This window comes from Bradyrhizobium sp. WYCCWR15520 (genome assembly GCF_056174665.1).
Genome location: NZ_JBWBWM010000004.1, coordinates 1 through 112,564, shown reverse-complemented (window position 1 = coordinate 112,564; position 112,564 = coordinate 1). Strand labels below are relative to the sequence as shown.

Below are 112,564 nucleotides of genomic sequence, written 5' to 3'. Positions count from 1 at the left end.
GTTGCGCGCCCGCACGCGTTCGATCACTTTGCGGATCAGGACGCCGACGCCGAACTCGTCGATCGCGCGCATGTCGGCAATCGCGACGCGGCGCTCGAACACCAGTTTTTTCTCCTCAGGATCGATCGAGCGAATGCCGAATAGATCGAGCTGATCCGGTCCGATCGAGGCGCGTGGCGCGCCGCCGAGCAGATCGTCGAGGCCGCCCTCGCCGCACAGGAACGCGGCCGACATGCCGTGCATGTTGCCGGTCTCCGTCGTCTGCGGCGTGTTGTAGTCGGCATGGGCATCGACCCAGAGCACGAACAGCGGCCGGCCCTGCTCCTGCCAGTGGCGCGCGACGCCGTTCACCGATCCCATCGAGAGCGAATGATCGCCGCCCATGAAGATGGGAATGGCACCGGAACGCGCCAGCGCATAGGAGCGCTCGCTGAGTGCACGGATCCAGCCCTTGATCGTGTCGTAATATTTGGCGTTCGCCGGCGGTGGGCCCTCGGCGGGGCCAGGGCCGGGCTTCGCCATGTTGCCATGGTCCTCGACGGCAAAGCCGAGCTGGTCGAGGATGCGTCCGATACCCGCGGTGCGCAGCGCGTCCGGCCCCATCAAGGTGCCGAGTTGCGAGGCGCCGATCTCGATGGGGACGCCGAGCAGGGCGATGCGCGGCTGGGCAGCTTCGGGTTCGGACATGAGCCGGGGCCTCCGAAGATCGTGTAGGGTGGGCAAAGCGCAGCGTGCCCACCTACGAGATCACGGTTGGATCAATGGTGGGCACGGCACTTCGCGCCTTTGCCCACCCTACGCCACTACGCCTTGAAATAAGCGATTTGCGTCGTGGTTGCGAGGAGGCGTCCCGACGGCGACCATAATTCGCCGTGCTGATCGCCGTAACTCCTGTGGAAAATTCTGGCATCGGCCGTTGCCAGCACGTGGGTGATGTCCTCCTCTGCCAGCTCTTCGGACGCCGTATGAAAATACGTCGTGATCGAAACCGTTCCGAATGGAACAAGTTCCCGCCGCGCCAGAAAGACCCGGCCGAAGAAGGCGTCCGACATCGACATCAGCGACAGCATGTCGATCTTCCGCGGCGTGCGGTCGCCGATCCACTGCTTGGAAAATGCATCTAGCGGTGTCGCGGCAGGCGAGCCGTAAAAACTCGGCTCGCCCTCGACAAAGCGGAAATCATACTGATGCGTCCAGGTCATCGGCGTGTTCGGAAACGAGCGCGCCTGCGCGAACGGCACGGCGTCCGGATAGTTCGCCTGCTGGTGCGACCAGGACGGACGGCGCTCGGCGAATACGGCGGTCGCCAGCGTCGCGACATCGCCGCCGCCCTGCGTCATCTCCACGCACCAATGCTGGCTCGAGCGGTTGGCCTTGACCAGCCGCACGTCGAGATCGAACGCGCCTTCCGCGACCGGCGCGCAGAAATTCACCGTCAGCGACAGCGGCTCGCCTGCCCGCTGCGGATGCTCCATCAGCGCGCGGAGGATAGTCGCCGCCGTGCAGCCGCCGAACGGGCCGACAAAGGCCCAGTAGTCCGGGCTGGTCCTGCCCTGCCAGCAGCTATCGCCGGCGGTGACCCGCGTGGCGTCGTCGAAGAGGTGAGGGGATTGTGTGAGCATGGATACCTTCAGTCTTTGGATGCGACGTGGTCGCGGCAAACACCGTCATTGCGAGCGAAGCGACTTGTCCGCCGTAGCTCGAAGAGCGAAGGCGGAAGCAATCCATCGCGCCGCAAGCGGAGGAATGGATTGCTTCGTCGCTTACGCTCCTCGCAATGACGCGGATGCAGTATCGCTGCAATCCCGCCAAATTCAATGACCTCACGGGTAATGGATTTCCGTTCCCGGGATTGCAGACCCTCTCTTGTCGATGTGCTCGCAAAATTGATTGATTGCCTTGACCGCAGCGTCGGGGTAGGTCGCCAGCAGCATGTGCGAGGAATCGAACCAATGCACGTGGCAGCGTGGCTGCGCAGTTAGGATCTCGTCGACCTGCCTCTTGCTCACCAGGCGGTCGAAACGCCCTTGCAGGCACATCACGGGGCACGTGACCTCGCGTAGTCGATTGCGCTTGTCGACGCGAAGTACTTCGCGGGCACGGTATTGAAGGACCTTGTGAGGCAAGGTCGCCAATACGCGGCGAAGGCGAGCGGTGAGTTCAGGTGTGGCTGTCGATCCCATCAGTACTGCCGCAATGATGCGCTTGGGGAGCCACCTGAGGTCAAGGAGCCGAGTGAGTACAGTGAACAGCGCTGGTAGCGGATGTCGCGCAAAGCTCGATGCCAGGACCAATCCAACGGCTCGTGGGTCCGTGGCCGCAATCTCTATCGCGATCGGTCCGGAAAAGGATTCGCCGAGAACCGCGAACGGACGGTTCGGCACGCGTTCCCTGACATAGGTTACCAATTGAGCATAGCCCAGTGGTCGGTCGGGTGGGTACGCGATGAGTTGAACCGGGCGATACAAGGAGAGTTGATCTGCCAGTGCCCTCAGGAGCTCTCCCGTTCCGTCCATGCCCGGCAAGAGGATAATCGGAATACCTTCGGGCGCGTCCATCCGGCTATCATAGCATGTCGTGGCTCAAGCAAGTCCAGGGAGCTTGCGCGCTTGATGAAACGCGCGATCTAACCCTTCGCCTCGCGCTGGGCGCCTGCCTCCGGCACCGGCGCAGCCGCTCGCACCGGTACGTGCCAGATGTCTTCGGCATACTCGCGGATGGTGCGGTCGGAGGAAAACCACGGCATCCGCGCCACATTGAGGATCGAGGCGCGGGTCCAGGCCGGTATCACCTGCCAGCGGGCGTCGATGCCGCGCTGCGCCGCGTAATAGGAATCGAAGTCGGCTGAGACCATGTAGTGGTCGAGGTAGCGCAGCGCGTGGCCGATGGAAGCGAAGCGGGCGGGATCGTCGGGCGAGAAAGCGCCGCTTTCGATCGCGGTGATGGCCCGCGCCAGCCGCGGCGAGCGGCGGATGACGTCGGTCGCATCCAGGCCCTGCTTGCGCCGGACCATGACGTCGCCGGCTTCCATGCCGAAGATCGCGATGTTCTCCGCGCCGACATGGTCGCGGATTTCGATATTGGCGCCGTCGAGCGTACCAATGGTCAGAGCGCCGTTGAGCGCCAGCTTCATATTGCCGGTGCCGGAGGCTTCCATACCGGCGGTCGAAATCTGCTCGGAGAGATCGGCGGCCGGAATGATTACCTCGGCGAGGCTGACATTGTAGTCGGCGAGAAAGACCACCTTCAGCCTTCCAGCGACGTCGGGGTCGTTGTTGACGACTTCGGCGACATCGTTGATCAGCTTGATGATCAGCTTGGCGTAGCGATAGCTCGCTGCCGCCTTGCCGGCGAAGATTTTCACCCGCGGCACCCAGTCGCGCTGCGGCTCGTCCTTGATCGCCTGATACAGCGCGACGGTCTCGACGAGGTTGAGCAATTGCCGCTTGTATTCGTGGATGCGCTTGATCTGGATGTCGAACAGCGCCGACGGATCGACCTTGATGCTGGTACGCTCGTTGATCAGCCGCGCCAGCGCCAGCTTGTTCTGGTGCTTGACGTCGCGAAAACGCTGCTGGAACGCGTTGTCGCCGGCGCGCGCCTCTAGCCGTTCGAACAGCGAGAAGTCGTCCAGCACGGCCTCGCCGCAGACCTCGCGCAGCAGCTCCGTCAATTTTGGATTGGCCAGCATCAGCCAGCGGCGGAAGGTGATGCCGTTGGTCTTGTTGGTAATGCGGCCGGGATAGAGATGGTTGAGATCGTGGAACACGGTCTCCTTCATCAGGTCGGAGTGCATCGCCGAGACGCCGTTGATGCGGTGCGAGCCGACGAAAGCGAGCTGCCCCATCCGCACCCGCCGTCCGGACTTCTCGTCGATCAGCGACACCGAGGCGCGGTAATCGATGTCACCAGGACAACGCTGATCTGCCAGCGCCAGATGCGCGGTATTGATGCGGTAGATGATCTCGAGATGCCGCGGCAGCAGCCGCTCGAACAGTTCGACCGGCCAGGTCTCCAGCGCTTCCGGCAGCAGCGTGTGGTTGGTGTAGGAAAACGTCGCCACCGTGATCTTCCACGCTTCGTCCCAGCGGAAATTGTGCAGGTCGACCAGGATTCGCATCAGCTCGGTGACGGCAAGACTCGGATGGGTGTCGTTGAGCTGCACCGCGACCTTCGACGCAAGGCTGCGCAACTGCCCGTCGGAGGCGAGGTGCCGCTTGACCAGATCCTGCAGCGAGGCGGAGACGAAGAAATATTCCTGGCGCAGCCGCAGCTCGCGCCCCGCGGGGCTCTCGTCGTTCGGATAGAGGAATTTGCAGATCGATTCCGCGCGCGCCTCCTCGGCGACGGCGCCGAGGTAATCGCCGGTGTTGAAGACATCCAGCCGCAGCGGATCGGGCGAGCGCGCCGACCACAGCCGCAGCGCGTTGACGTGCTGGCCGCGCCAGCCGACGATCGGCGTGTCGTAGGCGACGGCCTGCACGGTTTCCGCCGGACGCCAGGTCGCGCGGTCGCGCCCGCGGTCGTCGACATGCTCGACATGGCCGCCGAAATGAATGTGATAGACTACCTCCGCCCGCAGGAATTCCCAGGGGTTGCCGAAGCCCAGCCATTCGTCCGGATATTCCTGTTGCCAGCCCTGCGAAATGATCTGGCGGAACAGGCCGAAATCGTAGCGGATGCCGTAGCCGATGGCGGGAATGGCCAGCGTCGCCATGCTCTCCATGAAGCACGCCGCGAGCCGCCCGAGACCGCCATTGCCGAGCGCCGCGTCCGGCTCGCATTTGCGCAAGTCATCAAGCCCGACGCCGAGATCGCCGAGCGCCGTCTCGAACAGCGGCAGCAGGCCCATATTGTTCAGCCCGTCGGTGAAGAGACGGCCGATCAGGAATTCGAGCGAGAGATAATAAACGCGCTTGCTGCCGGCGTCGTAGCTCTCTTTTTCCGCTGTCAGCCAGCGGTGCACGATGCGGTCGCGCAGCGCCAGCGCCGCGGCCTTGTACCAGTCGCGCCGGGTCGCCATGGCGGCGTCCTTGCCGATCGCAAGGCGGAGCTTGGCGAGGATCGCGCCCTTGATCTCGGCCAGCGCCAACTCGTCGACCGGCTGCCCCAGCACGGGATAGTTCCCCGGGAATTGTTCCTGCAACACGTTGATTCCTGCAGTTGAGACTTAAGACAAGATAAGCGCGTTGTACCGCGATCGAAACCACTGGGGCGGTTTGTGCACTGCGCTGGCATGATTTTATGCAAGGACCGGGCCGATTTCGCGGCATTGGCGGTCGGGTTTTGGTGATATAATCGTGGCGCGAAGCGAGGGAGAGCTGGGTTTCTAGTGGCCGGGTGCCAGTGCGCGCGAAGCAGTTGCGTGCCGCCAGAACGGAGGCTTGCCATGAGACTGACGATCGAGATCGCCGCCGCTACGCTATTGGTAGTTTGCATCAGTGCCACCAGCGCGGCCTTTGCCGCTGGTAAGGCCGGCAAGAGCGCCGACGCCTTGGGTTGCTCGTACAGCGTCACGAAAGGCGCTTCGCCCGCCGCGCGCTGTGCAGCGATGAAGCGGCAGTGCGGTGGAAAGTTCTACGCCAATTATTGCGGCGACAAGCTGTTGTCGGCGATGTGAGGGATTGAAGGGCCTCGACGGTTATGCCGCGGCGCCGTCCCAGTCCTGGCCTTCCTCGGCGAGCGCGGGGTAGCGCAGATAAAGCTTTTGCAGCAGCTCGAAATGAAGTGCGGACGATATCTCGTCGAGCGCGGTGGACAGCAACGCCCGATCATTGCTGTCGAGCGTGGATACGATCGTATTCGCGCGATCGATCGCGTCGGCCGCTTGCAATAACAGCGACCGGATCTGGTTGGCCTGCGTCCCGTTCATTGTTCCGATCCTTTGCCCAAAACCGCAGGAACGACCCTTGATAGGAAATATTTTGTCCGGCCGCCAGAACAAATTAAGAACAATTTAGCAAGTATCTGATATATCATTGTGATTCGGCGCGTCGCCGACACAACATTTATGGTCTATCCGAGTTTGCGAGGACTACATGTCCACCATCGCCTTCGATCAGTTCGCCCTCACCCGCATCGCCGATTTCGCGCGCTCGCTGTCGCGCCTGCACCAGGCCTCGCGCCGCCAGGTCGTCGACGACGACGCGATCGACCGCGAGTTCAACGCGGTCTGCATGTCGGTGTGGGGCTACACCACGGACGATTTCAGCGACGAGCTGTTTTCGATCGCGGACCACGCCTTTCTCGACGGGCTGGACGAAGCGCAGGCGCGCATCTTCGCCGCCGAACAGGGCTACGACCTCGTCGACGATCAGGGCATGCTGACGGACTGGTGGGGGTATTGCTGGATGATTCTCGCCGAGAAACGCGGATTGCTGACGCCGGAAAACCGCGCCGCGGCGCGGGCGGCGATCGAGGAAAAATATCTGTCGGCGCCGAATGTGATCGGCGTCATCGTCGGGCGGTGAATGCACTCGGGCATCAATCGCGTGACCCGGCCCCATTCTACTTTGCATGGGGTTGTTTTCGATATTTTGTGTCCGGGCTCAGCGGTGGAAGATCGTCAGTCCCGCTTTAGTTCACTTCCGCCCGCTTCGCCTGCTTCGGCGCAGCGGTCTTCGGTATCGAGGCGGTCGGCAACTCGACGTCGCGTCTTGTTTCGGGAAGCGGCGCGTTCGCCGCGACCGTTTCCGCGCTGACCGGCGCGACCTTCATTTCGCCGAGCCGGGCGCGGACTTCTGCCGTCAGCCCGGGATAGGAGGCGACGGGCGTGAACTCGGCGGTCTGATCGGCGCCGAGGCGCACGCCGGTATAGGCGACCAGACCGTCGGTCGTGGCTATGACGTCGCCGGAGCGGAGCGAGGTGTCCAGCGTGAGATCGACCGGCGCAAGCCCGGACGGGCTCCTGCCGTTGCAGGTGCAATCGGCACTCAGCGCCTTGCGGTAGGCGTAGGCGTTTTCGCTGTCGGCATAGCGCTCGCCGCCGCTCGCGGTCGCATGATCGATGCTGCTGCCGTAAAACACCTTGGTCGCGCTCGCCGGGCAGAAGGCCTGGCAGGTCTGAACCGGAGAAACATTACCGCGCATGGTCAGCGGAAAATATTTGCCGTCGCAGCTACGCACGCAGAACGCAGGGCCGCTGGAGCCCGCAACGCGCGGCGCCGGTGCGGGCTGGGGCGGCTGATGGTTGCCGAACGGATCGGCGAAGAAGTTGGCCGGCGAGGGGGCCTGCCGCGCCTGCTGCTTCTGGATGCCGCCGAACAGGAAATCGAACAGTCCTTCGGCGGAGACGCTGCCGGGTGCCAGCGTGAGGGAACTCGCCAGGGTCGCGGCGGCCACAAACGTCGCGCGGCGCCGCACGCGCGAAAAAGCCAACTCTGTACGCAACGCCAACTCCACCCAACGCAACAAACGCGCTGAAGCGCGACAGGCTTCAGTTCGGGTAACCTTAACGGGGGATGGTAAATGAGCTTTTACTGGCGGCGAGAAGGCCGAAAAGAAATGCCGAGGCAAGTGAGGAGTTTCGCTCTCCGCGTCATGGCCGGGCTTGACCCGGCCATCCACGTCTTTCTAACCACGCTAGCCTCAAGACGTGGATGCCCGGGACAAGCCCGGGCATGACGGCGGGTGCGGAAAACTAGCCGTCTCACCCCTTCAAGAATTCACCGGCCTTGTACAGCGAGCGAAACTCGAGCCCTGCTTCCGCAAAGGCTTCGGTCGCGCCTTCCTCGCGGTCGACCATGGTGAGCACCAGCACGATCTCGCCGCCGGCATCGCGCACGGCCTCAACCGCCTTCAGCGCCGAGCCGCCGGTCGTGGTGACGTCCTCGACGATCACGATGCGCTTGCCCTGCAGGGTCTCGCCCTTGGCGAGCCCTTCTACTGCGAGGCGTGCGCCATGCTCCTTCGGCTTCTTGCGCACGAAGAAGGCCGCGATCGGATGACCCTTGATCCAGGAGAGCTGCGCGATCGCGCCCGCCAGCGGGACGGCGCCCATCTCCAACCCGCCGATGAAATCGAGGTTGTCGTCCTTCAGCGCCTCGTAGGTCAGCTCGGCCAGCAGCGCCGCGCCTTCGGGGTCGAGCATGGTCGGCTTGAGGTTGAAGTAGAAGTCGCTCTTGCGGCCCGACGCCAGTGTGATCTCGCCGCGTCCGAACGAGCGTCTGCGGATGATCTCGGCGAGGCGGGCGCGGGAGGCTGATTTGGACAAAGGCGGTTTCCCCTGGGGGTTTCAGGCGGGCCGCAATCTATCGGCGCTCTCGGGCACATTCCAGCGCCGATCCGGCGCCGTCAACAGGGCACGATGTCCGATACCTTCAAAGGCCGGCGAGCTCGTATGCCCCAGCCGCTGTTGTAACGCCCCGGAGTTCCGGGGTAGTGGATACCCGCTTTCCGCGGGGTAAAACAAAAATGACAATCGAACTGCACACCTGGAACACGCCGAACGGCCGCAAAATCTCGGTCGCGCTGGAGGAAATGGAGCTGCCCTACAAGGTGATCCCGATCAACATCACCAAGGGTGAGCAGATGGCGCCCGACTTCATCAAGATCAGCCCGAACAACAAGATTCCGGCCATCGTCGATCCCGACGGTCCGGGCGGCAAGCCGGTCAGCATCTTCGAGTCAGGCGCGATCCTGCTCTATCTCGGCGAAAAGACCGGCAAGTTCCTGCCGAAGCCGCTGGCCGAGCGGATCCCGGTCTATGAATGGCTGATGTGGCAGATGGGCGGCTTCGGGCCGTTTCCGGGCCAGGTACATCATTTCATCGCGCTGGAGAATGAAACCGACCGCGCCTACGGCCTGAAACGCTACATGACCGAGACGCGCCGGCTCTATGGCGTCCTCGATCGGCGGCTGGCCGACCGCGAATTCGTGGCAGACGCGCTGTCGGTCGCCGACTTCGCCATTCTCGGCTGGGCCTGGCGCCACCCGCGCCACAAGGTGGAGCTGAAGGATTTCCCGAACGTCGAGCGCTGGTACAACGCACTGATGGCCCGCCCGGCGACCAAGCGCGGCATGGAAGCGAAGCTGGATTAGCGGAAGCGCCTTGCTTTCTTCCTTCTCCCCTTGTGGAAGAAGGTGGCGTGGACGCAGTCCACGCCGGATGAGGGGTTCTCTCCGCGGAGACGGACCCCTCACCGCGCGATTGATCCACCCCTCCCACAAGGGGAGAGGGGAAGGGCGCTACGCCCGCTTCGCCTCGAACGCCATCTTCACCGCAAGCCCCGCCAGCACGGTGCCCATCAGCCAGCGCTGCACCAACAGCCATGTCGGCCGCGTACCGAGGAACATCGCGATCGATCCGGCGGCGAGCGCGATCATCGCGTTCACGCTGACGCTGATTACGGTCTGGATCGTGCCGAGCACGAGCGACTGCGTCAGCACGCTGCCGACCGCAGGATCGATGAACTGCGGCAGCAGCGCCAGATACAGCATCGCGATCTTCGGATTGAGCAGATTGGTGACGAACCCCATCGCGAATAATTTGCGCGGGCCGTCGGCGGCGAGCTTCTTCACCTGAAACGGCGAGCGCCCGTTCGGTTTCAGTGCCTGCCACGCCAGCCACAGCAAGTAGGCAGCGCCGGCGAACCGCAGCGCGTCATAGGCGTAGGGCACCGCGAACAACAACGCCGTGATGCCGAACGCCGCGCACAGCATGTAGAACACGAAGCCGAGCGCGACACCGCCGAGCGACACGATCCCCGCTGCGGGCCCTTGCGTGATCGAGCGCGAGATCAGGTAGATCATGTTCGGCCCCGGCGTCAGCACCCATGCCGAGCGAGACCAGGGCGAAGCCGAGCAGTGTTGCGATGTGTGGCATGGGAGACTCGCGGAAGTGATGGGCACGTTTCTAGCGTGCGCTACGCCGCGATGTCATTTCGTATATTGCTCCGAGGACATTTGTGCGCGCCACAATCGACGGTGCACTCCCTTGCCCCGCTCTTGCGGGGAGAGGGTCGGGGTGAGGGGCTCTATCCGCGAGTCCTGCTCGTGGTGGGTCCGGTACCCGCTCACCCGGATCGCAACGGCGATCCGACCTCTCCCCGCAAGCGGGGCGAGGTTAAGGAGCGCCGCGTCAGCGGCGCTCTAATGCGCCTCTTCCCAGTTATTCGCCGCGCGCGCGTCCACTTGCAGCGGCACCGAGAGCACGACCGCCGGGAACGGCGCGTCCTGCATCACGTGCTGCACCACCGGCAGCGTCGCCGCCACCTCTGCGTCGGGTACTTCGAAGATCAGCTCGTCATGCACCTGCAGCAGCATCTGCGCCGACAGCTTCTTCTCCGCCAGTGCGTCGTCCATCCGCGTCATGGCGCGGCGGATGATGTCGGCGGCGGTGCCTTGCAGCCGCGCGTTGATCGCGGCGCGCTCGTTGAAGGAGCGGACCGAGGCGTTGGAGGCTTTGATGTCGGGGTAATGACACTTTCGGCCGAACAGCGTCGTGACATAGCCGTTTGTCCGGCAGAACTCCCGCGTCTCGTCCATGTAGGCGCGGATGCCCGGGAAGCGCTCGAAGTATTTCTTGATGTAGGCGGAGGCTTCCTCGCGGGCGATGCCGAGCTGGTTGGCGAGGCCGAACGCCGAGATGCCGTAGATGATGCCGAAATTGATCGCCTTGGCCCGGCGCCGCACTTCGCCCGGCATGTCCTTGATCGGCACGCCGAACATTTCGGACGCCGTCATGGCGTGAATGTCGAGTCCGTCGCGGAACGCCTGCTTCAGCACGGGAATGTCGGCGATCTCAGCCAGTAGCCGCAATTCGATCTGTGAATAGTCCGCCGACACCAGCTTGTGGCCGGGCGTCGCGACAAAGGCGCGGCGGATCTTGCGGCCGTCCTCGGTGCGCACCGGAATGTTCTGCAGGTTCGGCTCGTTCGACGATAGCCGCCCCGTGGTGGTCGCGGCCAGCGCGTAGGTCGTGTGCACGCGATGGGTCTGCGGGTGAACGTATTCCGGCAGTGCGTCGGTGTAGGTCGATTTCAGTTTCGACACCTGCCGCCATTCCAGAATCTTCTTCGGGAATTCGTGGCCCTGTTCGGCAAGTTCGTCGAGGATCTGTGCCGAGGTCGACCACGCGCCGGTCTTGGTCTTGGTGCCGCCGGGTATTCCCATCTTGCCGAAGATGATGTCGCCGATCTGCTTGGGGCTGCCGACATTGATCGGCTCGCCGGCAATTTCCTGCAACTCGGCTTCGACCCGCGCCGCGGTCTGGGCGAAATCGCCCGACAGCCGCGACAGTACCTGGCGATCGATCGAAATGCCGCGCCGCTCCATCCGTGCCAGCACGGTGACCAGCGGCCGCTCCAGCGTCTCATAGACCGTCGTCAGGCGCTCGGCGGCGAGCCGCGGTTTCAGCGCGCGGTGCAGCCGCAAGATCATGTCGGCGCTTTCGGCCGAATAGGCGGTCGCCTTGTCGATCGCAACCTGGTCGAAGGTTAGTTTGTTCTTGCCGCTGCCGGTGAGCTCGCCATGGCTGAGGACGGCATGGCCGAACCAGCGTTCGGCGAGCGATTCCAGCGCGTGCGAGTTGCGCCCGGCATCGAGCGCGTACGACATCAACTGCGCGTCATCGACATTGCGCAGGGTGACGCCGTGCTGCGCCAGCATCACGGCATTGAACTTGATGTTAAAGCCGATCTTGAGAATGCCTGCGGATTCCAGCAGCGGCTTCAGCGCGGCCAGCGCATCGCCCGCCTTGATCTGGTCCGGCGCCAATCCGGCGTCGAACAGGCCCGCGCCGCCGCCGGGCTGCTTGTGGGCGAGCGGCACGTAGCAGGCGTCGTTCGGCGCCAGCGCCAGCGCGATGCCGCAGATGTCGGCCTGCATCGGATCGTCCGAGTTCGCCTTGGCGTCGATCGCGAAAGCGCCGGCATCGTAAGCGCGCGTAATCCAGGCCTTGAGTTCGGTGGCATTGCCAATGGTCTGGTACTTGCCGCGGTCGACCGGCAGTTTTCGCAACGCCTCGGCGCGCACGGCGGCGAGCGAGACCGGCGAGCCCCTGTGGCTGGCGGATTTATCCTGCTTGTCGCCGCCGGTCTTGCCCGGGGCGGGCCCCGCTTTGCCGGCGGGCGGGGCGTCGAACAGCGTTGCGCCCTCAGAGTAGCCCTCCGGCTTCTTGCCTGATGGTGGCACCGCGAAAACACTGGCGCCGCTTTTGTTGCCTGCATCCGGCTCGATGTCGGCTGGATCGATCTGCGAATATTCGGCGACACGGCGGGTGAGGGTGGAGAATTCCATCGCCTTCAGGAACGCGATCAGCTTGCGCGCGTCGGGCTCATGCACGGCGAGGTCGTCGAGCGGCACTTCGAGATCGACCTTGTCGTCGAGCAGCACCAGTTGCCGCGAAATCCGCGCCTTCTCGGCGTTCTCGATCAAGGCCTCGCGCCGCTTCGGCTGCTTGATCTCGCCGGCGCGGAACAGCAGCTGCTCCAGGTCGCCATATTCAATGATCAGTTGGGCGGCGGTCTTGACGCCGATGCCGGGTACGCCCGGCACGTTGTCGGTGGAATCGCCGGCCAGCGCCTGCACCTCCACCACCTTCTCCGGCGGAACGCCGAATTTCTCGATCACCTCAGGGATGCCGATGCGGCGATCCTTCATGGTGTCGTACATGGTGACGCAGTCGGTCACGAGTTGCATCAGGTCCTTGTCCGAGGACACGATGGTGGCGGAAGCGCCGCGCTCGCAGGCGATGCGGACATAGGTCGCGATCAGATCGTCGGCCTCGAAGCCGACCTGTTCCAGGCAGGGCAGGTCGAACGCGCGCACCGCCTCGCGGATCAATGCAAATTGCGGAATCAGATCATCGGGCGCCGGCGGTCGGTGCGCCTTGTAATCGGGATAGAGCTTGTTGCGGAACGTGATCTCGGATTTGTCGAACACGATCGCCAGATGCGTCGGCCGGTCATCCTCCGGCATGTCGCGGAGCAGCTTCCACAGCATGTTGCAGAAGCCGAGCACCGCATTGACCTGCAGCCCGTCGGATTTTCGGTTCAGCGGCGGCAGCGCGTGATAGGCGCGGAAAATGTACGAGGAACCGTCGACCAGGAACACATGGTCGCCCTTGCCCGGATTTTTGGCGGGCGCTTTGGTTGGGGAGGCGGCGGGAGCGGGTTTGGCGGCGGCTTTGGGGGCTGATTTCGGCATGGCCGAAATTTAAGGATTTTTGCGCGGATTGACAGCCTTGGGAGGTGGATCGACCACAGATTCTCTTGTCATGGCCGGGCTTGACCCGGCCATCCATCTTCCTGTGAAGAAAGCGATAGATGCCCGGATCAAGTCCGGGCATGACGAGCTTGCTGTGATCGCGGACCTATTCCGCCGGCTGCAGTGCGGGCCGGGCCTTTTTCGGCGCGATCCAGAACGCGGCGGGCCGCTCGAACAGGAAGTTCGCCCGCACCGCCAGCGCCAGCCGCCAGATCAGAACCGCACCCGCGACGCCGGCAACGGTCACGATCAGGGAAACCATCCCGATATCGGCGATCATCCCGGTCTTGAGCAGCAGCGTTCGGGTCACCGCCATCGGCAGGAAGAAGGCGAGATAGATGACGATGGAATGCTCGCCGCAATAGCGCAGGAAGTTCAGCCACTGCATCCGCGCCAGCAGCGTGCCCATGACGATAATGGCGCCTGCGCCCGCAAACCCAAGCGCGAGCGAAACCAGCGGCCATTCGTCAAAGCCGGACGCGACCAGCGCGCCGTTGACGATCGCCCACAGTGCGAGGCCGGCAAGCGCCAGCACGGGCTTCTCCCGTGAACGATCCGACAGAGCGAATACGTAAGAAGCAAACAGGTAGCCGGAATAGAAATAGACGAAGTGCCCGCAAAATTCGTCAATCACGGTCCAGCCGGTCGCGACATGCGCCATCTCCAGCGCCGCGGCCACGATCCAGATCGCAGCCGACGGCAACTTGCGTGACAGTTTTGTGACGATGAAGAACACCGGCAGCAGATAAATGAACCAGAGCGTACCGAACGGCTCGATGAAGGTTTGCAGATACAGCATGCCGACATGCTGCCAGCCGCCTTCCGCGGCAAAGCCCGGCGCCTTGAAGCCGAACTGGATCGCCACCCACAGCAGATAGAAATAGGCAAAGTGCACGACCTTGCGGTCGAGATAGGTGCGCCAGTTGCGATCGATCACGACTGCCAGGAACAGGCCCGAAATCAGGAAGAAATCCGGCATCCGGAACGGTTTTGCGAACATCACGAAGGCATGCATGAAACCGGTCTGATCGGCCGCTTTTTCCACGCCCAGCACCGAATGCATCATCACGACCATGACGATGCAGATGCCCTTGGCATAGTCCACCCAGTCGATGCGTGGGGAAGCGGATGTGCCGTTTGAAGTCATCAGTGTCCCTTTTCGGCGCGAGGCGGCCGCATCTTCGGCCCGATCCGTTGCTTTCTCCTTTATTCATTCAAATGACATGCCGGAATCGCGCGCTTTTCCGGTTTTCCCTTTTGCTGAAAAATGTTCTAAGACGCCGGCAAATTCGCCGTTGGCGTTAACCATCAAATACGGGTTGTTTTCATGCGGATTGCCATGATCGGCACGGGCTATGTGGGGCTGGTATCCGGCGCCTGCTTTGCGGATTTCGGCCACCGGGTCACCTGCGTGGACAAGGATGCCGGCAAGATCGAAGCCCTGCGCAGAGGTGAAATCCCGATTTTCGAGCCCGGGCTCGACGCGCTTGTCGCCTCCAACGTCAAGGCCAACCGGCTGGACTTCACCACCGACCTGACGGCGCCGGTCGCGGAAGCCGATGCCGTTTTCATCGCGGTCGGCACGCCGTCGCGGCGCGGCGATGGCCATGCCGACCTCACTTACGTCTACAGCGCCGCGCGCGAGATCGCCGCAGTGCTCTCGGGCTTTACGGTGGTGGTGACGAAATCGACCGTGCCGGTCGGCACCGGCGACGAGGTCGAGCGGCTGATCCGCGAAGCCAATCCGTCGGCCGATGTGGTGGTCGCCTCCAATCCGGAATTTTTGCGCGAGGGAGCGGCGATCCGCGACTTCAAATTCCCCGACCGCATCGTGGTCGGCACCGACGACGAACGCGGGCGCAAGGTGCTCGGCGACGTCTACCGGCCGCTGTCGCTGAACCAGGCGCCCGTGATGTTTACGGCGCGGCGCACGGCTGAGCTGATCAAATACGCGGCGAACGCGTTCCTCGCCACCAAGATCACCTTCATCAACGAGATTGCCGATCTCTCCGAAAAGGTCGGCGCCGACGTGCAGCAGGTCGCGCGCGGTATCGGGCTCGACAATCGCATCGGCTCGAAATTCCTGCACGCCGGCCCGGGTTTCGGCGGCTCCTGCTTTCCGAAGGATACCCGCGCGCTGGTCAAGATCGCGCAGGATCATGATGTGCAACTGCGCATCGTCGAGGCCGTGCTCGGCGTCAATGACATCAGAAAGCGGGCGATGGCGCGCAAGGTGTCGAGTGCCGCCGGCAACCTGCGCGGCAAGACGGTTGCGGTGCTCGGCCTCACCTTCAAGCCCGACACCGACGACATGCGCGAGGCGCCGTCGATCCCGCTGGTCACCGGCCTGCTCGACATGGGTGCGAAAGTGCGCGCGCACGATCCGGTCGGCATGGAGCAGGCGAAAAAGGAACTGCCCGAGATCGAGTATTGCGACGATCCCTATGAGTGCGTGAAGGGAGCGGACGCCATGGTGATCGTCACCGAATGGGTGCAATTCCGCGCGCTCGACCTGGAGCGTATCAAGGGTGCGATGGCACAGCCCGTCGTGGTCGACCTGCGCAACATCTACCGTCCCGAGGACATGGCGGCGCACGGCTTTACCTATGAGAGCGTGGGGCGGGCGTCTGAGCCCGGAATTTGATACGCTGTCACGCTGCCGGGAATTCGGTCATGGCCGGGCGTAGCCGTCCGAAGGACGGCGTCGCTTCCGCTCGCCTATGCCCAGCCATCCACGTCTTGATTTCTGGCGGCGAAGAAAGACGTGAATGCCCGGCACAAGGCCGGGCATGACGACGTGGTGATATCTTGTCCCGCACATTCGACACCCCTCTTCCGATCGACGCGGTGCTCGACGAACTCGATCGCACGCTTGCGGGCAACAACACCGCGGTGCTGGTGGCTCCTCCCGGCGCCGGCAAGACCACGCGGGTGCCGCTGGCGTTGCTCGAGGCACCGTGGCTGAAGAACAAGAAGATCATCATGCTCGAGCCGCGGCGGATCGCGGCGCGGGCCAGCGCGGAGCGGATGGCGCGGACGCTCGGCGAGCGGGCGGGGGAGACCGTCGGCTATCGCGTCCGCTTCGGCTCAAAGATCTCGCGCGCGACCCGGATCGAGGTCGTCACCGAGGGAATCTTCTCGCGGCAGATTCTCGATGACCCTGAATTGAACGGCGTCGCCGCCGTGCTGTTTGACGAATTCCATGAGCGCTCGCTCGATGCCGATCTGGGGCTCGCGCTTGCCCGCGACGCGCAGACCGGCTTGCGCGAAGATCTGCGTATCCTGGTGATGTCGGCAACGCTCGACGGCGCGCGGGTCGGTAAACTGCTCGGCGACGCGCCGGTGGTTGCGAGCGAAGGCCGCGCCTTTCCGGTCGAGACGCGCTATCTCGGCCGCAAGGCGGATGCGCCGATCGAGCGGCAGATGGCGGATGCGATCGCCACCGCGCTGCGTGCCGATCCCGGTTCGGTTTTGGCTTTCCTGCCGGGGGCCGCCGAAATCCGCCGCACGCAGAATTTTCTCGCCGAGCGGGTTCATGATGCGAGTGTGGAAATCGTGCCGCTGTTCGGCGCACTTGATGCAGCCGTGCAGGACCGTGCCATCGCACCGGCGCCGAAAGGAACGCGCAAGGTCGTGCTGGCAACATCGATTGCCGAGACTTCGCTGACCATCGAGGGCGTCCGCATCGTCGTCGATTCCGGCTTGGCGCGGGTGCCGCGCTATGAGCCCGATATTGGCCTGACGCGCCTGGAAACCGTGCGCGCCTCGCGCGCCGCGGTCGATCAGCGCCGCGGCCGCGCCGGCCGCACCGAGCCCGGTGTCTGCTACCGGCTATGGGACGAGCCGCAGACCGCGTCGCTTGCCGCTTACACCCAGCCGGAAATTCTCTCGGCCGATCTTTCCTCGCTGGTGCTCGATCTCGCGCAATGGGGCGTCCGCGATCCCGCAACGCTGGCGTTTCTCGACCCCCCGCCTGCGCCGGCATTGAAAGAGGCCAACAGCCTGCTCCTCGAACTCGGCGCGCTTGACGGCGATGGCCGGATCACCGCGGAAGGCCACAGCCTGCGGGCGTTGGCGCTGCCGCCGCGGCTGGCGCGCATGATCGTGGATTCGCATCGGCTGGGGGCGGGCGAAGAGGCGGCCGAAATCGCGGCGATCCTGACCGAGCGCGGGCTCGGCGGCGACAGCGTCGATCTCGACGTCAGGCTCGACCAATTCCGCCGCGACCGCTCGCCCCGCGCGACCAGCGCCCGCAGCCTGGCGCAGCGCTGGGCGCAACAAGTGGCGACAACGGAGGGGGCGCCCGAAGAGGACGCCTCGCCCTCCACCGGCATCATGCTCGCGCTTGCCTTTCCGGATCGTGTCGCGCGCAATCGCGGAAATGGCAGCTTTGTTCTCGCCAATGGCCGCGGCGCCGCTGTCGAGCAAGCCTCGTCGCTGGCGCGCACGCCCTATATCGCGGTGGGCGAACTGACCGGCACCGCCGCGCAAGGACGCATCCTCCTTGCCGCGCCGATCGCGCAGGCCGATATCGAAACGCGCTTTGCCGACCAGATCGAGAATGCGGATGAGATCTCGTTCGATCGCAGCGCGATGGCGCTACGCGCGCGCCGCAAGCGGACATTGCACGCGATCACGCTGTCGGAAGCGCCGATGGCACTGTCGCCCTCGGCGGAGACCGCGCGCATTTTCGCCGCGGGATTGATCGCCGCCGGGCTCGACAAATTGCCGTGGTCGAAAGCGCTGAAGCAGTGGCGCGACCGCGTGATGTTTCTGCGCAAGGCGGAGGGCGAAAGCTGGCCCGACCTGTCGGATGCGGCGCTCGCGGCCGACAGCGAGAACTGGCTGGTACCGGCGCTCTACGACAAGACCTCGCTGAAGGATTTTTCGCCTGGTGATCTCTCGGACGCGCTGATGACTCTATTGCCGTGGGAGTTGCGCGCGAGGCTGGAGCGCGAGGCGCCGACGCATTTCGAGGCGCCGACCGGCACCATGCTGGCCATCGACTACGAGGCCGAGCAGGGCCCGACCATTGCCGTGCGCCTGCAGGAATTGTTCGGGCTCAACACCCATCCCTCGATCGCCAAAGGCGCTGTGCCGCTGGTGCTGGAATTGCTGTCCCCGGCGCAGCGGCCGGTGCAGGTGACACGCGACCTTCCGGGCTTCTGGCGCGGCAGCTATGCCGCCGTGCGCTCCGACCTGCGCGGCCGCTATCCCCGCCACCCCTGGCCGGAAGACCCGGCGAATGCGCTGCCGACGCGAAGGGTTAAGCCGCGGGGGACGTAAGTCAGTTAACCACCTCTCCCCGCTCTTCGCGGGGAGAGGGTTTGTCTCTGCGAGTACCGGTGCCGAGATAGCCGTACCCGCTCACCCGGATTGCTCCGCAATCCCGACCTCTCCCCCGCAAGCGGGGCGAGGTTGAAGACGGCCCCGTTAACGCTTCACTCATCCTTTTCGTCAAAATGGCAGGCCCGGCCATCGCCGTTAGTCGCGGGTTCGCGACTGGCGTGGTGATATCGGTGGTCTGGCAAAGCGAGCGTGGCGTATGCGTAACCTGATGATCCTTGCCGCCGTTCTGGTTGGCCTCGGCACCTATATGGGGCAGATGGCGAGCAAGATGTCGGCGGCACCGGCGCCGGCACCCGCCAGCGCACCGCCGAAAAAGGCTCCGCCGCAAACGGTCGCGCAAGCCTCCGGCCGCACCCTCGACATTCCCCGCGATGCCCGCGGTCATTTCCAGACCGACGGCCACATCGACGGCCAGCGCATCAATTTCCTGGTCGATACCGGCGCCTCGCTGGTGGCGTTGAATGAGAAGTCCGCGGCCCGCTTCGGCCTGCGTCCTTCCCTCAGCGACTACAACGCGACTGTCTCCACCGCCAACGGCACCATCAAGGCCGCGCGCGCGCGGCTGGCGATGATCGACCTCGGCGGTCTGGTGGTGCGGGACGTCGACGCGCTGGTGCTGCCGGACGAAGCGCTGTCGGAAAACCTGCTCGGCATGTCGTTCCTGTCGAAGCTGAAACGCTTCAACTATGCCAACGGCAGGCTTGTGCTGGAACAGTAAGGTTACCCGGCTACCAAACCGCCGCAATTGATCGCCACAACGCGCCGGCCCGCTATCGCCCGGCCTGCGTATTCGCTATGGCTGCGGTTCCCTCAGCATTCACGACAAGGTCATTTCATGTTTCCGAAGCCCAAATCCGCGCTGGTTCCGAATACCTATGCCTTCGAATCCGGGCCGATGGTGAAGGCAACCGGCTTTCGCGAATATGATGCGCGATGGCTGTTCGAGAAGGAAATCAACCTGATGGGCGTGCAGGCGCTGGGCATGGGGCTCGGCGCGCTGATTGCGGAACTTGGCGTCAAACAGGAAATCGTCACCGGCCATGATTTCCGCGGCTATTCGGCCTCGATCAAGTACGCGCTGATTTCCGGTCTGATGGCGGCGGGCTGCAAGGTGCATGACGTCGGACTTGCGGTAACGCCGATGGCCTATTTCGCGCAGTTCGATCTCGACGTGCCCTGCGTCGCGATGGTGACGGCGTCGCATAACGACAATGGCTGGACCGGCGTCAAGATGGGCGCCAACCGCCCGCTCACTTTCGGTCCCGACGAGATGACGCGGCTGAAGGAAATCGTGCTCAACGCCGAGTTCAAGAACAAGGTCGGCGGCTCCTACCAATTCCACGAGAATTTCCCGGCGCGCTACATCGCCGATCTCACCAGTCGTCCCAAGCTGAAGCGCAAGCTCAAGGTCGTTGCCGCCTGCGGCAACGGCACCGCGGGCGCGTTTGCGCCGCAGGTGCTGGAGGCGATCGGTTGCGAGGTGATCCCGCTCGACACCGAGCTCGACCACACCTTTCCGAAATACAATCCGAACCCTGAAGACATGGAAATGCTGCACGCGATCCGCGACGCCGTGCTCAAGCACAAGGCCGATGTCGGCTTGGGCTTCGACGGCGACGGCGATCGCTGCGGTGTTGTCGACAATACCGGCGAGGAAATCTTCGCCGACAAGGTCGGCGTGATGCTGGCGCGCGACATGTCAGCGATCCACAAGGATGCGCAGTTCGTCGTCGACGTGAAATCGACCGGCCTGTTCGTGACGGACCCGGTGCTGCAAAAGCAGGGCGCAAGAACCGCCTACTGGAAGACCGGCCATTCCTACATGAAGCGCCGCACCAACGAGATGGGCGCGTTGGCGGGGTTCGAAAAGTCAGGCCACTTCTTCTTCAACAAGCCGTTCGGTCGCGGCTATGACGATGGCCTGGTCTCGGCGATCGCGATCTGCGAGATGCTCGATCGCGCGCCGGATAAGTCGATGGCCGACCTGAAGAACGCGATTCCCAAGACCTGGTCGTCGCCGACGATGTCGCCCCATTGCGGTGACGAGGTGAAGTACGGCGTGGCGGATGCCGTGGTGAAGCATTTTGAAGCGCTGCAGAAGAAGGGCGACAAGGTCGCCGGCCAGAAGATCCGCGATCTCGTCACCGTCAACGGCGTGCGCGTCACGGTCGAGGACGGAAGCTGGGGCCTGGTGCGGGCCTCATCCAACAAGCCGGAGCTTGTGGTAGTGGTCGAGAGCCCGGTCTCCGAACAGCGCATGCGCGACATGTTCGAGGCGATGGATTCCGTGCTGCGCACGCATCCCGAAGTCGGCGAGTATAATCAGAAGATCTAGAAGACCGCTCCATCTCGCCGGCCCGCAGCCATCGGCCTGCAACTGTTCGTGTTGCCCCGGAACGCTTTCGATTTGACTGCGTTACGGGGGGCAACCGGTAAAGCTGCAAGGCTTGCGCTCATGGTTCTCTTGAAGATATCCGCAGTTGTCGTCGTTGCGATCGCCATGGCGCTGGCGCTCGCTCATGCACTGGAATTACCCGGCAAAATGCGGTTGCAGAAGGAGCAATATCTGGCGGTCCAAGCGATCTATTATCCCGGCTTCACGATTGGCGGAGCAGCCGAGCCGGTAAGCGTGTTGTTGACGGCACTGCTCGCGTTTTTGACGCCGTCAGGGAGTCTGAGTTTCTGGCTGACGCTTGGCGCCTGCTGTGCGCTAGCCCTGATGCAGGTCGTCTATTGGGCATTCATCCACCCCGTGAATAATTTCTGGGTCAGGGATGTCAATCTGCAAGGCGCCGGCGCTGCCTTTTTCAGATTCGGTAGCAGCGGGTCGACGCGCTCAGGGCAAGCAGATTGGACCTATCTTCGCGACCGCTGGGAATACTCTCATGTCGCGCGCGCAGCTCTTGCCGTGATCGCGTTAGGCTTGCTCGTGACCGCCCTCATTGATTGAGGCTCTACATCTCCTACGCCGCCGGCACCGGCAGCGCGGTCACCGACTTGATCTTCTCCATCGCAAAGCGCGAGGTGACGTTCTTCAGTGGCACGGCGCTGATCAGCTTCTTGTAGAACACGTCGTAGCTCGCCATGTCGGCGACCACGACGCGCAGCATGTAATCGACGTCGCCGGCCATGCGGTAGAATTCCATTACCTCGGGCATGGCGCTGACCGCGCTGGCGAAGGCCTTCAGCCATGCTTCCGAATGATCGGAGCTCTCGACCGAGACGAACACCGAAATGCCGAGGCCGATCTTGTTCTGATCGACCAGCGCTACCCGCCGCAGAATCACGCCGTCGGCCTCCAGCCGCTGGATGCGCTTCCAGCACGGTGTTGACGACAGTCCGACCCGGTCGCCGATCTCGGCGACGGAAAGGGAGGCGTCCTCCTGCAATACGGTGAGGATCTTGCGGTCGATGGCATCCAGGCGGCGGTTGCCTTCGTGGAGCTGAATGGCGAGGTCGGTCATGAGAAAATTGTTCCATAGACAAGGTTTTGATACCTCATATATAGAAAAATCTTCTCGTGCAAGCCCAACTATTGACCGGCCCGGACCACGCCCGCGCTTTGGCCGTGACTCAAAAGCTCTTCAACTTCAACACGTTGGGGCGCTGCGAAGGCGCCACCAAAGCGGGTGCATTTCAGCGCTGCCGCGGCGGAGGCGAACCGGAGCGCCTGCCGCAGTTCCTGCTTCTCGGTGATGGCCAGCGCAAATGCACCGTGGAACACGTCCCCGGCGCCGAGGGTATCTACCGTGTGTACCGGGAAGGCCGGGGTTTCCTGGATACCGCCGTTCTCGTCGAGCCAGATCGTGCCCCGGGGGCCGCGCGTGCCGGCCAGGAAGGACGGGGTCAGCTTTGCGATTTTCTTAAGCGCCTGGGCGTCGTCGGAGACGTCGGCGGTCTCCTGCAGTGGCTCGCTGGAGAACACCAGATGCGTGGAGGCGTTCAGCAGGCCCTCGCGCAGCGACATCGCGCGATCGACGTCGACGATCACGGGAATGCCGCGCCGGACGGCCTCGGCGCAAAGCTCGGTGCAGAATTCGGCGCAGCGGCTCTCGGTGAGGATGGCGGCGCAATCGTCCAGCAGTGTGTCGAAGTCGGGCAACTTCACATGCCACAGTTTCGGATCGCGGAAGGTCACGATGGTGCGCTCGCCGGACGGATCGATCATCACCGCCGAGATCGGTGTCACCAGCCCCGGCATGTGGATGAGATGCTTCGTCTCGATGCCCTCTTGAGCCATCTGATCGAAGATGAAGCGGCTCGAGGTTTCCTTGGCGTCGCCCATCGGCCCGCAGATCGAGGCGCGGCCACCGAGCCGAACGATGCCGATCGCGCCATTGAGCGCGTTGCCGCCGCAGATTTCGTCGAATGCGGTGGCGTTCTCCTTGGAGCCGCGCCCGGGAACGCCCGGCGTATGAAAGGTCAGGTCGCGCACCGGCATGCCGATGCAGAGAATCCGCGGCGGGAGTTTGGGCGCCTTGTCTTGAAAGTTCATCGGAGAATCCGTCATGTGGGTTCCGCCTTCTGCCGGAACCAGGGTCCGGAGTTAATCGACTGGCCCATGGACGGTTCCCGCTATGCGCTGGTTTCGTTTCCCCCATGCACCCAGCGGCCGATCAGATGGTGCGCTATCGCAAACGGATGTGCGGCAAATAAGCCATCAGGATGTTCGCGTCGGTGCATCAATGCGACCTCGTCGCGGCTGAACCAGCGCGCGTCCTCGAGTTCTACGCGATCCACCACGATATCCTCGTTGAGCGCGCGCGCGGAGCATCCGATCATCAGCGAGGACGGATAGGGCCATGGCTGGGTCATGTAATAGCTGACGTCGGTGCAGTGGATGCCGGATTCCTCGAAAATCTCGCGGCGGACCGCGTCCTCGATGGTCTCGGCCGCTTCGACGAAGCCGGCCAGACATGACCACATCCCGGGCATGAACTGCTTCTGCCGGCCCAGCAGGCATTTGTCCCCTGACGTCACCAGCATGATCACGACCGGGTCGGTGCGCGGAAAATGCTCGGCCTTGCAGCTCGGACACTCGCGCTTCCAGCCGCCCTCCTTCATCGCGGTGCGCGTGCCGCAATTGGCGCAATAGCCATGGCGCTGATGCCACGTCACCATCGATTTCGCCATGGCGATCGCGGATAGCTGTTCCAGCGGGGCGGCGCCCTGCATCGCCATGCCGCGCAGCTCGGTCACGGCGACGTCGTCGCGTCCGATCAGTTTTTCAACGGCCGCGGCGGAAATGCCCATGCCGAAAATCGGCGCGCCGTCGCGCAGGCCCAGAAAGATCGTGCCGGGATTGGCGCCGAGCTTGACGGCCTCTTCGACGCCGAGCAGCACGCGCGGCCCTTCGGCCTCCTGTCTCACCAGAAGCGAGTCGCGGTAGATCACATAAGCGCCGGCGTTGCGCTGGTTCTCCAGCGCGAACAGTTTTTCGTCATTGGTGCGCAGATGTGCCGCGCGATCCAGAATATTGGTAACGAATGCGGGTCTTCCCAGCGGATACCTGTCGAATGCGGACATCTATTCAACCCAACCAGATCTTGCGGCGAAGCGCGTTGATGAAATTCTGGACTTCCTCGGCGTCATGCGCCAGCGGCGGCATCACGCCCCAGACCGGGCGCGGCCAGGCCGCGTCGCTGGTACGGCGAGCGATAATGTGGACATGCAACTGCGGCACCAGATTGCCGAGCGCCGCGACATTGAGCTTGTCGCATTTGGTGATCTCTTTCAGCGCCCGCGAGACCCGGGCGATTTCGGTCATCAACTGCGCCTGCGCCACCTCGTCGAGGTCGATGATTTCCACCGCACCCTCGCGGCGCGGCACCAGCAGCAGCCAGGGGTAATGCGCATCCTTGATGACTAGCACCTTGCACAGCGGCAGGTCGCCAATATCGATCGTGTCCTTTTGGAGCTGGGAGTGCAGCGACCAGGCGGAGGCGTCAGAGGGCATCAAGTGTTCTCTATTCTGGAGATAGCCTTGCAGAGAGTGGTTCTGCAAACAACTGCCGTCATGCCCGGGCGGAAGCGCGTTTTCGCGCCAGAGACCCCGGCATCCGGGCTTTTTTACGCGACGCTGAGGAAGCAAGACGTGGATGGCCGGGTCAAGCCCGGCCATGACGAAATGGGGGTGTTCCGGCGCATGGCCCCACCAACCCCGCTTGCTTTCCGGCCCTTTTGGCCCCAAATAGGGACCGGGAGATTGGCGGTGGACGAGCCACTCGCCAACCGGGTCAGGTCCGGAAGGAAGCAGCCCTAACGAGGTCCGGATCGGGTCGCTCGTCAGTCTCCTACCTGTTTTTCGAGCGAATCGAGCGGGAAAGCGGCCAGTCCGCGCCATGCGCTAGATTTCGTTCCTATCCGCAAGCCGGCCCCGAGAGACAATCAGTTGCGGATCGACCGATGAGTGATGCTGGCGCTCCCCCCGACAAGTCAGACGGCCAAGGTGGTCTCGGTGGCGAGACCGCCAAGCCCTACCGGGTGCTGGCGCGAAAATACCGTCCCTCCAGTTTCGACGACCTGATCGGCCAGGAGGCCATGGTCCGCACCGTTTCGAATGCGTTCGAAACCGGGCGGATTCCGCAGGCCTGGATCCTGACCGGCGTCCGCGGTGTCGGCAAAACCACGACGGCGCGGATTCTCGCCCGTGCGCTCAACTACGAAAAGCCCGATGGCTCGGTGAAGGGACCGACCATCCACATGCCGGACCTCGGCGTGCATTGCCAGGCGATCATGGAAAGCCGGCACATGGATGTGCTGGAAATGGACGCCGCCTCCCATACCGGTGTCGACGATGTCCGCCAGATCAATGACAGCGTGCGCTATGCGCCGGCCAGCGCTCGCTACAAGGTCTACATCATCGACGAAGTCCACATGCTGTCGACGGCGGCCTTCAACGCCTTCCTGAAGACGCTGGAAGAGCCACCCGAACACGCCAAATTCGTCTTTGCCACCACCGAAATCCGCAAAGTACCGGTCACGGTGCTGTCGCGCTGCCAGCGTTTTGATCTCCGCCGGGTCGAAGCCGACGTGCTGATGGGGCATCTCGCCAACATTGCGACCAAGGAAGGCGTCGAGGTCGAGCCCGAGGCGCTCGGCATCATCGCCCGCGCTGCGGAAGGCTCGGTGCGCGATTCGTTGTCGCTGTTCGATCAAGCGATTGCCCATGCGGCGGGCACCGTGCGCGCCGATGCCGTGCGGCAGATGCTGGGCTTGGCCGACCGCACCCGGGTGATCGATCTGTTCGAGCATCTGGCGCGCGGCGACATCGCCAGTGCCTTTGGCGAATTCCGCAGCCAATATGACGTCGGCGCCGATCCGGTGGTGGTGCTGTCCGATCTCGCCGAATTCGTCAATTTCGTCACCCGCGTGAAGATCGTGCCCGCCACCGCCGACAACGTCGCGTTCGGCGAGACCGAGCGCGTCCGCGCCCGGGAATTTGCCGCAAAGCTGTCGATGCGGGTGCTGTCGCGGATGTGGCAGATGCTGCTCAAGGGGATCGCCGAGGTCCAGACCGCGACCCGGCCGGCGGCGGCCGCGGAAATGGTGCTGGTGCGCATTGCCTATGTCGCCGACCTGCCGACGCCGGACGAGGCGATCCGGATGCTCGACCAGAACGGCGGAGGGACGCAGATTGCCTCTGGCGGCGCGGCGCCGGCACGGGCCGCACCCTCCGCACCGGTATCTTCAATGTCCGCTTCGCCGTTGCGTGCTCCGGCATCGCCCCGCTCAGGCGCGGAAGCCTCCGCCCGCCCGCAAATGGCACCGTCAGCACAAACGGACTCCGCGCCCGTGCTGCGAATCACGACCTTCCCGCAACTGGTGGCGCTCGCCGGCGAGAAGCGCGATATCCTGACCAAGACGGCGCTGGAAGCCGACATGCGCCTGGTCCGCTTCGAGGACGGGCGGCTGGAAGTTGCGCTGGAACGCGTCGCGGCGCGCGGGCTGGTCAACGACCTCTCCCGCAAGCTGGAACTGTGGACCGGGCGGCGCTGGACCGTGATCGTCTCCAACGAGGCCGGCCAGCCGACTCTGCGCTCGCAGAACGAGCAGGCGCGGAACGAGCACGCCCGCGCCGCGGAGGCCGATCCGCGGGTGCAGGAGGTGCTGGCGCGATTTCCCGGCGCCAAGGTGGTCGAGGTGCGCCGGCTTGCCGCCGAGCCGCCGGAATCCAATATTATCGCTGATGACTTGAACGAGAGCTCCGACGGCGACGACGACTGATCGGACGCTCGAGAGGACGGACGAATGGCTGATTTTCTCGGCATGATGAAGCAGGCCGCGCAACTGCAATCCAAGATGCAGGCGATGCAGGAGGAGCTCGGCAATCTCGAGGTCGAGGGCATCTCCGGCGGCGGGCTGGTCGCCGTGCGCATGACCGCGAAGATGGAAGTGAAGGGCGTTAAGATCGATCCGTCGCTGATGAAGGCCGAAGAGCGCGAGGTGCTCGAGGATCTCTTGGTGAGCGCGCATAATGACGCGCGGCGCAAGGCGGAAACCGCGGCGATGGAAAAGATGCAGGCACTGACCGGCGGCCTCGGCCTGCCGCCCGGGCTTGGTCTGACCTGAAATGGCCGCCAGCGTTGCCGGCCCTGAAATCGAACGCCTGATCCAGCTCCTAGCGCGGCTGCCGGGGCTGGGCCCGCGCTCGGCGCGGCGCGCGGCGCTGCATCTGATCAAGAAGCGTGAAGCCCTGATGACGCCGCTCGCGGGCGCCCTGCAGGTCGCCATCGACCGGATCCAGGTCTGCAAGACCTGCGGCAATATCGACACGCAAAATCCCTGCACGGTGTGCACCGATCCGCGGCGCGATCCCTCGACCATCGTCGTGGTCGCCGACGTCGCCGATCTCTGGGCGCTGGAACGCGCAAATGCGACCAACGGCCGCTATCACGTGCTCGGCGCCACATTGTCGCCACTGGATGGTGTCGGGCCGCAGGATCTGACCATCGATGCACTGGTGGCCCGCGCGCACGAATCACAAGTCGGCGAAATCGTTCTGGCGCTCAATGCAACGGTTGATGGCCAGACCACCGCGCACTACATCACCGATCTTCTGCAGGACGCCAACGTCAAGGTCACCCGGCTCGCGCATGGCGTGCCTGTCGGCGGCGAGCTTGATTATCTCGACGAAGGTACGCTATCGGCTGCCATGCGGCAGCGAACGCTGTTCTAACCCCACAGACGGAACTGATCGACATGACGAAACCTCGATTCGGCAGACGCTCCCGCTTTGCGCTCATCATGGCAGCGGCGCTGATCGCGCCTTCCGCATGGGCGCAGCAGGGCGAGCCGGCGCCGAAGCCCGGCAAGCCGATGAATGCCGGCGACGTGTTGTCAGGTGAACTTAACGCCATGAAGGGCGGCAAGAAGAGCAAGCGCGCCGCGACCTACCAGATCACCAGCGAACCGCGCCGGCTGCCGCCGCCGAACGGGCTGTGCAATCTCGAAACCGGCCCTGAGACATTCCAACTCGTCACCACCAGCGACGCCCAGGCCGCGCAGCTCAAAAATTTCATCGGCAAGGAAATTTCCGTGAAGGTCGACGAAGTCGCCTGCGCCCAGGACGCCGGTCAGATGAGCGAGGCTGTGATCACCAAATGGAGCGTGGTGACCAAGCATTGAGTTGCGAACTTCGTAGCCCGGATGGAGCGAAGCGCAATCCGGGATGATCTCTCCGCCTGTATGCCGACCCCGGATTTCGCTTCGCTCCATCCGGGCTACAAACGCTTAAACTTTCACCGGCCCCACTGCCTCGAAATGCCCGCGCCGCTGCAGCCACGCCAGCAGGATCAGGCTAGGCACAGCCACTACGACCGAGATCACGAAGAACAGCGGCCAGCCCGTTGTCTCCGCCACAAAGCCCGCACCTGAGGACAAATAGGTGCGTCCGACGGCGGCGAGCGCGGTGAGCAGTGCGTATTGGGTCGCGGTGTGCAGCGGATTCTGGCACAGCGCCGAGAGATAGGCGACGAAGATCACGGTTCCGATCGCACCGGTGAAGTTTTCCGCCGAGATGGCGACGGCCAGCGCCCACTGGTTGGTGCCGACAAAGGCGAGCCACGCGAACACGAGGTTGGAGATCGCCTGCAGCACGCCGCCGATCCACAGGCTTGCGACCAGCGAATAGCGCCGCGCCACATAGCCGCCGGCAAAACCGCCAATCAGGGTCGCGGCGAGGCCGACGCCCTTGACGATGGCGGCGTAGTCGTTGCGGGTGAAGCCAAGGTCGATCACGAACGGCGCGGTCATGGTGCCGGAAAATGCGTCGGTGAGCTTGAACAGCACCACGAAGGCGAGCGCCACCCAGGCATGCTTGCGGGACAGAAATTCGGAGAATGCCCCGATGGCCGCATGCATGACGCGGGCGAGAGCCGACTCGTCGCGGGTCGCTGCTTCCGCGCGCACCGATTGCTCGGGCTCGGTGGCGGCGAGCGCCGTGAGGGTGCCGATCAGCACCAGCGCGGCCATGACGACATAGCCCCACATCCACGCTGAACCGCGCCCGATGCCGGTGCTCTCGAACGCCGTCACGATGAACAGCACGCCGGCGGTCGACACCAGCATGCCGATCCGGTAGGCCGCGACATACGAGGCCATGCCGGCGGCCTGCTCGCTCTCGGGCAGGCTTTCGACGCGAAACGCATCGACGACGATGTCCTGGGTCGAGGACATCATGGCGACCAGAAGCGCGCCCAGCGCCACGAACAGCGGCGAGCGCGCCGGATCCGTCAGCGCCAGCAGCAGGATTGCGCCGATCAGGAGCAGTTGCGAGAACACCAGCCAGCCGCGGCGGCGGCCGAAGGCGCGGGTGAACACCGGCACATGCAGCGCATCGACCAGCGGCGCCCAGATGAATTTAAGCGTGTAGGGCGTGCCGACCAGCGCGAACAGCCCGATGGTGACGAGATCGACGCCGGATTCGCGCATCCATACCAGGAGCGTCGATCCTGACAGCGCCAGCGGCAGGCCGGACGAAAAGCCGAGCATCAGCACGATCAGCACGCGGGGTTGCAGATACACGGCCCAGGCCTCGCGCCAGGTTGGCGCGGGGGCGGCGGCTTTTTCTGGCGAAACGGAGGCGGATTCTGGTGCTGTCATGGAGGGGTGTTAGCAGATTCTGCAACAAAAAGACTGTCATCGCCCGGCTTGACCGGGCGACCCAGTATCGCAGAGGCCTATCCGCCGCCCCCGCCAATCTCAGCGTAAAGATCGATCCAGTCCGGATTTTGTTTCTCAATTAGCGATATCTTCCAGGCTCGCGGCCATTTCTTGAGCCGTTTTTCGCGCTGGATCGCATGTTCGATCTGATCGAAGATTTCGAAATAAACTAACCGGGTCACCTCGTGCTTCTTGGTGAAACTCTCGGCGATTTTGAGCTTGTGCTGGCCAACGCGGCGGACGAGATCGTTCGTCACGCCAATGTAAAGCGTACCGCCGATGCGGCTGGCGAGAATGTAAACGTAGTAACTACGTGCTCCCATCTACCGTCTCTGGGATACTGGGTCGCCCGGTCAAGCCGGGCGATGACGACCTAATTTGGGGCTGCAACGCTCCAAGTGCTTGCTACTCCCCCGCCTGCAGCTTGCGCGGCACGGGGAACAGTTCGGCCGTTCCGCCCTTCACCACGCGCGGTGCCTCGATCGGAGCATCCGCCTTGCTGAAATCGAGTTCCTCGATCCGGCCCGCCCGCTTCTCGATCTTGTCGGCGGAAATCAATATCTGCCGGACGTCCTCGTTCACATCGCCAAAATGCTTCTGCAGTTTCAGCACGCGATCACGCAGGCGCCCCAGATCGTCGCCGAGGTTGAGCACCTCGGTGCGGATCTGGTCGGCGGCATCGCGCATCCGCGCGTCTTTCAAAATCTGCTGCATCACCTGGATCGCCAGCATCAATAGCGAGGGCGACACCAGCACGACGCGGGCGCGGTAGGCTTTCTGGATCACGTCGTCGAAACCGTCGTGGATTTCGGCATAGACCGATTCCGACGGCACGAACATCAGCGCGGTGTCCTGGGTCTCGCCGGTGATCAGATATTTCTCGGCGATGTCGTTGACATGCTTCATCACGTCGTTGCGCAGGCGTTGGGTAGCGAATTTGCGCTCCTCGTCGCTGCGCGCATCGTGCAGCGCGGTCATCGCTTCCAGCGGGAATTTCGCGTCGATGCAGAGCGGGCGCTGATCGGGCAGGAACACGACGCAGTCCGGCCGCTTGCCGGATGAGAGCGTGTACTGGAATTCGTAAGCGCCCTGCGGCATGCCGTCCTGCACGATCGCTTCCATCCGCGCCTGGCCGAAGGCGCCGCGCGACTGCTTGTTGGCGAGGACGTCGCGCAGCGTGGTCACTTGAGACGTCAAGTCGGTGAGATTCTTGTGCGCGTTGTCGATGATGCCGAGCCGCTCATGCAGCACGCGCAAGCTATCCATGGTGTGGCGCGTGGTGGCTTCCATCGACTGGCCGACCCGATGCGTCACCGAATCCAGCCGCTCGTTGACGGCGCGCGCCATCTCGGCCTGGCGGCCGGCCAGCGACTGCGCCATGGCGTCGACCCGGCCGGTGGATTCGCTCTGCGCCCGCAGCATCTCGCTCAGACGCTCTTCCAGTTCATCGGCGCGGATCGCCTGCGCCATCGCCAGTTCCGCGCCCCGGCGGCCGGAGCGGGCAATCACGATGGCGATGGTCAGCAACAGTACCAGCGCGAGCGTGCCGAACCCGATCAGCGCCTCGCCAACATGAATCGGCAGGTCGCCGACCGTGAGAAGAATTTCGTTCATGTCAGCCTTGTAGCCCGATTCGCCGCCGAGTGCGAACGAAGAGGGAACATTTATGGTAAACGGCGGGTTAATTTTCGTGGTTAACGCCGCGTTAAAAATCATGGTTAAGGCCGCCTTAACGGGCTTCCCGGCGCATTGACCCCGGCAAATCAGCAGCTTAAATCGCGCGCTATGGCCCTTAGAGAAATCATCATCCTGCCGGACAAGCAGCTCCGGCTGGTCTCCAAACCCGTCGAGAAGGTGACGACGGAGATCCGCAAGCTCGCCGACGACATGTTCGAGACCATGTATGACGCGCCCGGCATCGGGCTCGCGGCAATCCAGGTCGCCCAGCCGCTGCGGCTGATCACCATGGATCTCGCCAAGAAGGACGAGAACGGCGAGACCAAGCCGAAGCCGCGCGTCTTCATCAATCCGGAAATCCTCTCCTCGTCGGAGGAAATGTCGGTCTACGAGGAGGGCTGCCTCTCGATCCCCGAATATTACGAGGAGGTCGAGCGCCCGGCGAAGGTTCGCGTCCGCTTTACCGATCTCGATGGCAAGGTGCACGAGGAAGACGCCGACGGCCTGTTCGCCACCTGCATCCAGCATGAGATCGACCATCTCAACGGTGTGCTGTTCGTGGACTATCTGTCGAAGCTGAAGCGCGACCGCGTGATGAAGAAATTTACAAAAGCCGCCAAGCGCGCGGCGGAGTAGGCCCCACTCTATCGACCGTCATGCCCAGGTTCGTGCCGGGCATCCACGCCTTCCTTTCTCGCTGCCAGCAAGACGTGGATGGCCGGGACAAGCCCGGCCATGACGGAGTAAACTAGAATCGTACCGGGGTTTTCCACCTGATGCCACTCCGCCTCATCTTCATGGGCACGCCCGATTTCGCGGTGCCGACGCTGCTGGAACTCGTGGCCCATGGCCATGAGGTCGTCGCCGTCTACACCCGCGCGCCAAAACCGGCCGGGCGCGGCATGAAGATGCAGCTGAGCCCCGTGGAGCAGGAGGCGCGGCGGCTCGGCATTCCCGTGATGACCCCGAGCACCCTGAAGACGCCGGAAGCGCTCGCCGAATTCCGCACGCACAATGCCGACGCCGCCGTCGTCGTCGCCTACGGCATGATCCTGCCGCAGGCCATTCTCGACGCGCCGCGCTATGGCTGCTTCAACCTGCACGGCTCGCTCTTGCCGCGCTGGCGCGGCGCGGCCCCCATCAACCGCGCGATCATGGCCGGTGACGTCGAGAGCGGCGTGATGGTGATGAAGATGGATGTCGGCCTCGACACCGGTGATGTCGCGATGGCGGAGCGGCTGGCGATCACGGACAGCATGACGGCCGCCGACCTGCACGACGCACTGGCGCCGCTCGGCGCCGACCTGATGGTGCGCGCGATGGGTGGGCTGGAGCGCGGCGGATTGCAGCTCAGCAAACAGAGCGAGGACGGCGTGACCTACGCGGCGAAGATCGAGAAGGCCGAGGCGCGGATCGACTGGAAGCGGTCGGCGCGGGAAGTGCTGCGGCATATTCACGGCCTGTCGCCGTTTCCCGGCGCCTGGTGCGAGCTGGCCGCGGAAGCGGAGCCGGTGCGCCTCAAGATACTGCGCTGCGAGTTGGCGAGCGGGTCGGGTGCGGCTGGCGAGGTGCTGGATAACGACCTTGCCATCGCCTGCGGCGACGGTGCCATTCGCATTGTCGAGCTGCAGCGCGCCGGCAAGGGGCCGATGAAATCAGCGGAATTTCTGCGCGGCACGGCGCTGAAGCCGCCTGCGCGGCTGGACTGATGCCTCGCTACAAGCTCATTATCGAATATGACGGCACGCCGTTCTCCGGCTGGCAGATCCAGGATAATGCGCCGACCGTGCAGGGCGCGCTGGAAACCGCGGTGAAGGCGATCTGCGGCGAGGACGTGCGCGTGCATGGCTCGGGCCGTACCGACGCCGGCGTGCATGCGCTGGGGCAGGTCGCGCATTGCGACATTCAAAAGCCGTTTCCGCCGGGCCGGCTGCGCGACGGGCTGAACGCGCATCTGCGTCCGCATCCAATCGGCGTGCTCTCGGCCGACATCGTGGCCGATGATTTCGAGGCGCGCTTTTCAGCGAAGAAGCGGCATTACCGCTACCGCATCACCAACACCAGAGCCAACCTCGCGCTCGACATCAAGCGAAGCTGGCGGGTGCCGCGCCATCTCGATACGGATGCGATGGACGTCGCGGCCAAGCGGCTGCTCGGCAAGCACGATTTCACCACCTTCCGCGACACCGAATGCCAGGCGAAATCGCCGGAGAAGACGCTCGACCAGCTCGACGTGATCAGGGAGGGTGACGCAGTCTCGATTCTCACTTCCGCCCGCTCGTTCCTGCACAGCCAGGTGCGTTCGATGGTGGGGTCGCTGGTGTGGGTCGGCGAAGGGCGCTGGAGCGCCGACGACCTCGCCGCGGCTCTTGCCGCCCGCAACCGTGCTGCCTGCGGCCCGGTGGCGCCGCCGGAGGGATTATATTTGGTGCGGGTGGAGTATTAGGCCGGCTTGAGTACCATGTGCGTGGCATTTGCCGTCGCAACATGGTCGGTCACCTCGTAGCCAAGGCTCGGCAGATCAAGCCCCGCGAACAGGTTCTCGCCAGATCCAAGCAGGATCGGCGCAATCGCAATGTGCATTTCGTCGATCAGACGGGCGCGCAGATATTGCTGGATGGTCGCGACGCCGCCGCCCACCCTCACATCCTTGCCGCCGGCAGCCGCGCGCGCCTTTTGCAGCGCCGCCTCGATGCCCTCGGTCACGAAATGGAAGACCGTGCCGCCCTTCATGGTGATGGGAGCGCGGGAATGATGCGTCAACACGAAGACATCGCAATGATAGGGCGGCTCGTCGCCCCACCAGCCCTTCCAGGAGTCATCCGGCCAGGGTCCGCGCACCGGGCCGAACATGTTGCGGCCGAGGATCCACGCACCGATGTTCTCAAAGCCTCGCGTCGCAAAATCGTCATCCGGGCCGGTCGTGCCGGCATCCTTCGCGAACAGCATTTTCTGAATGGTCTGCGTCGGCAATACCCATTCGTGCAGCCCCAATCCGCCGACGCCGAGCGGATTATCGGCGTCCTGGTCGGGGCCCGCGCCATAGCCGTCGGCGGATATGCTGAAGCAGCGGACAACGAGCTTACTGTTGGCTGAACTGGTCATGGCGCCACATCATCCCCGATGATGACGGCACAAGTCAGGCAAAATATCGGTCCAGCACGCCGCGATAGATTTTCGTCAGCTTCTCCAGATCCGACACTGGCGTGCGCTCGTCGACCTGGTGCATGGTCTGGCCGACCAGGCCGAATTCGATCACCGGGCAGTAGCTCGAGATGAAGCGCGCGTCCGAGGTGCCGCCGGACGTCGAGAGCTCCGGCTTGCGTCCGGTGACTTCCTCGATCGCGCTCACAGCCAGATCGGTGAACGCGCCGGGTTTGGTCACGAACACGTTGGAGTTGGAATATTCCCACACGATGCGGGCGCGGATGCGGTTGCCGCAGGCTTTCGCCAGCCGCTCCTCCACCAGGGCGCGCAGCGTCTCCTGGGTGTGGTTGTCGTTGTAGCGGATGTTGAATTTGGCGCGGGCCTGGCCGGGGATGACGTTGCTCGCGGTATTGCCGACATCGACCGAGGTGAATTCGAGATTGGACGCCTGAAACTGCGCGCTGCCATGGTCGAGCGGCTCGTCGGAAAGCGCCACGATCAGCCGCGAAATATCCGGCACCGGGTTCGACGCGCGGTGCGGATAGGCGACATGGCCCTGCACGCCGTCGACATGGAGCGTGCCGGATTGTGAGCCGCGGCGGCCGATCTTGATGCAATCGCCGAGCACTTCCACATTGGAGGGCTCGCCGAGCACGCAATGGTCGAATTTCTCGCCGCGTTCGGCGCACCACTTCAAAAGCTTGATGGTGCCGTTGACCGAAATGTCCTCTTCGTCGCCGGTGATCAGAAACGAGATCGAGCCCCGGCCATCTTTTTGCGGCTTGCCGCCATTGTCCTTCAGATATTGCAGCACGGCAGCGACGCTGCAGGCGATGCCGCCCTTCATGTCGACCGCGCCGCGGCCATACAGGAAGCCGTCCTTCACTTCGCCCGAGAATGCGCCGAGCGTCCACGCCGTCTCGTCGCCGGGGGGCACCACGTCGGTATGTCCGGCAAAGGTGATATGCGGCGCCTCGGTGCCGATCCGGGCGTAGAGGTTGTCGATGTCGGCGGTGCCAGGCTCGCCGAAGGTGACGCGATGCACCTCGAAGCCGGCTTCTTTCAACAGGCGCTCAAGGACGCCGAGCGCGCCGGCATCGGCAGGGGTGACAGACGGGCAGCGGACCAGGTCGCGGGTAATGGAAACGGCGTCATTCATAGCCCGGCTTAACACGCCAAACCGGCGGCGGGCCAGCCTTGTGCGGCACCATCTCGATCTCGCTCTGCTGGTCCCAGGGTGGACGGGTATCGAGTGGCGGTTTCGGCGCCAGCGGGTCAGGCCCGAACCGGTTGGTCTTTCGCGAGCCCTTCAGGCAATACATTTCGATGAAGCCCCACAGGCAGAGAACGGCTGCGGCAATGGCGAGCGGCAGGTCGGCGTAGGAATCGGGGAGCCGATCTGCAAACTGATTGTGGAGGCCGGGCACCGCGAAGAACGGCACCATCCACCAGCCGCTCTTGTCACGGTCGTGCAGCCGCTTGATGGAGGTCGCGAAAAAGACCCACATGAGCAGCGACGTGCCGAACAGCTTGATCAAGAGCCGGGGGAGGTCGGCCAATGTTAGGGATCGATACGCGTCGGGGTCCACCAGCTTGAAGAGGTCCGTGGCCCCGAAATGGAAGGATGCGGGGCCGCCGAACAGGCTGTGAATCGCAACGATCACCAGCCCCACAGACATCATCAAGCCCAACTCGACCACCCCCGCGAGCCACAGCTTGGCGCGGTTGATGCGGCCGTCAAAGCGGAACAGGTACCAGGTCCAGTCCATGCGCAGAGCTCCGGGGACGAAAACCCGTGGTCCGGTACGTTAGTCGCGCTGGAAAGTACCCGGTTCGAAAAGTCCCCGGTTCGATCTCAGTCCCGCAGCAGCTCGTTGATGCTGGTCTTGGCGCGGGTGCGCTCGTCGACGCGCTTGACGATCACCGCGCAGGCGGTGGACGGGCCGGGCTGGCCGTTCTTCATGAGCTTGCCGGGCAGCGCGCCGGGAACCACTACCGCATATTCCGGCACCTCGCCGATGAAGATTTCGCCGGTCTCGCGGTCGACGATCTTGGTGGAGGCGCCGAGGAACACGCCCATCGACAGCACCGCGCCCTTGCGCACGATCACGCCCTCGGCGACTTCCGAGCGCGCACCGATGAAGCAGTCGTCCTCGACAATCACGGGCTCGGCCTGCAGCGGCTCCAGCACGCCGCCGATGCCGACGCCGCCGGAAATATGCACGCGCTTGCCGATCTGCGCGCAGCTTCCGACCGTCGACCAGGTGTCGATCATGGTCGCTTCATCGACGTAGGCGCCGAGATTGACGAAGGACGGCATCAAGACCACGTTGCGGGCGATGAAGGCAGAGCGGCGCACGATCGCGCCGGGCACAGCGCGGAATCCTGCATCGCGAAAACGATTCTCGCCCCAGCCCTCGAACTTCGATGGCACCTTGTCCCACCACGACGCCTTGCCGGGACCGCCGGGAATCTGGCCCATATCGTTGAGGCGGAACGACAGCAGCACCGCTTTCTTCAGCCACTGATTGACTTTCCACTTGCCGCTGGCCTCGCGCTCGGCGACCCGCGCCTCACCCTTGTCGAGCAGTTCGAGCGCGTGATCCACGGCCTCGCGAACCTCGCCTTTGGTCGACGTCGAAATGCCGTCGCGGGCATCGAAGGCGGAGTTGACGGTGGATTCGAGTGCGGACAGGGACATCGGGATTTCCTCGAGATTTCGGGCGAAGTTGACGCGCTTTTTCGGGATTTGGGGAGGGAGAGTCAAGAACACACTCGTCATGGCCGGGCATAGCCGTCCAAAGGACGGCGTCATTTTCGCTCGCCTATGCCCGGCCATCCACGACTTTCCTGCTCGCGGCGCGGAGATCGCAAATGATCGTCGCAATCCGGTTTTTACCTCCTCCTGGAGCGTCATCCGGCGCGGTCGAGGGCGAACGAGGCATCCACGCAACTCCACAGAAAACGTCCAAAGCCTGAAAAAGGTAAGCTGTCGTGTCAGTCCTTTGATCTGGATTAGCCGCATGCCCGGGCCTATCCTAAGCCCGTGGTCTCTCTCAACAGCTAACGGAGGAGAACATGCGCACCCTCAAAACGGCATTCGTAGGCGGATTCGCCGGAGCCTTGATGGCCAGCAACGTCGCGACGCTCCAAGCGGCTCCTTTACCGACTAATGTGGCAAGCATGAAATCAATGGTTACCGACGGCCTGATCCAGGTCCGCTGGCGTGGCGGCGGCTGGGGACACAGAGGTTTCGGAGGCTGGGGCTATCGAGGTGGGGGTTGGGGAGCGGCCGCGATTGCTGGTGCTATAATCGGTGGCGCGATCGCGAGCAGCGCATATGGCTATGGGGGCGGTCCGTATAGCGCATATGGCTATTATGGGGGCGGCCCGTATTACGGCGGCTATGACCCCGGCTACAGCTACTACCCGGCCTACGTCGACTATCGTTGGCAAGCAATCCAAGAACCCGGGGCCGCTAGCTTCTACCGACCTTACGGATACGGCGGGCAGCCTTGGGGCTATTGGTAGGCGGGAAATTCTGACGGCGTCGCCGCATTCGAGTTGACTGAGCCCGGATAGAGCGAAGCGCAATCCGGGATGGTTCACCGGTGGCGAGACCGTTCCCGGACTAGGCGGAGCCTGTCATCGGTCGCGCGCTCGCGCGACCCGTTGGCTCCATCCGGAGCTACGCGGCGCTCAACCTCGCCAAAAACCCTGTCAAATCATCCGTCACGTGATCCACGTAAGCCGCATCGCGACCTTCCAGCTCCCAATCCTCGCGCACCACTTCCTTGGCGCCGTCGGGCACCACCAGCACCGTGGTCATGCCGAGCTGGTGCGGCACCACGAGGTTGCGGGCAAGATCCTCGAACATCGCCGACCTCAGCGGATCCACGCCGTGGACGCGCAGGAACCTGTCATAGGTCTGCGGCGCCGGCTTCGGTTCCAGTTCGGCGGCGATGATGTCGAACACCGCTTCGAAATGTTCTGTTATGCCGAGCCGTGCCAGCACTGCGCCGGCGTGGTCGGTCGAGCCATTGGTCAGGATCAGCTTGCGCCCGGGAAGTTTTGCGATCGCAGCCCCCATCGCGGGGTTCGGCTCCAGCGGCGAGTGATCGATCTTGTGGACGTAGGCCAGATAATCATCGGCGCGCACGCCGTGCTCGGTCATCATGCCGCGCATGCTGGTGCCGTAGCGGCGGTAATAATCCTTCTGGATCACGCGGGCTTCTTCCGCGGAGATTTTCAAGTATGCGCCGATGAACTCGCCGATCCGGGCGTCGACCTGCTGCCACAGATTGACGTGGTGTGGGTAGAGCGTGTTGTCGAGATCGAACACCCAGGTGTCGATATGCGTGAAGGGACGGGGAGTTGTCATGAATTCTCAACCATCAGGGCATCGCAAATCGCAGCGTCTTGCCGCCGCTTGACATATCGACCGGCGCAAAGCCGATTCCCGCAAGTCCACGCGTGCCGCAATCGCCCTGTTCCGATATCTCGAACTTGCTCTCGCGCGTGCAGAGCTCTTTCGAGCCGCCCCAGTTCAATGGCCTGTCGCGGTACTTGATGGCGCGGTTCTCGCCGTCGACGGCTTCGGCAAAACTATAGACCTGTTTCGGCTGGCCGGTCACATCGGGATGCAGGCATTTGCCGGGATCGATGCGGTACCAGCCGCGGCTGGTCACGGCCTTGCCGTCATCGGTGGCGACCGCGGCCATGATCTTGTGCGGCGTGTCGTTGCACCAGGTCAGCCCCGTCGAGGACGGCTTTTGCACGGCGTCGATCATGGTGGTGAAGAAAGTTTGCGACTGCACGGTCTCGGCAGCAAGCCCGCGGCTCTTCAGGAACGCCGCGAGCGCGGCCTGCGTCTTCGGCCCATCGACTCCGTCGATCGGGGCGGCGTCATAGCCGGCGATCACCAGCAGCCGCTGGATGCCGGCCAGCCGCGCCTGCTCGTCGTCATATTCTGAGTCCTCAGCGAGATAGGCGACGAGGTTGCCGTCATCGGTCCGCGTCGGCGTGATCTGGGTGAAGGGCGCGGGCGTCTGGTTGCCGCGGCACTGGCGGGCGGCGGCGATGACGAAATTGTCGGGGGCGACGCACAGCGTGTCGCTGCCGTTCTGCGGGATCGGCGAGGCGCCGTAGACGCCGAGCGCGCGTGCATTCAGCAGGATGCGGTCGGCGGTCAGCGCGCCCTGCAGCACCACACGGCAGGCGGCTGGATCGATCCGGAACCAGCCGCGCGTCGCGGTCGCCGATTTCTCGTCGATGCCGATCGCGGCCTCGACCACATAGCTCATGCGATTGCAGAGCTTCAAATCGGCAAAGGCGGGCAGCGAGGAAACGAACAGCGAGATCGCCGCCGCCGGCAGCGACATCAGGAAGCACGTCAAGGCCGAGCGTAGCTGCCGCAGCGCTCTCAACGCGTCATGCCCGGATTTATTCCGGGTATCCACGTCTTTGTTGCCGCGGCCGACAAAGACGTGGATGGCCGGATCAAGTCCGGCCATGACGACTTTCTTTGGCCGCTCGTGCATCACTTGTGGATCAGCGTGCCGGTGCCTTGATTCGTGAACAACTCCAGCAGCACCGCGTGCTGCATCTTGCCGTCGATGATGACGACGCCCTGCACGCCCTGTTCGAGCGCATAGATGCAAGTCTCGACCTTCGGAATCATGCCGCCGGAAATCGTGCCGTCGGCGATCAGCTTTCGCGCGTCCTTCGCCGACAGTTCCGGTATCAGTTTCTTCGACTTGTCGAGCACGCCGGGAACGTCGGTCAACAGCAACAGCCGCTTGGCCTTGAGCGCGCCGGCCACCGCACCGGCAAAGGTGTCGGCATTGACGTTGAGCGTGTGGCCGTCATGTGAGGTCGCGAGCGGCGCCAGCACCGGGATCAGCTCATAGCCGATCAACTGGTTCAACAGCGTGAGATCGACCTTGTCGGGGTCGCCGACGAAGCCGAGATCGATCGCCTTTTCAATGTTCGAATCCGGATCGACCATGGTCCGCGACGTCTTCGACGCCTTCACCATGTTGCCATCCTTGCCGGAGAGGCCGACGGCCTTGCCGCCGGCCTCGTTGATGTAGCCGACGAGCTGCTTGTTGACGGAGCCGGCCAGCACCATCTCGACGATCTCGATCGTCGCCGCATCGGTGATGCGAAGCCCGGCGGCGAATTCCGACTGGATGCCGAGCCGCTTCAGCATGGTCGCGATCTGCGGCCCGCCGCCATGTACGACCACCGGATTGATCGCGGTCTGCTCCAAGAGCACGATATCGCGCGCAAAGGCTTTTGCGGTTTCCTCGGCGCCCATGGCATGGCCGCCATATTTGATGACGATGGTTTCCTCGTCGTATTGCTGCATATGTGGCAGCGCTTCCGACAGGATGCGGGCCTGATCGAGCGGGCTGATATTCTGCGTCATAAAGCGGGTCTCGCCATTGCCGATGTCGGGCCGGGTTCTATCTGATTGCCGGGCAGGGCGCAAAGTAGGGGATTTGCGGAGGCGCATGCCCCGAACGCAGCGCGTGGCCCGGCTGGAATGCTCAACCCCGCTTCGGCCAGGCGGCCGAAACCGCCAGTGCCAGCCAGCTCGCGATCAGCAGCGTCCCGCCGGTCGGCGCAGCCATTGGAAACAGCCCGCGCCCGGCATAGTGCCGCAGCGTCAGGTCGCCGGCGAACAGGCCGGCCGCGAGCACAAAGCCGCAAGCCGCGGTGATACCGATTCTCGCGTGCGCAATGCCGCGCTCCGCCAGTGCGACGGTACCCAATACCGCGCACGCATGAAACAGCAGCACCGACGAGGCCGCCGCCAGCCGCGAGGCGTCAGCGCCGTGGGCGGAAGCCGCCGCCAGCAGGACGCCGTCGGCGCCCATGATTCCGGCGAGAACGATCAGGATGCGGTGTGCGCGGTTCATCAGGCGCGCTCGTGCAACAGGCGCACCATCGCGGCGCGCAATTCCGGCATGCCGGCGCCCGAGCGCGAGGATGTCACCAGAACTTCCGGAAACGCGGCAGGATGCTTGGCGAGCGCGGCCGTGGTCTCGCTGATGGATTTTTCCAGTTCGGCCCGCTTCACCTGGTCCGCTTTGGTCAGCACCACCTGATAGCTGACGGCGGATTTATCCAGCGTCTTCAGCACGTCCTGGTCGACATCCTTGATGCCGTGGCGCGCATCGATCAGCACGTAGACCCGCGCTAGCGTGGCGCGCCCCAGCAGGAATTGATGGATCAGCTTGGTCCAGGAGGCGACCTGGGTCTTCGGCGCCGAGGCGTAGCCATAGCCGGGCATGTCGACCAGCCGCAGTGCCGCGCTGTCGGGGCCGTCGAAGAAGATCAGCTCCTGGGTGCGGCCCGGCGTGTGCGAGGTGCGCGCCAGCGCGTTGCGGCCGGTCAGCGCGTTGATGAGGCTGGATTTGCCGACATTGGAGCGGCCGGCGAACGCCACTTCCATGCCCGCCATTGGCGGCAGCGTCTCGATCGAGGGCGAGGCCCAGACGAACTTCCAGTCGCCGGCGAAGAGCTTTCGCCCCTCCTCGATCAGCTCCGCATCAGTCTCGGCGGTCATGCGAAGGTTCTCGGTTCACGCCGTCATTGCGAGGAGCGTAGCGACGAAGCAATCCATCTATCCCCGCGTCGAGGCATGGATTGCTTCGCTTCGCTCGCAATGACGGAGTGCATTGCGAGCACGCGGGATTTGTCACGTCTTCTCGACGGCCTTCTTGGCGAACGTCGCCTTCATGTTATCGAACAGCTCCACCTTCACGCCGTTCTTGCGCATGATGTAGCTCTGCTGGATCACCGAGAGCAGGTTGTTCCAGGCCCAGTAGATCACGAGACCCGCCGGGAAGCCCGCCAGCATGAAGGTGAAGATCAGCGGCATCCAGTCGAAGATCATCTTCTGGGTCGGATCCGGCGGCGTCGGATTGAGCTTCATCTGGATCCACATCGTGATGCCCATGATGATCGGCCAGACGCCGAGCATCAGATAGGCGCCGACATGCGGACCGAACACCGCGAGCGGATCGAACGGCAGTAATCCGAACAGGTTGAAGATCGTGGTCGGGTCGGGCGCCGAGAGGTCCTTGATCCAGCCATAGAACGGCGCGTGGCGCATTTCGATGGTGACGAACAGCACCTTATAGAGCGAGAAGAACACCGGGATCTGCAGCGCGATGGGAAGGCAGCCCGCGATCGGGTTGATCTTCTCCTTGCGGTAGATCTCCATCATCTCCTGCTGCTGCTTCTGCCGGTCGTCGGGATAGCGCTCCTTCAGCGCTTGCAGCTGCGGCTGCACCGACTTCATCTTCGCCATCGACTCGTAGGATTTGTTGGCGAGCGGGAAGAACAACAGCTTGATCAGCAAGGTCACCAGCAGAATGGAGACGCCGAAATTGCCAAACACGTGGAAGAAATAGTCGAGCACCAGGAACATCGGCTTGGTGATGAAGTAGAACCAGCCCCAGTCGATCAATAGGTCGAAATGGTTGAGCCCGAGCTGCTTGTTGTAGCCGCCGTGGCCGGCCAGCGGGAAGTTGATACCGACGACGCCGGCTTCCTTGGCCCCCGCAAACAGCCGTGCATTGGCGCTGCCGGTGCCACCGATCGCAATGGTCTGCGGATCCTGCAGGTAATCCGTCTGATAGCGAACCTTGGGACCCGGCTCTTCGGCGAGGAAGCGTGCCTTGAGGCGCGCCGACGTGTCGGGCAACAGCGCGGCCGCCCAATATTTGTCGGTGATGCCGAGCCAGCCGTTCGTCACGTTGAACTCGAAGCCCCGCCCGCCATTGCCCAGAACGGGCGCTTCCGCGACCGCCTTGTAGCCGTGTTCCTGCAGGCCCTTTTCGCCGAGATAGCCGATCAGGCCTTCATGCAGGATGTAGTAGCCCGAGACCTCAGGCGTGCCGTGGCGGGAGATAAGCGCGTACGGATAGAGCGTGACCGGCGCATTGCCGACGTTGGTGACGTCGTCCTTGATGGTGAAGAGATAGCGGTCGTCGATCGAAATGGTGCGGCGGAAGGTGAGGCCTTCGCCATTGTCCCATTTCAGCGTCACGGGCTTGTCCGGCGTCAGGCTGCCGGAGCCTTCCTGCTGCCATTCCGTCTCGCGGCCCGGAAGCCGCGCGGTCGAGCCCGAGGCCGCGACCCAGCCGAACTCGGCATAATAGGGATGCGCCGTGCCCGAAGGCGAGAACAGCACGATCGCGGGCGATTTCGGATCGACGGTGTCGCGGAACTTCTCCAGCGACAGGTCGTCGATGCGCCCGCCCTTCAATGCGATGCTGCCGGACAGCCGCGGCGTTTCGATCTTGATGCGCGGCGATGCGGCAATCGCGGCGCTGCGGCTGACGACAGGCTGGCTGGCGGGCGTGCTGACCGACGGCGTCGCGCCCGGCTGCGGCGTAGAGCCGGGGGTCGCCTGGGGCGACGACTTGGCGAGTTCGGCCTGGGTCTGGCTCTGCGCGCGCTGCCGCTCCATCTGCGGCGCGTTGTAAAAGTATTGCCACGCGATCAGCACGAGGCCGGACAGAATGACGGCGAGGATGGTGTTGCGATTATCGGTCATCGGTTTGGGTCTCGCCATTCAATTCGGATGTTTCGGCGCCTGCCGGTCAAGCCGGTTCAGCGCCGAACGGAGATCGTCGAGCATGGTTGCGAAGTCGCGGGTGAGCGCGGCCCGGCGGCCGACCAGCACATAATCATGGTGAGGTCGCATGGAAATGACGTCCAGCCGCTTCACCAGTTCGCGAAGCCTGCGCCGGATGCGATTGCGCTCGGTGGCGGTACCGTTCTTCTTGGTAACGGTGAAGCCGATCCGGATCGGGCCATCATCGGCGCGGGCCCGGCCCTGCACCACGAAGGCAGCGCTGTTGGCCCGCGTGCCATTGGCAACGGCGAGAAAGTCCGCCCGCTGCCTCAGCCGATCCATGAATGATATCTCCGGAAAGGATCCGGCTCAGGCGCTCAGACGCTTGCGGCCGCGCGCACGGCGAGCGGCGAGGACCTTGCGGCCGCCGGCGGTGGCGAGACGGGCGCGGAAGCCGTGACGGCGCTTGCGCACCAGTTTGCTGGGTTGATAAGTCCGCTTCACGGGTAGTTCTCCGCTGACCGGGCAATTTGCCTGTTGGATTGAGATCAAGTCCGATGATGCGGGCCGGCCCAAACGGGCCATTTACGGCCCCAAATGAGCCGCCCCCGGGGATGCCGGGCCATCGCGGACAGTTGGCGCGGCTTATAAGGGAGCGACCTGTTTTCGTCAATGTCAGGGGTTGCCGTAGCGCCCGTTCTTTGAAACGTCGCAATTGGGGCGAATATATCTGTTTTCGCGGGGTTTTTAGGGGCGAGACGGCGGCGTGCGCGGACGATGGGAACCGCGGGACATTAGCGATCGGTAATTTGACGGGCCGCTGGCTCAAACGCATCCTCGGAATCACGCGGTAACCGACCTATATGGGCCACAGGTTGGCCTGTCCGGCGGGCTCAAAGCAGAGATATCAAGGCGGATATTCGTGTCAGCGACCGACGACCAGCCGACTCTTCAAGCGCCGCGGCCCCAGGTCCCGCGTCGGCTCGGCTTGTCGGGCAAGCTTCTGCTGCTGACCATCCCCCTTGTGATGATCGCGGGCCTGATGATCTATGTGCCGGCGATCGCGAATTTCTGGACCAACAGGCTGAACGACCGGCTCGCCGCGGCCAATACCGCTGCCCTGGTGCTTGATGCGGCACCCCTGGGCATGGTTCCGGATTCGCTGGCGCGGCAGATCCTGACCAGCGTCGGCGCGCGGGCGGTCGCTATCAAGATGGGGCAGCAGCGCCGGCTGCTGGCCAGCGCCGACCCGCCGGCGACGATCGATCATGACGTCGACCTGAGAACTTTGACGGTGTGGTCGGCGATCGTCGAATCCCTTGAGACCATGCTGGAGCGTGGCAACCAGTCGATCCGCGTGGTGGGTCCGGCACCTGGCGGCGCGCAGTTCATCGAGGTCGTAATCGACGAAGCGCCGCTGCGGCAGGCGATGTACCGCTTCTCCCGCAATCTGATCCTGGTCTCGCTGCTGATTGCCACGCTGTCCGCGGGGCTGGTTTACCTCGCGCTGCATTATCTGTTCGTGCGGCCGATGCGGCGGCTGACCGCCAATCTCGTCGGCTTCCACGAAAACCCGGAAAGCGCAGCGCGCATCATCGTGCCGAGCCAGCGCGGCGACGAGATCGGCATTGCCGAGCGCGAATTGTCCGATATGCAGCGCGACCTCGTCTCGATGCTTTCGCAGAAGAGCCGGCTCGCCGCGCTGGGTCTCGCCGTGTCGAAGATCAACCACGATCTGCGCAATCTGCTGGCGTCCTCGCAATTGCTATCCGATCAATTGGCCAGCGTGCCGGATCCGCGGGTGCAGCGCTTTGCGCCAAAACTGATGCGCTCGCTGGAGCGCGCCATCGACTTCTGCCAGTCCACTCTATCTTATGGCCGCGCCCAGGAAGCCGAGCCCGACCGCCGCATGATCCAGGTCGAGCCCGTGGTCACCGAGGTGCGCGAATCCGCCGGCCTGGCCGCCGACGCCTCGATCACCTGGATCAGCGCGATCGAGCGCGGCCTCTCGATCGATGCCGATCCCGACCAGCTGTTCCGCGTGCTGCTCAACCTGGTGCGCAATGCCGCTCAGGCGCTGGAAAGCGCCAAAGGGGATGCCGCGACCCTGCAGATCCGCATCACCGGCCGCCGCGAAGGCTCGGTCGCCATCATCGAAGTGTCCGACACCGGCCCCGGCGTGCCGGCGAAGGCGCGTGAGCACCTGTTCGAGGCGTTCCAGACCTCCGGCCGCCCCGGCGGCAGCGGGCTCGGCCTTGCGATCGCCGCCGAGCTGGTCCGCGCCCATGGCGGCGACATCCATCTGGTCGAAGGCACCATCGGCGCCACCTTCCGCGTCTCGATCCCCGATCGCCCGGTGGAACTGCAGAGCGTCCGCAACGAGCGGGCGCGGGCGTAAGCATTTGGTTTTCCACGTCATTCCAAGGCGATGCGGTAGCCTCGAACCCGGAAGCCGGAGGTTTCGTCGCGAGATTCCCCCGCTGCGCGGGGCACATCTGAGGTTCGCGCCATCGCACGCCCAGGGATGACGGAAATACTGCCCCGAATTGGCCCTCCGATCGCATCCCCCCACCTTGCAAAGCGAGGCCGGAGCGGGTAGCTAAAGCGCTCTTTCGCGATCCTCCGACTTATCGGATGCATCGGGGCCTTTCAGGCTCAAATGCCACAGCGAAAAACGCGCCCGTAGCTCAGCTGGATAGAGCACCAGACTACGAATCTGGGGGTCAGGAGTTCGAATCTCTTCGGGCGCGCCACTCAAGATCCAGAAATCATTCATAAAATTTCGTTCGGGCGAGCCGCCTGCTGTGGGGAGGGCGACCTTCGGGTCGACCGACCTTTAAAGGCGGAGGCTCCAATGAATATCCCGTTGGACGAGTGGTCCGGATCAAAGGCCACTAACGAGTTGCGTGAAAGCTTCGAGCGCGGCCAGCGATCCAACACTCGGCTCACGCGGGCAATGCTGATCCTTGCGGCCATCGCCGCCGTAGCGGGTGCGATTGCAGCGGTGCCGGTCATCCAGGCGTGGATCAAATAATCGCGTCAGTCCCGGCGATTCCCATCACCGCAACGCGTCGGAGATTCTCTTCAATCACCCGGCTGACGTTCGGCTCTTCACCCGCATTGCATTTGCAGGGCATTACCGGCCCCGCAGTCGCAGCCAAGCTCACTGTCCCATGGCTTGTCAGGATGGTTCTCGCAAACCCACCCGATGCCGTGACAGATTTCACAATTAGGATTTGTCACCGCGCAACGACATAGCAACGTTTGGCTGCGCCTTGATTTCTGATTGACGGAGCCGTTCGATCTGCTTTCGGAAGCTCACCGGTAACTCGCGATCTTCTTTGAACGACGCTCGTAGTCGTTCACCAATCTTTTTGACGATCGCGAGACTATGGGTGGAGTCGATGTCAACAGGCTTTCGCATAACATCTCTCCCGGGGAGACGACACCAATGTCGGGTAGCTAACTAAGGCACTTATTAGGATTTCGTTCCGCGTTTTCTGAATATTTGTTCAGATTGCTTATGGAGCGCATGCTGAGGCTGGAAGCCTTTGGCGCGATAGAATTCTTTGGATAGGGTGTCTCGCCGCAGCCGTAGGCATGATCGAGGAACGTGAAAGCCATCAGATCGTTGAGCATTTTGCCAGTCGATTAGAGCCGCGAGTCAACGCGGGCAGCTGGTGCTAGGATCTCTCGACCATGTGCTTGCGTCGGCGGCTCGCTGCTATCGTGCTCCTTAGCATTACGCCCTTAGCGGAGGCTATTGCGGCCAGCTTGGAATGGCGAAGGTACGCAATTCCCTCCACCGGACTGAGCGTAGATGTTCCAATATCGATTTTCGAGGAGGACAAGGGCGCAACAGAGGACACACTTGGCCGCCATCTTTTTACGAAGGATTACCGGGCCAACCTCACGATCAAGTCGTTTCCTAATCCCGATAACGTTTCCCCTGCCGTTTTTCTGGAAAAGATGCGGCCGCCAACCGATATACAATACAGAAGAGTGACTCCTAACTTTTTCGCCGTGTCCAGTGTTCGGGATGGCCACACGTGGTACAATCGATGTAACCGCGCGAAAGGCTTCATGAATTGCGTCCTGATCAATTATCCAGCGGCGGAGGAACGCCAATGGGATGCTATCGTCACGCGGATTAGCTTGTCCTTGGCCAAATAGAGAGCAGACCCGAGGTTTAGCGCCGGGGTCGCCAGCCATTGGGCCACTCGCGCCCCCGGCCGGGCCGTTTTTTTGTTTGCTGTGAATCCTATTCGAGACAGGCCCTTAAACGAGCTAGCCCTCAAGAGACCTTCCGAGGTGATGTAGCAATACTCGACGTCGGCGACGAAGGTTGGCTCAACCCATGTGGCCTTGGCTTCTTGATGGGTTTGGTGAGCTTGGACTTTGGGCTGACGACCGTATCGAGCTGCTTCGTGTTTTTATTTGGCGGTGGCCAATATCATACAGACAGCTCGACTGACCTGCACTTAAGTGGCCCCATTGCCGATCTTGAAACACTTCCGATCAGACCAGTGCCCCAGCGCTGGGCTTTTCGTGGAGTGGCCTGTTTTGTTCCTGCGAGTGGCCGATTTCGGCCAGTAGAGGCTGCTAACCGAGGGGGCATTACGTCGGCGCTTGCACATGATGGTGACCCGCTTTGAGATGCGGCCGTCAACTCCGATGAGATAGCCGCAATCGGCGCGGCAATCAGAACACTAGGTTCCAATTACATCATACGAACACACAAGCACCGCTCAACGAACAGCGGGAACTGCCTTTTCGGTGCAACCATTGGCGACGCGCAACATTGACTCACTGCTAAACAACCAAGGATTTTCATAATGTCTAATGCCAATCAGAATAACGCAAATCGGAATTTATCGCAGCTGCAGGATGATAGTAGAGAACAGATCAATGCCGCTGCTGCGTCGATGACTTCCTTTCCGGGCGGCTTTCACGCGATTGCCACAGCTTACAGCGACTACACCAAGAAATCGTTTGAAGACACCAGGGCGTTTGTCGAGAAGCTCTCAGGCGCGAAGTCGGTCGACAAGGCGATTGAAATTCAAACCGAATTCGCAAAGTCGGCTTTCGAGACGTTCATGGCCGAGTCGCAGAAGATTGGCGCATTGTATCGCGATCTTGCTACGCAGTCCTACAAACCATTCAGTGATTTGCTCGCCAAGATGACCCCGACAAATCGATAAGTCTTACTCGCTGGCGATGTCAGCGCAAAAAATGGCCCCGCTCATCGCGGGGCTTTTTTACCGCAGCCGATGAGCCACGGACAAAGCTCGGCGGGTTATGTCCCGCCGTTTTTCGCAATTCGATGTGCCGTCCGCAGTAACGGGGGGTGCCACAGAACTCTACAGGGACCTTTGCACAGTCCAAACGTTACCGTGCCACGGGGAGCGCCGCCTGAACAGGTATTTCCAAGGCTTGCAGAATGACAACAACAAAAGCGGAATTGAACAGGTACTTTCAGATGATTGATCGGCGAGTGCCGATTAGCGTCTCTCAGTTCATTCGATGGCTGCGTATGCCATCCTCATTTGCAGTTCGTCTAGTCATTGCAATACTTTCTCATTCTCGGAGGCATCTTTAGCTTTTTGCCCGTCCTGGGCTTATGGATGTTGCCTCTTGGCTTATTGCTAATCGCGCAAGATGTTCCCTTATTGCAAAAGCCTTTAGTGGCCGCGTTTGCGGGGGTCGAGAGGAAGTGCGAGTGGCTAAGAGTAAGATGGAGAGACGGATGAGGCTTGCGCGCGTCCCGGATATCCTCATTACGGCTCGTGCTTGATCTCGGGCTTGTCGTACAAGACCGCAGTCAGCAATGAGCTGTTGACCTCGATTTTTCCGTTGTAACTAATGAAGCCAAGCTTGCGGAATCTGTTCATGAAGAAGCTGACGCGGGACCGCGTCGTCCCAATCATTTCGGCCAATGTTTCCTGACTGATATTTGGAGTGATCGGTTGAGGGCTGCCCTCCTTGCCGAAATTCGCCAGCAGGAGCAGCAGGCGCGCCAACCGCTTTTCACTGGAGTTGAAGAGCTGGTCGATCAGATCCTCTTCAATCCGGCTGTTGCGGGTCAGCAGATAGGCCATGAATAGCTCGGAAAATTTCGGCTGATCGTGAAGCGCCTGGAGCATGGCCGTCTTCGTTATCGCGGTGACCAGGCACTCCTCCATCGCTGTCGCCGTCGCGATACGCAGCGAATGGCCGTTCATGCAGCCTTCGCCAAAGAACTGGCCGGGCCCCAAAATGCCGACCACAGCTTCCTTACCTTGCTCGGATATGACAACCACCTTGACCTGGCCTTTTTGAATATAGAAGACCGCGCTCGCCACGTCGCCTTGCGCGAACACAATCTCATCCTTGCGAAATTCAAGGATGGTCTTCCCTTCGCCCACTTGGGCGAGAAACTCCTTGGGATCAAATATTGCTTGGTTGGCTTTGTTTGGCATGTCGCGCTTCGTCCCGGCGGTGGGACGCCTATCTTACCATTCAGGCCCGCCGACGTTCGAAGTAAAAGTGCCGCAGGATGGGGGCTTTTCGCAGCAGGATGAGCCGGGGAGCCCCACAATCTCGCGCCTACATAAATGGCATGTGAGATCGAAGCGGCCGAAGAAGCATTCGGTTGCGGATAACTGATGAGAGCCCATGCCAGATCCATGAATTGCAAGCCCGTTCGGCAATTGACACCTTGAAAAATGGGTTGCGAATTGTCTCCTGGGTCCGGGTGCGCTTTCGGCTTTTGGGGTCAAGATTGAAAGGCCGCGCCTCTCGCAAGTGGAACCCGAATTGCTCTTGTTCTGTTAGGTAGAGGCCGAGCGGCCCCAACCAGCCGAGCCAACCCCATGCCAAAGATCCGCGTTTCAATGCCGGAATTACAGCGTCGAGCGTTGTTAGAAGTAAGGAATCAGCCCGGTTGTCACGACGTCCGGGAAGTAGCAATCAATCGTGTTGCAAAGCACGCTGAAAATAACTGGTCGCTCTGTGTGCTTCGAGCGGGCGCGGCAGATGCCAATACCGCCGCGCGCGCGGCGGTTCACGTCCAAACTGTTTTACGCCGGGACTATGATCTGCTGACGGATTGACCTGGAGGTCCAAAAATGGAAGGCGGAGATCAAATGGACCACCGCTTCTCCTTCTCGATATTCACGATTGAGATCAACGACAGGCCAACGCTTGCGTTGCAGGCTAAGAGGCACAAGGACGCGGAACGTCTTTGCGAATACGGTCAGTTGCGCACAACGTTGAGTACAATCACGTCTCATGGCACACCGTTGTGCGATGCCAGCGCCACGATGAAGGTCAGGTTGGCCACCGCGGAAGAAGCAGCTCTTTATCGGCAAGCAACGCAATCGACCGAGCCATCAAGTGACACTAACGTTGTGTACCTTGTGGATCTCGATGAATAGGCCGTGAGCATCCGTATTGCTGCGCATTGCGGACTCTACTCGGACATCGAGCTAGGTCCGAAAAGTGCCAAGAGCGGCACGCAGCCAACCGACGCGATAAAACGTGAGTGGCCTGTTTTGGATTAGTGGCGCATAATATGGCATGTCAGAATCACATCATCGATCCTGTCAGTGTGGAGCGGTTTACAGCCGCACCGAGTCTATGGCCCCCGGCCGGCAGATTAGCAGCTTTGAATGCTCCGTGTGCAGCGTGACCATGGAAAGCTGGAACACGACATGGGTGCCCACCTATCGTTTGATCGCCGGTCCCGTTAGGGACGTAGAACAGAGCCCTTAAGCCTCAATTTGGCGGCCCTCTCTGATGCGAAAGCCCGGCGATTGTGCCGGGCGATCGCAAATATGCGCTCTAGGAAGGAAAGTAGGATTTTTGAACTAATGCAAGATACCTGTCTATCCGGGGCAATACGGCGGCCTTTACGTTGGCGCTTGCAGTTGTCCGCGAAGCCATGCGTTCGTTCGGGGGGACTTCATCGGATCGATTAGTTCGACCACGGTCTGATGGACGTGATCGCACGCAGGGCATTCGAACGTCCGGATGTCGAAGCCCAAGGGGCCGGGGGTAATCCGCGCCAACATGGTTCTTGTTTGGCACGCGGGGCAAAGTGGTCGCACGATGATCATGATGCTTCGCCTTGGCTAGGGCGAGAGCGCTACAGAACTCTCAGTCACCGGTAGATACCGAGGGGGCGGTGATGCGACCAGCATGGGCCCCGTCGCGATCCCGCCGCTGGTCAATATTGCTCACTTTCGAAAAGTTAACACGGCTTTAATGTCGCAGTTTTAGAAGGCTAGTGCGAGCCAAGCGATCAAGGGATAAGACAGGCAAGTTGCGCATTGAAAAGAGTATGAGCCAGCCAAGTAGGAGAGAGGGACTCGTACCGGAGGCGTAGCGCGAACAATACAACGCCCAACAGGACCATCGCTGCGCCCCAGATGAAGCCGAGTGGATAATAAGATTGGCGGCGCAAATCAGGCTGCCCAATAGCAAATGGTGAAGTCCTTCCAGCCATGCCGACGAAGCCAAGCCACCAATAACCCGCGATAGAGAATTTCCTCGCTCACCGGCGTTGTAACCACGAACAGAAAAATGACTATCGCGACTGAATGCGCATCATTGAGATCGATGCGAACTTGCTGACTGTGGCCACCAGTTACGTGAGTTAGCCAATGTGTCACGATGGGAACGCCGAACATGACGAGACCATGAAGCCCGCGATGCTCGCTGTGAGGGCCGGCCAGGTCAACCTACGAAATAGGAAAACGTCCCGTCGCATTTCGCTGTGCATCGACCAGAGCCACGCCAACCCCACGGCGATCCAACTGCCGACCGCGTAGGACAACAGCCCATAGAGCCTCATGCTCGCTGGCGTTGGTAGTTCCACGGAGAACCCGTCTCGCGGTAAAATCGCCTGACGTTCAGCCCGCCGACACCCGAGGAATATTGCCTTTGCCCGATCCGCGCGATTTTCACACGCCGCAATCGTCCTACACCAGGGCAGAACTGCTACGATCGAGCGAAGGCGGCTATTTTGGTCCGGGCAATGCCCAGTTGCCGGCGCCCCCGATGCTGATGATCGACCGCATCACGGAGATCAGCCTGGCCGGCGGCGAGTTCGGCAAGGGCCATGTCATCGCTGAACTGGATATCGCGCCGAAACTCTGGTTCTTCGATTGTCACTTTCGCGGCGACCCCGTGATGCCGGGATGTCTCGGACTGGATGCGATGTGGCAGATCATCGGCTATTGGCTTGGCTGGTCGGGCTCGCCGGGCAGGGGCCGCGCCGTCGGCGTCGGCGAGGTGAAATTCCGGGGAGACATAAAACCGGACGTCAAGCGCGTGCGATACGAGGTTCACATGCGCCACGTGAGGCGCGGCAAGCTCGCTGTTGGAATCGCGAACGGCAGTGTGTTTGCAGACGGCGCCTGCGTCTATCTCGCCAAGGACATGAGGGTCGGCCTGATCGAAACCGCGGTCTGAGGGGCGGCTTCCTCAGAAATGATGGACCCCCAGCGCCGAGAATGCGCCGTCATGCGGCTCATGGCCGTCCATCGTCGGCTGGCCGAGAAAGCCAAGTTGCAGCGGGATCGGGTGCAGGAATGAGGTCGGTATCGCGCCTGCGGTGTCGAGCATCGGAATGTCGTGCTGCGCGGTGTCGGAAAAATCCGTGGCGCTGGACGTCAGGCCGGAAAGGTTTGTCGCCAGCGGCTCGAGCAGGCCGCTGGCGGGCGCGTCGTGGATCAAGCCGGTAACCGTGCCGGTCAGGCCGTCGAGAAGATGGTTCACGGTGCCTGTCAGGCCCGTCGTCAGTTGCCCGACGGTGGTGCCCAGGCCCGCGATGGTGCTCGACACCGTTGCAAGCGCCGTATCGACGATGCCGGTGACGGTGTCTGCAAGATTGTGAACAGTTGCGCCAAGATCGAACGAAGGTGACGCGATGCCGGCGCCGGATGCGCTACCCGCGCCCGCCGCTGGCGCGTGATCCGGCGATGCGCTGAAGCTCGGTGACGCGGGCGATGCAAAGGCGTCCGTGACAAGCACTTCGCCTGATGACGCGGCGGCGGGCGTCGCGTTTGCGTCCTGCGGCAGAGCCGTTGCCGTGGCATCGGTATGGATCGCAAGCGAGAGGTCGGCGGTCGGAGTTTCAATCGCGCCGGCATGCTGGTCGTCGTGATGCGGGTCGGGATCGGTCGGCGCCAGCGACGCCGGGATAATCTCTGCTGGATGCGCCGGCGCAGCGGCCGGCTGTGCCGCGCGCGCCCCCTCGTGCTCCAGGCGGTGCAGCACGGTGTCGGCGTCGTTGAGCAGGCCGAGCAGCATGGTGGCGAACGCAACCGATTCGGTTGCCGAGATATGACGGCTGCGCTCGGCCTCGTCGGAGCGGCGCGCGTTCTTCTCGGATTCGGCCATGGCCACTCCTCCTCAGCGCTCGCGGAACGCGCGGGTGATTTCGTCGCGCAGCGGTCCGAGCAGATATTCGAACAGGGTGCGCGGCCGCGTCGGCACGATCACTTCGGCCGGCATGCCGGCCTGCAGATCGATGCGTGATTTCTTGACGTCGTTCGGATCGAGCGCGACCTCGACGGCGTAATAGCCCTGTCCGGACTTGTCGTCGGTCAGGCGGTCGGCGGACACGGTGTGCACGGTGCCGTAGAGCCGGGGCCGCTCGATATAGTTGATGCCGGTGAGCTGCACCTCGGCGCGGTGGCCGACGGCGACGTCGTTGATGTCCGAGAGCTTCAGCCTGGCCGCCGCGATCAGCGGGTTGTCGGTCGGCACGATGTCCATCAGCCGTGCGCCAGGCTGGATCACGCCGCCCTCGGTGAAGACGTCGAGGCCGACCACCGAGCCGGTCGCAGGCGCGGTAATCCGCGTTCGGGCCATCACGTCGGTGGCGGCGTCGATCTTGGGTGCCAGTTCGGCGAGCTTGTTCTCCGCCGCGCGCAACTGGTCGGTGATCTCGCTCATGCGCGCGCGCTCCACCCTGGCAAGTTCAAGGTCGTTCTGCGCGATCTGCTGCTGCATACCGGCGATGCTGGCCTGCTGCGCGCCGATATCGGCCTGCAGTTTGGCGTCTTCGCGCTGCAAGGCGAGGATGCGGGTCTTCGGCGTATAGCCCTGCGCGAACAGATGCTGCGCGCCGTTCATTTCGTCCGTCAGCAGTTCGCGCTGCTTCTCGGTACCGGCAAGCTGCGCCTGCGTGCCGGTGATCTGCGCCTCCAGCTCCTTGATCTTGCCGCGCAACACCGCCGTCTCGGCTGCGAACTGATGCTTGCGCGCCGCCATCATTGCCGTCTCGTTGGCCATGGCCTGGCGCACGGCGGACAGCTCGCTGCGCGCGCGCAAGTTTTCGTCGAAATCAGGTGCGTCGCTCTTGTCGCGTTCGGCCATCAGCCGCGCGCGCGTGGCCAGCGCCGCGTCGCGGTCGGCGATCAGCACGTCGAGCTTGGCGCGCGGATCGCTGTCGTCGAGCCGGATCAGCAGCTGGCCTTTTTCGACGCGCGCGCCGTCGCGCACGGTAAGCTGGCGCACGACGCCGCCATAAGGATGCTGCACGCTCTGCCGCCGGCCTTCGACCTGGAGATTGCCGCTGGCGATCGCCGCACCCGAGATCGGCGCCAGCGTTCCCCACATCGTCATCGCGGCCGCGAATGCCGCGACCACGCCGGCACCCAACAGCGCCGGCCGCGCCGGCCGGGCGTAACGCGCGCGGTCGCGCAGCGGGGTGAGGCCGTCAATCGCGGTCATGACGCGCGCCCCGCGGCGGCCTGCTGCAAGGCGTGATAGACCTCGCCAGGCGGGCCGAGCATATCGAGCATGCCGCCCCGCAGCACCATCATGACGTCGACGATGTCGAGGATGGTGGTGCGGTGGGTGATCACGATGATGGTGGCGCCCTCGCTCTTGGCCTGCAGCAGCGCCACCTTCAGCGCCTCTTCGCCGGGCGCGTCGAGATTGGCGTTGGGTTCGTCGAGCACGAGCAGCGGCGGCCGGCCGAGCAGCGCCCGCGCCAACGCCAGGCGCTGGCGCTGTCCGCCGGACAGGCCGACGCCGCCGGGGCCCAGCCGCGTGTCGTATTGCTTGGGCAGGTCGAGCACCATCTCGTGGATGCCGGCGCGCTTGGCGGCGTCGATGATCTCTTCCGTCGAGGCGTTGCCGAAACGAGCGATGTTTTCGCGCACGGTGCCAGCGAACAGGCCGACATCCTGCGGCAGATAGCCGACATGGCGGCCGAACTCGAGCGGGTCCCAATGGCTGTAGTCGAGTCCGCCGAAGCGCAGCCGTCCATCGGCCGGCGCAATGGCGCCGACCAGGAGCCGGGCCAGCGTGCTCTTGCCGGAGCCGCTCGGGCCGACGATGCCGAGCGCCTGGCCGCCGCCAAGCTCGAATGTCAGGTCCCTGATGACGGGTTCCTTGCGCGCCGGCAGCAGGCAGCGCAATTCGCGCACCTCGATCGTATTCCGTGCTCGCGGCACGATGGTGTGCGGCGGCGTCAGGTCGATGTCGCCGAGCAGCTCGCGCACTTCCGCATAGGCCTCGCGCGCGCCGATGAATTGCTTCCAGGTGCCGACCGCCTGCTCCACCGGGACCAGTGCCCGGCCCATCACGATGCTGGCGGCGAAGATGGTCGCTGGCGTGATGGCGTGGTCGATCGCGAGCCACGCGCCGGTACCGAGCATCAGCGATTGCAACAGCAGGCGGAAGAAGCGGATCGAGGAGGTCATCACCGCGTTCTTGTCGCTGGCCTGCGCCTGCTGCAGCAGCATCGAGGACCGCTGGCTCTGCCAGTTGCGCTCCACCGCCGGCTGCATGCCCATCGCGCGGATCACATCGGCATGGCGCAGGATGTTTTCGGTGAACACGTAGGACTGGTTGCCGGCGGCCTCCGCCTGCTTCATCGGCTCGCGGGTCATGACTTCGTTGAGGCCGGCGAGCCCGAGCAGCAGGATGGCGCCGATGGTCGCGACGACGCCGAGCAAAGGATGGATGAAGAACAGCAGCATCAGATAGATCGGGATCCACGGCAGGTCGAACGCGAAATAGATGCCGGGGCCGGTCACGAAGGTCCGGAACTGATCGAGATTGCGCAATTGCTGCGCGCCGCGCGATGCGCCGCGCTGCGCCGAGCGCACCACCAGAGCCTCGAACACGCGCGCCGACAGCTCCATGTCGAGGCGGATGCCGCAGCGGATCAGGATCCAGGAGCGTACCGCATCCAGCGCCGCCATGGTGAGCAGCGCGATGGCGAGGATCAGCGTGAGGAGGACGAGCGTAGAGACATTCTCGTTCAGCAATACCCGGTTATAGACCTGCATCAAATAGAGCGGCGAACTCAGATAGAGCAGGTTGATGCCGCTGGAGAACAGCCCGGCCCAGAGGAAGTGCGGCCACAGCGCGACCAGCGCCTGGCGAACGTCATCGATCCGGCGCCGCGGGGCGATGGATTCGTCGAGGGCGGTCAGCGTGCCCGTAGGCATTCGGCGATCACCTTAAGCGAGTTGATACAATGCTGCGATCGGCCTGTGCAGGCGCAGGCCGTAAAGACGTGACGTGGGGATGCACTCCCCACGCCGCGCGATTTTGCAAATGTCTGGACTCAATCGGAGTTAGGCGAGGCCGTGGAGCAAACCGCCGACATCGAGATGACCGACATCGGCGCTGGCACCGATCAGGGTCGGTGCGGAAACCGATGCGTCGATACCGTCAAGCCCGGCAGAGAGATCGATGCTCGGGTTCGTCTCGATGACGGCGCCGAGATCGAGCGTGTGCGAGAGGTCAGCCGTGCCGCCGGCGCTTGCGGAAGCGCTACCGCTGGCGCTTGCGCTGCCAAGGACGCCGGTGGCGGTTCCGAGCAGGCCATCGACGGTACCAAGCAGGTTTCCGAGTAGTGCAGCCATGTAGTCAAACTCCTATAAGGTTGGCTGGAATGCGACGAACGTCGCGCTGCACAAAGCTCCGAGAGTCAGAAAAGGTTGCGGACTCACATGCGGCCATTTGGTGATCATTTGTTGGGAGCGGAACTGGCAGGATTACGAACACGCGCGTCACAGGCCGGCCATGCGCTGTGCCATTGGCGTTCGCATCGAAGCGGGGCATTGGCGCGCGGGCGATGATGTGAAATGTTCCCGGAACTATGTCTGGAAAGTCGATGTCGGAACAAAATGCGGATGTCGTGGTGCTCGGCGCGGGCATCGTCGGTGTATCAACAGCCTATGCCGCGCGGCAGCGCGGAATGTCGGTCGTCCTGATTGACCGGCGCGAGCCGGGCAGCGAAACCTCCTATGGCAATGCCGGCATCATCAGCAGCGGCTCGGTATCGCCGCTCAACAATCCATCGCTGTGGAAGTCGCTGCCGAAATATCTGGGCAACCGCCATGCGGCGTTGCGCTGGAATCCGCTCTGGGCGGTTCGAAACGCAGGATGGGTTGCGCGCTTTCTGGCGAATTCGGCGGCCTCTCGGTTTGAGCCGCGCGCGACAGCGCTGCATGGATTGATCGGTGCATCGGCCAAGCTGCACCGGGAATGGATCGTGAAGGCGGGAGCGGGTCATCGCCTTCGCGAGACCGGCTGGCTCCGCGCGTGGCGCAGCGATGCGGTCGCGTCGGCGAAGCAGGAGCAGGCGCTGCTGGCCGACTATGGCATCGCCAGCGAGTTGCTCGACCGCCAGGCCATCTCCGCGCTCGAGCCTGACATCGTGCCCGTCTACAAAGTTGGTTTGCTGCACACGGAGACCGCCTCGGTCGATTCGCCGGGCGCGGTTGTCAAGGCCTATGCGCGGATGTTCGAAGGCGCCGGCGGCGACGTCAGGCAGGCGGAGATCAAGACGATCGTACCGGACGGCGATCGCTGGCGCGTGGCGCTGGCTGGTGGCGCGATTTCGGCGCGGCATGTGGTGGTCGCGCTGGGACCCTGGTCGGCGGATCTGTTGCGGCCGCTCGGCTATCGCGTGCCGCTGGCCTATGAGCGCGGCTATCATCGCGAGTTCAAGCCGAACCCCGCGCGTTCGTTGCGCCGTCCGATCTACGACATCGACGGCGGTTTCATCATGACCCCGATGGAGCAGGGCATCCGCGTCACCTCGGGTGTCGAACTGACCGACCGCGACGCGCCGTCCTCATTCGCCCAGCTCGATCAGGTCGTTCCGCTCGCGCGCGGCGTGGCCGAATTCGGCGACGCCGTCGGCGACCCATGGCGTGGCTCGCGGCCGACGCTGCCCGACAGCCTGCCAGTGATCGGCCCCGCGCCGCGACACGCCGGGCTGTGGCTTGCTTTCGGCAACCAGCATATCGGCTTCACGACCGGCCCCGCGACCGGCGCCGCCATTGCCGCCATGATCGGCGGTGTGCCAGCGTCGTACGATGTGACGCCGTTCGCGCCGGGCCGTTACATTTGATAACGCCGCTGGCGCAGCGTCGCTGCCCCGGCAGCGACCAGCATGAAGAAGCCGAGAATTCCGCTCACCCCGGCGGAGACGAAGAACGGCTTCGCGTCTGCGCCGGGGCTGAGATCGAGCACGATCGGCGGCGATGCGATCGCGATGTTGTTCTTGCGGTAGTGCTCTCTGACGGCCCCCGGAAGGCCATCACGCACCAGAACGCCCGGTTGCGTCGTCATCTGGAAGGCCGGCGTCCTCGGCGAAAGCATCAACATGCTGCCGCCGCCGGGCGGCATATAGGTCGTAATGTTGGTCTTCATGAAATAGACGAGAGGCTGGCCCGGACGCCAGGTCGGCGGAGTCAATGGAATGTAGCGGTCGAGCGTCGTCGTGCTGCCGGATTTGGTCCCGAACTCGACGATGTATTCGGTTCGCGCGATGCCGGTGATCGTCACCTGTGTTGATCGCGGCGTGTCGCCCTTCGACAGATCGAGGCTCTCGACGTCGACCGTTTGCATCGACTTCGCGTAACCGTACCAGCCGGCACCGGCCGCGACCGCCAGGGCCACGACGCCCAGCACGGCGAAAATCGCGGATGATCCAGCGCCCGAGCCGGCAGTGCGCAGTTGATCCTGCATGCCGGAAACGCTGACAAGCACGGCGGCTGGACTGAGCAGGACCAGGAGCGGAACGATCAGGGTGAGCCTCACCTGGTAGGAGCCGTAGTTCTCCAATTGCCACTCGGCGGCCAGCCGATAGAGCCCGGCGTAAGCGTACCACTCGTAGAAAATATAGGCGCAGGCTGCCGCGATGTAGAGCCAAATAACCCATTTCAGAACGGACTTCATCATTTCTCCAATGCGAGCACCGGCTGCAAATGCGCGGGCCGCGACGCTCGGTCGGGATTGCGTCAATCCTGCGGTGCGGACTGAGACATATTTTGGACGTCACGGAATAAGACGGATGACTCGCGCTTTTTTCTCCTTGGGCGAGCCCGCAAAAATGATCGGTCGCACCTGCCCGGCAGCATAAAGCGGCCGAGCAGCATCGCGAGCGCCGCAAGCAAGGCATCAGTTGGACTCGTTCGCTGCCGACGGGCCCTGACGTGCAGCCCAGCGGCCGTGCGGAGCCATCTTGGCGCAGATCGCTCGAAAAATGAGCGGTGGCCTTTCGAAAAGTCACGCAGGGGAGGGCCCGAGCCTGCGACCATCTTGAGCCGGCGGATCCTGATGCCGAATTGGTCCGGGAATGGCCCAGTTTGCTCAATCAGAGGGGCGAGAGATTGCATTGCGCGTTGGCACACACATTGCAACTATCGCAACAGGCTGTCGTCGCGGCGGGAAATCATTGCAATCGTCTCTTGCATGGGGCGACAGTTTGGTGACACTTGCGCTTGCTTCGTCGACCTAAGAATGCGCCTGCGCGCCGGTCGGCGCTGGAGTTTGGTGGATGTTGCGTCTGATTGCCCGGCGTCTTGCTCTCGGCGTGCTGGTCGCATTGACCGTGATGACGCTTGCGTTCCTGCTGACGCGGTTGTCGGGCGACCTTGCGGTTTCGATCGCCGGACCTGCGGCGACGCAGGCCGACGTCGAGATCGTGCGCAAGGCCTATGGCCTCGATCGCCCGCTCTATGTCCAGTTCTTTGCCTGGGTCGGCCGGGCCATGGTCGGCGATTTCGGCCAGAGCTATTTCTTCAAGGACAGTGTCGCCAACCTGATCCAGAAGCGCCTGCCGATCACGCTGACGCTCGGCCTGGTCGGCCTGAGCCTCGCCTTGGTCATCTCGATTCCGCTCGGCATTCTGGCGGCGCTGCGCGAAAACACCTGGGTCGACCGCAGCGTCACCATGTTCACGATGGTCGGGCAGGCGGTGCCGAGCTTCTGGCTCGCGCTGATTTTGATGATCGTGCTCGGCTTGCAGCTCGGTGTGCTGCCGATCTCCGGCACCGGTACCTGGCAGCATTTCGTGATGCCGGGCATCGTGCTCGCCTTCACCGCCATCCCGGCGCTGACGCGGCTGACGCGCTCCGGCATGATCGAGGCGATGGCCTCGGACTATATCCGCACCGCGCGTGCGAAAGGCCTGTCGCGGGCGCGCATCATCTTCAAGCACGCGTTGCGCAACGCCGCCATTCCCGTGGTGTCGATTGCCGCCGTGCAACTCGGCTTCATGCTGGGCGGCTCGATCGTGATCGAAACCGTGTTCGCGCTGCATGGCGTCGGCTATCTCGGCTGGGAGAGCATCGCCAAGAATGATTTCCCGGTCGTGCAGGCGGTGGTGCTGGTGCTGGCCGTGTTCTATATTGGCCTCACGCTGCTGGCCGACATCCTCAATGCGCTGCTTGATCCGAGGCTCAGGACCGGATGAGCGAACCGATTGCCATTCAGGCGCCGCAGCCTTCGAGTGTCGGCGCGTCGCGCATCGGCACCGCGGGCTTTGCGATCGGCATCGCCATTGTCGCCGTCGTCCTGTTCGCGGCGCTGTTCGGCAATGCGTTGGTACCGGCCGATCCTTTCACCCAGGATCTCGGCAACCGCCTCAAGCCGCCGTTCTGGATGGAGGGCACCCAGGCAGGCCACTGGCTCGGCACCGATCAGCTCGGACGGGACTATCTGGCGCGGCTGGTCTATGGCGCGCGCATTTCGCTCCTGATCGGCATCATGACCGTCATCACATCGGGCCTTATCGGCATCACGCTCGGCGTGCTCGGCGGCTTCTTCGGCGGCCGCGTCGATGATTTCGTGCTGTTCGCCATCACAACGCGGTTGTCGATTCCCGTCGTGCTGGTCGCGCTTGCAGTGGTCGGGCTGATGGGATCGGGCCTCGGGCTCGTCGTCGCCACCCTTGGCCTGCTGTTATGGGACCGCTTTGCCGTGGTCGCGCGCGCCACCACCATGCAAGTCCGCAACAACGACTATGTCAGCGCCGCCTGGTGCGCCGGCGCCTCGATGCCGCATATACTCATCAAGGAGATACTGCCCAATATCGCGAGCCATCTCGCCGTGGTGGCTACGCTGGAGATGGCGCTGGCGATTTTGCTCGAAGCCGCGCTGTCGTTCCTGGGGCTCGGCGTGCCGCCACCGCTGCCGTCCTGGGGACTGATGATCGCCGAGGGCAAGGACTACATGTTCTTTTCGCCGTGGGTGATCATGATTCCTGGCGTCGCGCTGTTTATTCTGGTGCTCGGCATCAATCTGGTCGGTGACGGCTTGCGCAATTTGCTCGGCGCGGAGCGGTTGCGATGAGCGCGCTTCTGGAAATCGAAGGGCTCGAGGTGACATTCGGCCGCACCGCCGCGGTGCGCGGCGCCTCGTTCCGGGTCGAGCGGGGCGAGACCCATTGCCTGGTCGGCGAGTCCGGCTGCGGCAAGTCGGTCAGTGCGCTCGCGGTCATGAGTCTTCTGGCCCGCGGCGGCCAACGTTCGGCGACAAGGATGAGCTTTGCCGGCACCGATCTCACCTCGCTGTCGGACCGCGAGATGGCGCGCATTCGCGGCAATCGCATGGCGATGATCTTCCAGGAGCCGATGACCAGCCTCAACCCGGCCTTCACCATCGGTTCGCAGATGGCGGAGGTGATGACGCGCCACAAAGGCGGCTCGCGCGCGGCTGCGCTCGAACGCGCCGCCGAACTGATGGCCCGCGTCGGCATCACCGCGCCCGGCATGCGACTCGGCCAGTTTCCGCATCAACTTTCGGGCGGCCTACGCCAGCGCGTGATGATCGCGATGGCGCTGATGTGCGATCCGGAATTATTGATCGCCGACGAACCGACCACCGCGCTCGACGTCACCGTGCAGGCGCAGATCCTGCGGCTGCTGGCCGGCCTCAAGCGCGAGCTTGGCCTCTCCATCCTGCTGATCACCCATGACCTCGGCATCGTCGCCCGCGTCGCCGATCATGTGTCTGTCATGTATGCCGGCGAGGTGGTCGAGCGCGCGCCAACCGCGGAATTGTTCCGCGCGCCGCAACACCCCTACACGCGCGGCCTGTTGTCCTGCGTGCCGGTGCCGGGCCGGGTGCAGCGCGACCGGCCGCTCGGCTCGATCCCGGGCGTGGTGCCGGCGATCGGCGCGGGCTTTGCCGGTTGCGCGTTTCGTTCGCGCTGCGCGCACGCCAACGAGACATGCACGCGCGCGATACCGCGGCGGCAGGCGGGCGACGCGCATGATTATCTTTGCCGGCTTGAGCCGGACTGGGCGGAGCCGCAACCTGCATGACCGCCGCGATCGAGGTTCAGAATTTACGGTGCGAGTTCCGCGTGCGCACCGGCATGATGTCGCAGGAAAAGCGCGTGATCGCGGTCGATAATGTCACGTTCAGCGTTCCGGCCGGCAGCGTGCTCGGCGTCGTCGGCGAGTCCGGCTGCGGCAAATCCACGCTGGCTCGCCTGATTCTCGGACTGCTCAAGCCGACGGCGGGCACCGTGCTGGTCGATGGCAGGAGCCTGTTCGATCTCGACCGCAAGGCGCGGGCGCGGCTGATCCAGCCGGTGTTCCAGGATCCGTTCGCTTCTCTCAATCCGCGCCGGCGCATCAAGGACATCGTGGCGCTGCCGCTGGCAGCCCAGGGCACGTTCTCGCGCGGCGAGATCGAGCGCCGCGTCGGCGGCATTCTGGAGCGCGTCGGCCTCTCGGCTGCGATGGGCGAGCGCATGCCGGCGCAACTCTCCGGCGGGCAGCGCCAGCGCGCGGCAATTGCCCGGGCGCTGGTGCTGGAGCCGCGGATCGTGATCTGCGACGAACCGACCAGTGCGCTCGACGTCTCGGTGCAGGCCCAGATCCTTAATCTCCTAGCCGACCTGCGCCGCGATCTTGGGCTGACCTATCTCTTCATCAGCCACAATCTCGCCGTCGTCGAGCATGTCGCAAGCGAAGTCGCTGTGATGTATCTCGGCCGGTTCGTCGAGCGCAACGAAACCGACGCGCTGTTTCGCACGCCCCGGCACCCCTACACCCAGGCGCTGCTGGAAAGCGTGCTGACGCCAGAGCCGGGCAAGGGCGTGCCGGATATCGGCCTCGGCGACGCCATGCCCGATCCGTCCAACATTCCGCCGGGCTGCCGCTTCAACCCGCGCTGCCGAATCGCGGTCGAGCGCTGCCGGCATGAGACACCAACGCCCATGGTCCGGCCGCCCGCGGGGATGGTAGAATGTCATCTGGCATAGGGCGTGCTTCACGCCGCTTGTAAACGGAAAATAATGGAGAGCGATATGCGCATGCAAAACAAGCTCCGTGTTGCAATTCTGGCGGCGGTTCTGTCGGGGGCCGGTGCGTTGCCCGCGGCGGCACAGAAATCGGCCGATACGCTGCGCATCGTGATGCGCGACGCGCTGCCCAACATCGATCCTTTCTACAACAACCTTCGCACCGGCGTGGTGATGCATCACCAGGGCTGGGACGCTTTGGTCTACCGCAATCCAGACACCTTCAAGCTCGAGCCATTGCTCGCCACCGAGTGGAAGCTGCCGGACCCGACCACGATCGAGTTCACCTTGCGGCCCGGCGTCAAATTCCACGACGGCAGCTCGCTCACCGCCGACGACGTCGTCTACACCATCAATATCGTCGCCGATCCGGCGAGCCGCGTCTCGACGCCGTCGAACTACAATTGGATCGACAAGGCGGAGAAGACCGGTGATCTGTCGGTGCGCGTCACGCTGAAGCGACCGAACCCGGCGGCGCTGGAATATTTCGCGCTGGTGCTGCCGATCTACCCCAAGGCCTATCGCGAGAAGGTCGGCGCGGAGGGCTATGCCAAGGCGCCGGTCGGCGCGGGCCCCTACAAGATGACCAAGGTCGAGCCCGGCGTCTCCATCGACTTCGAGCGGTTCGAGGATTACTGGGCCGGCAGTCCCAAGGGCAAGCCGGCGATCAAGAAGATGAGTGTGCGTTTCGTGCCTGACGCCGCGACCGAGATGACGGAGTTGCTCGCCGGCCGCGCCGACTGGATCTGGAACATGAATCCGGACCAGCTCGAATCCGTGAACCGGATGCCGCATCTGCAGTCGGTGCGCAAGGAATCGATGCGGATCGGCTATCTCTCGCTCGACGCCGGCGGCCGCACCGGCGCCGACAATCCCCTGACCAAGCAGAAGGTGCGTCAGGCGATCTGGCACGCGATCGACCGCAAGGCGATCGCCGAGAAGCTCGTCACCGGCGGCAGCCGCGTTCCAGGCGCGCCGTGCTTCCCGTCGCAGTTCGGCTGCGATGCCGAAGCCGCCGTCGCCTACGACTACGATCCCGCGAAGGCAAAGAAGCTTCTTGCCGAGGCCGGCTATCCCGATGGTTTTGATGTCGAGCTTGCAAGCTACGTGCTGCCGCAATGGGGATCATCCGTCCAGAACTATCTGCACGCGGTCGGCGTTCGCGCCAAGCTCAACCAGTTGCAGACCGCGGCGCTGATCCAGCGCGCCAAGGCCGGCGAACTCAGGATGTATCTCGGAAGCTGGGGCAGCTATTCGATCAACGACGTTTCGGCGATCATGCCCAACTTCTTCGATGGCGGCGCTGACGACTATGCCAGGGATCCCGAGGTGCAGAAATCGCTGATCCAGGGCGGATCATCCATCAATCCGGAGATTCGCAAGGAGGCCTATTCGATGGCGATCAAGAAGATCACCGAGCAGGCCTACTGGGCGCCGCTGCACACCTATGTGACGACCTATGGCCATTCGAAGCAACTCGACTTCACGCCGTATCCGGACGAGCTGCCGCGGTTCTATCTGGCGAAGTGGAAGTAAGGCGGGTTCTCGCTACTTTTGCCCGCTCCAAGATTCTGCGCGGGGCTTCGGCCCCGCGACCGAATGTCGAACCAACGCCACGAAAAATCCCCGCCTACGCTTGCGATTTGCGCCACGCGGAGCCGGACTATTTTTGCGTGACCGGCCGGGCGCTGGCGGTCCGCATGCCGAAAATTCCCGAATATTTAATCTTTCGGCTGCATAGTAGCTTTTTTGGATACTGTCTCCTTTGATGTCCCCGGAGCTTTTCGCGATGGTCGAAACCCGGATTGCGCCACGTGTTCGCGTCATGAAGGCCGCCAAGATCGAGTATGGCGGCGATAAGTATGTCTGTACCGTGCGCGATATATCCACCACGGGCGCGGCGCTGGATTTTCCGGACCTGATCCGTATTCCCAATGAATTCACCTTGATCCTCCCTGAAGACGGATTGAAGCTGCCTTGCCATGTCGTTTGGCGCAGGGAGTACAGGGTTGGCGTGGCGTTCGACTAGCCCGGCGAGATTCCTCAGTCGCCGAACCGCTCGATGACATCCGCGAGTGGGATATGGCCGACACAAGCGCCTGTTCCCAAAGCAATGTCTCCGCTCTCCAGCACCGTTGCATGGATGACGGCGGGGTCGGCCTCAAGGCGCCGGCGCAAGGCGGCGAGTTTTGGCCAGCGTGCCGGATCGGCGACCTGATGGAAATCGAGCCATCGCGCGACGCCAATCAGAATCCCGTCGGCCAGCGTCGGGCGCTCACCCATGAGAAAGGGCTGATCCCCGATCATGGCTTCGAGCTTGTCATGCCGTTCGATCACCCGCGCGGCGCCGAACTCACGCAGCGATGCCTGCATTTGCGGGTTCGGTTGCGCCATCTCCATCGCGACCCATAGCGGCGAGAAGGCGCCGGTGAAGCCGGTGTTAACAAAGGCCATGAGCTGGTGCATCCGGTCTGCTTCCGGCGAAAGCGGTTCGAAGCTGATGCGTCGCTCGCTGTCTCTTGCCTCGAGCCAACTGGCGATCGCCATCGTCTCGGTCAGCACCCGCCCTGCATCCGTGATCAGGGCCGGCGTTTCATGCCGGGCATTGATGCGGGCGTAGGAAGGATCGCGCATCTCGCCGAGCATATCGACACGGCAGAGCGAATAGGGTTTGCCAAGCCATTCGAGGGCTGCGACAAGCCCCATCGAGCTTCCGGCCGGAAAGCCATAAAGAAGAATCGGTTCCACTGGTTTGTTCTCCGTGATTTCTGCTGATCACGCTGCGCAGCGTTGACTGGAATCTACGGATCGCGCTGCCCAAGTAAATTACGCACCTTTTTGTAACCACGAGCAATCAGATGAAAGATCTCGTCTCCCGCTGCCCGATCGAGGAAGTGATGCAGGTCATGAGCGGTCGATGGCCGACGCTGCTGATCTACTATCTGAAGCAGGGCACGAAACGCTTCAGCGACCTGCGCAGGGACAACCCCGCGATCTCGCACAGGATGCTCACGTTGGAGCTTCGCAAGCTGGAGGACGCCGGCATTGTCGCTCGCACCGAATTCGAGGGATATCCGTTGCGCGTGGAATATGACCTGACACCGGCCGGTCTCAAACTCGTGCCGTTGCTTGACGCCCTGGGTAACTGGTGGGATGCGACTGAAGCCGGCCGCAGTCAGGCCGGCTCGATGCCGGTGCAGGCCACGAAATAATCTGCGAGCAGTTGCCCGAGGGTGACGAAGCCATCAATCGCCGCGGCGCTGGCGGTCGCGATAGGCTCGGGTCTTCTCCCGGTTTCCGCATCGGTCCGATGAACACCAGCGGCGATTGCCGGGCTTGGAGCGGTCGTAGAAGACCCAGTGGCACTCGTCGGAACTGCATATCTTCATACGTTCCAGTCTGCCGCTGTCGGACAGGCGCACGAGCTCGGCGAGAACGCCGCCAAGCCCGCTGCTCGCCCGCCGCACAACCGGCCGCAAGTCGAGCGAACGCTTTCGGGAAGCCGTGACCGACAAGGGAAAGCGGGCGGCGGAGCGTTCAAGCTCGATGGCTGCAACGCTCTGCTGCGTCGGCGAGGAGCTCAGAAACCGCCTGAGGGCTGTGCGCAGCTCGAGCGCTTCGCGGTGCTCGGCTTGCGAAATCCGAGTGCCGGATTTTAGCAGGCCGCGGGTCTGCAGCCATTTTTCGAGCTGCGCCGGCGTCTCCAGTTCGTCACCGGGCTTATGGGCGACGCCCTGCTCGACGTACCGGCGCAGGTCGACCGAGTTCACGAAGTCGTACAGCAGTGCGATATCGCCGGGAACCGGGAATTTTTCCGAATGCTTCATGACACCAGCATAATCTTTTTACTGGTTTCCGCAACAAACACATGTTATTGGCGTTAGCTAGTGTCGACTGCGCGGCAGAAGATCCGCAGGGCCTGAGCAGAGGAGAATTCCCAAATGGCTCATCCCCCGATCTCGACCGAGGAGGTGTCCTACCGGAAGCGTGTGGCGGTGCTGGATACCAGCATGGCTTACGTCGATGTCGGCGAAGGCGATCCGATCGTCTTCCTGCACGGCAATCCGACGCCGTCATATCTGTGGCGCAACATCATCCCGTATCTGCTGCCCTAGGGCGTTGCCTTGCGCCGGACTATGTGGGCATGGGCAATTCGGGCCCTGCGCCGGACGGAAATTACCGGTTCGTCGATCATCGCCGCTACCTCGATGCCTGGTTCGAGACGATGGGCTTGACGAGGAACGTGGTCCTCATCGTCCACGACTGGGGCTCGGCGCTGGGCTTTGATTGGGCCCGTCGCAATGCCGGCCGCGTGAAGGCGATTGCCTATATGGAGGGAATTGTGCGGCCGTTCGCGTCCTGGGATGAATGGCCCGCCGCGACGCGCGCCTTCTTTCAGGGGCAACGGACCGATCGCGGCGAGGATCTGATCCTGCGGCAGAATCTGTTCATCGAATATCTGCTCCCGCTGCGCCATATCCCCGAGGAGGCGATCGAGGTCTACCGACGCCACTATCGCAATCCCGGTCTCTCGCGCATGCCGATGCTGGTCTGGACGCGCGATCTGCCGATCGGCGGAGAACCGGCAGATGTGGTGGCGATCGTCGAAGACTACGCGCGATGGCTCTCCGCCAGCCCGATACCGAAACTTTTCATCGACGCCGATCCGGCCGGTTTTCTGATTGGCGCGCAGCGCGAGTTCTGCCGCGCCTGGCCCAACCAGCAGACCGTCATGATCCAGGGCGCGCACTTCCTGCAGGAGGAAGCGCCTGACGAGGTCGGCAAGGCGCTGGCTCGCTTTGTCGCCAATGTCCGCGCAGGAGCCATGGGCTGAAACGCCATGAAGGATCTGCATTTCCTGGAACTGACTGATCTGGCGGAACTGATCCGGACGCGAAAGATATCGCCGGTGGAGGCGACCCGTCAGCAGCTCGACCGGATCGCAGCGCTGGACGGCACGCTCGCCAGCTATGCGGTCGTGACGGCCGAACGCGCGATGGCAGAGGCGCGGACGGCGGAAACCGACATTGCCGCCGGTCGTTATCGCGGACCGCTGCACGGGGTGCCGCTCGCGGTAAAGGACCTGTTCTGGACACAGGATGTTCCGACCGCGGCAGGGACGACGATCCACAGGAGCTTCAAGCCGACCGAGGACGCCACCGCCGTGCGGCGTCTGCGGGAAGCGGGCGCCGTGCTGCTCGGCAAGTTGCAGATGACGGAGGGCGCTTATTCCGACCATCACCCTGAGATCACGTCGCCCCGCAATCCGTGGAACGCCGATTATTGGCCCGGCATCTCTTCAAGCGGGCCGGGTGTCGCAGTGGCAGCCGGGCTTTGCTTCGGCGCACTCGCCTCTGACACGGGCGGCTCGATCCGCTGGCCGTCGGCCGCTAACGGCCTGACCGGCATCAAGCCGACATGGGGGCGGGTGAGCCGCCACGGCGTGTTCGACCTCGCGCCGAGCCTCGATCACGTCGGGCCGATGGCACGCAGTGTCGCGGATGCCGCCGCGCTCCTGACCGCCGTCGCCGGTGCCGACCCGGCCGATCCCACCGCCTTGCAGGAGCCGGTAGCGAATTTCGCGGCGTTGGCGAACCCGAGCATCGGCGGCCTCAAGATCGGCGTCGATCGCGACTGGGGCCGCAGAGACGTCGATCCGCAGGTGCTTGCGGTTCTCGATGACGCGGAGCGCGTACTGTCCGCGCAGGGCGCTGAGCTTGTGGACGTGCAGGTGCCTGATGTCACCCAGGCCGTGGCCGATTGGGCTCCTAATTGCGCCGTGGAAGCCGCGGTCGCCCACAGGGCGACTTTTCCCGAGCGCCGGGCGGAGTACGGCCCGGTGATGAGCATGGTTCTCGATACCGGACGCAGCTTGTCCGGCCTCAACTATCAGGATGTGCTGTTGCGGCGCATGGCTTTCCGCGGGCGCATGCGCGCCTTGTTCGGAAAGATCGACCTGCTTCTCGTACCGGCGCATCCGTTCGCACCGCTCTCCTTGAAGACCATGGGGACAATGGGCCTGCAGCCCGAACTGATCGCCAGGCTGCAAGCCTACACCGCTCCTTTCAACATGACCGGCCAGCCGACGTTGACCCTGCCCGGAGGGTTCAGCGCCGATGGCTTGCCGATTGCATTCCAGATGGTTGCCGCGGATCTCGGCGAAGCGACGCTGATCCGCGCTGGCATCGCGTTCCAGAGCGCGACGGACTGGCACCGTCGGCATCCCGTGCTCTAACGCTGACCGAGCTCAGCTCGCCGGCAGACCGGACGCGACCATCAATTGCATGATCCGTTCGGCAGCTTCGATGTAGACCGGGCTGGAATTCTTCTTGGGCGTCGGGACGTTGTGATAGGTCGAGCCCGGCCGCAATTCGCGGCCTTTTTCCATCGCCGCTCTCGCTTCTTCGGCTTTGCCCATCTGCTGATAGGCCGCCGCAAGCAACATATGCGTGCGCCCGCTGGCGGATGTGATTGCGATCGACTTCTGCAGCCACGGCACCGCGTCTTCGGCGCGGCCCATCAGCATATTGGCCCAGCCGGCGCCGATCATCCAGGTCCAGCGCGAGACCTGCGGCGTGTCGAAGCGGTCCGCCTGCTTGAACGTCGCGAGCGCATCCTCGAAGCGTCCCGTTTGGATCTGCGCAAGGCCGATATGGTACAGCGCAATCCCGTTCCAGGGATCGAAGCTCAGGGCCCGCGCGCACGCCACCAGGCTCGAGCCGAACTGGTTGGTGGCGTTGAGGAAGCGGCAATAGGCTTCATTCGCCGGGATGTGATTAGGTTTGGCGCGCAGCGTCTGCTGCAGCATCGCCTCGGCCTTGGTTTCCGCCGCCTCGCGCTCGGCTCCGCTCAGCCACACCATCTGCACACCGCGCATCAGGAGTGCGGCGAGCGCGATCTGAACGTCTGTGTCGTCGGGGTCCTCGGTGAGCGCTTGTTCCAGCATCGCCTGCGCGGCCTTGAAACGCTCCGGCGAGGTTTGATTGATATGGGCGGTGGCCTGTTCTATCACGACCTTGCTCTTCGCAGGGGATCGCGGGTCGGCGTTCAGCAATTCGTTGAGGCGCACGGCCAGTGCGTGACCAACGCCCGCCGCGAGCCGGGACTGCTGGAGCGGCACGTCCATATCTTCCGTGACGGCGACGGAATGCGAGGCGGTCCACTTGACCTCGCCGGTATCCGTTGCGGTCATGCGCACCCGTATTGTCCAGGCGTGCTCGCTCCTCTGCAGTTCGCCCTTCACGACGAGGTCGGCTTTCGATGCGGCCATATCCGGAGCCAGCACGCGGATGTTCTCGATCTTCGCCAGCCCGTCGGTCAGCCGTCCGCTCACATTAGCCGCCATCTGGGCGGCGAGGGGATCGTTGCTCGCGTCCGCGATCGGCATCACCGCGATGGTCGCGGGCCCGCGCGCAAAGATGAGACCGGGGCGCAACATCCACACGGCTATCGCGGTGCACAGGATGGCAAGCCCCGCGATGGACGCGAACGCGGCGCGCCGCCGGCTGAAGTCGAACGAGCGCTTCGCGGGTTCGCTGTTCGTTTCGAACGTCGATTTCGTGCCTGATCCGGCTGGCGCAGCCTGGCTGACGGGCGCAATTTCCGGCGCGGCCGGGACCTCGACTTCCGTCACCTCGGCCTCGAACAGATAACCGCGACCGGAAATGACCCGGACTACCTGCCGCTTGTCGTCGCCGAGAGCGGTGCGGATTTCGCGGATGCACTGGAACAGGCTGTCTTCGCCGACATGGACGTTCGGCCAGACGGCTTCCATCAATTCCTGCTTGCTCAAGACGCGGCCGGCATTCTTGGCGAGCAGCCGCAGCATCTCCAGCGTCTTGGGCCGGAGCTTGATCGTCCCGCCATCGCGCCGGCGCAGTTCAGCGCGCTCTGGATCCAGCTCAAAACCAGAAAAGCGCAGCACCGTCCCCTCCAACCGGCAACGGAGCCCATTTAGTGCCGGGATCGACCCTAAAAATGTGCCCCACCGCACAGGTTCGCCGAATATCAGAAAAATTTCAGAATGTCTCAACCGCGGCTTCAGGACACCGCCGCCGCCTCAATGCGATGTTGCAGATGCCCACTGAGGGGCGGCATGGGGGAATTCCGGGTGCGATCGAAGGTGTCTGTGCGAAGCTCCGCGTGCCGGGGCGCTGTAGATGGCTGGTTGCGGCTGGCTTGTCCCCGCCAAAATGAAATGGCGCGGCAGCGCTCAATCGGCGCCGCCTTCGAGGGCGAGTGCTGCAATGTTACCCGCGGCTCCGTCGGCAAAGATGTCGTGCGCGATGTGTGATCGGCTTCACAATCGGACCGGCATCTTCATGCTAAAATCAGTTGGCCCCGCCTACGCCCCCACCCTCGAAGAAGCCGATCAGCCCGCAGCGCAAGGATCGAATGGTATGGACGACGTCCTGAACCTCGCCCAGGTCACGGCCGAGCTGTCCTATCTCAATCGTCTGGAGGAAAGACGCGAGACCAATGTGGCGAGTTTGAAGCGCCTGAAGGAAGCCCGCGACGCGCTCCTTGACAGAGGTGGGGAAGTCGCGGGGGCGACCTCACGAACATCTTAGCGCATCCGAGCAAGAACCTGCGGGCGGCATCGTTTCATTTCGCCTCCGGCGCCGGGGGATCTCCCTCCCGGGTTGTTAGTCCGTTGGCTTCGCACCATTCCCTCAGGGCTCTTTCGGTCGCCTTGTTCTCGAAATCGTACCATCGATCGAGCGCGTTCCTGCGCAGCAGCAGACTCCTGAACCGCGCATAGGCGCCCCGCTTGCTGAAGATCCGCCGGATTTCATCGAATTCGCCTGGGAGATATTCTCTGGCGAACTCGAGCACCAGCGCCTTGCCGAGATCGAGTTCCTTCTTGTCGGGGATCACAAGATACTTTTCCTCGTCGTCGGCATCGTCCGGCCACGCTTCGATGTCTTCGTCCAGATCGGTATGCCAGAGAATCTTGCCAGTCTTCCGGCAAAGGACGGCCTCATTCCCCATACTGACGAACTCGACTGTATGTTGGAGCTCGTCCCAGTCGACTAGCATAGATGCTCTCCTGCCGGCGCCGCTATTGTCATCCAATCAGATCGCACTTGGCTAGTTATGGTGCGATGGTTGTTCCCTCAACCCGTCGTCACATGCACGCCCGGTTTCTGCCCCGCGTTCCACTTGCCGTCGATCGCCCGCTCGATCTGCGCCGCCAGTTGCAACAGCAAGCCGTCATTGGCCTGCTTGGCGATCGCCTGGATACCGAGCGGCAGGCCGTGTTCGTGGGTGGCGAGCGGCAGCGAAATCGCGGGGATACCGCAGAGATTGGCGAGCGGCGTAAAGGCAAAATTGCGCCAGAGATTGCCGAACCAGTCGAGCACGTCGGGATTGTCGCTGATGGTCAGATATTCCGTGGTGCCGACCTTCGGCGTCGGCAGCGCGGTGATCGGCGTCAGGATGATGTCCCAGTCCTCGAAGAACGCGCCGAAGCCGCGCGAGGTCGTGTTGAACACCGCCTGCATGCGGGCGCGGTCGGCATAGCTCGTGTGCCGGCCGTGCTCCCAGATCCGGATGTTGATCGGCTCGATCAGGTCTTCGGGCGGCCGCTCCAGCCCGCGCGCCGCCAGCATGTTGCTGATCACCACGGCAAAATTGCTGATGTAGCAGGTGGTCTGCGCCGCAAAGGCCTCGCCATAGTCCAGATCGGGCAGGGCGTAGTCGACGTGATGGCCGAGGTCTTCGAGGAATCGCCCCGCCTTTTGCAGTTCAGCTGCGATATGCGGCGTCGCTTGGTAGTCGCCCCACTGGTACGACAGCGCGACTCTCAGCCGGCCCGGATCGCGCGTGATCAAGCGCGTGTAGGGCTCGGGCGGACTCCAGAACGGCATGAACTCGCCCGGCGCCGGCCCGCGGCAGGCATCGACGAAGGCCGCGGTGTCGCGCACCGAGCGCGACTGGCAGCCCTGAATCGAAACCAGTCCGCTGAGGTCGGACAACAGCGGCGACAGCGAGAACACGCCACGCGAGACCTTCAGCCCGATATTGCCGTTGACGCCGGCCGGGATTCGAATCGATCCGCCGCCGTCGGTTGCATGCGCGATCGGCACCGCGCCGGCGGCGACCATCGCCGCACTGCCGGCCGACGATCCGCAGGTGGTGTAGTCGGTATTCCAGGGATTGCGCGTGACATAGACGGCGGGATTGTCCGCCGAACTGCAGACGCCGAATTCCGGCGTGGTGGTGCGCCCGATCAGATTGAGCCCCGCGCCGCGCATCTTTTTGGTCATGAACGTATCGGCCGTGGCGCGATTGCCGCGCATATAGAGCGAGCCCATTTCCTGCAGCCGGCCTTTCAGCGTCGGCCCGAGATCCTTCATCAGGAATGGCAGTCCGGCAAACGGCCCGTCGAGCGCGGTGCCGTCGGTTGCGGGATCGGCGATCGCGTCGTCGAACAATTCGACGACGGCCGAAAGCGCGGGGTCGACTTTGGCAATGCCGGCGGCCGCTTGCGCCGCCAGCTCGGCAGCCGTCAGCTCACCCTTCGCAACGTGCGCGGCCAGCGCAACGCCGTCATGCGCGGCCCATTCGTCCCAGCTCATTGGCAAGTTCATTTAGCTTCATCCTTTCGGCGCAGCTTTGGTCCCAGCGCGTGGGACGCCGCGCTCATTCGTTGTCGGGCTGTCAAACCTTGATCAGCCGCACCTTGGTGCCCCAGGGATCTGATGTCTCGATGCCGTTGGTGATGGCCTCGGCCGGCGCGCCCGCCTGCCGCAGGCGCTGCACCTGGGCTTCGAGAATTTGCTGGGCCTCGATCTCGAGCGAAAACCAGGCGAGGCCGGTGGCCGCGTCGTCACGGGCCCCGGCGCCGGCGCTCTGCCAGACATTGATGCCGAGGTGATGGTGATAGCGCCCCGAGGACAAAAACGCCGCGCCGGTCCGCTTGCGGGTCTGGGCAAAGCCGATGGTACCGGCATAGAAGCGGTCGGCCTGTTCGAGATCGCCGACGCGCAGATGCATGTGGCCGATGCGCAGGCCGTCGGGCGCCTTGGCATAGTTGGTGGTGTGCGTACCCGCGAGCGCCAGCAGGCCGTCGATGTCGAGCTGGTCGGTTGCCATCGCCACCGAGCCGGCTTCCCATTTCCAGAGTTCGGGCGCGCGGTCCGCATAGACTTCGATGCCGTTGCCCTCGGGGTCGTCGAGATAGACGGACTCGCTGACGAGGTGGTCAGCGAAACCGGAGAGCGTGATCCTGTTCTTCGCCGCATGAACAAGCCAGCGTCCGAGGTCCTTGCGTGTCGGCATCAGGAACGCGGTGTGATAGAGGCCGGCCGCGTTGCGCGCCTCGCGCGCCGCGTTCTCGCGCCGCTGCAGATTGAGCAGCGGTACGCCGCCCGAGCCGAGCAGCGCGCCCGTCTCGGTGCGCGCCATGACGGTGAGTCCGATCGCGTCGCGATAGTAGTCGGCGACCTTGTCGAGATCGCGCACGCGCAGCGTCACCATGCCGATCCGCATCGGCGTGCGGTTGGCGAAGGTCGGCCCGCCCGAGCCTCCCGTATTCCCCTCGGCTCGCGCTGCGGCAATGGCGGCCGCGCTCAGCGACGAGGCGCCGGCGAGATGAAGCAGCGTGCGGCGGGTCAGGTCGATGGTCATGAAATCTTCCTTTTCCGGCCGGTTCGCCGAAGCAAAACCTGCGCCGATTTTAATCCCGGCATCGCCGCATCAGGGCCAACCGGAACCTTCGTTGCAGCAGAACGTTTTGCTCCGAGCAAGCTATTTTGCAGCCATTGGAGACGAAAATGAAGCGCGTCGCGGCAGCGATTCTCGTAGCGGTAATAGGAGTGAGCGCGGCTTCCGCCCAGACCACGGCCGGATCGACCGACAAGACGGCCTGCACGACATCACCGGCTGCGACATCAGGAAGCGGCGAGGAGAAGACGTCGAATTCGGTGACCGTCGGCAAGAGCGCGGTGTTGCCCGATGCGGGCGGCGCGAACTCGGCCGCACCGACCGTGCAGAGCGGCGACAAGCCGCTTAAGGTATCACCGGACTGCCCCCCGGATTCCAAGCCGAAGTAATGGAAGGTGAGCAGGGGGCAAAGGCGCTCTTGGCGCCGTGCCCACCGTCTACACGTATGTCATAGAATGGGTAGAGCGAAGCGAAACCCATCGCCGCATCTCATTGGCATTGATGGGTATCGCTTCGCTCCACCCGTCCTACGGATCTGCGCTTCTCGCCGTCATTTCGGACGAGCTGTGGACACCCAGCCTTTCAATTTTGCGATAGAAGCCATGTCCACATTCAAATTCCTCGAACCCCCGCCGCGATCTATTCTCGCGGCAAATCAACCGGGAATCGCAGAGGAAATTGAGCCCGATGGCGGAAGCAGCGAAATCACGGAGCGAGGCCGCACCGGCGCTCCCGATCTGGCCGGACGAGATCTACCGCGTGCTGAAGGACGCCGGCATTCGCCAGGTCGCGATGGTGCCGGACGCCGGCCATGGCCGCCTGATCCGCTCCTTCGAGGCCGATCCCGAAACCCGCGTCGTGACGCTGACCACCGAAGAGGAAGGCGTGGCGATGCTGGCCGGTGCGTGGCTCGGCGGCGAGCGCGGCGTTCTGCTGTTGCAGTCGAGCGGCGTCGGCAACTGCATCAACATGCTGTCGCTGCCCGTCATCTGCCACATGCCGCTGTTGATGATCGTCACCATGCGCGGCGACTGGGGCGAGTTCAACCCGTGGCAGATTCCGATGGGGCAGGGCACGCGCCCCTCGCTGGAGGCCATGGGCGTGATCGTGAACAAAGTGGATGAGCCTGATCTCGTCGCCTCCACCGTGCAGGGCGCGGCGCACCTGGCTTTCAATACCTGGAAGCCGGTGGCGGTCCTGATCGGGCAGCGCGTGCTCGGCGCCAAGAATTTCAAGGAGCTTGCCCGCAAATGAGCAATCCGAACGCACTTCTGCACCGCCGCGACGTCGTCAACGAACTGCTGCGCGACCGCGCCGATCTCCTCGTCATCGCCGGCCTCGGCGCGCCGAACTGGGACGTCTCCGCTGCCGGGGATCACCCCAACAATTTCCCGCTGTGGGGCGCGATGGGCGCCGCCGCCATGATCGGGCTTGGACTGGCGCTGGCGCAGCCGAAGCGCAAGGTGCTGGTCATCACCGGCGACGGCGAGATGCTGATGAACATCGGCTCGCTCGCATCAATCGCGGTGGAGGCGCCGAAGAATCTGACGATCGCTGTTCTCGACAATGAGCGCTTCGGCGAGACCGGCATGCAGAAGACCCCGACGGCTTCCGGCGTCGACCTCGCCGCCATCGCCACCGCCTGCGGCATCCGCACCTCGCGGATCGTCCGCACGATGGCCGGAGTGACCGAACTGCGCGACCTCGTGCACGCGGGAAGGGGAACGGCGTTCGCGCAGATCAAGATCAATCCCGAGGCGCTCGTGTTTGTGATGCCGCCGGCCGACGGCGTGATCCTGACGACGCGCTTCCGGCAATCGGTCTTGGGAGACGAGGCGCTGTTTAATTGAGGCGCAGTGCCTACGAGGTCGTCACGCCCGGGCTTGTCCCGAGCATCCACGTCTTACCTGCCATTGCGCAAAGAAAGACGTGGATGGCCGGGACAAGCCCGGCCATGACGGAGAGAGAGTGAGCAGCCTCGCTATCCCGTCATGTTGATCTTCCAGCGCCCTTCCTTCGAAAGCTCTTGAATCTCGGACACGATCAGCGTCGCGATCGTCGTCGTCGCAATCGACGGCGGATGCGCGATCGGCGAAGCCAGGATCAGTTCGCGCGACACCGAAGGATTGACGGCGGCCATCTCCAGGCGCTTCGCCGCCACTTCCGTGCGTATGGCGGACGGCGGCAGCAGCGTATAGCCGAGCCCTTCCTCCATCAGGCTGATCTGGGCGCGGTAGGAATCGACCTCGATCATGGCGTCGAGCTTCAGTTTTTCGCGCGCCAATGCCTTCTCCAGCAGCGCCCGCAAGCCATGCGATATGCTCGGCAGGATCAGCTTTTGCTTCACCAGCCATTTGAGATCGACCTGCTTGCGCTTGCTCAGGCCCGATCCCGGCGGTCCGACGGCGACGATGTCCTCGCGGCCGATCGACTGGACCTGGAGATGGAGGTCGACGGCCGGGCCATAGATGATCGCGAGGTCCATTTCGCCGCGATGCAGCCATTCGACCAGATGGCCGCCATAGCTCTCCACGATGCGCAGCGAGACGTCGGGAAACTCATTGAGGACGCGGCGGGCAAATCGTCCAGACAGCACAGCGCTCACCGTCGGCACCAGCCCGAGGATGACGCGGCCCGACGGGTTGCCGTTCGCCGATTTGAGATCGTCGCTGACCTGTTCGATCTGGCGGATCAGGCCGGTGGTGCGGTCGAGCAGCATCCGGCCGGCGCTGGTGAGCAGCATGCCGCGGCCGTTGCGCACGAACAGCTCGACCCGAAGCTCATGCTCGAGCAGCTTGATATGCCGGCTCAGCGCCGGCTGCGCGGCACGTAACCGGTCGGCAGCCTTGCTCAAGCTTCCGAGTTCGGCTACGGCCCGGAACGTCCGCAATTGTTTGAGATCCATTGGGTGCTCAGAGTGCCCATCATGCCAGCGATCATATGCCGTTTTCGGAAATCCCGTCCATGACTGTACCCTCTGTCACTCCTTCGCAAGTCCGCACCGCGCTGCTGCTGCGCGCGGAAATCGCGCTGCTCGACATCAGGCACGAGGCCACCTTTGCCACCGGCCATCCCCTGTTCGCCGCCAACATGGCGGCCGACCGCATCGCGCTGGAGGCGGAAGCGCGGCTGCCGCGCAAGGACGTCCCGATCGTGATCTACGACGCCGGCGAGGGCCTCGTGCCGCAGGCCGCGGACCGGTTGGCCGCATTGGGATACTCCAATATCCGCCAGCTTGATGGCGGGCTGCAGGGCTGGAAGTCGGCAGGCTATGAGGTGTTCGAGGATGTCAATTCCTACGCCAAGGCCTTTGGCGAACTGGTCGAGTCGCGGCGGCACACACCCTCGCTCGCCGCTGAAGAGGTCGGCGCGCTGATTGCGAGCGGGGCCAACATCCGGATTCTCGATGTCCGCCGCTTCGACGAATATGCGACCATGAATATCCCCGGTTCCATCAGCGTGCCCGGCGCGGAACTGGTGCTGCGCACCGGCCGCGCCGCGCCCGACCCCGAGACCACCATCATCGTCAATTGCGCCGGCCGCACCCGCTCGATTATCGGCACCCAGTCGCTGATCAATGCCGGCGTCGCGAACAAGGTGATGGCGCTGCGCAATGGAACGATCGGCTGGACGCTGGCACGGCAGAAGCTTGAGCATGGGTCCGACCGCCGCGGCGGGATCGGCGCCATCGCGGGCGGCGAGACAAACGCGCGCGACGTCGCCTATCGCGCCGGTGTCCGGCACATTGGCCTTGCGGAAATGGCGGCTCTGCAGGAGCAGGGCGACCGCACGCTCTATCGCTTCGACGTGCGCTCGGAGGAGGAATACACCGCCGGCCATCTCGCAGGCTTTCGTCATTACGTCGGCGGACAGTTGGTGCAGGAGGTCGACATGGCCGCGCCGGTGCGCGGCGCCCGCATCGTGCTGACGGACGACAGAAGCGTCCGCGCCGACATGACCGCATCCTGGCTCGCGCAAATGGGCTGGGAAGTGTACGTGCTCGAAGGCGGTTACGACGGCGCGCTGGAAGTCGGCCCGCCGCTGGTCATCCCAAAGCCCGATCCGTCACACCGCTATCGCCGTCCCTATGAGGGCACCGACGTCAAGGAAAGCGCGATGCAGGCCTATCTCGAATGGGAATATGGCCTCGTCGACCAGCTCCGCCGCGACGCCACGCATGGATTCTTCGTCATATGATTCCACTTGTCGCGCCGTAGCTCAAAGAGCGAAGGCGGATCATTCATCACCGCCCATCATGCTTTCGAGCTTCTCCGCTGCATAATTCTCCCCGATCGACAGCGCGCAGATCCGCGATATGTGTACGTAGGGAAGCCCCGTCTCCTCGGCCCATGCGTTGAGCTGCGCCTGCACCTTGGCGATATCGCGCTTGGAGGTGACGGTCTCCGCGATGTCGAGCCCGGCATCGCGCAGGCACAGCACAACATCCCTGGACGTGACAAACCCGTCCCACCCGAGAAAGCGCAGCATCATCTGCCCGGTATTGCCGCCGAGCCGGCTGCCGCGCTTGGCCAGCAATTCCAGCAATCCGGCCTCGTCGGAGGATGGCCAGTTCGCGAGGAATTTGCCGAAACTGCCGTGCTCCTTGGCAATGTCCCGGACGAAGCTCGCATTGGCACGGACTGACATGATCTTGGCGCCGTTGCGGACGATGCGCGTGTCCTTCATCAGATCGTCCCAGAATTCATCCGGCTTCAGCGACAGCGGGCCCGGCTTGAAACCGAGAAACGCCTTTTCGAATCCCGGCCATTTGTTCTCGATCACGCTCCAGGCAAAGCCCGCGCAGAACACCCGCCTGGTCATTTCGGCGAGAATCCGGTCGTCGCCGAGCCTGGCGAGCGCCTTCGGATTGGGCTTGGCCGGCAGCAGTTTGGCGAGCGCCTTGGGGCCGCCCTTGCGCTTTTCTGCCCGGGCGCGAATGGTCTTGAACGCGGTCACGGTGCACGCCCCTCTGAAATGCCCTGAAACCATAGTGTAGAAGTGATCGCCTGATCTGCAAAGAATGGATGGCGCAGCGGCTGGATTTCGCCTAAAGCATCCCCACCTCAGTGAAATCCGTCAGGCCGTGCCGCTGCGCGTCGTTAATTGCGCAGTTTCGAGCCATTTCGGTTCGGGGCCGTATTCAACATTTCCGGCTGATATAGCCAACCAGGGTCTGACATCTCGTGACATTATTGCCCACCCATCCGCCGCTCGCCCGAGCTTTGGCGGAACGCAACTTCGATCGGCTTACACAGGTCCAGACCGCGGTGCTGGCCGACGATGCTGCCGGCCGCGATCTCCTGGTTTCGGCGCAGACCGGTTCCGGCAAGACGGTCGCCTATGGTCTGGCGCTCGCAAACAACCTCCTGGATGGCGCCGAGCGGTTCGAGCGTGCCGCGGCCCCCTTGGCATTGATCGTCGCGCCGACGCGCGAGTTAGCCCTTCAGGTGCACCGCGAACTCGCCTGGCTCTATCAGCATGCCGATGCGCGCGTGGTTTCCTGCGTCGGCGGCATGGATCCGCGCCGCGAGCAGCGCGAACTGGCGGTGGGCGCGCACATCGTGGTCGGCACGCCGGGGCGGCTTTGCGATCATTTGCGGCGCGGCCGGCTCGACGTTTCGGAACTGAAGGCGATCGTACTCGACGAGGCCGACGAGATGCTCGATCTCGGTTTCCGCGAGGACATGGAATTCATCCTGCAGGCCACGCCGGAGGACCGCAGGACACTGTTGTTCTCGGCGACCTTGCCGCAAGGCATCGTTGCGCTGGCGAAGGACTATCAGCAGGACGCCTTTCGCGTCGAAGTCGCGGGCGAGGAGGGCGGACACGCCGATATCGAGTACCGCGCGATCCGGATCGCGGCCGGCGATGTCGAGCACGCCGTCGTCAATATTTTGCGCTACTTCGAATCGCCGGGCACGCTGGTGTTCTGCAACACGCGCGAGGCCGTGCGGCACCTGCAGGCGACGCTGCTGGAGCGCGGCTTCTCGGTGGTGGCGCTGTCGGGCGAGTTGACCCAGAACGAGCGAACGCTGGCGCTGCAGGCCCTGCGCGACGGCCGCGCCCGGGTTTGCGTCGCGACCGATGTCGCCGCGCGTGGCATCGACCTGCCGAACCTCGATCTCGTGATCCACGCCGACCTGCCGAACGATCCCGAAGTCATGCAGCATCGTTCCGGCCGTACCGGACGGGCCGGCCGCAAGGGCGTCAGCATTCTCCTGGTGTCCTCGGCGCGGCGCCGCCGCGCGGACATGCTGCTCAAATTGGCCGGCATCGACGCCGCCTGGGGCGTGGCGCCGCAGCCCGATGAGATCCGAAAACTCGATCAGGACCGGCTGCTGCGTGACGATGTGTTTGCGGGCGAGATCACCACTGAGGATCAGGCGCTCGCGCAAGCCCTGCTTGCCGAACGATCGCCGGAACAGATCGCCACCGCGCTGGCGCGGCTCTATCGTGCGCGCTTGCCTTCGCCCGAGGACATCGTCGATCCCGGCGAGGATCGGGTCAAATCCCGTGCCGAGCGTGCGCGGGAGCGGGCGGATCGCGACACCGAACGCGGATTGAAGCCGGCAAAGTCTTCAGCGCGCCACCGCATGGCGGGGGACAGCGTCTGGTTCAGCGCCGCGATCGGACGGCACAAGAACGCCGAAGCGCGTTGGCTGCTGCCGATGCTGTGCCGCCGCGGCAGCATCAAGAAGGAAGATATCGGCACCATTCGCATTCTGGATACGACTACGGAATTCGAGATTTCCGGGCGCGTCGCCCATCGCTTCGCCGCACGTATCCGCCGTCCCGACAAGGAGGACAGCATTCGCATCGAGGCGATGACCGATGCCCCGGCCGGCGAGGAGGTGCGCGAAAGGCAGAAGCAAGGGACACCGAAGCCGCACGGCAAAAATGCAAAGACCTCTGACAAGCCGCCGTTTGACAAGAAGGCGCATTACGATACCAAGAGGCGGGATCGAGGCGAGCACGCGCACGCGGCAAAGCCGCGGCATGAAAAGGGAGGGTCTGCGAAGCCCGTATTCGGAAAGAAGAAAAAGAAGAAATTTCGTGGCTGACCGGAGCGACCATCGCTGAAAGCGTCGACGCTCACCTGCCATGCAGATGAGGATCCATCATGAGCGTCTACATCATCGCCCAGTTGAAATTCACCCGTCGCGAGCTCTACGACCGCTATCAATCGCGCTTCATGGGCGTGTTCAGGAAGTTCAAGGGCAAGCTCCTGGTGGCGGACGCGCATCCGGTCGTGCTGGAGGGCGAATGGCCGCGCGACAAGGTCGTGATCATGGAATTTCCCGATGACGCCGCGGCCAGGGAATTTCAGAATTCGCCGGAGTACCAGGAGATATCGGTCGACCGGAAAGCGGGCGCCGACGCCGTCGTGCTGGCGGTGAAAGGCTTGGGTTGATTGATTCTGACGTGACGCCCTGGTGATCGACCTCGCCGTCAGCCTGCCGGCACTGTTTGCCGGTTCCGTGCTCGGCATTGTTGCATTCCGGAACATCAACGAGATCGGGTTTCGCCGGACCCTACTTGTGCTATTGATTGTCAGGCGCTTCGCTTGCCTTGGCCTGATGGTGTGATCACGGCCGAAGACGGCGAAGCCTTAAAATCCTTTAGCATTTGGCCGAAAGAATCATGACCGCACTTCAGCGCAACGTTTCCGCCCCGATCGATCCCGCAAAACTCGACCGCCTCGCCGAAGTTGCGATAAAGGTCGGCTTGCGGTTGCAGCCGGGACAGGACCTGCTGGTGACCGCGCCCTCGGTCGCGCTGCCGCTGGTGCGCCGGATTGCCGAACATGCCTACAAGGCCGGCGCGGGTATCGTGACGCCGTTCCTGTCGGATGAGGCGATCACGTTGTCGCGCTATCGCCACGGCCACGACGCGAGCTTCGATCGTGCCGCCAACTGGCTTTATGAGGGCATGGCCAAGGCGTTCACCGCCAACACCGCGCGCCTGGCCATCGTCGGCGACAATCCGATGCTGCTGTCGGGTGAGGATCCGGTGAAGGTGGCGCGCGCCAGCAAGGCCAATTCGATCGCCTATCAGCCGGCGCTGGAGAAGATCGTCAATTTCGATACCAACTGGAACATCATTGCCTATCCGAGCCCGTCCTGGGCGAAGCAGGTTTTCCCCGACGTCCCGGAGGATGTTGCCGTGGCAAAACTGGCGGACGCGATCTTTGCGGCGTCCCGCGTCGATCAGGACGGCGCCGTCGCCGCATGGGAAAAGCACAACGCGGTGCTGCGCGAGCGGACCGAGTGGCTGAACGGCCAGCGTTTCCACGCGCTGAAATATTCGGGGCCCGGTACCGACCTGACGATCGGCCTCGCCGATGGCCATGAATGGGAAGGCGGCGCTTCGACCGCGAAGAACGGCATCACCTGCAACGCCAACATCCCGACCGAGGAAGTCTTCACCACGCCGCATTGCCGGCGGGTGAGCGGACATGTCGTCAGTTCAAAACCGCTGTCCTATCAGGGCACGCTGATCGACAACATCCAGGTGAAGTTCGAGGAAGGCCGCATCGTCGAGGCAAAGGCTTCGCGCGGCGAGGAGGTACTGAAGAAGGTGCTCGACACCGACGAGGGCGCGGCGCGCCTCGGCGAAGTGGCGCTGGTGCCGCATTCCTCGCCGATCTCCAGCAGCGGCTTGCTGTTCTTCAACACGCTGTTTGACGAGAACGCCGCCTCGCACATCGCGCTCGGCCAGTGCTACTCGAAATGCTTTGTTAACGGCGACAAGCTGACGCCGCAGCAGATCGCCGAGCAGGGCGGCAACAAGAGCCTGATCCATATCGACTGGATGATCGGCACGGCCGAGACCGACATCGACGGCGTCCATGCCGACGGACGCCGCGTCCCGGTCATGCGCAAGGGCGAGTGGGCGTGATCAGTCCAGCTTGAGCTTGTAGAAGTCGAGCGCCGTCCCTGAGAACAGCGCGGTCTTCTCGGCTTCGCTGTATTGCGCGGCCAACCGTTTGAAGGCGTTGAAGATCACCTGGTAGCTGCACTGGCCCTTGTCAGGCGGAAAATTGCTTTCGAACATGCATCGGTTGGGGCCGAAGGCCTCGATGCAGGTTTCGATATAGGGACGCCACGCGGCGGCGGCTTCCTCGGATGACGGCGGCTTCGGGCGCTGGTGAAAGTCATAGCCCAGCAGGCACATCGCAAGCCCGCCGAGCTTGACAACCACATTCGGACATTTGGCGATTTCCTGGATCGAGGCCTTCCATTTCGGAAAGACCTCCTCGCGCCGTCCGGCAAAACGGCCGATACCGACCGGGCCGCCGCAATGATCCAGCACCATTTTTGTATCGGGAAAGGCGTGGGCGAGATCGGTGAGTTCGCCGATCTGCGGATGAAACAGCCAGGCATCGAAGCTGAGATTCAGCGGTGCGAGGCAGGCAAAGCCCTTGCGGAAAGTGCTGTCGAGCAGCAGCCCTTTTGGCCGTGTCGCATACATGCCGGCAACGTTGGGGTCCGCATCCCACGCCGACGAATGCCGGATGCCGCGGAAGCGGCCGTTGCCGGCCGCGATCTCTGCTTCCAGCACGGCCTTGGCGCCTTCGCCGAGCAGCAGGTTGACGTGACTGACGATGCCGGCGCAGATCGCTGCCTTGCCATAGCCGCCGCTCGCCGCCATCGCCGCAACGCCATTGGCAAACTCGACCTCGCCGACCGGGCGAAACGCTTCGGGCCCGTGCGCGCGGTACATCGAGCGGCAATCGACGTAGACGGTCGCGATGATGTTGTGGCCGGAGGCAATATCGGCCGCCATCTCCTCGATCATGTAGCGAAGGCCGCCGCGGTCCCAGAGATGGTGATGCGGGTCGACGATCGGACGGGCGGGATCGATGATCTCCTCGGTGTGCTGCGCCAGCCAGTCTTCGCGCGGATCGGCATAGAGCCCGCTTCTGGAGGCGGGTGCAGTGCTGGCGGCCATGAGTTCGCTCCCGTTATTGTGTTCTTGCCGGACCGCTGATGCGACACCGGTTTCTCAGGATAGCGAGGCCGTTTGCCTGAGGTCAAACGCTGCGCGATGAAACGTTGCACGGCGATCGGCGTTCTCCTGGATCACCCCGAAACAGAAAGGGTATCGCCATGGCAGTAGATGAAAGGCTTAAGGCGATCGATGACTTCCTGGACGGTCTGACCTCAAATGACGTCGAGAAGATGCCATTCGCTGACGATATCGTGCTGGTCAGCCCGATCGATCCGGATCATCCGCTAGTCGGAAAGCACGCGGCCGTCGACTTCCTCAAGACAAAAGTGTTCCCGAAGATTCCGGTTCGCAAAGCCGAGGTCGAGCGTCACGTGATCGACGGCGATTGCGTGGCGACGCTCTGGAAGGCGACGTTCGCGCCGGCCGGCCGTCACGAAGTGGTGGTGCCGATCTTCGATTTTTTCCGCATTACCGACGGCAAGATCGCGGAACTTCGTCCCTATTTCGATCCCAAGCCGCTGAAGGAAGCTGTGGCGGCGTAGCGCGACGGGTGGTCCTGGGCCCCTCCGTTGGGGGGCCAACATTCATCCTGCAATCCCGTCAGCCAGGCAAGCCGCGGATGAAATCGATGATCGCGGCGCTGACCTCGCTCGGGCGTTCCTGCTGGGTCCAGTGTCCGCAGCCGGGCAGAATTCGCACGTCACGCAGTGTCGGGACGAACTGCCTGAGATTGGCGAGATGCTGGTCCATGCCGGGAGGAGCAGCCATCACCATGTCGTGGTCGCCGGCGACAAAGAGCGCCGGGACCTTCACCGCGACGCCTGCAAACGCCGCCATCAGTTCCCAGTTGCGGTCGACGTTGCGATAATAGTTGAGCGGACCGCGGAAGCCGGTGCGCCTGAATTCGCCGGCATAAAAATCGATGTCGGCTTTGCTAAGCCACGGCGGCAGCGTCGGCGGCGTCCCCGATCCTCGCAACATACCTTCGGCGCGCGGCACCATTCCAGGGACGCGCGTGACCTCACCGCGTGCCGCGGCTGCCCGGAATGCAGCAGCACCTTGACCCGATGCACCGTAGAGCATGCTGAGTATAGTGACGCCCGGATCCCGCTCCAGCTCGGCCTCTGCGACGCCGGGTTGCTGAAAATACAGTTGATAGAATTGCGCGTCCGCAGTCTGCGGCATCGTGCTGGTCGGACGCGCAGAGCCACGCGGCCGAAGCGGTACGCTAAGGCTTGCAACGGCGCGGAAGCGGTCGGGGCGCAGGCGTGCCGCTTGCCAGGCGATCTGCGCGCCCCAGTCGTGGCCGACGACAACGGCCGTGGGTGCTTCGAGGGCATCGAGCAGACCGACCAGGTCACCGATCAGATGGAAGATCGTGTATTGATCGATCGCCTCGGGCCGGTCGCTCTTGCCGTAGCCGCGCATATCAGGGGCAACAGCGTGGAAGCCCGCTTCCGCAAGCGCAGCGATTTGATGACGCCAGGAATACCAGGATTCAGGGAAGCCATGGCACAAGATCACCGGCGGCCCCTTGCCCTGCTCGGCTATGTTGAGACGGATGCCGTTGCTCTCGATCAGTCGTTGCGAAGGTGTGCTCAAGATCCGCTCCCTTGCTGCTTGTTGTTATTCGCCATTGCGAGCAGCGAAGCGATCCATCTCTCGGCTTGTTCCACTATGGATTGCTTCGCGGCGCTCGCAATGCCGGTGGCAGGCTTTCGCGCCCGCTTTTTACACCCCTTCGAGAATGATCACCGTCGGCGTGCCCGGCAGCGTCTCGCGCGAAATCTTCAACGTCCGCTCGGTACGCTGCTCGATCGTGAATTGCTGGCCGATCAGGCGCATGAATTCGTCGAGCGGGGTAGCGAAGCGGTGCATCGGCAACACGATCGAGGAGCGCAGGCGCCGGGTGATGTCGGAGACGCCGTCGAGCGACATCGTATATGTGCCGTCAATCGGCACCATCACGATATCGAGCCGGCCGATCGCCGCGAAATGCGTCTCATCCAGCTTGTGGTGCAGATGCCCGAGATGGCCGATGCACAGGCCGGCAACCTCGAAGATGAAGATCGAGTTGCCGTCCTTGAGCATCGCGCCGGAGCCTTCGCCATAATAGCGGCGGATGTCGGTCGGCACGTTTCGGATATAGACGTCGCCGACGCGCGTCGAGACATGCGCCGCCTGTCCGTTCTCGCCCCAGCCATGCAGGACATGCGGGATCTTTGGATCGGGAAATAATGTGTAATGCGTCGAGTGCGCACGGTTCATGGTGACGACATCGGGCAGCCGGCCGGTCCGGTAGGCGCCGTTGAAGTCGGTTCCGATCCGCACGCCGCCGGGCGTGTCGATGTAATAGGTGGAATGCCCGACATAGGTGATCGCGACCTCTTCGGCCTTGGCGGCGGTGCGGCGGAGGCTGACCGGGGTCGCGCGCGGCGGCGCGTTCGCCATCGCCAGGCACTCGCTGCGCAGCGGTTGTTGTTGAGCGGCCGCCGGGACGATCAGCGAACCGAGGAGGGCGAGGGCAACGGCAGAGGATCGCAACATGGCTTGACCCATTCTCGCGGCAAAGGCGCGACACTGTATCGCCGAATTTTGCAGCCGTCATGATGACATTCGCGCACAGCTCTGCGCCGGAATTGCTTCATCGGCAGGCAGCCATGTCATATGGTGAAATTCAACCAGGGAGTTCGCCGTGACCGAAAACGCCCCCGCTGCGCGCGCCCCGTCGTCGAAACGCCTCGAACCGTTGCGGCAGGTCGACGCCGGTCCGCTGAGCATCGCGTATTACGAAGCGGGTCCCGCCGATGGTCCGGCCGTGATGCTGATGCACGGCTTCCCATACGACATTCATTCCTATGTCGACGTCGCGCCGCAATTGGCCGCGCAAGGCTGCCGCGTCATCGTTCCCTATGTGCGCGGCTACGGTCCCACCCGGTTTCGCGACGTGACGACGCCGCGCTCGGGCGAGCAGGCGGCGGTCGGCGCCGACATGATGGCGCTGATGGACGCACTTGGCATCGGCCGCGCGGTGTTCGCGGGTTATGACTGGGGTGGCCGCGCGGCCTGCGTTGGCGCAGCGCTATGGCCGGAACGCTGCGTCGGGCTCGTCAGCGTCAATTCCTATCTGATTCAGGACATCGCCAACGCCATGGCGCCGATGCACCCCGAACGCGAGGTCGCGCTGTGGTATCAGTATTACTTCCAGCTCGAGCGCGGCCGCGCCGGGCTCGCTGCCAACCGGCGCAAGATCGCGAAGATCCTGTGGGCGCAATGGTCGCCGAACTGGGCGTTCGATGATGCCTGCTTCGAGCGCACGGCGATGGCCCACGACAACCCTGACTATGTCGACGTAGTGATCCACAGCTACCGCCATCGCTTCGGTCTGGCCGAGGGCGATCCGCAGTATGCAGAAATCCAGCGCAGGCTGGCTGCGCTGCCTCCGATCACCGTGCCGGCAATGACGCTGGATGGCGCAGACGACGGCGTTGCGCCCGCGACCGATGGCGCCGCTAGCGCGCCGAAATTTTCCGGCCGCCGCGTTCACCGCGTCGTGCCGGGCGCGGGCCACAATCTGCCGCAGGAAGCGCCCGAGGCGTTCGCAGCGGCGGTCATGGAATTGATCAAAACGTAGGCGATATCAGATACTGTCGGAACCGCGCTTCGCCGCGGCTTCGTTCTCATCCTGCACCCGGACGGGGCAGCCTGCGACGACGCGCATCCACGACTGGGTGCCGAAGCAGCTGTGCAAGGCGCGCCAACCGTAAGGACCAACTCGCTCACTTCGGGCGGGTCCCGATCGCCATTAATACAAAAGCGTTCGTCGCCGCGGTGTTCTAGTTGATCAAAGCGTAGGTTGACTTTGCCGCATGGCAAGCCGTGCCGAAAACCGTCATCCTCGCCGCGCAAGTCCTCTTCAGAAGGGCGTTATTTTACGGGGCGGAATTCCATGGTGAAGCAACACGTCTTGTTCGCGTTCCTGATCGCGTCGATCGCTGCCATCGCACCGGCCTCGGCCGACGAATTTCCCAACCGCCCTATCACTTGGGTCGTGCCGTTTGCGCCGGGCGGCATCACCGATACGACGTCGCGCATCGTGGCCGAGGAAATGTCGAAGATGCTCGGCCAATCCGTTGTGATCGACAACCGGGCCGGCGGTGGTGGCGCTGTCGGCACCGAGCAGGTGGCGCGCGCCAAGCCCGACGGCTACACGATGATCTACGGCACGCAGGGCACGATGGCGGCCAACGTCACGTTGCGCAAAAACCTGTCCTACGATCCGCTGACGAGTTTTGTGCCCGTGCATCTGGTCGGCGAGAGCCCCAACCTGTTCGTGGCCTATGCGGACGCACCCTATAATTCGGTGCCGGAGTTCATCGCCTACGCCAAGCAGAATCCGAGCAAGGTGACGTTCTCATCTTCCGGCGTCGGCACCGCGACGCATCTGGTCGCCGAATTGTTCAAGACGGTCACCGGCATCGAGATGCAGCACGTGCCCTACAGGGGCAGCGCGCCGGCACTGAACGACATGATCGCCGGCCGCGTCGACGTCATGTTCGATTATCCGGTCTCGGTCGGCCCGCATGTCGAGGCCGGCAAGCTGAAGATTTTGGCCACGACCGCGCCGGAACGGCTTCGCAACGTTCCGAACGCGCCGACCATGGCTGAACTCGGCCTGAAGGAGATGACGACTCAGAGCTGGTCGTCGATCATGGTGCCCGCAGGCACACCCGCGGCGGTCGTCGATCGGCTGGCGGCGGCCGCGCATGCGGCGCTGACGTCGGAACGCGTGCGCACGCATTTCGAGAAGCTTGGCACTCGCCCGATGACGCTACAGAAGGCCGAGATGATCCCGTTCATCGAAAAGGAGATCGTGCGCTGGCGCGACGTGATCGAGCGGGCAGGGCTGGAGAAGCAGTAAGTTCTAATCCCGCCGCGGACTGATCTTCCACGTCGCCACGAGAATTGCTGACGTCATCGCGCCACTGATCACGGCGGCGATCGGGATCGTGACGGCGAGCGCCGCGGTCGCAGCCCAGCCGATCGAGCAAAAAGCTTCCGCAAATGTCGCCAGCCGCGACGACGTCTGACGACGGCGGAACTGGCTGCGTTTGGCCTGCACGCGAAACCAGAGCTGGATCGCGGCGGCAGAGACGGTCGCAACGATGACGCCGAGTGCAGTGACGACCGCCTGCGTCATTGACGCAAACGCCAGCGCTGCAATCAGCGGTGCGAAGATGACGCCGATTGCGATCAGCACCACTTCGATCTTGGCGCGGATCACGCGCGAGGGCGGCAGCGGTGCGGTCGCGACCAGGTCGGCGGCGTCCTCGCCCGAGATTGTCAGCCAGGCGAGGCCGCCCGCGAGCTGGCCTGCCGCCATCACGATCACCGGCGTGATCAGCACGATTGCGGCCGAGCTTTCGGAAAAGCTTCGCCACAGCATCAGGGCCGGCGGCACCAGATACAACAATTGCATCAGGCTCTGCGAGAGCAGCCATGGGTCGCGCCGCAGCAGCAGGAACTCCTTCGTGCGTAGCGCCTGTTGGCGCGAGCCGCCGCGAAACGCTGTCGCGCGCGGGCCGCGACGGACAGACCGGGTGGTTGCGGCGACACGGACGACGGTATCGGCAAATCGCGGCGAGAAGGTCGCCATCACGGCGCCGAGCAGCAGGAGCCCGCCGGCCATCAGCCACGATAGCACCATGCCGTCGCCGATCGCCGCGCGCGCCGGCCACCACAAGGGACTCTCGAGACCGGGCGCATAGGCTGACACGGCATCGGAGGTCAGCACCGCAAAGCGGGACAATGTGCCGTAGGAAAGGATGGCTGCGACCTGGAGCGCGATGACGAAGCCGGCCCCGATGATGGCTGCCACGATCTGAGCGACCAGACGGGTGCGGCTCGGCCCGATTAGCCTGAACAATAACGCCGTGATTGCGATCGCGACCGCTGCGGCTGAAAGGCCGATAGCGATGACGACGCCGAACGCCGAGAGCCAGCGCGCGCCGCCGCCGATCACGAGAACGTCGACAAAGGGCGTCGACAGCAGTAGCGCCATGCCGATGACCGACAGAGCAATCGCCGCGATCCGTATCGAGAACACGTTGGCAAGGTTCACCGGCGACGACATGATGAGGTCGAGGTCGGCGCGGGCGTAAAACACCCGGGTCACCGATTCGATCGCCTGCGACAGCATCAAGGCCCAGGCGAGAAGGATGGTCGCGGAGATAACGATCAACTCGGGCTTGCCGAGCGGGGCTTGCAGATCGGCGAAGCGTCCGATCACGGCGTAGGCCGGCAAGTGCATGATGGCGGCAAACACGATCAGCGCGATGATGGCGCGCTTTCGTTTTCCGCGGCTGCCGGTCATCATCGCCAGCCATTCGCGCCAGGCCAGCCGGATTTCGTGCCGGGCAAACCAGGTAAGCGCCGCGGCCGAACTCATGCGGCTGCCGCTTCCGCATCGACGAGGGCGATGAACATGTCTTCGAGGCTGGTGTCACCGCGGCCGTTCTGCTGGCGCAACTCCGTGAGCGTGCCTTCGGCGACCAGCCGGCCTGCGGCGATGACGCCGATCCGGTCGGCCATCCGCTCGGCGACTTCGAGAATGTGCGTCGTCATGATCACAGTGCAGCCGGAACGGACGCGCTCCTGCAGCAATCCCTTGACGTGACGTGCCGAGAGCGCATCGAGACCGGTCAGCGGCTCGTCCAGGATGATCAGCCGGGGATCGTGAACCAGCGCCCCGGCCAGCGCCACCTTCTGGCGCATGCCCTTGGAAAATCCCTCGCAGCGCCCGTGCAGATGCGGCTCCAGTCCGAGCGACACCAGAAGCTGGTGTGCAGAGGTTTCGGAAACCGCTGGATCGACACCCCAGAGGCCGGCGACGAATTCCAGATATTCCAGCGGCGTCAGCTTATCGTAGATCATCGGCTCGTCGGAAACCCAGGCCATGATCTGCTTGGCGGCGACGGGATCGGCGAGCGCATCGATGCCCAGTATCGAGACGGAGCCGGCGTCGGGCTTGAGCAGGCCGGCGACCATGCGCAAGGTCGTGGTCTTGCCGGCCCCGTTGGGGCCGAGCAGGGCATAGAACTCGCCGGTGCGAATAGTGAGGTCGAGCGCATCGACCGCCGGACGGTCAAAACGCTTCGTTAACCCTCGCACCTCGAGCGCCGATACATCCGCTTTCATGATTTCAGCGCGATCCAGTTGTTCGTCGCGGACCATGAACCGAAGAACTTTCGGCGCGGTGAATCTGGTGGACCAAATCGCGCCAAACCCCGCAACTTCCCGGGCTGCGGCATTTCTCCGCAATTGTTAACGACACAGCACGCAGCGCTTTGTTGACAGCGCTCAACGCTTTGGGCTCAATGCAGCGGGACATGTGCGGCTGCGTCGTGGAATACCACGCAGCGTGTAGACACAAGATGCGGAAGAGGCGATCGACAGAATCGCCCGGCATCGGGGAGGGAAATGATGCTGGACTTCGTTCAGCAGCTGGTGAGTGGCATCGCGCTCGGCTGCGTTTATGGCCTGATCGCGCTCGGTTTCGTGCTCATTTACAAGGCAACCGAGGTCGTCAATTTCGCCCAGGGCGATTTGATGATGCTGGGCGGATTCTTCGCCTTTACGTTCATCGGCATGCTCGGTCTTAACTACTGGCTTGGTTTCGCCGGTGCAGTGGCAGCCATGGCGCTGTTCGGCATGCTGGCTGAACGCGTGGTGGTGCGTCCGATCCTCGGCTATCCGCAGTTTTCCATCATTATGGCCACCATCGGGCTAGGATACTTCCTGCGCTCCGTGGTCGGCATGATCTGGGGCACCGACGATTTCAAGATCGAGACGCCATTCAGCGATGGCGTGCTGCGAATCGGCTCGCTGGTGCTGGCATACGACAAGCTGTCGGTGATCGCCGCCACCATCATCCTTTGCGCGCTGTTGTATCTATTCTTCAACCGCACCACGCTCGGCACAGCGATGCGTGCCAGCTCGGAGAACATGCTCGCGGCCTACTACATGGGCATTCCGGTCAAGCGCGTGGTCTCGATCGTGTGGGCGATCGCTGCGGCGGTTGCGACCGCCGCTGGCGTGCTGCTGGCGCCGATCACCTTCATTCACTCCAATGTCGGTCTGGTGCTGGGCCTGAAGGCGTTTCCCGCCGCAGTGCTCGGCGGCTTCGGCTCGATTCCCGGCGCCGTGGTCGGCGGCGTGCTGATCGGCGTGATCGAGAGCATGGCCGGCTTTTACCTGCCGCAGGGCTGGAAAGATGTCGCGCCCTACATCGTTCTTCTGGTGGTGCTGCTGCTCAAACCCGAAGGCCTGTTCGGTGTTCATACGCGGAAGAAGGTCTGATGCGATTCCTTTTCAAAACGGACTACGAAGACGACATCAAGCTGTTTCCGCACAGCGGCTACTACGTCTCCTACGGCATCCTGATTGCGTTTCTGCTGATCGCGCCGTTCGTGCTATCGAGCTACCTGGTCAGCCAGTTGGTGTTCGTCTGCATCTACGCCACCGTGGGGGTGGGGCTGATGATCCTCACCGGCTTCACCGGTCAGGCCTCGCTCGGCCACGCCGCCTTTCTGGCGATCGGCGCCTACACGGCGGCGTATCTGCAGCAATATAACGTGCCGTTTCCGGTCTATTTCCTGGCCGGCGGCCTGCTGACCGGCGTGGTCGGGGCGTTGGTCGGATTTCCGGCGCTGCGCCTGACCGGCATCTATCTCGTCATCGCGACGATCTCCTTTGCCTTCATCGTCGAGGAAGTGCTGGCCCGCTGGGAAAGTGTGACTCACGGCAACGAGGGCATGCGGGTCAAGACGCTGAGCCTGTTCGGGCAGGCGGTGCCGCAAAACGGCCCGACCTTCTACTATCTCTGCCTTGCCGTGCTGGTCCTCACCATCGTCGGCACGCTCAATCTCTTGCGCTCGCCGACGGGACGCGCCTTCGTCGCGATCCGCGACAGCGAGACCGCGGCGCGCAGCATGGGCGTCAACGTCTCGCTCTACAAGGTGAAGTCCTTTGCGATCAGCGCTGGTATCACGGGCCTCGCCGGCGTGCTGTTCGCCCACAAGCTCTCCTTCATCTCGCCGGAAATGTTCACGCTGCAGCTCTCGATCGAGTTCATCATCGTGATCCTGATCGGCGGCACCTTCAGCTTGCACGGCGCAGTGCTCGGCGCGATCTTCCTGGTCATGATCGATCCGTTCCTGACCTATTTGAAGGACGACATGCCCGGTATCATCGCAGGTATCGCGGCAACCTTCGGCGCCGATAGCGTGACGGCCACCAAAATTCACGCCAACGCCGCCGCGATTGCCTCGGCCAACGGGCTCAAGGGCGCAATTTACGGCGTGATCATCGTGCTGTTCGTGCTGTTCGAGCCGCTCGGCCTCTACGGCCGCTGGCTGAAGATCAAACTCTTCTTCCAGCTCTTCCCGCTTTACAAGCGCGCCACCTTCAAGCGCCAAAAGATCTACGTGAAATCGGAGCGGAACCGATGAGCTATTTCCGTGCAGAAAACCTGTCCCTGCATTTCGGCGGCCTCAAGGCGGTCGATTCCGTCAGCTTCGCGGTGGAGAAGGGCGAGATCCTCTCGATCATCGGCCCCAACGGCGCCGGCAAGAGTTCGATCTTTAACCTGATCTCGCGGATCTATCCGCCGACTTCGGGCAAGATATTCTTCGAGGATCAGGACATTACCGAGCAGCCGGCCTATGAGATCGCAGGCCTCGGCATTGCGCGTACCTTCCAGAACATCGAATTGTTCGAGAATGCGACCATGCTGAGCAATCTCTTGGTCGGCCGTCACCGTCACTCGAGCACGCAGCTCTGGCAGGAGCTCTTGTTCCTGCCGAGCGTGCGCGCCGGCGAAAAGATGCACCGCCGCCGTGTCGAGCAGGTGATCGAATTTCTCGACCTCGAAGCCTATCGCGATAAGCTGATCTCGGGACTTCCTTACGGCGTCCGCAAGGTGATTGAGCTCGCGCGTGCGCTGTGTTCGGAGCCGAAACTGATCCTGCTGGACGAGCCGTCATCCGGGCTGAATGTCGAGGAGACCGACGACATGTCGTTCTGGATCCGCGACATGAAGACCGAGCTCGGCATCACCGTGCTGATGGTCGAACACGACATGACGCTGGTCAATCGCGTCTCCGACCGCGTGATTGCGCTCAACTACGGCCGCGTGCTCGCGATGGGCTCGCCGTCCGAGGTGCAGCGCCATCCCGACGTCGTCGCCGCCTATCTCGGCGCATGAGGATGATGCCATGAGCGCTTCCGACATCATCCTCAAGCTCAGCAATATCGAGAGCTATTACGGGCCGATCATGGCCATCCGAGGCATCAGCCTCGAGGTGCCGCGTGGCCGCATCGTGACCCTGCTCGGCGCCAACGGCGCCGGCAAGACCACCGTGCTCAAGACCATCTCCGGCATTCTCGATCCGCAGAAGGGCTCGATCGAATTCCTGGGCAAGCCGATTCAGCGCATGGAAGCCGACAAGATCGTGCGGCTGGGCTTAAGTCACGTGCCGGAGGGACGCGAGGTGTTTCCGTTCCTTTCGGTACGCGAAAACCTGATGATGGGGGCCTATCCGCGCAAGGATCGCGAGGGCGTCGTGGAGGATCTGGAGCGCGTCTACGGCTACTTCCCGCGGCTGAAGGAGCGCATTAACCAGCCGGCGGGGCAGCTTTCCGGCGGCGAGCAGCAGATGCTGGCGATCGGCCGGGCGCTGATGAACCGGCCGACCCTGCTACTTTTGGATGAGCCATCGCTCGGCCTGTCGCCGATCCTGGTCAAGGAGATATTTACCATCATCAAGCGCGTCAACGAGGAGCAGGGCATGTCCATCCTCTTGGTCGAGCAGAACGCCAAGGTAGCGCTGGAGACAGCGCATTACGGCTATGTGCTGGAAATCGGCCGGGTCGTGATGAACGACACCTGCGAGCGGCTGATGAATTCAAAGGACATCCAGGAATTCTATCTCGGCGCCAAGGAAGAGGGTGCCCGCGGCGAACGGCGCTGGAAAAAGAAGAAGACCTGGCGTTAACCGTCGCAGTCAAAAGCATGGCGTTCAGAACGAGTTAGAGCTAGATTCAGGCCTGCTTCAAGAAAGCAAGACCGGTTGCCAGACCGGCACCTGAGGCAGGCGACAGAGGGAGGAAGACGCATGGCCAGACCGGCAGTGCTGACGGTCGCCGATACGATCGCGAAGAGTTTTCTGAAGTCCGTGGAAACCCGCGGCGACCGGCCGGCGATCCGCGAAAAGAAGTTCGGCATCTGGCAGCCGACCAGTTGGCGCGAGTGGCTGCAGATATCCAAGGACATCGCCTTCGGTCTGCATGCGTCAGGCTTCCGCCCCGGCGACGTCGCCTCGATCATCGCCAACGCAGTGCCGGAATGGGTCTTTGCCGACATGGGCATCCTGTGCGCCGGCGGCGTCTCTTCCGGAATCTATCCGACCGATTCGTCAGTGCAGGTCGAATATCTCATCAACGATTCCTCGACGAAAGTGATCTTCGCCGAGGACGAGGAGCAACTCGACAAGATCCTGTCGTGCCGTTCGCGGTGTCCGACGCTGCAGAAGATTGTCGTGTTCGACATGGAAGGCCTGAGCGGCTTTACCGACCCGATGGTGCTGTCGCTGGCCGAGTTCATGGCGCTCGGGCGCAACCACGAGCAGGACAACGAGGCGCTGTGGAACGAGATGATCGGAAGCCGCTCAGCGTCCGATCTCGCCATCCTCGTCTACACCTCCGGCACCACGGGTCCACCCAAGGGCGCCATGCATTCCAATCGCAGCGTGACGCATCAAATGCGCCATGCCAACGATCTGTTTCCATCCACCGATAACGAAGAACGGCTGGTGTTCCTGCCGCTCTGCCATGTGGCGGAACGGATCGGCGGCTATTACATCTCGCTGGCGCTGGGATCGGTGATGAATTTCGCCGAAAGCCCCGAAACCGTTCCGGACAATCTGCGCGAGGTGCAGCCGACCGCCTTCCTCGCGGTGCCGCGGGTCTGGGAGAAGTTCTATTCCGGAATCACGATCGCGCTGAAGGACGCGACCAATTTCCAGAAATGGATGTACCGCAACGCGCTCGCCATCGGTAATCGCGTGACCGAGTACAAGTTGCAGGGCGATATCCCGCCGCTACCGTTGCGGCTCGCCAACCGCGCCGCCTATTATCTCGTGTTCCGTAACATCCGCCGCATGCTCGGGCTCGACCGTTGCCGGCTGGCCTTTACCGGCGCGGCGCCGATCGCGCCGGATTTGATCCGCTGGTATCTCGCGCTCGGCATCGATATGCGCGAGGTCTACGGCCAGACCGAAAATTGCGGTGTGGCCACCGTGATGCCGCCCGATCGCATCAAGCTCGGTTCGGTCGGCAAGGCCGCGCCATGGGGGGAGGTGGCGATTTCACCGCAGGGCGAAATCCTGATCCGCGGCGATTTCCTGTTCATGGGTTATCTGAACCAGCCGGAAAAGACCGCCGAGACCATCGACGCCAAGGGATGGCTGCATACTGGCGATGTCGGCTCGATCGACAATGAAGGCTTCGTCAGGATCACCGACCGGATGAAGGACATCATCATCACGTCGGGCGGCAAGAACATCACGCCGTCGGAAATCGAGAACCAGTTGAAGTTCTCGCCCTACGTCTCGGACGCCGTGGTGATCGGCGACAAGCGGCCGTATCTGACGTGCCTGATCATGATCGACCAGGAGAATGTCGAAAAATACGCCCAAGACCACGACATTCCCTTCACCAACTACGCCAGCCTGTGTCGCGCGCCCGAGATCCAGGATTTGATTCAGCGCGAGATCGAGGCCGTCAACGTCAACTTCGCGCGCGTCGAAACCATCAAGAAGTTCTACCTGATCGAGCGCCAGCTCACGCCTGAGGACGAGGAGCTGACGCCGACCATGAAGCTGAAGCGAAGTTTTGTGAACAAGCGCTATGCGGCCGAAATCAACGCCATGTATGGCGAGCGGGCGGTGGCGTAAGGAAAACGGAAGTTCGAAGCGAGCATTGAGTAAGCGGCGAAGGACAACAAGGCCCTACCCTTCGCTCAACACGGGCCAACAAGGAGGATATTGCAATGTCGAAATCGTTTAGGGCGTTGGGCCTTGCGGTAAGCGCCCTTGCGCTGACCCAATTGCCGGCGGCAGCCCAGACCAAGGTTACCGATCAAGGCATCTCGGCCAGCGAGATTGTCGTCGGTACCCATCAGGATCTGTCCGGCCCGATCAAGGTCTGGGGCGTTCCGGTTTCCAACGGCATGAAAATGGCAGCCGAGGAAATCAATGCCGCCGGCGGCATCCATGGCCGCAAGATCAAACTGATCATCGAGGATAGCGGCTACGATCCGAAGCGCGCCGTGCTGGCGTCGCAGAAGATGGTCGAGCGCGACAAGGTCTTCGCCATGGTCGGCCCGATGGGTTCACCCACCGTGCTCGCATCGCAGGACATCCTGTTCGATGCCGGCGTGCTGCAGCTATTCCCGCTGACGGCTGCCGAATTCACCTTCAAGTTCGATCCGGCGAAGCCGCAGGAGCGGCTGAAGTTCAACAATTTGCTGCCCTATGTCGAGAGCACGCGCGCGGCGGTCAAGTACATGATCGAGGGTAAGAACTTCAAGAAGCCCTGCATCCTGTATCAGGACGACGAGTACGGAAAGAACGTGCTTGACGGCTTCACGCAGCAGGTCAAGGCGATGAAGCTGGAGCCGGCCTCGGTCACCAGCTACAAGCGCGGCGCTTCCGACTTCAGCGCGCAGGTCGCCAAGATGAAGTCCGACGGCTGCGATATGGTCGTGCTCGGTACGGTGATCCGCGAAACCATCGGCGCGATGGGCGAAGCCAAGAAGCTCGGCTGGGACGTCACCTTCCTCGGCGCCACACCGACCAACGTGCTGGAAGTTCCGGCGCTCGGCAAGGAGGCGGTCGAAGGCCTCTATGCAGCCTCGGGCTTCGAAATTCCGTACGAGGACACGGCAAAGGGCAAGGTCAAGGACTGGCTCGCCAACTACAAGAAGATGTTCGGCTCGGACGCCAATACGCAGGCGATCATCGGCTACAACGCCATGATGACCTTTGCGTTCTACGCCGAGAAGGCAGGAAAGGACCTGACCGGCCAGAAGATGATGAACGCGCTGGAGTCAGGCGAGCAGTTCCGCGACATCTTCAACTCGCCGCCGACCAAATTCTCCAAGACCGACCATCTTGCCAACACCATCACCCAGGTCCAGCAGATCAAGAATGGCCGCTGGGTGCTGGTCAAGGAAGGCCTGATGTTCTGAGGGAGCGGCTAGCTCCCAACGGTAAAAGCTAACGACATAGGGGCTGCGCGAGACGATCGCGCAGCCCTTCCTTTTTGCCGATGAAGCGTGGCGCGCTACACTCGCTATTGCGCTCTGCAGTTCTGCTCGCGCTGAAATCCGAATTCGAGGGAAGGGCGGTTTGATGAGCCGGAACACTGATGTCTGTGACAGGATCCGGCGCAAGCGCCAGTCAGGGCATACGAGGTGCGACGTTATTGAGGGCAGGGTGACCGTGGCGGATGCCGCGCGTGCCTTCGGGCTGGCCGATGACGACACAATCTACCGAACCATCGGAGGCATGGAGGCACAAAGAATCGCGACCCGTGTTCTCTCTGTTAACCTGGCTTACGGTTCGACGATCATGAGTATCCCGGATGCTGCCGATCTCTGGCGGCAGTTCGTGGCGCTATTCGATGGACAAAACGTCGAATTCTTCACAAATGCCGCAGCCATTCCCGACTCTTGGGCACCCGCTACCGCGGCCACGTTCGACATGGGCGTTCTTGTCATTGGAGCAACCAAGGTCGGCTGCCTCTGGGTAGAAGACGAGGACTGAGCGAGCGGATCGGCATCGCTTTACGCGCTCACGTCCGAACGACAAAGGGCTGCGCAATCGTCTCGCGCAGCCCTTCTGCTTCCATTTGCTCCAGGTTCGCGCTGGCGCGCGCCCGGGTTGACTACGTCACTTCGGCCTGATCGAGTCCGCCGTGCCCTGGATGAAGGCCTGCAGTTTCGGGATATCCTCTTCCTTCAGCTTGCCGGTGAAGTCGGGCATGCCGCGGTCGCGGAATGGGCCCTTGAACACGATGTCCTTCAGGTTGGTGATGGTTTCCGGGGCGACATAGCCGAGGTTCCGGATGTTGCCGCCGTTGTCGACGCCGGGCACGCTGTGGCAGGCAGCGCAGGCGGCGACGTAGATGGCGGTGCCTTCAGGGATATCCTTCGGGTCATACTTCACCCCCTTCAACAGGCCTTCGGTCTGGTACTTCGTGAAGGCGGGCAGCGGCGTCTTGCCGCCGAGCGCAAAGGTGTAGACCGTGCCGGGGCTACTCAACTCGGTGACCCGGATCCACTGGCCGATCACACCGCCCCAACCGACCGCGATCGACACATACTGCTGGTCGTCGATCATGTAGGTCGAAGCCGCCGCGACCACGCCGGTGCCGGTCGGGCTTTCCCAGAGTTTCTCGCCCGTCGTGGCATTGTAGGCGACGAAACGACCGTCGGCGGTGCCCTGGAATACGAGGTTGCCCGCGGTGGTGAGCGTGCCGCCATTCCACGGCGCCACGTGCTCGACGCGCCAGGCTTCCTTCTGCTTGACGGGATCCCAGGCCAGAAGACGCCCAAATGCCGGGTTTTTCGGTGGCGTGGCATTCAGAAGGAAGCCGACATTCCAACCCGTCGCGCTGGCGAACTTGCCGGGCTCAACGGCATTGTGCTTGAAGGCCTTTTCCGGCGTCAGGTTGGTGGGCACGCCTTGTGCTGGAATATAGGCAAGACCGGTCTGCGGATTGAATGACATCGGATGCCAGTTGTGGGCGCCGGCCGGGCCAGGAATGCTGTCATAGGCATCGTCGCTGCGCGCCTCCTTTATCTCGATCGGCCGGCCGTTGGCGTCGTAGCCGGTGGCCCAGTTCACATCGACGAAGTTCTTCGCCGAGATGAACTTGCCGTTGGTGCGGTCGATGACGAAGAAGAAGCCGTTCTTCGGCGCGTGGAGAATCACCTTGCGCGGCGCGCCGTCGATGTTGATGTCGGCCAGGATCATCGGCTGGGTCGCGGTGTAGTCCCAGTGATCGCCGGGTGTTTCCTGGTAGTGCCAGGCATATTTTCCGGTGTCTGCATTCAGCGCAACGATCGACGACAGATAGAGATTGTCGCCGCCGGCGGGACTGCGGATCTTCTGATTCCAGGGCGCGCCATTGCCGGTGCCGATATAGACGAGGTTCAGGTCGGGATCGAAGGTGATGGTGTCCCAGGCCGTGCCACCGCCGCCGTTGATCCAGTATTTGCCGGCGGGATCCCAGGTCTTGGCTGCGGCCGCCATCGATTCGTCCTCGAATGGCTTGGATGGATCGCCAGGCACGGTGAACCAGCGCCACGCCTGATTGCCGGTCTCGGCGTCATAGGCGGTGACATAGCCGCGCACGCCGAATTCGGCGCCGCCATTGCCAATCACCACCTTACCGTTGAACACACGTGGCGCGCCGGTGATGGTGTAGGAATGCTCCTTGCTGACAATGGTATCTTTTTCCCAGACCACCTTGCCTGTGGCAGCATCGAGCGCGAACAGCCGGCCGTCATAGGCGCCGAAATAAACCTTGCCTTTCCAGAGCGCGACACCCCGGTTGACCACGTCGCAGCAGCCTCGATAGCCCTTCTCGCGGTCGACCTTGGGATCGAAGGTCCAGATCCGTTTGCCGGTCCGGGCATCGATGGCGTGCACCACGCTCCATGACGCGGTCTGATACATGATGCCGTCGACCACGACGGGCGTTGCCTCGACGCCGCGGGAGGATTCGAGCGGATAGCTCCATACCAGTCCGAGCTGCTTCACGTTGTCGGCGTTGATCTTGTTGAGCTTGGAAAAGCGCGTCTCGGCATAGTCGAGGCCGATGGTCGGCCAGTCGTTCGAGGTCGCGGTGTTGGCCTTGATCGAGGCGCCGTCGACCGCCGAGGTGACGGCCTTGATGTGCTCGGGCGATCCCTTGGCGGGGCTCTGCGCAAGGGCGGCGCTGCAGGATAGCGTCAGGCCGAGAGAGATGGCGATCGCGGCCTGCGCCAGGCGCGGCGGTCGACGGGAAATAGCGGCAATTTCAGGAAGCAGACGGCAAGCGGAATCAACACGCGGCGAACGTATCATTTCATTCCCTCCCAATGATCTCTAGCGGATCTGGCGGAATGCTATGCCGGTGAGAAGGATCGCGTCAATCAAGCCGGGGCGCGAAATCAAAAAGAGAAAATTTGTCTCGTCATGTTTTCACCAAGCGAGCGCACGCTGGCATACAGGCTGCAGCGCACCATCTGCTAGAAACAAGGAAGATCAGGCAAGGAAAGCAGATCGTTGTCAGCCGTCGCCGCGCAACAATTGCGCGCCGTCATTCAGCCGGCGCATTCGTGTGATCGGTCCATGAGCCGGCCAGAGCGCTCACGACGAGTGGCGCCGCAGGGGTGCTGCCCGAGGCGCCGGCGAGCAGGGGAGCATCGGCATATCGCATCACGCCGTGCTGGCCGATCACGAATGTCGGCCGGAAGTTTCTGACATCGGCGTCCTCGACCATCGCCATGCGGCGGTTATCGAGCATCAGCCAGCGCCCATCCAGCCGCGCGGCAGCCACCGCGTGATCCTCGCCGCGGATGGTATCGCGCAGTACCACGATCCTGAGATCGTCGGACGCAAGCCCGGCGCGGCGCAAGGCCACGAATTTCGCAATCGCATAATCCTCGCAGTCGCCTTCACCGCGGGCGAGCGTTGCGAGCGGCGGCGTCCAGACGTCGATCCGGCCGTGCTGGGCGAGATCGCTCGCCGGCCGGATGGCGAGATTGAGGGCGCGGTTGATTTCGCCGAGCCGGGCGCGGCCTTCGCGCAAGCGCGCGGCGTCGACGATGTCGAGGAAAGTCAGCGCGGCCGGAGAGGCGCAGCCGTCACGGTCGCCTTCGCAAAGCGCAAGCTGCACCATTTCGTCGTCGAGCCGGTGCTGAACGCCGAGCCATTTGTCGCGTAGGCCACCACCGGAAAGGGAAGATGCCGCAAGCCCGAACGGCTCGGCCGATCGTTGCACCAATTCTGCCGGCGCTGAAGGCGCCAGTGTCTCGGCCCGCAGGTCGCTTGGCGCGAGAAAGGCCAGGCCGCACGCAACGATGCCTGCGCGCCAGACGCGCGCATAGATTGACAACCCCATCTGACGCCCCTTGTCCGGGCATCGGCGGGCTTGTTCTGCCTGCGCGTGACCGGATCATTTTGTGCGGGAGACAGGATGGCGGGGCGGGCTTTTGATCCGCTTAAGAGCGGGAAAGGGGCAGCCGTGAAGTGCGAAATAGCATGAACGTTGTATTGCTGGGGACGGTGCAATTTTTACGATTACTAGGGGCTCGCGGGTCATCGCATTAACCCTTTCGGCCCTGTTTGGCCGTGCGGTGCCGGATGCCGCGAAGGGAAATGCCGGTCGAGATCCGTGGCCCGACGAACCGGCGAAGTGATTCGCTGTCGGGCGCCCACAGCCTTGCTCGGGAAATGACATCAGGTGCGGTGCGGGAATAAGCCATTTAGACTGCTTATCTTTATGTCTTGGGCAGGCCGTGCCCATTTTTCAATCGGACCGAGGCAGATTCGGCCTTTTCTTCGCCACACTGTCGCCGTCCACTTTTTGCGGACCTTTTCGGTCCTGTTGCAGACTTACCCCATATAGAGGGTGTTCTCTGCTGGCCTGCTTTTGTGTTCCTTACCTGCGTGGTATGAAAACCCCGCAGGGAAATTTCATACTTCTTAACTATTTAGATCGGTGACCCATTGAACTACGCCGGCAAATTCGGATCGGGCGATCTCGGCCCTTTTTCCGGCGCGGATATTGGCCTTGGGGCATCGCCGTCACCGCACGGCCACTTTTCATCTTCCGGCAAGGTCCAGGTCGACAAAGTTTCGACACATGCGCCGTCGGACGCCATCATCATTTCTGATGCTCATCTGCTCTTCAGCGGCGACTTCAAACGGTCGGGCGTTGACCTGATCCTCTCAAGCGGCGACCGCGAGCTGGTGCTGCCCGATTATTTCAAGGGCGAGAAGCGCGCCGCGCTCGCATCGCCCGATGGCGCCCACCTGACCGGCGACATCGTCAACGCCCTGGCCGGGCACACCCAGTTCGCGCAGGCCGACGGCAGCGCCAGCGTCGCGCCGCAAATGATCGGCCATGTGACGAAGCTCGTCGGCAATGCGACCGCGATCCGCAACGGCGTGTCGATCATCCTGAACCAGGGCGATACCGTTCACAAAGGCGACGTCGTCCAGTCCGGCTCCGACTCGACGCTCGGCATCACCTTCATCGACGGCACCGTGTTCGGCCTCGCTTCGAACGCCAGGATGGTGCTGAACGAAATGGTCTACGACCCCAACGGGTCGGACAACAAATCGCTGCTCAGCCTGGTGCAGGGCACGATCTCGTTCGTCGCCGGCGCCACCGCCAAGAAAGGCGACATGAAGGTCGACACGCCGGTCGCGACCATGGGCATCCGCGGCACCGCGGTGCTGGTCGAGATCGACTTCGAGGTGCCCGGGTCGGGCGTCGCGCCGCCGGCGAAATTCCAGGTGCTGGTCGAGCCCGACGGCACCACCGGTTCGTACATCCTGTTCGACAAGACCACGCTGACGCCGATTGCGACCGTCAACCGGGCCGGCACGCAGACGATCATCAATGGTCAGGGCGGCGTCAGCTTCCAATCGTCGGTACAGCTATCGCCCGACGCGCAGAAGATCATCAGCGACGTGTTCTCGCTGAAGTTCACCGACCTGAACAACCCGAACACCAAGCTCACCACCAATTTTACCGACTCGATCATTCCGGAAACGCTGCTCCTCAAGCTCGCGAGCAACAGCACCGTTCCAGTCACGTTGCAGTTCATCAACGTTCCCGAGAGAATTGTGGCCGAGCGGGATCCGGCGCCGGTCGAGAAGCCCCCGCGCATTGCTGGCCCGCCGCTGGCGGCAGCGTTTGGCGGCGAGATGACGGAGCTGGCCGATGTCACCGGCAATGCCTCCATCAATACGACGTCCGGCGTGGTAAACTACGCCGATATCAACCCCGACGACAGGCCGAGCGTCAGCACGCAGTTTTCCTCATTCACCTATCAGAACGCGCAAGGCGTCGATGTAAGCGCCACGCTGACCGCGCAGCAACTCGCGGCGATCCAGGCTGTCAAGGTTCCGCTGGTCGTGACGCAGGACCCAAACGGCAAGAACTACGGCACGGCGACCTGGACTTACAACGTCGCAGACGGCGCTTTCGACTTTCTCGCCGCTGGCGAGACGCTTAAGCTGACCTACCTGGCACGCGTAGACACCAACTACGCGCCCGCCAACGAGACGACGTTCGTGCCGTTCACGATCGTCGTCACCGGCACCAACGACAAGCCGACGATCTCCGCGACCGGCGGCGAGATCACGGAGCGGATCGGCACCGGCAACACCACGATCGATGTCGTATCCGGCACCGTCACCTTCGGCGACGTCGACCTGACCGACCGTCCCGTCGTCAGCGTGGAAATCTCCACGACCGATCCGTTCCGCTATTACGACGCGGAGGGCAACGACGTCACGGCGACGCTGACGCCGGAGCAGTTGGCGGCGATCCAGGCCGTCGAGGTGCCGCTCAGCGTGGTGCAGGGGGGCGGAAACACCAACAACGGCTCGGCGAGCTGGACCTACAGCATCGAGGACAGCAAGTTCGACTTCCTCGCCAAGGGCGAGACGCTGGTGCTCAACTATGTCGCCAAAGTCGATGACGGCCATGGCGGCGTCATCACCACGTCGATCACGGTTTCCATCGACGGCGCGGACGTTGCCGTCTCCGGTACCAACGACCTTCCGACCATCGAGGTGACGAGCGCTGCGTTCCCCGAGCTGTCGAATCCCGGCCAACCGAATCCGACCGGGTCAACGGTGCTTCATAGCGTATCGGGCACCATCAGCTTCACCGACGTCGACTTGACCGACCGCCCGGTGGCGAGCGCGCAGTTCACGTCTTTCTCCTATGCGAATGCCGCCCACATCGACATCACCACGTCGCTCACCGCAGCCCAACTCGACGCGATCGCGAACGTGGATGTGCCGCTGACGGTGGCGCAGGCGAGCGGCAATGCCAACAACGGTTCGGCAAGCTGGAGTTACAGCGTTGCCGACGGGGCGTTCGACTTCCTCGCCGATGGCGAAATCCTTAACCTGACCTACACTGCAACCGTCGATGACAGGCATGGCGGCGGCGCGGTGACCAAGCCGTTTACCGTCACCGTCACCGGCAGCAACGATACGGCCGAGATCACCAGCGATCCGCAGGTCGCGACGATCGCGGAAAAGGCCGACACCCACAATTCGACGACGCCGGATACTGCCAGCGGCGCGATCACGTTCACCGATACCGATCTGACCGATACGCATGCGGTCACGATCACCGGCGTCGGCGCCTCCGGCGTCATGACCGGCCTCGCCAACGGTACGGTTCAGCTAAGCTGGCTGTCGCTGGGGGCGCTCGCCGATTCCACGGATGGCGTGCAGGGCTCGAAAACCTGGTCGTTCTCGGCGCCGGATCATTATTTCGACTATCTCGCCGACGGCGAGGCGGTCACGCTGACCTACACGGTGCAGGTCGATGACCATCATGGCGGCGTCGCGTGGCAGGATGTCGTCGTTACCATCAACGGCAGTAACGACGCACCCGAAATCGCTGGTATCGCGCAGCAGGGCCTCACCGAGCCGACCGGCAGCGCGGCGCTGACGACGACGATCCCGGTTACCTTCACCGACCTCGACCTGTCGGATGTCGGCCACACCGCAACCATCACCGACGCGGTGGCGACCGGCACGACGTCAGGTCTTGCGCTCGACGAGACGGCGCTGATTGCGCTGGTGACGCCGGGCGTGGTGACCAAGGCTGCGGGCTCCTCGGCCGGCTCGGTCGGCCTGTCGTTCTCAGCCGCCTCGACGGCGTTCGATTATCTGGCGAAGGACGAAGTCCTGACGCTGACCTACACGGTTGCGATCGACGACGGCGAGGGCGGGACCACGAAGACCTTTGTCGTCACCGTCACCGGCACTGACGACGCGCCGGTGATTGCCAATATCGCGCAAAAGGATTTGACCGAGCCGACCGATACGTCGGCGTTGACAGCGACGATTCCGGTGACATTCTCCGACGTCGATCTCAGCGATATCGGTCACACCGCCGCAATCACGAGCGTGATGACATCAGGCAAGACCGCGGGTCTTGCGCTCGACAATGCGGCGCTGATCGCCCTGGTCGAGCCCGGCACGGTGACCAAGGCTGCGGGTTCCTCGGCCGGCTCGGTCGACCTGTCGTTCTCGGCGGCCTCGACCGCGTTCAATTACCTCGCCGCCGGCGAGCAGCTGACGCTCACGTACACCGTCGCGATCGACGATGGCGACGGCGGAACCGCGTCCAAGGCTTTCACGATCACCATCACCGGCACCAACGACGCTCCGGTATTCCCCGGCACCGATCTCGCGCCGACCTATCAGGCGGGCGACGCGGCGGTCGCTCTGGCCGGCAGTGTCTCGGCCAGCGACGTCGACAGCAGCAATTACGCCGGCGGATCGTTCACCGCGGCCGTGACGGATGGCGGACACCAGGGCGACACACTCACCATCGCGAACGGCGACCTCATTTCGGTCAACGGCACCAATATCCTGTACGACGCCGACGGGGCGGCCGGCCCCGCCCACGCCCAGGTTGTCGGAACGCTTTCGGATTATGATACCAACAGCCTGACCGTTACGTTGAACGGCAGCGCCAGCGATGCGGCCGTCGCTGCACTGGCGCAGGCGATCAAATTCTCGAATTCCACGCCCGATCCAGTCGCCGGCGAGCGCACCGTGACCTTCACGCTCCAGGACGGCGGCGGCACCGCCAATGGCGGACAGGATTCGGCTTATTTCACCGCGAAGGTCGAAGTCGAGGCCGCCGCCAATCAGGCCCCGGACCTGAGCGCCGAAAGCATCAGGGTTGAGGAGAACGGAGACGCCGCAGTCGTCACCACCTTCTTTGACATCAAGCTCTCCGATGACGACTCGAACGTGACGATCCGGGCGAGCGCCTTGCATGGCGAGCTTTCATCGGTGGATGATGACAACGGCGGCGTTTTGGAGATCGATGGCACTGTTTCGGCGATCAATGCCAAGTTTGCTGGCGGCATCATTTACGCGCCGACGGACAACAGCGAGAGCGACATTGTTACAGTGACCGCCACGGACGGCCACAGCGACACCCTGAACTTCGTGTTCCAGCAATACGGATTGGAGGGTGCCACTCTGGCTGGGACGGGCGAGAAGGACGTCATTTTTGCAACTGGAGGCGACGACACGCTGAGCGGCGGTGCGAAAGCCGACCAGTTCGTCTTTGCGCCGGAATACAGCCCGAGCGCGGATATAATTACGGACTTTGCGGTCAGTGAGGATCATATTGATCTGCGCGCGTTCTCCGAGGTGGATTCGTCCAGTATCGAGACGTGGCTCGGTACCCATGCGACGCCGAGCCCGACAGATGACCGGGACACACTGATCACGCTCGACACCCACGACACGATCATCCTTAAGGGTGTCACCGCCGGCAGCCTGCATGCGAGCGACTTCATCGTCTCGCCGCATCACTAATATGGCCCTTCGCTATTCACGCCAGCATCCTTGATGCCGGTGCCATCTTCTGGCTTGTCTGGCGCCGCCAGTTGGCGAACAATCGAAAGCCATGAAGCGACTACGGGCCTTACCGAGGTGGTTCAAGCGGCGCATCGGCTATGCAAGGCTGCTGTGCCTTTTGCTGCTGATCGGGTTCGCCGCGCTGCGCGTCGCCGATCCGGCGCCGGTCGAGGAAATTCGTGTCAGGACCTTTGACGCCTTCCAGCGCATCGATCCGCGCAAGAAAACGGCGCGGCCGGTCACCATCGTCGATATCGACGACAAGAGCCTCGAGAAGCTCGGGCAGTGGCCATGGCCGCGGACGCGGATCGCAGCGCTCGTCACCGAGCTGACCGGGCTGGGCGCCGTGGTGATCGCCTTCGACGCCGTGTTTTCGGAGCCCGACCGACTCAATCCCGCCTTCGCAGCCGATGCGATCCCGCAACTCGACGAGGAGACCCGCGCCAAGCTGCGTTCATTACCGAGCAACGACCAGATATTCGCCGATGCGATCCGCAAGTCGCGCGTCGTGCTCGGCGAGTCCGGCCTGCCGGAGGAAATCACGGCCCTCGACAAGACGCTGCCGGTCACCGGGCTCGCGATGCTGGGCGAGGAGCCGCAACGCTTCATGTTCGAGTTTCCCGGCCTTCTGCGCAACGTCCCGGTGCTGGAGCATGCCGCCGCCGGGCGCGGCCTGTTCACCATCAAGCCGGAGCGCGACGGTATCGTGCGGCGGGTGCCGATGATCATGCAGGCTCAGGGCCAGACGATGCCCTCGCTGACCTTCGAGATGCTCCGCGTCGCCACCGGCTCCGGCACCATCCTGATCAAGGCCGAGAAGGCCGGCATCAAGAGCCTCGGCATCAGGGGCGTCCAAATACCGACCGATCATAACGGCCAGCTCTGGGTTCACTATGCCCGCAACGACGCCTCGATCTACGTTCCTGCCGTCAACGTGCTGGAAAAGAACGTCGCGCCCGACATGATTGCGGGCAAGCTGGTGCTGATCGGCACGTCGGCGGTCGGCCTCAACGACATCAAGACCACGCCGGTTTCGCGCGCCATGCCCGGGGTTGAGATCCATGCCCAGGTGCTGGAGAGCGCGCTGACAGGCGCGGTGATCTCGCAGCCGATCTACGGCATCGTCCTCGAATTTACGGCGGCGATGTTGTTCGGGCTGCTGGTGATTGCGTTCGCGCCGCTGTTCGGTCCGATCTCGCTGGTCATCGTCGGCGGTGCGTTTGCAACCGTTCTGGTCGGAACATCAGCGTATTTCTACGCGCAGCACCGCTTGCTGATCGATTTCACCTATCCCCTGATGTCGACTACCGCGATCTATCTTACGCTGATCTTTTCCTCCTTCGTGCGCGAGCAGGCCCAGCGGCGGCAGATACGTTCCGCTTTCGGCCAGTATCTGTCGCCGGCGCTGGTCGAGCAGCTCGCGCAGTCGCCGGAAAAGCTCGTGCTCGGCGGCGAGGAGCGCGAGATGACCATCATGTTCTCCGACATGCGCGGCTTCACCTCGATCTCGGAGACCTACAAGAACGATCCACAGGGCCTCACCGCGCTGATGAATCGTTTCCTCACGCCGCTGACCAACGCGATTCTCGACCGCAAGGGCACCATCGACAAATACATGGGCGATGCCATCATGGCGTTCTGGAACGCGCCGCTGGACGACAAGCATCACGAGCTCAACGCCTGCGAGGCGGCGCTCGACATGCTGGAGCGCGTCGACGAACTCAACGAGGCGCGCGAGCAGGAGGCCAAGGAAGAGGGGCGTCCGTTCATTCCGCTCAATGCCGGCATCGGGCTTAATACCGGCATCTGCGTGGTCGGCAATATGGGCTCCGACCAGCGCTTCGACTATTCGGTGTTCGGCGACAGCGTCAATCTGGCCTCGCGCCTCGAGGGGCAATCGAAGGAATACGGCTTTCCGATCATCGTCGGCTCCAGGACCGCGCTGGCGGTCAAGGACAAGTTCGCCATCCTCGAACTCGACTTCATCATGGTGAAGGGCAAGAAGGAGCCGGAGGTGATTTACGCCATCGCCGGCCGCGAGGACACCGCGCAGTCCGGCCGCTTCCAGCGCCTGCGCAACCTGACCATCGAGATGCTCGCCTGCTACCGCACCCGCGATTGGGACGGCGCGCTGGCCGCGATCGAGCGCGGCCGCAAGACCGACGAGGCAAATTCGCTGGAGCTGCTCTACAATTTGTACGAAGCCCGAATTCGCAACTATCTCAAAAACCCGCCGCCGGAAGACTGGAACGGCGCCTTCGCGCTGCTGACGAAGTGATGCGCTAACGCGTCATGCGCGGGCTTGACCCGCGCATCCATCGATCTTCAGATGAATCTTTCGAAGTGGCTGGATTGCCGGGTCAAGCCCGGCAATCCAGCAAATCGTAGATTCCATGGGGCGGTGAGCGTGCCCTCTCCGGTAGGTTTGGGTTTCCACACTCGAACCATCGGAGAGTCAGATGCAAGCATCGACCGTAGACACGCCCACCGCCGCACAGTTTGGCACGATTT

104 protein-coding genes, 1 tRNA gene, 1 other RNA gene and 2 pseudogenes (1 of these 108 cut by a window edge) are annotated in these 112,564 nt (G+C 63.2%); 55 read left to right on the top strand and 53 right to left on the bottom strand.

Annotated elements, in window-relative coordinates; translation table 11 throughout:
* The 4 genes from rocF to AC0QUY_RS05790 all read right to left on the bottom strand — a co-directional run.
* A protein-coding gene (gene rocF / locus AC0QUY_RS05805) for an arginase (RefSeq protein ID WP_475386104.1) crosses the window boundary here: on the bottom strand, positions 1-687 show its 5' portion. Its footprint begins 303 nt before the window's first position; 687 of the gene's 990 nt are visible here — the first part of the coding sequence; it begins with the start codon at positions 685-687; its stop codon lies off the left edge, out of view.
* 116 nt (positions 688-803) lie between these two features.
* Positions 804-1,622, bottom strand: coding sequence for an acyl-CoA thioesterase (locus AC0QUY_RS05800; RefSeq protein WP_475386103.1), 819 nt, complete (start codon positions 1,620-1,622; stop codon positions 804-806).
* 201 nt (positions 1,623-1,823) lie between these two features.
* The gene (locus AC0QUY_RS05795; RefSeq protein WP_475386102.1) at positions 1,824-2,558 is read right to left on the bottom strand and encodes an alpha/beta fold hydrolase; all 735 of its coding nucleotides are present in this window, start codon (positions 2,556-2,558) and stop codon (positions 1,824-1,826) included.
* Positions 2,559-2,626: 68 nt separating this feature from the next.
* Positions 2,627-5,155, bottom strand: a complete 2,529-nt coding sequence (locus tag AC0QUY_RS05790) for a glycogen/starch/alpha-glucan phosphorylase (RefSeq protein WP_202639304.1) — start codon at positions 5,153-5,155, stop codon at positions 2,627-2,629.
* A gap of 234 nt (positions 5,156-5,389) precedes the next feature.
* On the opposite strand from AC0QUY_RS05790, the gene AC0QUY_RS05785 reads away from it, so the two are divergent.
* Positions 5,390-5,620, top strand: a complete 231-nt coding sequence (locus AC0QUY_RS05785) for a hypothetical protein (protein ID WP_475386101.1) — start codon at positions 5,390-5,392, stop codon at positions 5,618-5,620.
* 21 nt (positions 5,621-5,641) lie between these two features.
* On the opposite strand, the gene AC0QUY_RS05780 is transcribed toward AC0QUY_RS05785, so the two are convergent.
* Positions 5,642-5,872: a hypothetical protein gene (locus AC0QUY_RS05780; RefSeq protein ID WP_475386100.1), complete on the bottom strand. Its 231-nt coding sequence runs from the start codon at positions 5,870-5,872 to the stop codon at positions 5,642-5,644.
* A 166-nt stretch (positions 5,873-6,038) separates the two neighbouring features.
* Between AC0QUY_RS05780 and AC0QUY_RS05775 the strand changes: the two genes are divergently transcribed.
* On the top strand, positions 6,039-6,470 hold the full coding sequence (locus AC0QUY_RS05775) for a hypothetical protein (RefSeq protein WP_161851478.1): 432 nt from the start codon (positions 6,039-6,041) through the stop codon (positions 6,468-6,470).
* Positions 6,471-6,576: 106 nt separating this feature from the next.
* On the opposite strand, the gene AC0QUY_RS05770 is transcribed toward AC0QUY_RS05775, so the two are convergent.
* Together AC0QUY_RS05770 and pyrE are read right to left on the bottom strand one after the other, a co-directional pair.
* The gene (locus tag AC0QUY_RS05770) at positions 6,577-7,389 is read right to left on the bottom strand and encodes a DUF2865 domain-containing protein (RefSeq protein WP_475386099.1); all 813 of its coding nucleotides are present in this window, start codon (positions 7,387-7,389) and stop codon (positions 6,577-6,579) included.
* 259 nt (positions 7,390-7,648) lie between these two features.
* Entirely contained in the window at positions 7,649-8,212 is a 564-nt protein-coding gene (gene pyrE / locus AC0QUY_RS05765) for an orotate phosphoribosyltransferase (protein WP_475386098.1), read from the bottom strand.
* A gap of 200 nt (positions 8,213-8,412) precedes the next feature.
* Between pyrE and AC0QUY_RS05760 the strand changes: the two genes are divergently transcribed.
* Positions 8,413-9,039 carry a glutathione S-transferase family protein gene (locus AC0QUY_RS05760; protein WP_475386097.1) on the top strand — a complete coding sequence of 209 codons (627 nt, stop codon included), beginning with the start codon at positions 8,413-8,415 and terminating at the stop codon, positions 9,037-9,039.
* A gap of 147 nt (positions 9,040-9,186) precedes the next feature.
* Here AC0QUY_RS05760 and AC0QUY_RS05755 read toward each other — a convergent pair.
* The 3 genes and pseudogenes from AC0QUY_RS05755 to AC0QUY_RS05745 form a co-directional block, all read right to left on the bottom strand.
* Positions 9,187-9,823, bottom strand: a pseudogene (locus AC0QUY_RS05755) (LysE family translocator).
* A 266-nt stretch (positions 9,824-10,089) separates the two neighbouring features.
* A complete protein-coding gene (gene polA, locus AC0QUY_RS05750) occupies positions 10,090-13,146 on the bottom strand; it encodes a DNA polymerase I (RefSeq protein WP_475386096.1) in 3,057 nt (1,018 codons plus the stop codon).
* A 166-nt stretch (positions 13,147-13,312) separates the two neighbouring features.
* Positions 13,313-14,353 carry an acyltransferase family protein gene (locus AC0QUY_RS05745; RefSeq protein ID WP_475386095.1) on the bottom strand — a complete coding sequence of 347 codons (1,041 nt, stop codon included), beginning with the start codon at positions 14,351-14,353 and terminating at the stop codon, positions 13,313-13,315.
* A 180-nt stretch (positions 14,354-14,533) separates the two neighbouring features.
* On the opposite strand from AC0QUY_RS05745, the gene AC0QUY_RS05740 reads away from it, so the two are divergent.
* From AC0QUY_RS05740 to AC0QUY_RS05720, 5 genes are all read left to right on the top strand, one after another.
* Complete coding sequence (locus tag AC0QUY_RS05740) at positions 14,534-15,850, top strand: UDP-glucose dehydrogenase family protein (protein WP_161851484.1); 1,317 nt, start codon at positions 14,534-14,536, stop codon at positions 15,848-15,850.
* 164 nt (positions 15,851-16,014) lie between these two features.
* Positions 16,015-18,492, top strand: coding sequence for an ATP-dependent helicase HrpB (gene hrpB / locus AC0QUY_RS05735; RefSeq protein WP_475386094.1), 2,478 nt, complete (start codon positions 16,015-16,017; stop codon positions 18,490-18,492).
* 259 nt (positions 18,493-18,751) lie between these two features.
* Positions 18,752-19,273: a TIGR02281 family clan AA aspartic protease gene (locus tag AC0QUY_RS05730; protein WP_161851486.1), complete on the top strand. Its 522-nt coding sequence runs from the start codon at positions 18,752-18,754 to the stop codon at positions 19,271-19,273.
* 117 nt (positions 19,274-19,390) lie between these two features.
* Entirely contained in the window at positions 19,391-20,890 is a 1,500-nt protein-coding gene (locus AC0QUY_RS05725) for a phosphomannomutase/phosphoglucomutase (RefSeq protein WP_475386093.1), read from the top strand.
* 120 nt (positions 20,891-21,010) lie between these two features.
* Complete coding sequence (locus AC0QUY_RS05720) at positions 21,011-21,505, top strand: anthrone oxygenase family protein (protein ID WP_161851488.1); 495 nt, start codon at positions 21,011-21,013, stop codon at positions 21,503-21,505.
* Between the two features lie 13 nt (positions 21,506-21,518).
* On the opposite strand, the gene AC0QUY_RS05715 is transcribed toward AC0QUY_RS05720, so the two are convergent.
* From AC0QUY_RS05715 to AC0QUY_RS05700, 4 genes are all read right to left on the bottom strand, one after another.
* Positions 21,519-22,019 (bottom strand): Lrp/AsnC family transcriptional regulator, encoded by a 501-nt coding sequence (locus AC0QUY_RS05715; RefSeq protein ID WP_161851489.1) that lies wholly within the window; start codon positions 22,017-22,019, stop codon positions 21,519-21,521.
* A gap of 68 nt (positions 22,020-22,087) precedes the next feature.
* On the bottom strand, positions 22,088-23,050 hold the full coding sequence (locus tag AC0QUY_RS05710; protein ID WP_161851490.1) for a sugar kinase: 963 nt from the start codon (positions 23,048-23,050) through the stop codon (positions 22,088-22,090).
* 80 nt (positions 23,051-23,130) lie between these two features.
* On the bottom strand, positions 23,131-24,081 hold the full coding sequence (gene nudC / locus AC0QUY_RS05705; protein WP_161851491.1) for an NAD(+) diphosphatase: 951 nt from the start codon (positions 24,079-24,081) through the stop codon (positions 23,131-23,133).
* Between the two features lie 4 nt (positions 24,082-24,085).
* Positions 24,086-24,511, bottom strand: coding sequence for an HIT domain-containing protein (locus tag AC0QUY_RS05700; protein ID WP_057857395.1), 426 nt, complete (start codon positions 24,509-24,511; stop codon positions 24,086-24,088).
* Between the two features lie 244 nt (positions 24,512-24,755).
* Between AC0QUY_RS05700 and ffs the strand changes: the two genes are divergently transcribed.
* The 5 genes from ffs to AC0QUY_RS05675 all read left to right on the top strand — a co-directional run bounded on the left by ffs (position 24,756) and on the right by AC0QUY_RS05675 (position 28,182).
* Positions 24,756-24,852: signal recognition particle sRNA small type (gene ffs / locus AC0QUY_RS05695), an RNA gene on the top strand.
* 108 nt (positions 24,853-24,960) lie between these two features.
* A complete protein-coding gene (locus AC0QUY_RS05690; protein ID WP_161851492.1) occupies positions 24,961-26,781 on the top strand; it encodes a DNA polymerase III subunit gamma/tau in 1,821 nt (606 codons plus the stop codon).
* A 24-nt stretch (positions 26,782-26,805) separates the two neighbouring features.
* A complete protein-coding gene (locus AC0QUY_RS05685) occupies positions 26,806-27,126 on the top strand; it encodes a YbaB/EbfC family nucleoid-associated protein (RefSeq protein ID WP_161851493.1) in 321 nt (106 codons plus the stop codon).
* Position 27,127: 1 nt separating this feature from the next.
* Positions 27,128-27,733, top strand: a complete 606-nt coding sequence (gene recR, locus AC0QUY_RS05680; protein ID WP_057857392.1) for a recombination mediator RecR — start codon at positions 27,128-27,130, stop codon at positions 27,731-27,733.
* 23 nt (positions 27,734-27,756) lie between these two features.
* The gene (locus AC0QUY_RS05675; RefSeq protein WP_161851494.1) at positions 27,757-28,182 is read left to right on the top strand and encodes a hypothetical protein; all 426 of its coding nucleotides are present in this window, start codon (positions 27,757-27,759) and stop codon (positions 28,180-28,182) included.
* Positions 28,183-28,287: 105 nt separating this feature from the next.
* On the opposite strand, the gene AC0QUY_RS05670 is transcribed toward AC0QUY_RS05675, so the two are convergent.
* From AC0QUY_RS05670 to AC0QUY_RS05660, 3 genes are all read right to left on the bottom strand, one after another.
* Positions 28,288-29,658: an AmpG family muropeptide MFS transporter gene (locus AC0QUY_RS05670; protein ID WP_475386092.1), complete on the bottom strand. Its 1,371-nt coding sequence runs from the start codon at positions 29,656-29,658 to the stop codon at positions 28,288-28,290.
* A gap of 77 nt (positions 29,659-29,735) precedes the next feature.
* A complete protein-coding gene (locus AC0QUY_RS05665) occupies positions 29,736-30,041 on the bottom strand; it encodes a GIY-YIG nuclease family protein (RefSeq protein ID WP_475386091.1) in 306 nt (101 codons plus the stop codon).
* A gap of 82 nt (positions 30,042-30,123) precedes the next feature.
* Positions 30,124-31,332, bottom strand: coding sequence for a DNA recombination protein RmuC (locus AC0QUY_RS05660; protein WP_475386090.1), 1,209 nt, complete (start codon positions 31,330-31,332; stop codon positions 30,124-30,126).
* A 171-nt stretch (positions 31,333-31,503) separates the two neighbouring features.
* Here AC0QUY_RS05660 and def point away from each other — a divergent pair, with 171 nt between their 5' ends.
* The 3 genes from def to truA all read left to right on the top strand — a co-directional run bounded on the left by def (position 31,504) and on the right by truA (position 33,841).
* Positions 31,504-32,031, top strand: coding sequence for a peptide deformylase (gene def, locus AC0QUY_RS05655; protein ID WP_475386089.1), 528 nt, complete (start codon positions 31,504-31,506; stop codon positions 32,029-32,031).
* A 140-nt stretch (positions 32,032-32,171) separates the two neighbouring features.
* Entirely contained in the window at positions 32,172-33,104 is a 933-nt protein-coding gene (gene fmt, locus AC0QUY_RS05650) for a methionyl-tRNA formyltransferase (protein WP_161851498.1), read from the top strand.
* On the top strand, positions 33,104-33,841 hold the full coding sequence (gene truA / locus AC0QUY_RS05645) for a tRNA pseudouridine(38-40) synthase TruA (RefSeq protein ID WP_475386088.1): 738 nt from the start codon (positions 33,104-33,106) through the stop codon (positions 33,839-33,841). Before fmt ends, truA begins: the two co-directional genes overlap by 1 nt.
* Here truA and AC0QUY_RS05640 read toward each other — a convergent pair.
* From AC0QUY_RS05640 to rpmH, 12 genes are all read right to left on the bottom strand, one after another.
* Positions 33,838-34,500: a dihydrofolate reductase family protein gene (locus tag AC0QUY_RS05640; RefSeq protein WP_475386087.1), complete on the bottom strand. Its 663-nt coding sequence runs from the start codon at positions 34,498-34,500 to the stop codon at positions 33,838-33,840. The two genes, truA and AC0QUY_RS05640, sit on opposite strands and share 4 nt — an antisense overlap.
* Before the next feature lie 34 nt (positions 34,501-34,534).
* Positions 34,535-35,701, bottom strand: a complete 1,167-nt coding sequence (dapE, locus tag AC0QUY_RS05635) for a succinyl-diaminopimelate desuccinylase (protein WP_475386086.1) — start codon at positions 35,699-35,701, stop codon at positions 34,535-34,537.
* Positions 35,694-36,311, bottom strand: coding sequence for a DUF805 domain-containing protein (locus AC0QUY_RS05630; RefSeq protein ID WP_475386085.1), 618 nt, complete (start codon positions 36,309-36,311; stop codon positions 35,694-35,696). The genes dapE and AC0QUY_RS05630 overlap by 8 nt, the downstream gene beginning before the upstream one ends.
* Before the next feature lie 86 nt (positions 36,312-36,397).
* Complete coding sequence (gene dapD / locus AC0QUY_RS05625) at positions 36,398-37,243, bottom strand: 2,3,4,5-tetrahydropyridine-2,6-dicarboxylate N-succinyltransferase (RefSeq protein ID WP_161851504.1); 846 nt, start codon at positions 37,241-37,243, stop codon at positions 36,398-36,400.
* Between the two features lie 987 nt (positions 37,244-38,230).
* Positions 38,231-38,923 (bottom strand): pyrimidine 5'-nucleotidase, encoded by a 693-nt coding sequence (locus AC0QUY_RS05620; RefSeq protein ID WP_161851505.1) that lies wholly within the window; start codon positions 38,921-38,923, stop codon positions 38,231-38,233.
* A gap of 13 nt (positions 38,924-38,936) precedes the next feature.
* Positions 38,937-39,923, bottom strand: coding sequence for a DUF1036 domain-containing protein (locus AC0QUY_RS05615; RefSeq protein WP_161856350.1), 987 nt, complete (start codon positions 39,921-39,923; stop codon positions 38,937-38,939).
* A gap of 158 nt (positions 39,924-40,081) precedes the next feature.
* Positions 40,082-40,972 (bottom strand): acetylglutamate kinase, encoded by an 891-nt coding sequence (argB, locus tag AC0QUY_RS05610; protein WP_475386084.1) that lies wholly within the window; start codon positions 40,970-40,972, stop codon positions 40,082-40,084.
* Between the two features lie 121 nt (positions 40,973-41,093).
* Positions 41,094-41,465: a DUF423 domain-containing protein gene (locus AC0QUY_RS05605; RefSeq protein ID WP_161851506.1), complete on the bottom strand. Its 372-nt coding sequence runs from the start codon at positions 41,463-41,465 to the stop codon at positions 41,094-41,096.
* A complete protein-coding gene (yihA, locus tag AC0QUY_RS05600) occupies positions 41,465-42,115 on the bottom strand; it encodes a ribosome biogenesis GTP-binding protein YihA/YsxC (RefSeq protein ID WP_161851507.1) in 651 nt (216 codons plus the stop codon). The genes AC0QUY_RS05605 and yihA overlap by 1 nt, the downstream gene beginning before the upstream one ends.
* A gap of 132 nt (positions 42,116-42,247) precedes the next feature.
* On the bottom strand, positions 42,248-44,113 hold the full coding sequence (gene yidC, locus AC0QUY_RS05595; RefSeq protein WP_161851508.1) for a membrane protein insertase YidC: 1,866 nt from the start codon (positions 44,111-44,113) through the stop codon (positions 42,248-42,250).
* Positions 44,114-44,131: 18 nt separating this feature from the next.
* Complete coding sequence (rnpA, locus tag AC0QUY_RS05590; protein ID WP_057839705.1) at positions 44,132-44,476, bottom strand: ribonuclease P protein component; 345 nt, start codon at positions 44,474-44,476, stop codon at positions 44,132-44,134.
* A gap of 27 nt (positions 44,477-44,503) precedes the next feature.
* A complete protein-coding gene (rpmH, locus tag AC0QUY_RS05585) occupies positions 44,504-44,638 on the bottom strand; it encodes a 50S ribosomal protein L34 (protein ID WP_008542748.1) in 135 nt (44 codons plus the stop codon).
* 418 nt (positions 44,639-45,056) lie between these two features.
* Here rpmH and AC0QUY_RS05580 point away from each other — a divergent pair, with 418 nt between their 5' ends.
* From AC0QUY_RS05580 to AC0QUY_RS05570, 3 genes are all read left to right on the top strand, one after another.
* Entirely contained in the window at positions 45,057-46,532 is a 1,476-nt protein-coding gene (locus AC0QUY_RS05580; protein WP_202639238.1) for an ATP-binding protein, read from the top strand.
* 278 nt (positions 46,533-46,810) lie between these two features.
* Positions 46,811-46,887, top strand: a tRNA-Arg gene (locus tag AC0QUY_RS05575).
* A gap of 101 nt (positions 46,888-46,988) precedes the next feature.
* Complete coding sequence (locus AC0QUY_RS05570) at positions 46,989-47,168, top strand: hypothetical protein (RefSeq protein ID WP_475384377.1); 180 nt, start codon at positions 46,989-46,991, stop codon at positions 47,166-47,168.
* Between the two features lie 195 nt (positions 47,169-47,363).
* Here the strand turns inward: AC0QUY_RS05570 and AC0QUY_RS05565 are convergent, their stop codons facing one another.
* Together AC0QUY_RS05565 and AC0QUY_RS05560 are read right to left on the bottom strand one after the other, a co-directional pair.
* Entirely contained in the window at positions 47,364-47,558 is a 195-nt protein-coding gene (locus tag AC0QUY_RS05565) for a hypothetical protein (protein WP_161851549.1), read from the bottom strand.
* A 679-nt stretch (positions 47,559-48,237) separates the two neighbouring features.
* Positions 48,238-48,477: pseudogene (locus AC0QUY_RS05560) on the bottom strand (hypothetical protein); the annotation flags it as partial.
* Between the two features lie 492 nt (positions 48,478-48,969).
* Here AC0QUY_RS05560 and AC0QUY_RS05555 point away from each other — a divergent pair.
* Positions 48,970-49,335 carry a phasin family protein gene (locus AC0QUY_RS05555; protein WP_161851550.1) on the top strand — a complete coding sequence of 122 codons (366 nt, stop codon included), beginning with the start codon at positions 48,970-48,972 and terminating at the stop codon, positions 49,333-49,335.
* A gap of 576 nt (positions 49,336-49,911) precedes the next feature.
* On the opposite strand, the gene AC0QUY_RS05550 is transcribed toward AC0QUY_RS05555, so the two are convergent.
* Positions 49,912-50,592, bottom strand: a complete 681-nt coding sequence (locus AC0QUY_RS05550; RefSeq protein ID WP_161851551.1) for a Crp/Fnr family transcriptional regulator — start codon at positions 50,590-50,592, stop codon at positions 49,912-49,914.
* Positions 50,593-50,985: 393 nt separating this feature from the next.
* Here AC0QUY_RS05550 and AC0QUY_RS05545 point away from each other — a divergent pair, with 393 nt between their 5' ends.
* Both AC0QUY_RS05545 and AC0QUY_RS05540 read left to right on the top strand, forming a co-directional pair.
* Positions 50,986-51,225 (top strand): hypothetical protein, encoded by a 240-nt coding sequence (locus AC0QUY_RS05545; RefSeq protein WP_161851552.1) that lies wholly within the window; start codon positions 50,986-50,988, stop codon positions 51,223-51,225.
* A 15-nt stretch (positions 51,226-51,240) separates the two neighbouring features.
* Positions 51,241-51,549: a hypothetical protein gene (locus tag AC0QUY_RS05540; RefSeq protein ID WP_161851553.1), complete on the top strand. Its 309-nt coding sequence runs from the start codon at positions 51,241-51,243 to the stop codon at positions 51,547-51,549.
* A 1,029-nt stretch (positions 51,550-52,578) separates the two neighbouring features.
* Here AC0QUY_RS05540 and AC0QUY_RS05535 read toward each other — a convergent pair.
* A complete protein-coding gene (locus AC0QUY_RS05535; protein ID WP_161851554.1) occupies positions 52,579-52,803 on the bottom strand; it encodes a CPBP family intramembrane glutamic endopeptidase in 225 nt (74 codons plus the stop codon).
* Between the two features lie 253 nt (positions 52,804-53,056).
* Between AC0QUY_RS05535 and fabA the strand changes: the two genes are divergently transcribed.
* Entirely contained in the window at positions 53,057-53,587 is a 531-nt protein-coding gene (gene fabA / locus AC0QUY_RS05530) for a bifunctional 3-hydroxydecanoyl-ACP dehydratase/trans-2-decenoyl-ACP isomerase (RefSeq protein ID WP_161851555.1), read from the top strand.
* A gap of 12 nt (positions 53,588-53,599) precedes the next feature.
* Here the strand turns inward: fabA and AC0QUY_RS05525 are convergent, their stop codons facing one another.
* From AC0QUY_RS05525 to AC0QUY_RS05510, 4 genes are all read right to left on the bottom strand, one after another.
* The gene (locus AC0QUY_RS05525) at positions 53,600-54,517 is read right to left on the bottom strand and encodes a hypothetical protein (RefSeq protein ID WP_161851556.1); all 918 of its coding nucleotides are present in this window, start codon (positions 54,515-54,517) and stop codon (positions 53,600-53,602) included.
* A gap of 12 nt (positions 54,518-54,529) precedes the next feature.
* A complete protein-coding gene (locus tag AC0QUY_RS05520) occupies positions 54,530-55,855 on the bottom strand; it encodes an HlyD family type I secretion periplasmic adaptor subunit (protein WP_475386083.1) in 1,326 nt (441 codons plus the stop codon).
* Entirely contained in the window at positions 55,852-57,585 is a 1,734-nt protein-coding gene (locus tag AC0QUY_RS05515; RefSeq protein ID WP_475386082.1) for a type I secretion system permease/ATPase, read from the bottom strand. The genes AC0QUY_RS05520 and AC0QUY_RS05515 overlap by 4 nt, the downstream gene beginning before the upstream one ends.
* A gap of 129 nt (positions 57,586-57,714) precedes the next feature.
* A complete protein-coding gene (locus AC0QUY_RS05510) occupies positions 57,715-58,005 on the bottom strand; it encodes a hypothetical protein (protein WP_161851559.1) in 291 nt (96 codons plus the stop codon).
* 236 nt (positions 58,006-58,241) lie between these two features.
* Between AC0QUY_RS05510 and AC0QUY_RS05505 the strand changes: the two genes are divergently transcribed.
* Positions 58,242-59,501, top strand: a complete 1,260-nt coding sequence (locus AC0QUY_RS05505) for an NAD(P)/FAD-dependent oxidoreductase (RefSeq protein WP_475386081.1) — start codon at positions 58,242-58,244, stop codon at positions 59,499-59,501.
* Here AC0QUY_RS05505 and AC0QUY_RS05500 read toward each other — a convergent pair.
* The gene (locus tag AC0QUY_RS05500) at positions 59,492-60,331 is read right to left on the bottom strand and encodes a hypothetical protein (RefSeq protein WP_475386080.1); all 840 of its coding nucleotides are present in this window, start codon (positions 60,329-60,331) and stop codon (positions 59,492-59,494) included. The genes AC0QUY_RS05505 and AC0QUY_RS05500 overlap by 10 nt on opposite strands.
* Positions 60,332-60,932: 601 nt before the next feature.
* Here AC0QUY_RS05500 and AC0QUY_RS05495 point away from each other — a divergent pair.
* The 6 genes from AC0QUY_RS05495 (at position 60,933) to AC0QUY_RS05470 (ending at position 66,717) form a co-directional block, all read left to right on the top strand.
* Positions 60,933-61,850, top strand: coding sequence for an ABC transporter permease (locus tag AC0QUY_RS05495; protein WP_161851562.1), 918 nt, complete (start codon positions 60,933-60,935; stop codon positions 61,848-61,850).
* Positions 61,847-62,728 carry an ABC transporter permease gene (locus AC0QUY_RS05490; protein ID WP_161851563.1) on the top strand — a complete coding sequence of 294 codons (882 nt, stop codon included), beginning with the start codon at positions 61,847-61,849 and terminating at the stop codon, positions 62,726-62,728. Before AC0QUY_RS05495 ends, AC0QUY_RS05490 begins: the two co-directional genes overlap by 4 nt.
* Positions 62,725-63,702, top strand: a complete 978-nt coding sequence (locus tag AC0QUY_RS05485; RefSeq protein WP_475386079.1) for an ABC transporter ATP-binding protein — start codon at positions 62,725-62,727, stop codon at positions 63,700-63,702. Before AC0QUY_RS05490 ends, AC0QUY_RS05485 begins: the two co-directional genes overlap by 4 nt.
* Positions 63,699-64,649, top strand: coding sequence for an ABC transporter ATP-binding protein (locus AC0QUY_RS05480; RefSeq protein ID WP_475386078.1), 951 nt, complete (start codon positions 63,699-63,701; stop codon positions 64,647-64,649). Before AC0QUY_RS05485 ends, AC0QUY_RS05480 begins: the two co-directional genes overlap by 4 nt.
* Positions 64,650-64,694: 45 nt before the next feature.
* On the top strand, positions 64,695-66,224 hold the full coding sequence (locus tag AC0QUY_RS05475; protein WP_475386077.1) for an ABC transporter substrate-binding protein: 1,530 nt from the start codon (positions 64,695-64,697) through the stop codon (positions 66,222-66,224).
* Between the two features lie 253 nt (positions 66,225-66,477).
* Positions 66,478-66,717, top strand: coding sequence for a PilZ domain-containing protein (locus tag AC0QUY_RS05470; protein WP_057860773.1), 240 nt, complete (start codon positions 66,478-66,480; stop codon positions 66,715-66,717).
* Between the two features lie 14 nt (positions 66,718-66,731).
* Here AC0QUY_RS05470 and AC0QUY_RS05465 read toward each other — a convergent pair whose 3' ends face one another.
* Positions 66,732-67,436, bottom strand: coding sequence for a glutathione S-transferase family protein (locus AC0QUY_RS05465; protein WP_475386076.1), 705 nt, complete (start codon positions 67,434-67,436; stop codon positions 66,732-66,734).
* A 110-nt stretch (positions 67,437-67,546) separates the two neighbouring features.
* Here AC0QUY_RS05465 and AC0QUY_RS05460 point away from each other — a divergent pair, with 110 nt between their 5' ends.
* The gene (locus AC0QUY_RS05460; protein ID WP_475386075.1) at positions 67,547-67,900 is read left to right on the top strand and encodes a winged helix-turn-helix transcriptional regulator; all 354 of its coding nucleotides are present in this window, start codon (positions 67,547-67,549) and stop codon (positions 67,898-67,900) included.
* Between the two features lie 33 nt (positions 67,901-67,933).
* On the opposite strand, the gene AC0QUY_RS05455 is transcribed toward AC0QUY_RS05460, so the two are convergent.
* Complete coding sequence (locus AC0QUY_RS05455; protein ID WP_475386074.1) at positions 67,934-68,515, bottom strand: CGNR zinc finger domain-containing protein; 582 nt, start codon at positions 68,513-68,515, stop codon at positions 67,934-67,936.
* 114 nt (positions 68,516-68,629) lie between these two features.
* Between AC0QUY_RS05455 and AC0QUY_RS05450 the strand changes: the two genes are divergently transcribed.
* The 3 genes from AC0QUY_RS05450 to AC0QUY_RS05440 are packed head-to-tail and all read left to right on the top strand — an operon-like array spanning position 68,630 to position 70,923.
* Positions 68,630-68,803: a hypothetical protein gene (locus tag AC0QUY_RS05450; RefSeq protein WP_475386073.1), complete on the top strand. Its 174-nt coding sequence runs from the start codon at positions 68,630-68,632 to the stop codon at positions 68,801-68,803.
* 29 nt (positions 68,804-68,832) lie between these two features.
* Positions 68,833-69,522: a haloalkane dehalogenase gene (locus AC0QUY_RS05445; RefSeq protein ID WP_475386072.1), complete on the top strand. Its 690-nt coding sequence runs from the start codon at positions 68,833-68,835 to the stop codon at positions 69,520-69,522.
* Positions 69,523-69,528: 6 nt separating this feature from the next.
* Entirely contained in the window at positions 69,529-70,923 is a 1,395-nt protein-coding gene (locus AC0QUY_RS05440) for an amidase (protein ID WP_475386071.1), read from the top strand.
* A 12-nt stretch (positions 70,924-70,935) separates the two neighbouring features.
* On the opposite strand, the gene AC0QUY_RS05435 is transcribed toward AC0QUY_RS05440, so the two are convergent.
* Positions 70,936-72,612 carry a winged helix-turn-helix domain-containing protein gene (locus AC0QUY_RS05435; protein ID WP_475386070.1) on the bottom strand — a complete coding sequence of 559 codons (1,677 nt, stop codon included), beginning with the start codon at positions 72,610-72,612 and terminating at the stop codon, positions 70,936-70,938.
* Between the two features lie 475 nt (positions 72,613-73,087).
* Between AC0QUY_RS05435 and AC0QUY_RS05430 the strand changes: the two genes are divergently transcribed.
* Positions 73,088-73,258 (top strand): hypothetical protein, encoded by a 171-nt coding sequence (locus tag AC0QUY_RS05430; protein WP_475386069.1) that lies wholly within the window; start codon positions 73,088-73,090, stop codon positions 73,256-73,258.
* Between the two features lie 34 nt (positions 73,259-73,292).
* On the opposite strand, the gene AC0QUY_RS05425 is transcribed toward AC0QUY_RS05430, so the two are convergent.
* From AC0QUY_RS05425 to AC0QUY_RS05415, 3 genes are all read right to left on the bottom strand, one after another.
* Positions 73,293-73,727, bottom strand: a complete 435-nt coding sequence (locus AC0QUY_RS05425) for a hypothetical protein (protein ID WP_475386068.1) — start codon at positions 73,725-73,727, stop codon at positions 73,293-73,295.
* 77 nt (positions 73,728-73,804) lie between these two features.
* Positions 73,805-75,280, bottom strand: a complete 1,476-nt coding sequence (locus AC0QUY_RS05420; protein ID WP_475386067.1) for an amidase — start codon at positions 75,278-75,280, stop codon at positions 73,805-73,807.
* A gap of 70 nt (positions 75,281-75,350) precedes the next feature.
* On the bottom strand, positions 75,351-76,319 hold the full coding sequence (locus tag AC0QUY_RS05415; protein ID WP_475386066.1) for a VOC family protein: 969 nt from the start codon (positions 76,317-76,319) through the stop codon (positions 75,351-75,353).
* A gap of 146 nt (positions 76,320-76,465) precedes the next feature.
* On the opposite strand from AC0QUY_RS05415, the gene AC0QUY_RS05410 reads away from it, so the two are divergent.
* The 3 genes from AC0QUY_RS05410 (at position 76,466) to AC0QUY_RS05400 (ending at position 78,205) form a co-directional block, all read left to right on the top strand.
* Complete coding sequence (locus AC0QUY_RS05410; RefSeq protein WP_161851575.1) at positions 76,466-76,744, top strand: hypothetical protein; 279 nt, start codon at positions 76,466-76,468, stop codon at positions 76,742-76,744.
* Positions 76,745-77,042: 298 nt separating this feature from the next.
* On the top strand, positions 77,043-77,609 hold the full coding sequence (locus AC0QUY_RS05405) for a thiamine pyrophosphate-binding protein (protein WP_161851576.1): 567 nt from the start codon (positions 77,043-77,045) through the stop codon (positions 77,607-77,609).
* On the top strand, positions 77,606-78,205 hold the full coding sequence (locus AC0QUY_RS05400; RefSeq protein WP_161851577.1) for a thiamine pyrophosphate-dependent enzyme: 600 nt from the start codon (positions 77,606-77,608) through the stop codon (positions 78,203-78,205). Before AC0QUY_RS05405 ends, AC0QUY_RS05400 begins: the two co-directional genes overlap by 4 nt.
* 131 nt (positions 78,206-78,336) lie before the next feature.
* On the opposite strand, the gene AC0QUY_RS05395 is transcribed toward AC0QUY_RS05400, so the two are convergent.
* Positions 78,337-79,260: a LysR family transcriptional regulator gene (locus AC0QUY_RS05395; RefSeq protein WP_161851578.1), complete on the bottom strand. Its 924-nt coding sequence runs from the start codon at positions 79,258-79,260 to the stop codon at positions 78,337-78,339.
* Positions 79,261-79,319: 59 nt separating this feature from the next.
* Between AC0QUY_RS05395 and AC0QUY_RS05390 the strand changes: the two genes are divergently transcribed.
* Complete coding sequence (locus AC0QUY_RS05390; RefSeq protein ID WP_475386065.1) at positions 79,320-80,552, top strand: rhodanese-like domain-containing protein; 1,233 nt, start codon at positions 79,320-79,322, stop codon at positions 80,550-80,552.
* Positions 80,553-80,591: 39 nt separating this feature from the next.
* Here AC0QUY_RS05390 and AC0QUY_RS05385 read toward each other — a convergent pair whose 3' ends face one another.
* A complete protein-coding gene (locus AC0QUY_RS05385; protein WP_475386064.1) occupies positions 80,592-81,311 on the bottom strand; it encodes a DNA-3-methyladenine glycosylase I in 720 nt (239 codons plus the stop codon).
* 227 nt (positions 81,312-81,538) lie between these two features.
* Here AC0QUY_RS05385 and AC0QUY_RS05380 point away from each other — a divergent pair, with 227 nt between their 5' ends.
* The 4 genes from AC0QUY_RS05380 to AC0QUY_RS05365 are packed head-to-tail and all read left to right on the top strand — an operon-like array spanning position 81,539 to position 85,253.
* On the top strand, positions 81,539-83,416 hold the full coding sequence (locus tag AC0QUY_RS05380) for a DEAD/DEAH box helicase (protein ID WP_475386063.1): 1,878 nt from the start codon (positions 81,539-81,541) through the stop codon (positions 83,414-83,416).
* 59 nt (positions 83,417-83,475) lie between these two features.
* Positions 83,476-83,766, top strand: coding sequence for a DUF1330 domain-containing protein (locus AC0QUY_RS05375; protein WP_475386062.1), 291 nt, complete (start codon positions 83,476-83,478; stop codon positions 83,764-83,766).
* A gap of 22 nt (positions 83,767-83,788) precedes the next feature.
* Positions 83,789-83,941, top strand: coding sequence for a hypothetical protein (locus AC0QUY_RS05370; protein ID WP_475386061.1), 153 nt, complete (start codon positions 83,789-83,791; stop codon positions 83,939-83,941).
* Positions 83,942-83,996: 55 nt separating this feature from the next.
* Positions 83,997-85,253 carry an aminopeptidase gene (locus tag AC0QUY_RS05365; protein ID WP_475386060.1) on the top strand — a complete coding sequence of 419 codons (1,257 nt, stop codon included), beginning with the start codon at positions 83,997-83,999 and terminating at the stop codon, positions 85,251-85,253.
* On the opposite strand, the gene AC0QUY_RS05360 is transcribed toward AC0QUY_RS05365, so the two are convergent.
* Entirely contained in the window at positions 85,254-86,306 is a 1,053-nt protein-coding gene (locus tag AC0QUY_RS05360) for an amidohydrolase family protein (RefSeq protein WP_475386059.1), read from the bottom strand.
* 158 nt (positions 86,307-86,464) lie between these two features.
* On the opposite strand from AC0QUY_RS05360, the gene AC0QUY_RS05355 reads away from it, so the two are divergent.
* A complete protein-coding gene (locus AC0QUY_RS05355) occupies positions 86,465-86,848 on the top strand; it encodes a nuclear transport factor 2 family protein (protein ID WP_161851586.1) in 384 nt (127 codons plus the stop codon).
* A gap of 58 nt (positions 86,849-86,906) precedes the next feature.
* On the opposite strand, the gene AC0QUY_RS05350 is transcribed toward AC0QUY_RS05355, so the two are convergent.
* On the bottom strand, positions 86,907-87,908 hold the full coding sequence (locus AC0QUY_RS05350; RefSeq protein WP_475386058.1) for an alpha/beta fold hydrolase: 1,002 nt from the start codon (positions 87,906-87,908) through the stop codon (positions 86,907-86,909).
* 129 nt (positions 87,909-88,037) lie between these two features.
* A complete protein-coding gene (locus AC0QUY_RS05345; protein WP_161851588.1) occupies positions 88,038-88,853 on the bottom strand; it encodes an MBL fold metallo-hydrolase in 816 nt (271 codons plus the stop codon).
* Positions 88,854-89,001: 148 nt separating this feature from the next.
* On the opposite strand from AC0QUY_RS05345, the gene AC0QUY_RS05340 reads away from it, so the two are divergent.
* Complete coding sequence (locus tag AC0QUY_RS05340) at positions 89,002-89,940, top strand: alpha/beta fold hydrolase (protein ID WP_246738534.1); 939 nt, start codon at positions 89,002-89,004, stop codon at positions 89,938-89,940.
* Positions 89,941-90,255: 315 nt separating this feature from the next.
* Positions 90,256-91,227 (top strand): Bug family tripartite tricarboxylate transporter substrate binding protein, encoded by a 972-nt coding sequence (locus tag AC0QUY_RS05335; RefSeq protein ID WP_161851589.1) that lies wholly within the window; start codon positions 90,256-90,258, stop codon positions 91,225-91,227.
* Between the two features lie 3 nt (positions 91,228-91,230).
* Here the strand turns inward: AC0QUY_RS05335 and AC0QUY_RS05330 are convergent, their stop codons facing one another.
* Together AC0QUY_RS05330 and AC0QUY_RS05325 are read right to left on the bottom strand one after the other, a co-directional pair.
* Complete coding sequence (locus tag AC0QUY_RS05330; RefSeq protein ID WP_475386057.1) at positions 91,231-92,754, bottom strand: permease; 1,524 nt, start codon at positions 92,752-92,754, stop codon at positions 91,231-91,233.
* Positions 92,751-93,503: an ABC transporter ATP-binding protein gene (locus AC0QUY_RS05325; RefSeq protein ID WP_161851597.1), complete on the bottom strand. Its 753-nt coding sequence runs from the start codon at positions 93,501-93,503 to the stop codon at positions 92,751-92,753. The genes AC0QUY_RS05330 and AC0QUY_RS05325 overlap by 4 nt, the downstream gene beginning before the upstream one ends.
* Positions 93,504-93,788: 285 nt before the next feature.
* Here AC0QUY_RS05325 and AC0QUY_RS05320 point away from each other — a divergent pair, with 285 nt between their 5' ends.
* From AC0QUY_RS05320 to AC0QUY_RS05290, 7 genes are all read left to right on the top strand, one after another.
* Positions 93,789-94,664, top strand: a complete 876-nt coding sequence (locus AC0QUY_RS05320; RefSeq protein WP_161851598.1) for a branched-chain amino acid ABC transporter permease — start codon at positions 93,789-93,791, stop codon at positions 94,662-94,664.
* Entirely contained in the window at positions 94,664-95,815 is a 1,152-nt protein-coding gene (locus AC0QUY_RS05315) for a branched-chain amino acid ABC transporter permease (protein WP_161851599.1), read from the top strand. The genes AC0QUY_RS05320 and AC0QUY_RS05315 overlap by 1 nt, the downstream gene beginning before the upstream one ends.
* The gene (locus tag AC0QUY_RS05310) at positions 95,812-96,570 is read left to right on the top strand and encodes an ABC transporter ATP-binding protein (protein ID WP_161851600.1); all 759 of its coding nucleotides are present in this window, start codon (positions 95,812-95,814) and stop codon (positions 96,568-96,570) included. Before AC0QUY_RS05315 ends, AC0QUY_RS05310 begins: the two co-directional genes overlap by 4 nt.
* 10 nt (positions 96,571-96,580) lie before the next feature.
* A complete protein-coding gene (locus AC0QUY_RS05305; protein WP_475386056.1) occupies positions 96,581-97,360 on the top strand; it encodes an ABC transporter ATP-binding protein in 780 nt (259 codons plus the stop codon).
* Positions 97,361-97,480: 120 nt separating this feature from the next.
* Positions 97,481-99,319 (top strand): AMP-dependent synthetase/ligase, encoded by a 1,839-nt coding sequence (locus AC0QUY_RS05300; RefSeq protein WP_475386055.1) that lies wholly within the window; start codon positions 97,481-97,483, stop codon positions 99,317-99,319.
* 95 nt (positions 99,320-99,414) lie between these two features.
* A complete protein-coding gene (locus tag AC0QUY_RS05295) occupies positions 99,415-100,614 on the top strand; it encodes an ABC transporter substrate-binding protein (protein ID WP_475386054.1) in 1,200 nt (399 codons plus the stop codon).
* Between the two features lie 247 nt (positions 100,615-100,861).
* Positions 100,862-101,191, top strand: coding sequence for a hypothetical protein (locus AC0QUY_RS05290; RefSeq protein ID WP_161851604.1), 330 nt, complete (start codon positions 100,862-100,864; stop codon positions 101,189-101,191).
* Positions 101,192-101,317: 126 nt separating this feature from the next.
* Here the strand turns inward: AC0QUY_RS05290 and AC0QUY_RS05285 are convergent, their stop codons facing one another.
* A complete protein-coding gene (locus tag AC0QUY_RS05285; protein WP_161851605.1) occupies positions 101,318-103,498 on the bottom strand; it encodes a PQQ-dependent dehydrogenase, methanol/ethanol family in 2,181 nt (726 codons plus the stop codon).
* Between the two features lie 235 nt (positions 103,499-103,733).
* On the bottom strand, positions 103,734-104,537 hold the full coding sequence (locus tag AC0QUY_RS05280) for a transglutaminase-like cysteine peptidase (RefSeq protein WP_475386053.1): 804 nt from the start codon (positions 104,535-104,537) through the stop codon (positions 103,734-103,736).
* Between the two features lie 608 nt (positions 104,538-105,145).
* Here AC0QUY_RS05280 and AC0QUY_RS05275 point away from each other — a divergent pair.
* Together AC0QUY_RS05275 and AC0QUY_RS05270 are read left to right on the top strand one after the other, a co-directional pair.
* Complete coding sequence (locus AC0QUY_RS05275) at positions 105,146-110,011, top strand: VCBS domain-containing protein (protein WP_475386052.1); 4,866 nt, start codon at positions 105,146-105,148, stop codon at positions 110,009-110,011.
* Positions 110,012-110,102: 91 nt separating this feature from the next.
* On the top strand, positions 110,103-112,331 hold the full coding sequence (locus AC0QUY_RS05270; RefSeq protein ID WP_475386051.1) for a CHASE2 domain-containing protein: 2,229 nt from the start codon (positions 110,103-110,105) through the stop codon (positions 112,329-112,331).
* The last annotated feature ends 233 nt before the right edge of the window (positions 112,332-112,564 follow it).

Bases quoted from the DNA above. Each gene is read 5' to 3' on its own strand.
- AC0QUY_RS05525 (WP_161851556.1), bottom strand. From the start codon at position 54,517: ATGGCCGAATCCGAGAAGAACGCGCGCCGCTCCGACGAGGCCGAGCGC.
- AC0QUY_RS05710 (WP_161851490.1), bottom strand. From the start codon at position 23,050: ATGAACTTTCAAGACAAGGCGCCCAAACTCCCGCCGCGGATTCTCTGC.
- AC0QUY_RS05280 (WP_475386053.1), bottom strand. From the start codon at position 104,537: ATGGGGTTGTCAATCTATGCGCGCGTCTGGCGCGCAGGCATCGTTGCG.
- AC0QUY_RS05285 (WP_161851605.1), bottom strand. From the start codon at position 103,498: ATGATACGTTCGCCGCGTGTTGATTCCGCTTGCCGTCTGCTTCCTGAA.
- yidC (WP_161851508.1), bottom strand. From the start codon at position 44,113: ATGACCGATAATCGCAACACCATCCTCGCCGTCATTCTGTCCGGCCTC.
- AC0QUY_RS05300 (WP_475386055.1), top strand. From the start codon at position 97,481: ATGGCCAGACCGGCAGTGCTGACGGTCGCCGATACGATCGCGAAGAGT.
- AC0QUY_RS05660 (WP_475386090.1), bottom strand. From the start codon at position 31,332: ATGAACGAAATTCTTCTCACGGTCGGCGACCTGCCGATTCATGTTGGC.
- AC0QUY_RS05405 (WP_161851576.1), top strand. From the start codon at position 77,043: ATGGCGGAAGCAGCGAAATCACGGAGCGAGGCCGCACCGGCGCTCCCG.
- AC0QUY_RS05400 (WP_161851577.1), top strand. From the start codon at position 77,606: ATGAGCAATCCGAACGCACTTCTGCACCGCCGCGACGTCGTCAACGAA.
- AC0QUY_RS05470 (WP_057860773.1), top strand. From the start codon at position 66,478: ATGGTCGAAACCCGGATTGCGCCACGTGTTCGCGTCATGAAGGCCGCC.
- AC0QUY_RS05760 (WP_475386097.1), top strand. From the start codon at position 8,413: ATGACAATCGAACTGCACACCTGGAACACGCCGAACGGCCGCAAAATC.
- AC0QUY_RS05460 (WP_475386075.1), top strand. From the start codon at position 67,547: ATGAAAGATCTCGTCTCCCGCTGCCCGATCGAGGAAGTGATGCAGGTC.
- AC0QUY_RS05510 (WP_161851559.1), bottom strand. From the start codon at position 58,005: ATGGCTGCACTACTCGGAAACCTGCTTGGTACCGTCGATGGCCTGCTC.
- AC0QUY_RS05775 (WP_161851478.1), top strand. From the start codon at position 6,039: ATGTCCACCATCGCCTTCGATCAGTTCGCCCTCACCCGCATCGCCGAT.
- AC0QUY_RS05505 (WP_475386081.1), top strand. From the start codon at position 58,242: ATGTCTGGAAAGTCGATGTCGGAACAAAATGCGGATGTCGTGGTGCTC.
- truA (WP_475386088.1), top strand. From the start codon at position 33,104: ATGCCTCGCTACAAGCTCATTATCGAATATGACGGCACGCCGTTCTCC.
- AC0QUY_RS05495 (WP_161851562.1), top strand. From the start codon at position 60,933: ATGTTGCGTCTGATTGCCCGGCGTCTTGCTCTCGGCGTGCTGGTCGCA.
- AC0QUY_RS05345 (WP_161851588.1), bottom strand. From the start codon at position 88,853: ATGTTGCGATCCTCTGCCGTTGCCCTCGCCCTCCTCGGTTCGCTGATC.
- recR (WP_057857392.1), top strand. From the start codon at position 27,128: ATGGCCGCCAGCGTTGCCGGCCCTGAAATCGAACGCCTGATCCAGCTC.
- AC0QUY_RS05745 (WP_475386095.1), bottom strand. From the start codon at position 14,353: ATGACTTCAAACGGCACATCCGCTTCCCCACGCATCGACTGGGTGGAC.
- AC0QUY_RS05390 (WP_475386065.1), top strand. From the start codon at position 79,320: ATGACTGTACCCTCTGTCACTCCTTCGCAAGTCCGCACCGCGCTGCTG.
- AC0QUY_RS05485 (WP_475386079.1), top strand. From the start codon at position 62,725: ATGAGCGCGCTTCTGGAAATCGAAGGGCTCGAGGTGACATTCGGCCGC.
- AC0QUY_RS05320 (WP_161851598.1), top strand. From the start codon at position 93,789: ATGCTGGACTTCGTTCAGCAGCTGGTGAGTGGCATCGCGCTCGGCTGC.
- AC0QUY_RS05365 (WP_475386060.1), top strand. From the start codon at position 83,997: ATGACCGCACTTCAGCGCAACGTTTCCGCCCCGATCGATCCCGCAAAA.
- AC0QUY_RS05360 (WP_475386059.1), bottom strand. From the start codon at position 86,306: ATGGCCGCCAGCACTGCACCCGCCTCCAGAAGCGGGCTCTATGCCGAT.
- AC0QUY_RS05545 (WP_161851552.1), top strand. From the start codon at position 50,986: ATGCCAAAGATCCGCGTTTCAATGCCGGAATTACAGCGTCGAGCGTTG.
- dapE (WP_475386086.1), bottom strand. From the start codon at position 35,701: ATGAATGACGCCGTTTCCATTACCCGCGACCTGGTCCGCTGCCCGTCT.
- argB (WP_475386084.1), bottom strand. From the start codon at position 40,972: ATGACGCAGAATATCAGCCCGCTCGATCAGGCCCGCATCCTGTCGGAA.
- AC0QUY_RS05630 (WP_475386085.1), bottom strand. From the start codon at position 36,311: ATGGACTGGACCTGGTACCTGTTCCGCTTTGACGGCCGCATCAACCGC.
- AC0QUY_RS05685 (WP_161851493.1), top strand. From the start codon at position 26,806: ATGGCTGATTTTCTCGGCATGATGAAGCAGGCCGCGCAACTGCAATCC.
- AC0QUY_RS05615 (WP_161856350.1), bottom strand. From the start codon at position 39,923: ATGTCGCTGCCGGCGGCGGCGATCTCGCTGTTCGTTTCCTCGCTGCCC.
- AC0QUY_RS05375 (WP_475386062.1), top strand. From the start codon at position 83,476: ATGAGCGTCTACATCATCGCCCAGTTGAAATTCACCCGTCGCGAGCTC.
- AC0QUY_RS05515 (WP_475386082.1), bottom strand. From the start codon at position 57,585: ATGCCTACGGGCACGCTGACCGCCCTCGACGAATCCATCGCCCCGCGG.
- AC0QUY_RS05415 (WP_475386066.1), bottom strand. From the start codon at position 76,319: ATGACCATCGACCTGACCCGCCGCACGCTGCTTCATCTCGCCGGCGCC.
- AC0QUY_RS05445 (WP_475386072.1), top strand. From the start codon at position 68,833: ATGGGCAATTCGGGCCCTGCGCCGGACGGAAATTACCGGTTCGTCGAT.
- AC0QUY_RS05520 (WP_475386083.1), bottom strand. From the start codon at position 55,855: ATGACCGCGATTGACGGCCTCACCCCGCTGCGCGACCGCGCGCGTTAC.
- AC0QUY_RS05480 (WP_475386078.1), top strand. From the start codon at position 63,699: ATGACCGCCGCGATCGAGGTTCAGAATTTACGGTGCGAGTTCCGCGTG.
- AC0QUY_RS05555 (WP_161851550.1), top strand. From the start codon at position 48,970: ATGTCTAATGCCAATCAGAATAACGCAAATCGGAATTTATCGCAGCTG.
- AC0QUY_RS05740 (WP_161851484.1), top strand. From the start codon at position 14,534: ATGCGGATTGCCATGATCGGCACGGGCTATGTGGGGCTGGTATCCGGC.
- AC0QUY_RS05295 (WP_475386054.1), top strand. From the start codon at position 99,415: ATGTCGAAATCGTTTAGGGCGTTGGGCCTTGCGGTAAGCGCCCTTGCG.
- AC0QUY_RS05325 (WP_161851597.1), bottom strand. From the start codon at position 93,503: ATGAAAGCGGATGTATCGGCGCTCGAGGTGCGAGGGTTAACGAAGCGT.
- AC0QUY_RS05310 (WP_161851600.1), top strand. From the start codon at position 95,812: ATGAGCTATTTCCGTGCAGAAAACCTGTCCCTGCATTTCGGCGGCCTC.
- polA (WP_475386096.1), bottom strand. From the start codon at position 13,146: ATGCCGAAATCAGCCCCCAAAGCCGCCGCCAAACCCGCTCCCGCCGCC.
- dapD (WP_161851504.1), bottom strand. From the start codon at position 37,243: ATGTCCCTGTCCGCACTCGAATCCACCGTCAACTCCGCCTTCGATGCC.
- AC0QUY_RS05730 (WP_161851486.1), top strand. From the start codon at position 18,752: ATGCGTAACCTGATGATCCTTGCCGCCGTTCTGGTTGGCCTCGGCACC.
- AC0QUY_RS05675 (WP_161851494.1), top strand. From the start codon at position 27,757: ATGACGAAACCTCGATTCGGCAGACGCTCCCGCTTTGCGCTCATCATG.
- AC0QUY_RS05785 (WP_475386101.1), top strand. From the start codon at position 5,390: ATGAGACTGACGATCGAGATCGCCGCCGCTACGCTATTGGTAGTTTGC.
- rnpA (WP_057839705.1), bottom strand. From the start codon at position 44,476: ATGGATCGGCTGAGGCAGCGGGCGGACTTTCTCGCCGTTGCCAATGGC.
- AC0QUY_RS05490 (WP_161851563.1), top strand. From the start codon at position 61,847: ATGAGCGAACCGATTGCCATTCAGGCGCCGCAGCCTTCGAGTGTCGGC.
- AC0QUY_RS05670 (WP_475386092.1), bottom strand. From the start codon at position 29,658: ATGACAGCACCAGAATCCGCCTCCGTTTCGCCAGAAAAAGCCGCCGCC.
- AC0QUY_RS05315 (WP_161851599.1), top strand. From the start codon at position 94,664: ATGCGATTCCTTTTCAAAACGGACTACGAAGACGACATCAAGCTGTTT.
- AC0QUY_RS05640 (WP_475386087.1), bottom strand. From the start codon at position 34,500: ATGACCAGTTCAGCCAACAGTAAGCTCGTTGTCCGCTGCTTCAGCATA.
- AC0QUY_RS05270 (WP_475386051.1), top strand. From the start codon at position 110,103: ATGAAGCGACTACGGGCCTTACCGAGGTGGTTCAAGCGGCGCATCGGC.
- AC0QUY_RS05450 (WP_475386073.1), top strand. From the start codon at position 68,630: ATGGCTCATCCCCCGATCTCGACCGAGGAGGTGTCCTACCGGAAGCGT.
- AC0QUY_RS05690 (WP_161851492.1), top strand. From the start codon at position 24,961: ATGAGTGATGCTGGCGCTCCCCCCGACAAGTCAGACGGCCAAGGTGGT.
- AC0QUY_RS05430 (WP_475386069.1), top strand. From the start codon at position 73,088: ATGGACGACGTCCTGAACCTCGCCCAGGTCACGGCCGAGCTGTCCTAT.
- AC0QUY_RS05475 (WP_475386077.1), top strand. From the start codon at position 64,695: ATGCGCATGCAAAACAAGCTCCGTGTTGCAATTCTGGCGGCGGTTCTG.
- AC0QUY_RS05455 (WP_475386074.1), bottom strand. From the start codon at position 68,515: ATGAAGCATTCGGAAAAATTCCCGGTTCCCGGCGATATCGCACTGCTG.
- AC0QUY_RS05425 (WP_475386068.1), bottom strand. From the start codon at position 73,727: ATGCTAGTCGACTGGGACGAGCTCCAACATACAGTCGAGTTCGTCAGT.
- yihA (WP_161851507.1), bottom strand. From the start codon at position 42,115: ATGACCGCCGAGACTGATGCGGAGCTGATCGAGGAGGGGCGAAAGCTC.
- AC0QUY_RS05725 (WP_475386093.1), top strand. From the start codon at position 19,391: ATGTTTCCGAAGCCCAAATCCGCGCTGGTTCCGAATACCTATGCCTTC.
- AC0QUY_RS05715 (WP_161851489.1), bottom strand. From the start codon at position 22,019: ATGACCGACCTCGCCATTCAGCTCCACGAAGGCAACCGCCGCCTGGAT.
- AC0QUY_RS05665 (WP_475386091.1), bottom strand. From the start codon at position 30,041: ATGGGAGCACGTAGTTACTACGTTTACATTCTCGCCAGCCGCATCGGC.
- AC0QUY_RS05795 (WP_475386102.1), bottom strand. From the start codon at position 2,558: ATGGACGCGCCCGAAGGTATTCCGATTATCCTCTTGCCGGGCATGGAC.
- AC0QUY_RS05500 (WP_475386080.1), bottom strand. From the start codon at position 60,331: ATGAAGTCCGTTCTGAAATGGGTTATTTGGCTCTACATCGCGGCAGCC.
- AC0QUY_RS05535 (WP_161851554.1), bottom strand. From the start codon at position 52,803: ATGTTCGGCGTTCCCATCGTGACACATTGGCTAACTCACGTAACTGGT.
- AC0QUY_RS05620 (WP_161851505.1), bottom strand. From the start codon at position 38,923: ATGACAACTCCCCGTCCCTTCACGCATATCGACACCTGGGTGTTCGAT.
- nudC (WP_161851491.1), bottom strand. From the start codon at position 24,081: ATGTCCGCATTCGACAGGTATCCGCTGGGAAGACCCGCATTCGTTACC.
- AC0QUY_RS05565 (WP_161851549.1), bottom strand. From the start codon at position 47,558: ATGCGAAAGCCTGTTGACATCGACTCCACCCATAGTCTCGCGATCGTC.
- AC0QUY_RS05605 (WP_161851506.1), bottom strand. From the start codon at position 41,465: ATGAACCGCGCACACCGCATCCTGATCGTTCTCGCCGGAATCATGGGC.
- AC0QUY_RS05800 (WP_475386103.1), bottom strand. From the start codon at position 1,622: ATGCTCACACAATCCCCTCACCTCTTCGACGACGCCACGCGGGTCACC.
- AC0QUY_RS05355 (WP_161851586.1), top strand. From the start codon at position 86,465: ATGGCAGTAGATGAAAGGCTTAAGGCGATCGATGACTTCCTGGACGGT.
- AC0QUY_RS05440 (WP_475386071.1), top strand. From the start codon at position 69,529: ATGAAGGATCTGCATTTCCTGGAACTGACTGATCTGGCGGAACTGATC.
- AC0QUY_RS05780 (WP_475386100.1), bottom strand. From the start codon at position 5,872: ATGAACGGGACGCAGGCCAACCAGATCCGGTCGCTGTTATTGCAAGCG.
- AC0QUY_RS05550 (WP_161851551.1), bottom strand. From the start codon at position 50,592: ATGCCAAACAAAGCCAACCAAGCAATATTTGATCCCAAGGAGTTTCTC.
- AC0QUY_RS05305 (WP_475386056.1), top strand. From the start codon at position 96,581: ATGAGCGCTTCCGACATCATCCTCAAGCTCAGCAATATCGAGAGCTAT.
- fmt (WP_161851498.1), top strand. From the start codon at position 32,172: ATGCCACTCCGCCTCATCTTCATGGGCACGCCCGATTTCGCGGTGCCG.
- AC0QUY_RS05700 (WP_057857395.1), bottom strand. From the start codon at position 24,511: ATGCCCTCTGACGCCTCCGCCTGGTCGCTGCACTCCCAGCTCCAAAAG.
- AC0QUY_RS05420 (WP_475386067.1), bottom strand. From the start codon at position 75,280: ATGAACTTGCCAATGAGCTGGGACGAATGGGCCGCGCATGACGGCGTT.
- AC0QUY_RS05720 (WP_161851488.1), top strand. From the start codon at position 21,011: ATGGTTCTCTTGAAGATATCCGCAGTTGTCGTCGTTGCGATCGCCATG.
- AC0QUY_RS05330 (WP_475386057.1), bottom strand. From the start codon at position 92,754: ATGAGTTCGGCCGCGGCGCTTACCTGGTTTGCCCGGCACGAAATCCGG.
- AC0QUY_RS05570 (WP_475384377.1), top strand. From the start codon at position 46,989: ATGAATATCCCGTTGGACGAGTGGTCCGGATCAAAGGCCACTAACGAG.
- AC0QUY_RS05410 (WP_161851575.1), top strand. From the start codon at position 76,466: ATGAAGCGCGTCGCGGCAGCGATTCTCGTAGCGGTAATAGGAGTGAGC.
- def (WP_475386089.1), top strand. From the start codon at position 31,504: ATGGCCCTTAGAGAAATCATCATCCTGCCGGACAAGCAGCTCCGGCTG.
- AC0QUY_RS05540 (WP_161851553.1), top strand. From the start codon at position 51,241: ATGGAAGGCGGAGATCAAATGGACCACCGCTTCTCCTTCTCGATATTC.
- AC0QUY_RS05335 (WP_161851589.1), top strand. From the start codon at position 90,256: ATGGTGAAGCAACACGTCTTGTTCGCGTTCCTGATCGCGTCGATCGCT.
- AC0QUY_RS05395 (WP_161851578.1), bottom strand. From the start codon at position 79,260: ATGGATCTCAAACAATTGCGGACGTTCCGGGCCGTAGCCGAACTCGGA.